Consider the following 108,876-nt stretch of genomic DNA (forward strand, 5'->3'; position numbering starts at 1 on the left):
GGCCATGCCCAGATCGGCAAGGGCATGTGGGCGATGCCGGACCTGATGGCGGCGATGCTGGAGCAGAAGATCGCCCACCCGAAGGCCGGCGCCAACACCGCCTGGGTGCCGTCGCCGACGGCAGCCACCCTGCATGCCACCCACTACCACAAGGTCGACGTGCACCAGGTGCAGGCTGAGCTGAAGAGCCGGCCCAAGGCGCGTCTCGACGACATCCTGTCGGTGCCTGTCGTTGTCCGTCCCAACTGGACGCCCGACGAGATCCAGCGCGAGCTCGACAACAACGCGCAAGGCATCCTCGGCTACGTGGTGCGCTGGATCGACCAGGGCGTCGGCTGCTCGAAGGTGCCCGACATCAACGACGTCGGCCTGATGGAAGACCGCGCCACGCTGCGCATCTCCTCCCAGCACATCGCCAACTGGCTGCGCCACGACGTCTGCTCGCACATCCAGGTGATGGATTCGCTTCAGCGCATGGCGGCCATCGTCGACCGCCAGAATGTCGGCGACCCGCTCTATCACCCGATGGCGCCGGAGTTCGACCAGTCGACCGCCTTCCGTGCCGCCTGCGACCTCGTCTTCGAAGGCCGCGCCCAGCCCAACGGCTACACCGAGCCGGTCCTGCACAAGCGCAGGCTGGAGCTCAAGGCGAAGGCGAAAGGCTGAGCATTGCCAACGGAATGCTAGGCAGTCCGTGGTAACCTATTCCGCATGACAGCGTTTCTTCACGCCCCCCTCTGGCCTGCCGGCCATCTCCCCCACAAGGGGGGAGATTGGCAGCTGCAGCCGCCAGCCGTGACCAAAGGGGGGCGGGTTCATTTCAGCAAGAGTGTCTGCCGAGACGCTCGCGCAGGCCTGATCTCCCCCCTTGTGGGGGAGATGCCCGGCAGGGCAGAGGGGGGCGTGCAACGCGCTACCCTCCGACATTCTTCCCGGAGCACACCATGATCCTGCTCGCCATCGATTGCGCCGCGAGCCTGTGTGCCGCCAGTGTCTACGACGCTGACGCCGATCGCGAGCTGGGCCGCTCCGTCCGCGATCTCGGCAAGGGCCATGCCGAGCACCTGATGGCCGTGATTGACGAGGCGCTTGGTCAGGCCGGCAAGGCATATGCCGATCTCGGCAGGATCGCGGTCTCGACCGGTCCGGGCTCGTTCACCGGCGTGCGGGTCGCCGTTTCGGCCGCGCGCGGCTTCTCGCTGGCGCTGAAGGTGCCGGCGGTCGGCGTCACCACGCTCGAAGCGCTGGCCCGGGAGACGCGCGATGCGCTTGGGCCGCGCAGGGTGTTTGCGGTGCTCGACGCCGGGCGCGAGGAAATCCATGCCGGCCTCTATGACGAGACCGGGGCTGTGCTGCGCGAGCCCGTGGTGCTGAGCCTGACTGACGCCGCTGCCATCGCTGCTTCCGGGCCAATCGCGCTCGTAGGCACCGCAGCGCGCATGGTTGCCGACGCAGCGGCGACCGACAAGCCATTCGGGTTCGGACCGATGCTTGCCACTGCCGATATCGGGACCTATGCGCGCATTGCCGCCGCCAAGACCCCCGCCGAGCGCCCGAAACCGGTCTATCTGAGAGCACCGGACGCCAAGCCGCAGGCCGGCTTCGTGCTGCCGAGGGAAGAGAAATGAAATTGCCTTTCTGGCCGCGCCGCCGCGACTATGCGCTCGAGCCCCTGACGATCGAGGACAGTGCCGCCATCGCCCCGCTGCACCGCGAAGACTTCGTGCGCCCGTGGTCGGGCGAGGAGTTTTCGGCGCTGCTCGAACAGGACACGGTGTTCGGCTTTGCCGTGCGCGAGGTAGGCCAGGGTGGCGCAGCACCCGCCGGCTTCGTGCTGGCGCGCCTGGCCGCCGGCGAGGCGGAGATCCTGACCATCGCCGTATCCCGCAGCCACCGCCGGCACGGGCTCGGCTGGCGCCTGATGGACGCGGTGCTGCGCGAGCTGCATGGCCAGCGCGCCGAGGCGCTGTTCCTCGAGGTCGACGAGACCAATGCGCCGGCGATCGGCCTCTACCGCAAGTTCGGCTTCCACGAGGTCGGCAAGCGCCCGAACTATTACCAGTCGGCGCAAGGCGCGACCGGCGCGCTTGTCATGCGGCTCGATCTTCGCTAGCCAGATGCCCGGTCAATCGAGGGTGTCAGGCGCTACATGATCGGAAAGATCCGCACAGGGCTGGCGCTGGCATGGATGGTCGCGGCCTCGCTGGTTCTGGTGCCGCTGCAGGTCATCTCGATGAAGACCGGCCTGTGGCCGGAAACCGTGATCCTCAAGATCTGGCACCGCGCCATGCTCTGGGCGCTCGGCATGCGCGTCCGCGTCGTCGGCGAGATGGTCAAGACCCGGCCGCTGATGATCGCCTCCAACCATATCTCGTGGACCGACATCATGGCGCTCGGGTCGCGGTTCGACGTGACCTTCATCGCCAAGTCGGAGCTGAATGGCTGGCCGGTCTTCGGCTTCCTGTCGCGGCTGCAGCGCACCGTGTTCATCGAGCGCGAGCGCAAGCGCAAGTCGGGCGACCAGGCGAGCGAGATCGCCCGGCGACTGGCGGCCGGCGACGCCATGGTGCTGTTCGCCGAGGGCAGCACCGGCGACGGCAACCTGCTCCTGCCGTTCAAGAGCACGCTGTTCGGCGCGGCCTCGATGGCGATCGCCGAGGGGGCTGCCGAGCACGTCGTCATCCAGCCGGTGTCGATCGCCTACACCCGTATCCACGGCTTGCCGCTGGGCCGCCAGCACCGCCCGATCGCCAGCTGGATCGGCGACATGGACCTGGTGCCGCATGTCGGCCAGCTCTTGGCCGAAGGTGGGCTCGACGTCGAGATACGCTTTGGCGAGCCGATCGATTTTTCGGCCAGGTCGAGCCGCAAGGAGGCGACGCGGCTGATGGAGGAGCGGGTGCGCACGATGATGCTGCAGTCGCTGGCCGCGCCGCATCCGGCGCGCTAGCCGGGCCGGCCGGACGCGCGGCCATCATCGTCTGTTTTTTGCCGCGGAAATGGTCTAATAGCCGCCGCATGGAACTCGACGATATCTCTGAAATCATGCCGGCGGGCGAAGCCGCCGCGGCAGGCGCGGACGCGGCCAGGAAGGTCTTCATCAAGACCTATGGCTGCCAGATGAATGTCTACGACTCGCAGCGCATGAACGATGCGCTCGCCGCGGACGGCTATTCGGCCACCGAGACCATCGAGGATGCCGACCTGGTGCTCCTCAACACCTGCCACATCCGCGAGAAGGCGGCCGAGAAGGTCTATTCCGAACTCGGCAGGCTGAACAAGCTCAAGGCCGAACGTGCCGCCCGCGGCCGCGAGATGGTGGTCGGCGTCACCGGCTGCGTCGCCCAGGCCGAAGGCCGGGAGATCATCCGCCGTTCCGCGGCGGTCGACCTCGTGGTCGGCCCGCAGACCTATCACCGCCTGCCCGAGGTGGTGAGGAAGGCGCGCGGCGGCCACAAGGTGGTCGAGACTGAATACGCGCTCGAGGACAAGTTCGAGCACCTGCCCGCGCCGAGGAAGGCCGAGGTCGCCAGGCGCGGCGTCACCGCCTTCCTGACCGTGCAAGAAGGCTGCGACAAGTTCTGCACCTTCTGCGTGGTGCCCTATACGCGCGGCTCGGAAGTGTCGCGTTCGGTCGCCCAGATCGTCGCCGAGGCCGAGCGACTGGCCGAGGCCGGCGTGCGCGAGGTGACGCTGCTCGGCCAGAACGTCAATGCCTGGCACGGCGAAGGCCCTGACGGCAGCGAATGGGGGCTCGGCCGGCTGCTCTATCGGCTGGCCGAAATCCCGGGCCTGGCGCGGCTGCGCTACACCACCAGCCACCCGCGCGACATGGATGACGAGCTGATCGCGGCACATCGCGACCTCGCAGTGCTGATGCCCTATCTGCACCTGCCGGTGCAGTCGGGCTCCGACCGCATCCTCAAGGCGATGAACCGCAAGCATACGGCGAAAGACTATCTCAGGCTGATCGACCGCATCCGTGCGGCGCGCCCCGACATCGCCATGTCCGGCGACTTCATCGTCGGCTTCCCCGGCGAGACCGACGCGGACTTCGAGGCGACGCTTGCGATCATCCGCGCCACCAACTACGCCTCGGCCTACTCGTTCAAATATTCGCCGCGTCCCGGTACGCCGGGCGCCGAGATGGGCGGCCATGTCGAGGAAAAGGTGAAGGACGAGCGGCTGCAGCGCCTGCAGGCGCTGATCACCGAGCAGCAGCACGTCTTTGCCAATGGGCTGGTCGGCAGGACCATGTCGACGCTGATCGAGAAGCCGGGCCGCGAGCCAGGCCAGGTCGTCGGCCGTTCGCCCTGGCTCCAGCCCGTGATTGTTGATGAAAAGGCCGGCGAAATCGGTGACATTGTTGATGTGCGAATCACGAAGACGGGCACCAACAGCCTGTTCGCCGAGACGGTCTGATCCGTTCGGCAGATGAGGAGAGACGGTTGAGCGCTGCTGAACTCAAGAACCTGCCCTCCGGGGCGTCTGACATGGCGCACATCGTACTGACCTTCGACAACAACAAGCTTGCCAGTGCGCTTTACGGCCAGTTCGACGAGAACCTGGCGCGGCTCGAGCAGAAGCTCGGCGTCGACATCCGCTCGCGCGGCAACCAGCTGACCATCAAGGGCAGCGCCACCGCCGCCGAGCAGGCGCGGCGGGCGCTCGACCACCTCTATGGGATCCTGCAGAAGGGCGGCGAGGTGGCGCAATCCGATGTCGACGGCGCCGTCCGCATGGCGGTCGCCCCCGACGACCAGCTCACCCTGCCGACGCTCGAGCGCAAGGGCAAGATGGCCGCCGCCCAGATCTCGACGCGCAAGCGCACCATCTATGCCCGCTCGCTCAACCAGGACGCCTACATGCGGGCGCTGGAGCGCTCGGAGCTGGTCTTCGGCATCGGCCCGGCCGGCACCGGCAAGACCTATCTGGCGGTCGCGCACGCCGCCATGCTGCTCGAGCGCGGCATGGTCGAGCGCATCATCCTGTCGCGGCCGGCGGTGGAGGCGGGCGAGCGCCTCGGCTTCCTGCCCGGCGACATGAAGGAGAAGGTCGACCCCTATCTCAGGCCGCTTTACGACGCGCTCTACGACATGATGCCGGCCGACAAGGTCGAGCGCGCCATCGCCGCCGAGGTGATCGAGATCGCGCCGCTGGCCTTCATGCGTGGCCGCACCCTGGCGCATTCCGCCGTCATCCTCGACGAGGCGCAGAACACCACCTCGATGCAGATGAAGATGTTCCTCACCCGCCTGGGCGAGAACTCGCGCATGATCGTCACCGGCGACCCGTCGCAGATCGACCTGCCGCCCAACACCAAGTCGGGCCTGGTCGAGGCGCTGCGCATCCTCGACGGCGTGCCGGGGGCGGTGACGGTGCGCTTCAACGACACCGACGTGGTCCGTCATCCGCTCGTCGCCGAGATCGTCAGGGCCTACGACCGCGACGGCAAGATGGCCCGCGGCCTCGCCGGCGAAGACTGATCGGAACCGTCGCATGTCCAGCACGCAACGGCCCGCCGCCGCGGGCGTCGAACTCGACATCGACCTGATGGTCGAGGCGGGCGCCTGGGCGGGGGAGGACGAACTCCGCGCGCTGGTCGAACGCGCCGTGCCCGCAGCGCTCGCCGAAGCGGGGGCAGACATGGCGCAGGGCGTCGAGCTTAGCCTCGTCTTCACCGACGACGAGAGCATTCGCAGGCTCAATGCCGAGTGGCGCGGCAAGGACAAGCCGACCAACGTGCTGTCCTTCCCGGCTTTTCCGATCGCGCCCGGCGACCCGCTGCCGCCGATGCTCGGCGACATCGTGCTCGCCAGCGAGACCGTGGCGCGCGAGGCGGCGGAAGAGGACAAGCCGCTCGAAAACCACATCACCCATCTCATTGTCCACGGACTCCTGCATCTTTTGGGGTATGATCACGAGACCGACGAGGAGGCCGAGGAGATGGAAGCGCTGGAGCGCCGGGCGCTTGCCAGGCTTGCCATTCCCGATCCCTACGCGTAACAGGGACGAACAATCGACCGGAAGACGATGAACGAGAAACCTGAGATTGCCGCCTCTCCCGAGCCGGGGCCTGCGGCAAGAGCCTCCGAACAGGCCGAAGACGGACCTAGTACGAGCACCGCGCCGCATTCGGCGCATGAACCGCAGGCCGAGCGGCCGTCCTTCATCGAGCGGCTGACAAGGCTGTTCCGGCACCGCAACGGCAGCAACATCCGCGACGAGATCGCCGACGCGCTGGCCGATACGGCGAGCGACGCCGAATCCTTCTCGCCCGGCGAGCGCGCCATGCTCAACAACATCCTGAGGCTCCGCGAGGTGCGGGTCGAGGATGTGATGGTGCCCAGGGCCGACATCGAGGCGATCGAACTCAACACCAAACTCGGCGAAGTGCTCGGCGTCTTCGAGCAGTCGGGCCATTCGCGCATGCCGGTCTATGTCGAGACCCTCGACGACCCGCGCGGCATGGTCCACATCCGCGACATCCTCGCCCACATCACTCGCGGCGCCCGCGTCAAGAAGGGCAGGTCGCGCAAGGCCCAGGCCGCCGATGCGCAGCTCGACCTCGCCCAGGTCGACCTCAACCGCAGCATCGGCGAGCTCAACCTCATCCGCACGGTGCTGTTCGTGCCGCCGTCGATGCTCGCCTCCGACCTCATGCAACGCATGCAGGCGACACGCACGCAGATGGCGCTGGTCATCGACGAATATGGCGGCACCGACGGCCTGGTCTCGCTCGAGGACATCGTCGAGATGGTGGTCGGCGACATCGAGGACGAACACGACGACGACGAGCCTATGATCACCCAGGCCGGCGACGGCGTCTATGTGGTCGACGGCAAGGCCGAGATCGAGGAAGTGGCCAAGGTGCTCGGCGAGGAATTTTCGCCCGGCGAGCACGCCGAATATGTCGACACGATCGGCGGACTGATCTTCAATGCGCTCGGGCGGGTGCCCGCCCGCGGCGAGGTGGTGCAGGCGATCCCCGGCTTCGAGTTCCACGTGCTCGACGCCGACCCGCGCCGGGTCAAGCGCGTCCGTATCGTCCATGTCCAGAAGGGCGAGCGCCGCCGCCGCGCCAAGGTCGAGCAGGCGTAGTGCCCCCTGCGGCGCCGCGTCCCCTATGGCGCCGCATTTTCCTGCTGCTACATCTTCGTTCCAATTGCTGCTGAGGGGGGACGAATGGTGCGCTTTGCGGGACGGATAATTCTGCTTTCTGGCTGGAGGAGAAACCTGACGGCGTTCCTGGCGGGCGCCGTCGCCGTGCTGGCGCAGGCGCCGTACGACTTCTTCTTCGCCGGGTTCCTCTCCTTCCCCATATTGGTGTGGCTGATCGACGGCGCGGTCGCCGACACCCCGGCGGGCGCCTTGCGCCGACTCAGGCCGGCATTCGCGACAGGCTGGTGGTTCGGCTTCGGCTATTTCCTGGCCGGGCTGTGGTGGATCGGCGGCGCCCTTCTGGTGGAAGCCGAAAGCTTTGCCTGGGCGCTGCCCTTCGCCGTCGTCGGCATTCCGCTGATACTGTCGTTCTTCTACGGCTTTGCCGCGGCCATCGCGCGGCTGTTCTGGAGCGCCGGCATCGGCCGGGTCGTGGCGCTTGCCTTCGCCTTCGGCCTGATGGAGTGGCTGCGGACCTTCGTCTTCACCGGCTTCCCGTGGATTCCCGTGGGCTTCGGCGCCATGCCCATTCCGCTGCTGATGCAGAGCGTGTCGGTGGTGGGCACGACGGGCATGAACGTGCTGGCCGTCTTCGTCTTCGCCATGCCGGCGCTGCTGGCCGACGGCCGCAACCTGAAGCTCGGCGCGGCGCTTGCGGTGCTGCTGGCAGCCGCGCATGCCGGCTACGGCTATCTGCGGCTGTCGGCTCCGGCAGCGCCCGCAGGCCGCACGCTCGACGTCCGCATCGTCCAGCCCAACATCGACCTGTCGGAAAAATGGGACGGCCGAGTCCGCGAGCGCATCTTCTCCGACCTGCTCAAGCTTTCGAGCGAGGCGCCGAAGGCCGGCGCCAACAAGCCGCAGCTGATCGTCTGGCCGGAGACCTCGGTGCCGTTCCTGTTCTCCGAACGCCCCGACGGGCTGGTCGCCATCGGCGAGATGCTGGGCGAGGGCCAGATGCTGATGGCCGGCACCGTGCGCGCCGAGAACGGCTCGGGCGGGGAGACGCTCTATTACAACTCCGTCGCCAGCATCAACGACAAGGGCGAGATCGTCGGCGCCATCGACAAGGTGCACCTCGTGCCGTTCGGCGAGTACATACCCCTTGCCGATCTGATGGCGCGTGTCGGGCTGACGCAACTGGTTGCCGGACCGATGAATTTCGAAGCCGGCACGAGCCGTCGCCCCTTCGACCTGCCTGGCGGACTCAAGGCGGCGGCCTACATTTGTTACGAAATAATCTTTCCCGAGCTCGTCGCTGTTGACGCAGCGTCAACGCAGATTATTGTAAATGTTACAAACGACGCATGGTTTGGCGACACGCCCGGCCCATACCAGCATTTCCGGCAGTCGCAGATCCGCGCCGTGGAAAATGGAATGCCGGTCCTGCGCGCGGCCAACACAGGGATTTCCGGCATTGTCGATCCGTTCGGGCGAGCTGTGGATGCACTTGCGATGAATACTCGCGGCATCATCGATTTCTCGCTTCCGGTGGACGCGTCGAGCGCCGCGCCGTCGCAACCGTGGCGTGTTAACGGTTTCCTGATCATGTTGGGGTTTGCCGTTGCGGCAGGCGGCCTGAAGCTGAGGCAGAGGCTCAGGGCGAATTGACACTGTGGTTGTTAGAAACTCATATGCTGTCGCGCGGCTTCAGGCCGTTCCGGTCGGCATCGGTATCCGAAAGATCAACCGGCCCTGAAACGGGCATCTGCCCAATAATAATGCTGGAATAATCCGGCGAGGAAAGACAGTGGAAAAAGAAAACAAGAAAAAACCAAATCCTACCGACGTTCACGTCGGTGGACGAATTCGCCTGCGACGCAATATGTTAGGAATGAGCCAAGAGAAGCTGGGCGAAAGCCTGGGAATTACCTTCCAGCAGATCCAGAAGTATGAAAAAGGCACGAATCGAGTAGGAGCAAGCCGCCTGCAGGCCATAGCTTCGATCCTCGGCGTGCCGGTCGCATTCTTCTTCGAGGATGCTCCTGGCCAGGAAGGCACCGAGCACAGGGGGCTGGCCGAGGATGCTTCCACCAGCTTCGTGGTCGATTTCCTTTCGAGCGCCGAGGGCCTCCAGCTCAACCGTGCCTTTGCCCGCATTTCCAACCCGAAAGTCCGGCGCAAGGTGATCGAACTGGCCAAGGTCCTGGCCGACGACGACGAGCAGTGACACCGTGCGACGGCGATGCGCCGTCGCAACGCATTGCAATAACCTGCCTTACGTGGCGAAAAGCCTGCTTGACGAGTTCCGGCAGGCTTCGCTAACACATGGCCGCGCCAAATGGTCGGCATCGCGCCGGCCGCTTTCCAAGAGGGGACATCCCGTGTCGCGGCAGAACTATCTCTTCACATCCGAATCCGTATCCGAAGGTCACCCCGACAAGGTGTGCGACCGAATTTCCGACGAGATCGTCGATCTCGTCTACCGAGAAGCCAAGAAGACCGGCATGGATCCGTGGAAGGTCCGCGTCGCCTGCGAAACGCTCGCGACGACCAACCGCGTCGTGATCGCCGGCGAAGTTCGCGTGCCCGATACGCTGCTCAAGAAGGACAAGAACGGAGAGATCGTCAAGGACGCCGCCGGCCACCCGGTCGTCAATCCGTCGAAGTTCAAGGCCGTGGCCCGCAAGGCCATCCGCGCCATCGGCTACGAGCAGGCCGGCTTCCACTGGAAGACCGCCAAGATCGACGTGCTGCTGCACGGCCAGTCGCCCGACATCGGCCAGGGCGTCGACAATGCCGCCGACCGCCAGGGCGAAGAAGGCGCGGGCGACCAGGGCATCATGTTCGGCTATGCCTGCCGCGAGACGCCGGACCTGATGCCGGCGCCGATCTACTACAGCCACAAGATCCTCGAGCTGCTCGCCGCCGCCCGCCACGAGGGCAAGGGCGACGCCGGCAAGCTCGGCCCGGACGCCAAGAGCCAGGTCACCGTGCGCTACCGCGACGGCAAGGCCCACGACGTCACCCAGATCGTGCTGTCGACACAGCATCTCGACGACAGCTGGGATTCGGCCAAGGTGCGCAAGGTGGTCGAGCCCTACATCCGCGAGGCACTCGGCGACCTCGAGATCGCCAAGGACTGCAACTGGTATATCAACCCGACCGGCAAGTTCGTGATCGGCGGCCCCGACGGCGACGCCGGCCTGACCGGCCGCAAGATCATCGTCGACACCTACGGTGGTGCTGCCCCGCATGGCGGCGGCGCCTTCTCGGGCAAGGACACCACCAAGGTCGACCGCTCGGCCGCCTATGCGGCGCGCTACCTCGCCAAGAACGTGGTTGCCGCCAGGCTCGCCGACCGCTGCACCATCCAGCTGTCCTACGCCATCGGCGTGGCCCAGCCCCTGTCGGTCTATGTCGACCTGCACGGCACCGGCAAGGTGTCGGAGGCAGCGCTCGAGGAAGCCCTGCGCGATGTCATGGACCTGTCGCCGTCGGGCATCCGCCGCCACCTCGACCTCAACAAGCCGATCTACGCCAAGACCTCGTCCTACGGCCATTTCGGCCGCAAGGCCGGCCGCGACGGATCCTTCTCCTGGGAGAAGACCGACCTGGTCAAGGCGATCAAGGATGCCGTCGCCAGCAAGGAAGCTGTCGCCGCCTGAGGCGACCGGCGTTTGTCGATGGAACAGGAACCGCGCCGCAGCCGCACGAGCGAAGCCTTCTTCGGCCGGCGGCGCGGAAAGCCTGTCCGCCCGCACCAGGCGGCCGCCCTTGAAAAGGGGCTCGCCCGCTTCGGCCTGGACCTCGCGACGCCGGCCCCCGCCGACCTGATCACGCTGTTCGAGGCGCCGGTCTCGAAGGTGCGGCTCGAGATCGGCTTCGGCGCCGGCGAGCACCTTCGCCATATCGCCGCCAACATGCCCGACGCCGGCTTCATCGGCGTCGAGCCCTTCGTCAACGGCATGGCCAAGATGACGGCGGCGCTCGACGAGCACCCCCAGCTCAACATCCGCCTCTATGACGAAGACGCCACGCAGCTGCTCGACTGGCTGCCGGAGGCGTCGCTCGACGGCATCGACCTGTTCTACCCCGATCCCTGGCCGAAGAAGAAGCACTGGAAGCGGCGCTTCGTCAGCCCGGCCAATCTCGACCGCTTCGCCCGCGTGCTGAAGCGCGGCGGAAAATTCCGCTTCGCCTCCGACATCGACACCTATGTCAACTGGACGCTGCTGCACTGCCGCGCCCATCCGGGCTTCGGTTGGCAGGCGGCCGACGCCCAGGACTGGCACAGGCCCTATGACGGCTGGACCCGCACCCGCTACGAGGCCAAGGCCATCCGCGAGAACCGCGTGCCGGCCTACCTGACGTTCGTCAGGGTATAGGCTGCAATCCCGCCGTCGTCGCCGACGCTCTCAGCGCTTCCGCTTTTCCCCGAATCGCGAAAACGCTCTATCTCTTTGCCTTGACGCAATTCCGGCCGGAAAACCGCCGCGCACTTTTCCTGGAACTGCCCTATGAGAGGCGCTTGCGCAGCGTGAGCGAGGTCGGCCGGTCGTATCCCTCATGCGCCGTGCGTTCGACCTCGACGAAGCCGAGCCGGGCGAAGGCGGCGTGGTTGGCCACGAGTTCGATTCGCGCCTGCAGCTCGAGCACCGGCTTGCCGTGCTCGATGGCGTGGCGCTCGGCCGCCTGCAGCAGCCGCCGGCCGAGGCCCGCGCCGCGCGCATGCTCGTCGACGGCGAGCTTGCCGACATAGAAGGCGTCGGTCCGTTCGGCGACGAAGATGCAGCCGGCGAGGCGGCCGTCGGCAGTGGCGATGAAGCAGGTTTCTTGCCCCGCCTTCCGGCGCAGGCCCTCGGGCGTGAGCTTGTGCGCCGAGGACGGCGGGTCGATGACCCCGTCCATGTAGGCGAAGCAGCGCCTGATGAGGCCGAGCAACTCGTCCCAGGCCGAAAAGTCCTCGGGGAGGCGGGAAATGGTCACGTCGGCCATGCTCAGGACGCCTTGTAGCGCACCGTGTCGAAGCGGGCGCCGAGCGCATCGTAGAGCAGCAGGCGGCCGACCAGCGGCTCGCCGATGCCGGTGATGAGCTTGATCGCCTCCATCGCCTGCAGCGTGCCCATCACGCCGGTCAGCGCGCCGAGCACGCCGGCCACCGCGCAGGACGGCACCAGGCCCGGCGGCGGCGGCTCGGGGAAAAGGTCGCGATAGGAAGGGTTGCGGCGGCCGTCGGGGGCGGTCTCGAACGGCTTCAGCACGGTGATCGAGCCGTCGAAGCGGCCAACGGCGGCATGCACCAGCGGCCGCTCGCATGCGGCGCAGGCGTCCGCCAGCGCATAGCGCGTCTCGAAATTGTCGGATCCGTCGACGACGACGTCGTAGGCGGCAACCAACTCACCGGCATTGGCTTCGGTCAGCCTGAGCTTGTGCAGCTCGACCGCCACATGCGGGTTGATGCGGCCGATCGCAGCGGCCGCACTCCCGGCCTTGGACTGACCGACCGACTGGGTGTCGTGGATCACCTGGCGCTGCAGGTTGGACAGCGACACGTGATCGTCGTCGACGATGCCGAGCGTGCCGACGCCGGCGGCGGCGAGATATTCGAGCACCGGCGCGCCGAGCCCGCCGGCACCGATCACCAGCACGCGGGCGCGCTTCAGCTTCTGCTGGCCCGGGCCGCCGATCTCCGGCAGCACGATGTGGCGGGCGTAACGTTCGAGTTCTTCGGGGGAGAGGGGGGCGGCCTGGTTCATGGCCGGAGCATATAGGCGCGAACCGGGCTTGTCAGGCTGTGTTACGGCGCTGCACTGCAGCCTCAGAGATCGGTCGGCCGCACGCTGCCGTGTTCGACGGTCAGGAACTGCGCCTTGCCCGCGAGGCTGGAGAACAGCGCCGGCTCGGTGCCGGTCATGAACGCCTGGCAGTTGAGGTCTTCGAGGATGGCGAAAAGTGCTGCCCGCCGGCCGGCGTCGAGATGGGCGGCGATCTCGTCGAGCAGCAGAATCGGTGCCGCACCCGCCATCTCGCCGGTCAGGCGTGCGTGCGAGACGACGATGCCGACCAGAAGCGCCTTCTGTTCGCCGGTGGAGCAGAGTTCCGCCGGCGTCGCCTTCGGCCGGTGTCGGACGAGAAGGTCGGAGCGGTGCGGGCCTTCGAGCGTGCGGCCGGCGGCGCGGTCGCGCTCGCGCCCGTCGGCCAGCGCCCGGCGGAAATGCTCTTCCAGCTCGACCGCCGGCATCTCGCCGATTCGCTCTTCCAGCGTGCCGGACAGCGCCAGGTCCGCCTGGGGGAAGGGGCCGGTCTCGGGCAGACGGCCGATCATGGCCGTCAACAGCCGCACCATCTCGACGCGCGCTGCGGCGATCGCCGCCCCAGTCTCGGCCATCTGGGTCTCGATCGCCTCGAACCAGGAGCGGTCGCGGCGGTCTTCCGACAGCAGCCGGTTGCGGCCGCGCATCGCCTTTTCATAGTCGAGCGCGCGCTGGCCGTGCGCCGGGTCGATCGCCAGCACCAGCCGGTCGAGGAAGCGGCGGCGGTCGCCGGCCGGCCCGGTGAACAGCGAATCCATCGACGGGGTGAGCCAGACGACGCGCAGCCATTCGAGCAGCTCGTCGGCCGACTTGGCGGTCGCGCCGTTGATGCGCACGCGCCTGCCCGCCTCGCCGGCGGCCTCCGGCGCGGTGCCGGTGCCGATCTCGACATCGCCCAGCGGGCCGTCGATCGTTGCATGCACGGCGAACGCGCCGGAGCTGCCCTCGCGCGCCACGTCGGTGTAGGGCGCCCGGCGCAGGCCGCGCCCCGGCGTGAGCAGGGAGATCGCCTCGAGCAGGTTGGTCTTGCCGGCGCCGTTCTCGCCGGTGAACACCACTGCGCCCGGCCTGAGGTCGAGCGAAAGCAAGCCGTAGTTGCGGAAATCCGTCAGCACGAGCTTGCGGATATGCGTCGAGGGGATGCGTTTCGGCGTCGCCCCCGTTTCGAGGTCCTGCACGGGCGTGCGGGCGCTACACGCGCATCGGCATCAGCACGTAGAGAGCGTTCTCGTCGGCTGTGTCGTGGATGAGCGTGGGCGATCCGGCATCCGCCAGCATGAAGCGCGCCTCGCTGCCCGACAGCTGGGCGGCGACGTCGAGCAGGTACTTGGCGTTGAAGCCGATCTCGATCGGGTCGGCCGAATAGTCGGCGGCGAGTTCTTCCGTCGCGCTGCCCGAATCGGGGTTGTTGACGGCAAGCGTCACCTGGCCGTCGGCGATGGAGAGCTTCACTGCCCGGCCACGCTCGGACGAGATGGTGGAGACGCGGTCGACGGCGGCAGCGAAGCTCTGGCGGTCGATGGTCAGCTTCTTGTCGTTGCCGCTCGGGATGACGCGCTGGTAGTCGGGGAAGGTGCCGTCGATCAGCTTCGAGGTCAGGATCACGCTGCCGATGGTCAGGCGGATCTTGGTGTCGGACAGCTCGGTGGTCACCGCCACGTCGGGGGCGTCGAGCAGCTTCTGGATCTCGCTGACCGTCTTGCGCGGGATGATGATGCCCGGCATGCCCTCGGAGCCCGCAGGCGCCTCGACCTCGGCGCGGGCGAGGCGGTGGCCGTCGGTGGCGACCGCGCGCAGCATCAGCTTGCCGGCGCTTTCCAGCGTGTGCAGGAAGATGCCGTTGAGGTAGTAGCGCGTCTCCTCGGTCGAGATGGCGAACTGGGTCTTGTCGATCAGGCCCTTGAGCGCCTGGGCGTCGAGCCGGAAGATGTGCGAGAAGGAGCCGGCCGACAGCTCGGGGAAGTCGGACTGCGGCAGGCATTGCAGCCGGAAGCTCGAGCGTCCCGAGATCACCGACATGGCGTTGCCGTCCTCGTCGGTCTTGAGCATCACCTCGGCGCCGTCGGGCAGCTTGCGCACGATGTCGTAGAGCAGATGCGCGGGCACGGTGGTGGCACCCGCACGCTCGACATTGGCGGGGGTGGCCTCCGAGACCTCGAGGTCGAGGTCGGTCGCCTTCATCTCCAGGCTCGCGCCGTCCGCCTGCAACAGCACGTTGGACAGGATCGGGATCGTGTTCCGCCGTTCGACCACGCGGTGCACGTGGTTCAGCGACTTCAACAGGTTGGAGCGTTCCAGGATAACACGCATGACGAAACAGGCTCGCTTATTTGAAGGTGCGGGCTCGCGGGCTCGAACTGCGCCCGGGGAAAGCCCGCAACACGATCGGAATTCTGCCGAGTCTGACAGTAAAATCCCCGGAAAGGCAAGCCCGCGCAGCCTTTTGGGGCAGTGGCGCGGGCGCTCTGGGGATAAGTCCCCGCCAAGGGCGGCCGTGCCGCCCCGGCAAAGGATCAGGCCTGGTCGTTGATCAGCCGCCTCAGCAGCTCGAGCTCCTGCGCCAGCGTGTTGTCGCCGCCCGACAGGTCCTCGATCTTGCGCACGGCGTGCAGCACCGTGGTGTGGTCGCGGCCGCCGAAACGCCGGCCGATCTCGGGCAGCGAGCGCGGCGTCATGACCTTGGAGAGATACATGGCGACCTGGCGCGGCTTGACGATGGTGCGGGTGCGGCGGTTCGACAGAAGCTCCGTCTTCGACACGTTGTAGTGGCGGGCGACGATGCGCTGGATGTCCTCGATGCGGACGCGCTTGGGCTCGCCCGTGCGGTAGATGTGGCCGAGGATCTCGTCGATGCGCTCGATCGACAGCTGCGGCTCGAAGGACTGCCGGAAGACCAGCTGGTTGAAGGCGCCCTCGAGTTCGCGGCCGCTGCCGGTCACGGTGCGCGCGACATGCGCAAGCACGTCCTCGCCGATGTTGAGGTTCGGGTCCTCGGCCTTCGCGCCGGCATAGCGCAGCTGGATCATGCCCAGGCGCATGGCGAGATCGGGCGCCGACATCTCCAGCGCCACGCCGCCGTTGAGGCGCGAGCGGACGCGCGGCTCGAGCGATTCCAGCTCCGCCGGCGGACGGTCGGCCGCGACCACCACCTGCTTGGCGCTGTCGAGCAGCATGTTGATGAGATGGCAGAACTCATGCTGGATCGACTTGCCCTGCAGGAACTGCATGTCGTCGATGATCAGCAGGTCGATGTCGCGCAGCTGCTCCTTGAGCGTCAGCGCGTTGTTGTCGCGGATGGCGGTGGCGAAGCGCCACATGAAGTATTCGGCGGTCAGGTAGACGACGCGCGACTTCGGGTTCTGGCGCAGCGACTCGGCCGCGATCGCCTGCAGCAGGTGGGTCTTGCCGAGGCCGACGGTGGCGTGGAGGAACAGCGGGTTGAAGCGCGAGTTCGATTCCGCCACGGCGCGCGCCGCAGCCAGCGCCACCCGGTTCGACGGACCCTCGACGAAGGACTGGAAGGTGTAGCGCGGGTCGAGCGGCGAGCCGAGCACGCTCTGCTTGAACTCCGGCTCCGCCGCGCCGCTGCGGGCAGGGGCGGGGCGCTCGACGCGGCCGGCGGCCACGGTGCTGGTGGCCAGCGCGCTCTGGGCCTGGCGCACCGGCTTGTTGCGCAGGGCGGCCGCATCGCCTTCGCTGGCGGGGCGCGCCGCGCGTGTCGTCGCCGTGCGGATGATGACTTCGAGCTTCAGCAACTCGGGCTCTTCCTGGCGCCAGAGCTCGGAAATCAGATCGAGGTAGTGGCTGTTGATCCAGGAGCGCAGGAAGGCGGTCGGCACCGACAGGCGCACCACGCCCTTGGAAGCTTCCGCAAGCTTCATGCGGCCGAACCAGCTCGAGAAGACTTCGCTGCCCAGGCGAGCCTGGAGCTGCGTCTTGACCCTGTCAAAGATCTTCTCCGCGGCGCTGACGGCTGCCACTTCATTGCCCTCGATCAGTTCGCCGGTAAAAAGAAAGCCCGCTTTTGCTTCGCTTTCGATGCCGCTTTGCATATTTGCGATCCCTAACCTTCGGTCCTCGTTGCCCATGCGGGGGTGCGCCGCTCGCACCTCCACCGGAAAGTTCTTCTGGGAAGCAGGCCGCTATCGGCCGAGCCCCAATCGTGTCTCCCCAGGCCCTATGGCCGAGCAGGGAGACTCTCGCTGCGGGGGCGGCAGCTACAGGCAAATACATTAACGTCCGGCGAAGACGCCGGCGCGCTACAAGTCGCCATAATGTCTTATCCCCACACACCCCAAGTATTACGAAGCAGGCACACCTCCCCCGATCGCGGATTCTATCCACGCCGAGGACGCCGCCGATTTTTAAGGCTTGGCAGAGGGCTTCGTGCCCGTCTCTTCGATGGACAGACCTTACAAAAATCGCTGTGGACACGGCAAGGGCGGGTCTAACCCATTTTTAATGAATCTGGTTTGCTCCGAGCCGGATTCAGTGGCCGTTCCGATCCTCTTCTCAAGCAAAGCCCTTGTGATTCAAACCCTTTTGCGAGAAGCGAAAAAAAACGCGCCCCGCAGGAAAAATTTTTAAAAGAATCCGCTTGACACCAACTTGTCCCCCGCAGCCCGGGGCGAGGTTGAACAACCTGTGGATGACTGTTGGCAAGTGTTTGAATTCAAAGGGAAATTTCTGTCACGGTGAGTCCGGGTCGAAGCCACCTGTGGCGGTTGTACTTATAAGAATAACCGCATATGCCGGCAAAGTTTCATGTATCATTGCGGCACATCTAGTTGCCTCTTCCGGCCCCCTTTTCCAGGCCCATTTCGGCAAAAGAAAAACCCGGCTGGTTAGGCCGGGTTCTTCAGAAATCCAATCGCTTGCAGGGCTTAGGCGGAGAGCGCCTTGACCCGCTGTGCCAGCCGCGAAACCTTGCGCGAGGCGGTGTTCTTGTGCAGCACGCCCTTGGTGGCGGCGCGCATCAGTTCCGGTTGCGCGGCGATGAAGGCGGCCTGCGCTGCGGCCTTGTCGCCGGAGGCCAGGGCTTCCTCGACCTTGCGGAGGTAGGTGCGGACGCGCGAACGGCGGTTCTTGTTGACCGCGGTGCGGGCGGCAATCTTACGGGTAGCCTTCTTGGCCGAGGAGGTGTTGGCCATTGTGCCTCTCTGTTGATCTCTGTGGTGGCGCGAGCGGGTTCCCGCGGAGCGCAAAAACTGCTCGGGCGTCCCTGAGGCCGCCTCGGTTGGTGCGGCTTATAGTTCAGCTTGCCCGGCGCGTCAACGCGATTCAGATCAGCGGTTGCGGAAATTCGCAGACCTTTTCTCGGCGAAGGCCGCCATGCCTTCCTTCTGGTCCTCGAGCGCGAACATCGAGTGGAAGACGCGGCGCTCGAAGCGCAGCCCTTCGGCGAGCGTGAGCTCGTAGGAGCGATTGACGGCCTCCCTGCACATCATCACCGCCGGCAGCGAGAAGTCGGCGATCTTGGACGCCGCCTTCATCGCTTCCTCGAGCAGGTCGGTCGCCGGCACGACGCGCGACACCAGGCCGGAGCGCTCGGCTTCGGCGGCATCCATCATCCGGCCGGTCAGGCACATGTCCATCGCTTTCGATTTGCCGACGAAGCGGGTGAGCCGCTGCGAGCCGCCCATGCCGGGCATGACGCCCAGCGTGATCTCGGGCTGGCCGAACCTGGCGGTGTCGGCGGCGATGATGAAGTCGCACATCATGGCCAGTTCGCAGCCGCCACCGAGCGCATAGCCGGCGACCGCGGCGATCATCGGCTTGCGGTTGCGGGTGAAGGCCTCCCAGCCGGAGAAGAAGTCTTCCATGTAGGCGTCGACGTAGGTCTTGGCCTGCATCTCCTTGATGTCGGCACCGGCGGCGAAGGCCCTTTCCGAGCCGGTGATGACGATGGCCCCGACGCCGTCGTCGGCGTCGAACGCGGCGGTCGCGGCGAGAAGCTCGCCGAGCACCTGCGAGTTCAGCGCGTTGAGCGCCTTCGGCCGGTTGAGCGTGATCAGCCCGACCTTGCCGCGCTTTTCCACGAGGATCGTTTCATAGGCCATGCCGCTCTCCCTTTGCGAAGCCACCGGGTTCGATACCCGCTCTAGCTTACCGCTGGCAGTGACGGCAATAGAAGGTCGAGCGCCCACTCTGGACGATCCGCTCGACATGGCCGGCACAGCCGCTGTGCGCGCAGGCCTCGCCCTCGCGGTCGTAGACGGAGAACGAATGCTGGAAGTAGCCCAGCGAGCCGTCGGTGTGGACATAGTCGCGCAGCGACGAGCCGCCGGCGGCAATCGCTTCGGCGATCACCTCGCGGATCGAGGTGGCGAGCAGGTTGGCGCGTTCGCGGGCGACCTTGCCGTTGCCGGCGATGGTGCCCGCCGCGCGCGTGGGCGCAAGCCCCGCGCGCCACAGTGCCTCGCATACATAGATGTTGCCGAGGCCGGCGATCAGGCGCTGGTCGAGCAGGGCGGCCTTGAGCGGCGCCTTCTTGCCGCGGAACAGCTCCGCCAGGAGGGCGCCGTCCAGGCTGTTGCCGGTGGGCTCGACCCCGAGGCCGGCGAGCATCGGGTGGACGCCTGCGTCCCGCTCGGCAAACAGCATGAAGCCGAAGCGCCGCGGGTCGTTGAAGATGACGCGTGCCGGTGCGCCCTTGGCGTCGGCGACGTGGAAGACGACGTGGTCGTGCGCTGCAGCCTTCGGCCGCTCGTGATGGAAGGCACCCGGCGTCGAGCCGTCCGTGTCGGTTTCGATACGGAAGGAGCCTGACATGCCGAGGTGGCAGATGAGCGTGGGGCCGTCGTCTATGTCGGCCGTGAGATACTTGGCGCGTCGGCCGAGCGAGGCGATGCGACGGCCGGCGAGGCGTTCGGAAAAGCGCTCGGGGAAGGGAAAGCGCAGGTCAGGGCGTCGCGTCTCGACGCGCTCGATGCGCGCGCCCTCCATCACCGGCTGCAGGCCGCGCCGGACGGTTTCCACCTCGGGCAGTTCAGGCATGGGCGGCGATCGTCCTCAGGAAGGGGGTACCGTGGCGCCCCGGCGCAAGGCCGAGATGCTCGGCGACGGTGGCGCCGATGTCGGCGAAGGTGGGCCTCAGCCCGACATCGCCGCCGGCGAGGCCCGGCGCCATGCCGATGATCGGGATGCGCTCGCGCGTGTGGTCGGTGCCACGCCAGGTCGGGTCGTTGCCATGGTCGGCGGTGAAGAGCATCAGGTCGCCGGGCCCGAGCCTGGCCAGGGCTTCGGGCACGCGCCTGTCGAAGGCCTCGAGGGCTGCGGCATAGCCCGGCACGTCGCGGCGATGGCCGAACTCGGTGTCGAAGTCGACGAAGTTGGCGAACACGAAGTCGCCGTCCGCGGCGTCGTCCATCGCGCCGAGCGCCTTGTCGAACATGGCCATGTTGCCGACCCCCTTGCGCACCTCGGAAATGCCGCGATGGGCGAAGATGTCGCCGATCTTGCCGATGGCGATGACCTTGCTGCCGCGCCCGGTCAGCCGGTCGAGCAGGGTCGGCTCCGGCGGCGGTGTCGCATAGTCCTTGCGGTTGGGCGTGCGCTCGAATGTGGCAACGGTCTCGCCGACGAAGGGGCGGGCGATGACGCGGCCGATATTCAGCGGATCGACGAGGTGGCGCACCACCTTGCAGAGTGCGTAGAGCCGCTCGAGGCCGAAATGGGTTTCGTGGGCGGCGATCTGCAGTACCGAATCGACCGAGGTGTAGCAGATCGGCTTGCCGGTCAGGATGTGCTCCTCGCCGAAGCGCTCGATGATCTCGGTGCCGGAGGCGTGGCAATCGCCGAGGATGCCCGGCACTTTGCCTTCGCGGATGATCGCCTCGGTCAGTGCCGTGGGGAAGGCGGGCACGGTCTGCGGAAAATAGCCCCAGTCGAAGGTGACCGGCACGCCGGCGATCTCCCAGTGGCCCGAAGGCGTATCCTTGCCGCTCGAGACCTCCTGCGCTGCGCCGAAGAAGGCGCCGGGCCCGAGCGCGGCAGAGGCGTCGTATTCGAAGCCCGTGGCCAGCCTGGCGGCGCGGCCGAGTCCGAGGGCCGTCATGTTCGGCAGGGCGAGCGGGCCGCTGCGCAGGCCGTCGCGGTCGCCGCGACCGGCAGTACAGGCCGCAGCGATATGGCCGAACGTGTCTGCGCCCGCGTCGCCGAAACGCTCCGCGTCGGCAGCGCCGCCGATGCCGAAGGAATCCAGGACGAAGACAAATGCACGCGCCATCGGGGTCGGGCTCACGGTTGGGATATTCCCGACAGACATAAGTTGCGGGCCGCAACTTGGCAATTATCCGGCGCGACGACCGGACCGCGGCGACTGACGACGGCCGTCAGCAGTCGCCGCAGCCGATGCTCTGGCTCATGCGCGGGCGCAGATAGTAGGTCTCGTTCATGGATATGCCGTCGAAGGCGGCCGCAAGGCCGAGCACCGGCTTGTCCTCGGCCGCCCAGGTGATCACCGGCTTGTAGGCGAGATCGCTTTCGACGCGGATGAGGAACGTGCCCGCGACCTTGAGCGCGTCGGGGACGGTGGTGGGCGTCCCCTTGGCCGCTCCCACGCCCGCCGTGCCGTCGACGAGCTTGCGCGACCAGGCCACCTGGACCTTGGGCGTTGCGTCGCTGGTGATGTCGATTGCCGTCACCACGATCTTGCCGACGCTGCGGTTGTAGGGCTGCAGGATCGACTCGCCGATCTTCATGATGGCGTCGATCTCCGACTTGGTGATCGACTGCTGCTGGGTGATGAGGTCGGCGACCATCGAGCCGATGCGGCTCACCTTCTTGTTCGTCTCGATCGCCTGGGAGACTTCCATGGTGACGAAATAGAGCGCCAGGAGCAGCGGCGCGACGAAGGCGAACTCGACCGCCGCGATGCCGCGCCTGTCGGCGGCCAGCGCCCGCGCGGCGCCGCCCCATCGCTTCAGCATCGAGAGCACTCTGGCCCTGCTCGACATGTCTCGCCTTTTTCCCTGTCGGTTCCGAACGGATCGAAATTCAGTCGTTGAACGGTTCGTTCTGCCAGGTGACCGTCGCGAACTGCAGCGTGTTGCCGCCCTTCAGGTTGGACATCGAGGCGCGCATGAAGTCGGTGATGACCGGCCACTTGTAGAACACGCGCAGCATGTTCTTCGACATCGACGGGCCCGGCTTGACGGTAAAGCCGGTGGTGTCGATGTCCCTGTCGGAGGTGAACTTGACCTTGACCTTGGCGGCGTCGGCGAAGGTGCCGTAGCTGCGCAGGTCGACCAGAAGTCCCGGGCAATCCTTGGCGACGAGGATCTCGAGCCTGTCGCAGATCATCTTCTTGACCGTGATTTCGGTGGCGTCCGCCGCCTTGATCTGGCCGGTGCGGAGCTGGCGCGCGACCTCGTCGGCCGCATTGGCCAGCACCTGCTGGCCGGCAAAGGCGATGCTGCTTTCGAGGATGGCGAAGACCAGCATGGAGAAGGGGATCGCCAGCATGACGAATTCGATCGCCGTGCTGCCGCTGCGCTCGTGCAGGAAGCGGGCAACGAGGCCCCGCTTGCCGTGCCCCGCGCGATCCTGTCCTGCCGCTGGCTCTTTGCCCATGTACCCGACCGTCTCGAATGATCCGGAGCTCAAGATAGACGAAAGCCGTTGAGGCGCGGTTTGGATGGTGCTGAAAATCTTAAGCCGCGACTTTACCCGGCGCTAACCTTGCCGGCCCGGAATTCGGGCCGCGGCGCTACTGGCTGGCATTCATCTCGCTCTCGGACATCCGCTCGGCGTCGCTCTTGTACGAGCTTTCGCAGTAGGGCGTGCACGACAGCGTCTGGATTTCCGAGCGCCTGTAGATGCGTACCGACGAGACCGCCTGGCGGACGACCGTCACCTGTTCGTCGACGATGGGACTGCCGTCGGAGTCGAGCACGACCAGGTTGGTCACCCCGAAGCCCTTGCCGGTCAGCACGATGGTCGAAGCGTCCTGCACCGAGGCGTCGGCTATGGCTGAATTGCCGACGACGATGGTGTCGGCCGGACGGGCGAGCCGCACGATCTTGGCCTGGTTCATCGTCACTTCGATGCCCGAACCGGCGAGCGCCTGGAGCGGAGCGACGATGGCTGCCGCCATCAGGGCGGACCCAAGGAAAAGATATGTCGGCTGTGCCATTGCGGCGCCTCTCGGACGGCTCGGTGTCGACTGTTCAATGGAAGATGAACGATTTTGGTGAAGCAAGGGTTAAGTGAGGTGGGCAGGTCGCCGGGGGGCGTGCCGTCCTGCCATTGCCGGCAAAGGGCCGGGGAAGGCCCGAAGTCGGTGCAACTGGCGGTTTGGCAGGGTTCCGAGTCGCCGAGGCCGGCCAGTTTTCAGCTTAGCTCACGGTTAACCACGCGACGGCATCCGAGGCCGAAAGGAATCGGTAAGGGTGTTTCTTAAGCCGATCGCAACGGCTCCCCGCTAGGTTGCAGTCATCCGATCGACGGCAAGAGAAATGTTGACGGAAGTGCTGTAACACGGAGCAAGGAGCTTACGATGTCTAACCTCATCGCACGTTTTGTGAAGGACGAATCCGGCGCGACCGCCATCGAATACGGTCTGATCGCCGCCCTCATCGCTGTTGCCATCATCGCCGGCGCGGGCCTGGTTGGCTCGGCGCTCGACACCAAGTTCAGGGGCGTGGCGACGGCGATCCAGAACGCGCCGACTGCCAATTGATAGCGGCTGCGGCCGTTTCCAAAGACGAAAACGTGGAAGGCTGCCCAAAGGCAGCCTTTCCCGTTTTGAACGGCCTTTCGGCTCTGGGTTTCACCCAAGCTTAACGTCCATTGCTCAAGCTTGGACACCAGATCCAACCGTCGGAAGGTTTGGCGATGCTTGAAGCTCTTGTTCTCGTCGTTTTTCCCTTCTGCATGGTCTATTCGGCGGTCTCCGATGTCTTGTCGATGACCATCGCCAACCGGGTGCCGCTGCTGCTGCTCGGCGTCTTTCTCGTCGTCGCGCCGCTGGCCGGCATGGCCTGGACCGACATCGGCATGCATCTGGCCGCGGGCGCCCTGATGCTCAGCATCACCTTCGCCATGTTCGCGCTCGGCGGCATGGGCGGCGGCGACGCCAAGCTCATCGCCGCGACCGCCGTCTGGATGGGGCTCGGGATGCCGCTGATGCAGTATCTCCTCACATCGGCGATATTCGGCGGGATGCTGACGCTGGCGATCCTGTCCTTCCGCAGTTCCGCACTGTCCCACATCACCAGCCAGAACATGTTCCTCAGGAACTTTTGCAAGGAAGCCGGCGGCGTCCCCTACGGCATCGCGCTGGGGATAGGCGGCCTGGTCACGTATCCCAATTCGCCTCTCATGGTCTGGGCGGTGGAGCGGCTGACGGGCCAGTGATCTCCGCGCGCTCGGCGTAAGGGATCATTAATCATGTATGTAAGGGCCGCATTAACCATAATTTGACGATTGCCTATGCAAAGTCGCCTCGGCTTGTTGGGTATGCCGAGGCGAGGTTCGGACAATGGCAGCATCGCGACTGATGATTCTTGGCGTGGCTGTTGCCGCGGCAGGGGGAGCGGGCTATGTCGCCAAGAACATGTCGGCCGCGCCGCCCCCGCAGGTGATCGTCGAGGCCGGGCCGCAGCAACCGCAGCTCGCCATGACCGATGTGCTGGTCCTGACCGGCGACGTCCCGATCGGCGGTTCGACCGAAGGCAACATCGCCTGGCAGCCCTGGCCCAGCGATGCGGTGAATCCCAATTTCATCACCCGTTCCACCGAGCCGGACGCGCTCGAAAAATACAAGAATTCGCTGGCCCGCCTTGCCATGTACGGCGGTGAGCCGCTGCGCAAGACCAAGCTTATCGGCGAAGGCCAGAGCTTCATGTCGGCGGTCCTGCCTTCGGGCATGCGAGCCGTCGCCACGACGATTTCGGCCGATACGTCGGCCGGCGGCTTCATCCTGCCCAACGACTATGTCGACGTGATCATGACCCGCCGCTCCGACGCGGCCCAGTCCGGCACGGGCTTCACCACCGAGACGATCCTCAAGAACATCCGCGTGCTGGCCATCGACCAGGCGATCCAGGAGGACGAGGAAGGCAAGAAGGTCAAGGTCGGCGAGACCGCCACCCTTGAGCTCACGCCGCAGCAGGCGGAGATCATCACGGTGGCGCAGCAGATGGCCGACCGGCTGACGCTCGCGCTGCGCTCGGTGGCCGACACCCAGGAAAAGAACCTCGCCGAGGCCGACTACCTGATCTCCGGCAGCGGCAAGCGCGGCACCGTGCGCCTCATCAAGTCCGGCGAGATTTCCGAAACGGGAGCGAGGAAATGAAGTCCAGCGTCAGGCTTCTGGCAACCGTCGCCGCATTCGCTGCGTTCGCCGTCCCCCCGCTTTCCCTCGGCCTGGCGCCGGCATCGGCAGCGCCCGACGCCAAGGTGGGGGCGAACACCGCGAGCCAGCGGGTCAAGCTCGGCCTCAACAAGTCGGTGGTCGTCGACCTGCCGAGCGATGCCTACGACATCCTCGTCGCCAATCCGGCGGTCGCCGACGCCGTCACTCGCACGGCGCGCCGCATCTACCTGTTCGGCAAGTCGGTCGGCGAGACCAACATCTTCGTCTTCGGCCCCAATGGCGAGCAGATCGTCAGCCTCGACCTGGCGGTCGAGCGCGACGTCGCCGGCCTCGAGGACTATCTCAAGCGCTTCATCCCGAATTCCGACATCACCGTCGAATTGCTGAACGACAACGTCGTGCTCACCGGGACTGTGGAGACGCCGCTCGATGCCAAGCGCGCGGCCGATCTCGCGACCATCTTCGTCACCGGTGGCGAGGCGACCACGGGCCAGTATTCGCAGACCGCGACCGGCGGTTCCGAGAACGGCGGCGTTGACATCGACAACCCAGACCAGACGCGCCAGAAGAGCAAGATCGTCAACCTGCTCCAGATCATCGGCGAGGATCAGGTGATGCTGAAGGTCACCGTGGCCGAAGTCAGCCGCACGGTGATGAAGCAGCTCGGCGTCAACATGATCGGCGGCAGCGACGGCAATGGCATCAGCTGGGGGGCGATCAGCGACAGCATCCCCGGCCTGGGCAAGCCGCTGGGCGCCTCGCAGATTTCGCTCGGGACCTCCATGCTCGACGCCTACGTCAATGCCATGGAGCAGGCCGGCGTCATGAAGACCCTGGCCGAACCGACGCTCACCGCCATTTCCGGGGAGAAGGCCACCTTCAAGGTTGGCGGCGAGTTCAATATCGTCAGCAACCAGGAAGCCAGCGGCAGCGGCGGCCGGACCTACTCGATCGAGAAGATCGACTACGGCATCGGCCTCGAGTTCCAGCCGGTCGTGCTTTCGCCCGGGCGCATCAGCCTCAAGATCAGGACGCAGGTGTCGGAGCCGACGACGGAAGGATCCGTGTCACTCTCGGGTGGCTTTGCCAAAGGATCACGCTTCAACGCGCCGGGCATGACGGCGCTGTCGATCCGCAAGCGCCTGGCAGACACGACGGTCGAGCTGCCGTCCGGCGGCTCGATGATGATCGCAGGCCTGGTGCGCGACGATGTTCGTCAGGCCGTCAACGGATTGCCCGGCCTGTCGAAGATCCCGGTGCTCGGCACGCTCTTCCGCAGCCGCGACTTCGTCCGCAACGAAAGCGAGCTGGTCATCATCGTGACGCCCTATCTGGCCCGTCCGGTGGCGCGCAACGACCTGGCCAGGCCCGACGACAACTTCAACGCCGCGAGCGACGGCGCCGGCATGTTCCTCGGCCGCGTCAACCGTGTCTACGGCACCATGAAAACGGACAAGCCGATGGGCCGCTACCACGGCGTGGTCGGCTTCATCTACAAGTGAGTGGGGATAGGCGCATGTCTCAGGCAGTATACGTCGCCACGCGTGCCACCGGGCAGGGCCAGGCGGCCGCGCGTTTCCTTCGCCCCCTGCTGGCGGTCGCGGCCGTGGCGCTCGTCGCTGGCTGCGCCAGCCGCGACAGCATCACCGTCGGTTCGATCCCGGACGACTATCGCACCAACCATCCGATCGTGATCGCCGAGAAGAACCAGACGCTCGACATCCCGGTCGGAATCTACGATCGCGGCATTTCGAAGGGGCAGAGGCTCACCTTCGAAGGCTTCCTCGACGGCTATGACCGTCGCACAGCGCCGCCCCTGAGGATCATGGTGCCGGCGGGCGCCGCGAACGACGGCGCGGCGAACGCCGCCGCCAAGGCGCTGACGCGCGTGGCGATCGTCAACGGCGTGCCGAAGAACCGGATCACGATCTCGAGCTACCAGGCGACCTATGCCGACGCCCCGTCGCCGGTCCGCGTCTCCTATGTGGCCATGCGGGCCCAGACCGGCCGCTGCGGCAGCTGGCCCGAAGACGTGCTGAACACGGCCGAAAACAAGCACTACGCCAATTTCGGCTGTTCCTACCAGAACAACCTGGCAGCCCAGATCGCCAATCCGGCCGACCTGCTCGGGCCGCGCAAGCCGAGCGAGATCGATGCCGAGAACCGCAGCGCGGTGATCGATGCCTACCGCGCGCGCAAGATACCTGGCGAGTTCGTCGACAACTCGGAAGTCAATTACTGAGCCATGGGAAGAACGGCAAGATGAGCAACCTGGCCTACGATCCCCAGCCCGACGGCTCCGAACCATCGCAGCAGGACATGGCACTGATGCAGGTGCTGCGGCCGGTGCCGCGCATTTCGATCCAGGCCTTCTGCGAGTCCGACAGCGTCGCCGGACCGATCGCCCGGGCCGGCGAAGACCGGCGCATGGCCAAGGCACACCTCAAGGTGCACACGGGGGGCATCGAGACGGCGATCGACGTCTATCGTGGCGCGCCGACACCCAATCTCATCATCCTGGAATCGCGCCGCGAGCCGAAAGGCCTGCTCGAAGGGCTGCACGAACTGGCCGAATTCTGCGACCCGAGTTCCAAGGTGGTCGTGATCGGCCATTACAACGACGTGGCGCTCTATCGCGAGCTGATCCGCTCCGGCATTTCCGAATATGTCGTTGCGCCGGTGACGACGGCCGACATCGTCAGCGTCATCTCCTCGATTTTCGTCGATCCCGAGGCCGAGCCGATCGGCCGCTCGATCGCGTTTGTCGGCGCCAAGGGCGGCGTCGGCTCCTCGACCATGGCGCACAACGTTGCGTGGAGCATGTCGACGCTGTTCAAGTCGGACGTCGTCGTCGCCGATCTCGACCTCGCCTTCGGCACCGCCAACATCAATTTCGACCAGGATCCCGCGCAGGGCATCGCGGAAGCCGTGTTCGCCCCGGAGCGCGTCGACGAGGTCTATCTCGACCGCCTGCTCGCGCAATGCGCCGAGCACCTGTCCTTGCTGGCGGCGCCTTCCACGCTCGAGCGCGTCTACGACTTCGATCCCGAGGCGTTCTCGCAGATCATCGACACCGCCCAGCGCAGCGCGCCGCTGATCGTCCTCGACGTGCCGCACGTCTGGAGCGGCTGGAGCAAGACCACGCTGACCCGCGCCGACGAGGTCGTGATCACCGCGACGCCGGAACTGGCCAACCTGCGCAACACCAAGAACCTGATCGACATGCTGAAGCGGCTGCGTCCCAACGACCCGGCGCCGCGGCTCATCCTCAACCAGGCCGGCGTGCCGAAGCGGCCGGAGATATCGGCGGCCGATTTCGCCGAGCCGCTGGGCATCCAGCCGATCTCGGTGATCCCGTTCGAGCCGCTGCTGTTCGGCAACGCGGCCAACAACGGCCGCATGCTCGGCGAGATGGATGCCAAGAGCCCGGTCGTCCAGTCGATCAACGAGATCGCCCACATCCTGACCGGCCGCTCCGAGGCGAAGATGCGCAAGCAGTCGGGGCTTGGGGCGATCCTCGGTCGGCTCAAGTCACGCAAGAAATAGTGCGCGCAGCGGAGGCGTTGGTCGACCATGTTTGGTAGAAGGGGTTCCGACGACGGCGGCCGCCAGACGCCGGCATTTCGCCCGCTGGCGCCGGAGCCGGCATCCGCTGTGGCGCCCGCCGACACGCTTACGGCCCCGCGACCCGCAGCGCCGGCACCGATGCCGGTGCCCGCTGCACCTGTGAGGCGCGTGGAAATGCCGCCCCTGCACGAACCGCGCCGGGCGCATCGCGAACGCAGCGAAAGCTACTACGACACCAAGAGCCAGGTGTTTTCCGCGCTGATCGACACGATCGACCTGTCGCAGCTCGCCAAGCTCGATCCCGACAGCGCGCGCGAGGAAATCCGCGACATCGTCAACGACATCATCGCGATCAAGAACTTCGCGATGTCGATCGCCGAGCAGGAGGAACTGCTCGAGGACATCTGCAACGACGTGCTGGGCTACGGGCCGCTGGAGCCGCTCCTGGCGCGCGACGACATCGCCGACATCATGGTCAACGGCGCCAAGCAGGTCTACATCGAGGTCAACGGCAAGGTCGAGCAGACCTCGATCCGTTTCCGCGACAACCAGCAACTGCTCAACATCTGCCAGCGCATCGTCAGCCAGGTCGGCCGGCGCGTCGACGAATCCTCGCCGATCTGCGACGCGCGCCTGCCCGACGGTTCGCGCGTCAACGTCATTGCCCCGCCGCTGTCCATCGACGGCACCGCGCTCACCATCCGCAAGTTCAAGAAGGACAAGCTGACGCTCGACCAGCTGGTGAAGTTCGGAGCCATCTCGCCGCAGGGCGCCGAGGTGCTGAAGATCATCGGCCGCGTCCGCTGCAACGTCGTCATCTCCGGCGGTACCGGTTCGGGCAAGACGACGCTGCTCAACTGCCTGACCAACTACATCGATCGCGACGAGCGCATCATCACCTGCGAGGACTCGGCCGAACTGCAGTTGCAGCAGCCGCATGTGGTCCGCCTCGAAACACGCCCGCCCAACCTGGAAGGCGAGGGCGAGGTGACGATGCGCGACCTGGTCAAGAACTGTCTGCGCATGCGGCCAGAGCGCATCATCGTCGGTGAGGTGCGCGGACCCGAGGTGTTCGACCTGCTCCAGGCGATGAACACCGGCCACGACGGCTCGATGGGCACGATCCACTCCAACAGCCCGCGCGAATGCCTCAGCCGCATGGAATCGATGATCGCCATGGGCGGCTACTCGCTGCCGCAGAAGACCGTGCGCGAGATCGTCGTCGGCTCCGTCGACGTCATCATCCAGGCCGCCCGCCTGCGCGACGGCTCGCGCCGCATCACCCACATCACCGAGGTGATCGGCATGGAGGGCGACGTCGTCATCACCCAGGACCTGGTGCTCTACAACATCAAGGGCGAGGACCAGAACGGCCGGCTGCTCGGACAGCACGTGTCGACCGGCATCGGACGGCCGCATTTCTGGGACCGCGCCCGCTACTATGGCGAGGAGGCGCGGCTCGCCGCTGCGCTGGAGGCCATGGAAAAGGGTGCCGACTGACATGCGAGAGGCGAGGAGCTAGCCGCCATGTTCGGCCTCGATCCCACGACCCTGCTCTTCGTCCTCCTGGCCGGCCTCAGCGCCGGCCTGGTGGCCTATGCCCTGCTGTTCAAGCGCATCGAGGCCGAGAGCAACACCCAGCGCCGCCTGTCCACGGTCCGGCAGACCGAGCAGGACCGCACCCTGGTCAAGGCTGCGCGCGACCGGACGGCCGAGGTCGCCAAGCGGCGCAAGTCCGTCCAGGACTCGCTCAAGGAGCTCGAGGAAAAGCAGAAGGCCAAGGACCGCAACATCAAGAAGCCGCCGCTCAGGGTGCAGATCCGCCAGGCCGGCATGCAGGTGACGGTCGAGCGCTTCTATGTCTATTCGGTCGTCTGCGGCCTCGCCGTCACCGTGCTCGTCTATCTCGCCGGCGCGCCGCTCATCCTGTTGCCCGGCGCCCTGCTTGCCGGGACCCTCGGCCTGCCGCGCTGGTTCGTCGCGTTCCGGCGCGCGCGCCGCGTCAAGCAGTTCCTCGAAGAGTTTCCCAACGCGCTCGACATCATCGTGCGCGCGGTCAAGTCCGGCCTGCCGCTCAACGACGGCATCCGCCTCATCGCCAGCGAATCGCCCGAGCCCGTGCGCGGCGAGTTCCGCCGCATCGTCGAGGGGCAGCAGCTCGGCATGCCCATCCCCGAGGCAGCCCTGCGCATGACCGAGACCATGCCCTGTCCGGAGGCCGGCTTCTTCGGCATCGTCATCCAGATCCAGAGCCAGGCCGGCGGCAACCTCTCCGAGGCGCTCGGCAACCTTTCCCGCGTCCTGCGCGACCGCAAGAAGATGAAGGCCAAGGTGCAGGCCCTGTCGATGGAGGCGAAGGCTTCCGCCGCCATCATCGGCGCGCTGCCGATCATCGTCGCCTTCCTCGTCTACCTGTCGAGCCCGAACTACATCATGCCGCTCTTCGTCACCAGCACCGGCAACCTGATCCTGGGCATCTCGGGCGTGTGGATGTCGATCGGCATCTTCGTGATGCGCAAGATGATGAATTTCGAGGTCTAGACGGACATGATCGACCAGGTCGTCAAGGCATTTACCGACGCCTCATTCCTGATAGCCCTTTTGGTCGGCGTGGCGGTGTTCGCCACTGTCTTCACGATCATGCCTTCGCTGACCGGAAATCCCCTCAAGGGACGCATGAAGGCGGTGGCGCTGGAGCGCGACGAACTGCGCGCCAGGCAGCGTGCGCGCCTCGCGGCCGAGACGGGCCGTCGCCGCGCCGGGCTGCGCGAAGAGCAATCGGTGGGCATGCGCAACATCGTCGAAAGGCTCGACCTGCGTCGCGCACTCGTCGACGAGGGCACGCTCAACAAGCTCAAGGTTGCCGGTTTCCGCGGCCAGAACCCGCTGACGCGCTTCCTGTTCTTCCGCCTGGTGCTTCCCTTCGTCGGCTTCGCTCTGGCGGCGGTCTACGTCTTCCTGCTCGGCGGCTTCGCCGACAAGCCACTCTTCGTCAAGCTCTTCGTCTGCATCCTGGCTGCCTATGGCGGCTTCTACGCACCGGTGCTCTACGTCAACAACCGCGCCACCAAGCGCAAGCAGTCGATCCAGCTGGCCTGGCCCGACGCCCTCGACCTCATGCTGATCTGCGTCGAGTCGGGCATGTCGGTCGAGGCCGCGCTGCGCCGTGTCGCCGACGAGATCGGTTCGCAGTCGGTCGACCTCGCCGAGGAGTTCGTGCTCACCAACGCTGAGCTCTCCTATTTGTCCGAGCGCCGTGTCGCCTATGAGAACCTCGCTTCCCGTACCGGGCTGGAGACCGTCAAGTCGGTGACGCAGGCGCTGACCCAGGCCGAGCGCTACGGTACCCCCGTGGCCCATGCGCTGCGTGTTCTTGCCAGCGAAAGCCGCGACATGCGCATGAATGCCGCCGAGAAGAAGGCGGCCGCCCTGCCGCCGAAGCTCACCGTGCCGATGATCCTGTTCTTCCTGCCGGTGCTGTTCGCCGTCATCCTCGGCCCGGCCGGCATCCAGGTCAGCCAGCGCGGCGTCTTCGGCGACCAGCAGTCGAGCAGCGAGTAGGCGGATGTGGAAACGCAAAAGGCCGCGTCGTCAGGCGCGGCCTTGCTCGTATCGGGCGATGCCCGTTCAGTTGGTGGTCGGCTTGTCTTCGGCCTTGATCTGGTTCCAGGCATTCTGCTGCGCCAGCATGGCGCGCAGATAGCTGACATTGGCCTGCGCCTGTTCGGGCGGAAGCTCCTGGCTGGCGATCTTCTCGGCTTCGTCGAAGCGGCCCTGCAGCCCCACCGCCAGGGCGAGGTTCTGGCGCACGCGGCCGTCGGCGCCGGGCTGCTCGGCGGCCGACCGCAGGTAGGTCTCGGCCGACTTGAGGTCGCCTTCGAGGACATAGGACATGCCGAGATTGGAAAGCACGCTGGGGTCGTTGGGCTTGAGGTCCAGCGCCTTGCGGTAAAGGCCGCGCGCCTCCTGGGTCTGGCCCAGCTGGTCGAGGATGGCGGCTTCCGCCGACACCAGCTTCCAGTCCGGATATTCCGGCGTCTGGGCGCGCCGCACCGCGTCGAGCGCGGGCTGCAGCTCGCCCGAGGCGGCCAGCGCCTTGCCGTAGGCGGCGAGTACGTCGCGGTCCTTGGGATAGCCGATGGCAAGCTTGCGCATCACCGCCAGCGATTGGTCGGTCTGCCCCTTCATCTGCAGCACGGAGGCATACTGCATCGCCACGGGCTTGTTGTCGGGCGCGCTGGCATAGGTACGGCCGAGCTGGTCGGCCGCGCCCTGGAGGTCGCCCGGCGCCGCAGCCTCCGCCGTGTTGGCCTGGCGCGAGATCGAGCCCGTGGTCATCTTGCTGGTTCCGCAACCGGCCACGCCGGCGGCCAGCAGGGCGAGGAAAGCCGTTCTGGCGAGGCGTTTTCCCGTTGCGTTCATCGAGCGATTGGTCAACATCGGCGACGGGTCTCCATTGGTCCGCGTGGCCGTTTGCCGGCCATTTCCCCGCCTTGGAGAAATAATCTGTTAACCCTAACGGATGGTTAAGACCGCCTAGCGGCCCATCCCGTCCGATATCGAAGGAAGCCGAAATGCCGGTCGAACTGCTCGACGAGAAAACAGCCGATTCCCTGCCGATCCACCTCGTCGCCAAGGATGGCCTGGAAAGCGCCGGGCTGGCGCCGTCGGTCCTTGCCTGGGCGCAGGCCAACGGCTTTGCCGGCGATGCCGGCAAGGTGCTCGCGGTTCCGGGCACCGACGGCAACCTCGCCGGCGTCCTGTTCGGTACCGGCCAGCGCGAGAACGGCCTCGGTTTCGGCGCGCTCGCCCGAAGCCTGCCGCAGGGCAACTGGCACTTCGCCACCCGGCCGGCGCAGCCCGAGCTTGCGGCGCTCGGCGTGGCGCTCGGCGGCTATGTCTTCACCCGCTACGGCAAGAAGCCGGGCAAGGATGTGGGCCTGGTCCTGCCCGCGGGCGCCGATGCCGCCCGCCTGAGCCGCCTGACGGACTCGATCTTCCTCGTGCGCGACCTGGTCAATACGCCGACCAACGACATGGGGCCGTCGGCCCTCGAAGCCACCGTGCGCAAGCTTGCCGCCAGCCATGGCGCCAAGGTCGGCGTGACCCTCGGCGACGAGCTGATCGACAAGAACTTCCCGATGATCCATGCCGTCGGCCGCGCCTCGGCCGACGCGCCGCGGCTCATCGACCTGACCTGGGGATCGGAAGCCGCGCCGAAGGTCACGCTTGTCGGCAAGGGCGTGTGCTTCGACACCGGCGGTCTCGACATCAAGCCTGCGTCCAGCATGCTTTTGATGAAGAAGGACATGGGCGGGGCTGCCAATGTCCTCGGCCTCGCCTCGATGATCATGGCGGCGAAGCTCGACGTCCGGCTGCGCGTGCTGATCCCGGCGGTGGAGAACGCGATTTCGGCCAATGCCTTCCGCCCCGGCGACGTGTTGCAGAGCCGCAAGGGGCTGACCGTCGAGATCGGCAATACCGACGCCGAGGGCCGTCTGGTGCTGGCCGACGCGCTGGCACTCGCCGACGAGGAGCAGCCCGACCTGCTGGTCGACATGGCGACGCTGACGGGCGCCGCCCGCGTCGCGCTGGGCCCCGATTTGCCGCCCTTCTACACCGACGACGACGCACTCGCCGGCGAGCTGGCGGCTGCGTCCGCTGCCGTCGAGGACCCGATCTGGCGCATGCCCTTGTGGAAGCCCTACGACACCAAGCTTTCGTCCAAGGTCGCCGACATGAACAACGTCACCACCGACGGCTTCGCCGGCTCCGTGATCGCGGCGCTGTTCCTGAAGCGCTTCGTCGAGAAGACGGCGCACTGGGCGCATTTCGACATCTTTGCCTGGAACCCGGCCGACCGCGCCTACGGCCCGGCCGGCGGCGAAGCCCAGGCGATCCGGGCGCTCGAAAGGGTCATTGCGGCGCGCTTTGGCTGATCGGCAGCGCCTCCATCGCTGATGACCGTCACCCCCACCCCTAACCCCTCCCCACAAGGGGGAGGGGTTGATTTCACCGCCATTGCCATCAACATCGTCGAAGACTGGCCTGGGCGACCGTGCCGCAAGGTTCCCCTCCCCCTTGTGGGGAGGGGTTAGGGGTGGGGGTGCATTGAGCGCCGACCATCGAACCTGTCGAAACGGAGGCGCAGCGGTCCAGGGGAAACCCTTCACGCCTTGCCTTCGCCAAGATTCCGTCCTTGAATGAAACGGAACCGAAACAATTGCCGTGGATGCTGGCGCCATGCCGATCGCGTTGCGTCCGAGCCAGTCGCTGAGGCTGCTGCAGCAGTTTGCCTTGTCCGAGGTGCGTGACGACGCGCCCGACCTCACCCTGCGCCAGATGGCGATCCTTTTGACCATCTATCTCGACCCGCCGCCGCACACGGTGCGGGGGCTGGCCGCCAGGCTCGGCGTCAGCAAGCCGGTCATCACCCGCGCCCTCGACACCATGGGCGCGCTCAAGCTGGTGTCTCGCCACCGCGACGAACTCGACAAGCGCAACGTGCTCGTCCGCCGCACGGTGGAGGGCGCTCTCTATGTCGAGCGTCTGGGCGATGCTATCATCGCCAAAGCCAAGGAGCTGCCGATTTGACTGCCCGCGACAACCGCCTCCATGCCTTCCGCCCCGACCTTGCAGATGCCCGCCTCGAAGGGGAGGTCTCGGCCGAGCGTTTCGTTGCCGGCCGGCCGGCCCGCGTCGCCGCACCGGTTGCCGACGTGCGCAGGGCGCCTCGGCCGGATGCGGGGCTCAACACCCAGTTGCTCTGCGGCGACGACGTGCTGGTGTTCGACGAGGCCGAAGGCTTTGCCTGGCTCCAGGCCGAGCGCGACGGCTATGTCGGTTATGTGTCTGCGGCCGACCTCGCCCCGCGCGCCGCCGATCCGACCCATGTGGTGACGGCGCCGCGCAGCTTCGTCTATCCTGGCCCGGACATGAAGCTGCCGCGCGTCCGCGCCCTGTCGCTCGGCTCGCGGGTGACCGTCACGGGCGAGGCCGAGACGCGCGGCACGCGCTACGGCCTCCTGCCGTCGGGCGAGGCGATGGTGCTGCAGCACCTCGCGCCAATCGGCACGGTTGCCGAGGACTTCGTTTCTGTGGCCGAGCGGCTGATCGACACACCCTATCTCTGGGGCGGCTCCAGCGCCTTCGGCATCGACTGCTCCGGACTGGTGCAGCTGTCGATGCACATGGCCGGACGCGACGTGCTGCGCGATTCCGACATGCAGGCCGGGGCCCTGGGCACCCCGCTCGATCCGGGCCCGGATCATTCGGCGCTGCGCCGCGGTGACCTGGTGTTCTGGAAGGGCCATGTCGCGATCATGACCGACGCGGCGAACATGATCCATGCCAACGGGCACACGATGACGGTCGCCCGCGAGGGCCTGCGCGAGGCGATTGCCCGCATCGGCTATCTCTATGGCGGGCCCACGGGGTTCCGGCGGCCTTAGCCGCTTTCCTCTCCCCGTTCACGGGAGAGGATACCGGCAGGCAGGTGAGGGGCAGTGCGAACATTTTGAGAGTGGGCATGGTCATCCGGCCCTTCGGGCCACCTTCTCCCCGTAAACGAGGAGAAGGAAATTCCGCCTCAATACCCCGCTTCGCGATCCACGACATGCTCGAGCGGGCCGCCGCGCTCGAAGGCGTCCATCTGATTGAGCATCGGCGCGACAAGGTGCGCCGGGTCCGAGGTCGCGGCTGCGTGCGGCGTCACGAACACCTTCGGATGCGCCCACAGCGGGCTGGTCTTGGGCAGTGGCTCGACCTCGAAGACGTCGAGGCTCGCTTCCTTCAGCGTGCCGTCGTCGAGCGCCCGCAGGATGTCGGCATCGCGCTGCAGCCTGCCGCGCCCGGCATTGATGAGCACGGACCCGCCCAGCCCGTTGCGCCGCCGCAGTTCCTTGAGCAGGCCGTAATTGACGATGCCCCTGGTGGCCTCCGTCAGCGGCAGCAGCACGACGAGGATGTCCGTGGCGTTGAGGAAGGGGACCAGTCCGGCATCGCCGCTGAAGGTGGCGACGCCCGGCAACTCCTGCGGCCGGCGGCTCCAGCCGTTGACGTGGAAGCCGACGGCGGTGAGCGCCCGGGCGGCGGAGCGGCCGAGATTGCCCAGACCCATGATGCCGACGGATATGTCCTCGGCCGGGCGCTGCGGCGGCTCGTGCCAGATCTTCTTCGTCTGCTGGGCGCGATAGAGCTGGCCCTGGCGGTGATGGTCGAGTACGCGCCAGAGCACGTATTCGGTCATGTACTGCGTCAGATTGTCGGCGACCACCCGCACGATCGGCACCTGGGGCAGGTTCGGATCGGCGAAGACATGATCGACGCCGGCGCCGATCGAGAAGATGACCTTGAGATTGGGCAGCTTGGCGAGCACGCCGGGCTTCTGCTTCCACACCACCGCATATTCGATCGTGGGGTCGGCCGGCCCGTCCGGTTCGAGCACCACCTCGCGATCTTCGGACAGCATCTCGTACCAGCGTTGCGGGTTGAAACCGGTGATCGAAAGAAGGATTTTGCCCTTGCCCGCCATGTGCTTCATGCCCTGCTATTCGCTGACCACGCCGGTCGGCGCGGTCTCGATCTTGAACGCCGCCGAGATCAGCGCCCGAGTGTAGTCGGTTTGCGGCCGCTCGAAAATCTGTTCGGACGATCCGGCCTCGACCACCTTGCCGTTGCGCATGACGATGACGTGGTTGGCCAGTGCCCGCACCACCTTGAGGTCGTGGCTGATGAACAGATAGGCGAGGTCGTGCTTGGCCTGGAGGTCGCGCAACAGGTCCACCACCTGCGCCTGCACGCTCATGTCGAGCGCCGACGTCGGCTCGTCGAGCATGACGAAGCGCGGTTTGAGCACCATGGCGCGCGCGATCGCGATGCGCTGGCGCTGACCGCCGGAGAACTCGTGCGGGTAGCGGAAGCGGGTCTCCGGGTCGAGGCCCACCTCGCGCAGCACCTCCACCACGCGGCGGTCGCGCTCGTCGGTGGTGAGCCGCGGCTCATGGATCTTGAGCCCTTCCTCGATGATGTCGGCCACCGACATGCGCGGGCTGAGCGAACCGTAGGGGTCCTGGAAGACGATCTGCAATTCGCGCCGCAGCGGACGCATGGCGTTAAAGCTGAGCTTGTCGATCTCGCGGCCGTCGAAGTCGATCCGGCCCTTCGACGAGATCATGCGGGTGAGCGCCAGGCCGAGCGTCGTCTTGCCGGAACCCGATTCGCCGACCACGCCGACCGTCTGGCCGGCGCGCACGGCGACGTCGATGCCGTCCACCGCCTTCACATGGTCGACGGTCTTGCGGAAGAAGCCCTGCTTGATCGGGAACCAGACCTTCACCTCCGCGCCCGACATCACGGTCCTGGCCGCCGCGTTCGCCGCCGGAGGCTTGCCCTTCGGCTCGGCCGCGAGGAGGTGCCTGGTGTAGCCGTGCTGCGGATTGGCGAAGATCTCCTTGGTCGGCCCGCTTTCGACGATCTGGCCCTTGGTCATGACGCAGACCCGGTCGGCGATGCGCCGGACGATGCCGAGGTCGTGGGTGATGAACAGCATCGACATGCCCTTGCGGGCCTTGAGCTTGGCGAGCAGCTCGAGGATCTGCGCCTGCACCGTCACGTCGAGCGCCGTGGTGGGTTCGTCGGCGATCAGCAGGTCGGGCTCGTTGGCGAGCGCCATGGCGATCATCACGCGCTGGCGCTGGCCGCCCGACAGCTGGTGCGGATAGGCGTCGAGCCGCTTTTGGGGCTCGCGGATGCCGACCTCTTCGAGCAGTTCGAGGGTTCGTTCCCGCGCCTGCCTGTCGCCCATGCCCTGGTGCAGCGACAGCACCTCGACGATCTGCCGTTCGATCGTGTGCAGCGGGTTGAGCGAGGTCATCGGCTCCTGGAAGATCATGGTGATCTTGTTGCCGCGGACCTTGCGCAGCGCCTTCTCGTCCAGGGAGAGCAGGTCCTCCCCGTCGAACAGGATGCGGCCCGTGGGGTGGCTCGCCGGCGGATAGGGCAGGAGCTTCAGCACCGACAATGCCGAGACCGATTTGCCCGAGCCGGATTCGCCGACCAGCGCCAGCGTCTCCCCCTTGGCGATGTCGAAGGAGATGCGGTCGACGGCCGTCGTCGTCAGGCCGCCGCTGGAAAAGGCGACCGAGAGGTCCTGGACGGAAAGCAGCGGGGAGGTCAAATGGCGGCCTCTATGTCGGTCATGCGGAAATCCTCGCCCTTGAACAGCAGCGGCTCGCGCCGCGCCTTGGCCAGCGCATAGGCGAAGCAGTCGCCCAGGTTGAGCTTGGCAGCGTGGTTGCCCTTGCCGAATTTCTGGTAGGCCTCGCGGGCGAGGCGGGCCTGCTCGGGGGTGACCGGGACGATTTCGATGCCGAAGTCGGCCAGCAGATTGTCCAGTTCAGCGCCTTTCCTGGTGTCCTTCAGGCCATCTGCTTTCACCGCGGCCTCGAGATAGTTGACCGGAGAGATTGCGTGAGGTTGCCGAGGCGCAAGGAGTTTGTCTTCCATGATGTCGCCTTCGGGCTCTTCGAAGAGGATGGCAAGAAGGGCTGACGCGTCAACGATCATGCTGGCAGGCCATCGTCGTCATAGAGGTCCGAGTGATCGCTGGTTGCTCCCGCCGGCGTAGGACCAGAGCGCCTCAATATTTCTTTGATTCGCGCCTTGCGGATCGCGTAGTCGTCATTGGTCTTGAGTCTCGTCAGCTCGGCTTCGAGGGCCTGCTCGACAGCCGCCGTCATGCTTTGACCCGTAGCCTCGGCAAGCTGGCGCGCCAGCCTTTGCGCCTTTTCGCTCTTGATGTTCATGCCCATGTCCGGCTCCATGGTAGAAAACTCAAGAAATTATACCATGGGCGCCCGCTCACTTGAACGTCTTCCGTGGGTCGAAGGCGTCGCGGGTGGCTTCGCCGACGAAGATGAGCAGCGACAGCATCAGCGATATGACCACGAAGCCCGACAGGCCGAGCCATGGCGCGTTGAGGTTGCGCTGGCCCTGCTTGAGCAGTTCGCCGAGCGAGGCCGAGCCCGGCGGCAGGCCGAAGCCGAGGAAGTCGAGCGAGGTCAGCGTCGAGATCGAGCCGTTCAGGATGAAGGGCATGAAGGTCAGCGTCGCCACCATGGCGTTGGGCAGGAGGTGGCGGAAGATGATCGTGCGGTTGGGCACGCCGAGCGCGCGCGCCGCGTTCACATATTCGAAGTTGCGGGCGCGCAGGAATTCCGCCCGCACCACACCGACCAGCGACACCCAGGAAAACAGCAGCATCAGCCCGAGCAGGATGAAGAATCCCGGCGGCAGCACGGCTGCCACGATCAGCAGCAGGTAGAGCACCGGGATCGCCGACCAGATCTCGATGAAGCGCTGGAACAAAAGGTCGGTCCAGCCGCCGAAGTAACCCTGCAGCGCGCCTGCCGACACGCCGATCAGCGCCGAGCCGGCCGTCAGGATCAGGCCGAACAGGACGGAGATGCGGAAGCCGTAGATGACGCGGGCGAGCACGTCGCGGGCCTGGTCGTCGGTGCCGAGCCAGTTCCAGTTGCCCATGGTGCAGTTGGGATCGCCGACGCCCTGGGCATAGCGCTGGCAGCGCACGTCCTTGGCGTACATCCACGACGGCTTGGCCGGGGCCGCCTCGGGAATCTCGTTGTTGGTGGTGCGGTAGGAATAGCGGATCGGCGGCCAGATCGCCCAGCCATCGGCCGCGATCGCCTCCTGCACCACCGCCATGCGGTAGTCGGTGATCGGCAGGAAGCCGTCGGCGCCGAGGAATGTCTCCTCCGGATAGTCGCTCACGATCGGCGAGAAGAACTCGCCCTTGAAGCTGATCAGCAACGGCCGGTCGTTGGCGATGAACTCGGAAAACAGCGACAGCACGAACAGGACCAGGAAGATCCAGAGCGACCAGTAGCCGCGCCGGTTGGCCTTGAAGTTCTGCCAGCGCCGCCGGTTGATCGGCGACAGCCGGGGGCGCCTGACTGGCGCTGCTGCGGTATCGATCGCCGTCATCAGACGTCCCTCCGCTCGAAGTCGATGCGGGGATCGATCCAGGTGTAGGTGAGGTCGGAGATCAGGCCGACGACCAGGCCCATGAGCGAGAAGATGTAGAGGTTGGCGAAGACCACCGGATAGTCGCGCTCGAGCACCGACCGGTAGCCGAGCAGCCCGAGCCCGTCGAGCGAGAAGATGTTCTCGATCAACAGCGAGCCGGTGAAGAAGGCCGAGATGAAGGCGCCGGGGAAGCCGGCGATGACGATCAGCATCGCGTTGCGGAAGACGTGCCCGTAGAGCACCTGCCGTTCCGACAGGCCCTTGGCGCGGGCGGTGACGACATACTGCTTGCGGATCTCGTCGAGGAACGAGTTCTTGGTGAGCAAGGTCGTGGTCGCGAAGGCCGACAGCACGAGAGCCGCCAGCGGCAGCGTGACGTGCCAGAGATAGTCGACGATCTTGCCGCCGAGCGACAGCTCGCTGAAATTCTCGGAGGTGAGGCCGCGCAGCGGAAACCAGTTGAAGAACGAGCCGCCGGCAAACAGCACCATCAAGAGGATGGCGAAGAGGAATGCCGGGATCGCGTAGCCGACGATGACCACGCCGCTGGTCCAGATGTCGAATGTCGAGCCGTCCTTCACCGCCTTGCGGATGCCGAGCGGGATCGAGATGAGGTAGGACAAGAGCGTGATCCAGATGCCGAGCGAGATCGACACCGGCATCTTCTCCAGGATCAGGTCCAGCACCGAGATGTCGCGGAAGTAGCTCTCGCCGAAATCGAAGCGGGCGTAGTTCCACAGCATCAGGCCGAAGCGCTCCAGCGGCGGCTTGTCGAAGCCGAACTGCTTCTCCAGCTTGGCGATGAATTCCGGGTCCAGCCCCTGCGCGCCCCGGTATTTCGAAGTGGCCTCGCCGGCCGCGGGGTCGAAGTTGGTCGCGCCGACGTCGCCGCCGCCGCCCGACAGCCTGTCGCCGGCGTCGCCGCCCTGGCCGGTCAGCTTGGCGATCACCTGCTCGACCGGGCCGCCCGGCGCGAACTGAACCACGGCAAACGATATCGCCATGATGCCGAACAGGGTCGGGATCATCAGCAGCAGGCGGCGGAGGATATAAGCGCCCATCAGTGCGTATCCTCTCGCTGCGGGGAGCGGGACACGGATAGGTCGCGCAGGCAGGCACCCCCACCCCTGGTCCCTCCCCACAAGGGGGAGGGGGACGATTTCGCCGCCCCCACCAAAATCGTTGCAGATTGGCGCGAGCCCGCCATGCCGCACAGTCTCACCCCTTGTGGGGAGGGATAAAGGGTGGGGGTCGTTTCGAATGCGATTGCGCTCCCCACAAGGGGGAGGGTGGGGCACCGCGCCGAAATCTCAGGTCTTGCCAATACGTGCAGCCTTGTCCTTGTCGAACCACCACATCGCCTCGATAGGGAAGCCGAAATCCGGCTTCGGCTCCTTGAAGCCGAACATGTCCCAGAAGGCGGCACGGTGATTCGCCGAAAACCAATTTGGAATCCAGTCTTGCCGGGCGCGCAAGACCCGGTCGAGCGCCCGCATGGCGACCGTCAGCGCTGCGCGATCCTTGGCCGCACCCACGGCGTCGACCAGCGCGTCTATGGCAGGGTCGGCCGTGCCCGGCAGGTTGGTCGAACCCTGCAGCCTGGCCGAGCTCGAATGGAACAGGCCGGCGAGCTCGTCGCGGCTGGGCGTGGCGGAAAACGAAGCTGCGGTCGATATGGCGTCGTAGTCGAAGCTCGCCTGGCGCGCCTGGTATTGCGACGAATCGACCATGCGGACCGAGGCGTCGATGCCGATGGCGCGCATGTTCTCGATCCACGGAGAATAGACGCGCACGAAGATGTCGTCGTCGACCAGAACCTCGAGCGTCAGCCTTTCGCCCTTGGCGTTGAGCACGCTTCCGCCCTTGCGCGCCCAGCCCGCCTCGGCGAGCAGCCGCGACGCTTGCCCGAGCAGCTTGCGGTCGCGGCCCGAACCGTCGGACGGCGGCTGCTGCACCGCCTCGCCGAAGGCCTCCGCCGGTACCTTGCCGCGCAAGGGCTCGAGCAGCGCCAGTTCGGCGGGCGAGGGCAGGCCCTCGGCGCGGAAGTCCGACTTCTCGAATGTCGACTGCGAGCGCTGATAGGCGCCGTAGAACAGGTTGCGGTTGGTCCACTCGAAGTCGAAGCAGAGCGCGATCGCCCGGCGCATGCGCGGATCGCGGAAGCGTTCGCGGCGCTGGTTGAGCGCGGTCGCCTGCATCATCGGCCGCTTCTCGCCCGGGAATTCCCGCTTGATGACCTTGCCTGCCTTGAAGGCGGGAAAATCATAGCCCGTCGCCCAGATGCGCGAGGTGGCCTCCTGGCGATAATGGATGTCGCCTTTCTTGAAGGCTTCGAAGGCGGCCTGCCTGTCCTGGTAGAACTCGATGCGGATGCGGTCGAAATTGTAGAGGCCGCGGTTGACCGGCAGGTCGCGCCCCCAATAGTCCGGCACACGTTCGAATTCGATCATCTGCCCGGCGGAAAAGCGGCCGACCTTGTAGGGGCCGGATCCGAGCGGCGCCTTGAGCTGCGACGCGTCGAAGGGATTGGCGTCGAAGAAGGCCTTGGCGGGGACGGGGTATGTCGCGACGTCCAGGATGTTGAGGTCCGACTGCTTGCCGTCGAAGGTGAGCCGCAGCGTTGCCGGGTCGACCGCCTTGGCTTCTTGCAGCCGGCTGAGCGGCAGCAGCAGGCTCGGATGGCCGTCCCGCTTGAACAGGTTGAAGCCATAGGCAACGTCCTCGGCGGTGACGGGCGTGCCGTCGTGGAAGCGTGCCTCCGGGCGCAGCTCGAAATCGAAGCTGTTGTGGTCGTCCGAGATGGTGACGGTCTTGGCCAGGAGGCCGTAGATCGCGTCCGGCTCGTCCAGCGCCCGCACCATCAGCGAATCGTAGCACATGTCCATGCGCGGCGGGCTGTCGCCCCGGCTGACGAAGGTGTTGAGGGTGTTGAAGGTCAGCGGGCTCTGGTTGAGGACCCAACTGGGCGGCGAGAAGTTGAAGGTGCCGCCCTTGGGCGCATTGACATTCACATAGTCGAAATTCGGGAAGTCGGGACCGTATTTCAGGTCGCCGAATGCCGAAAGCCCGTGCAGGCCGGTGCCGGCGGGGCTGGCGGCAAAGGACCGGCCCGGCAGCAAGGGCAGGCCAGCCGCCGCGACACCCAGCGCCAGGAAGTCGCGGCGGGGCAGGCGCGTTCTCAATTGACCCCCTTGTACTTGGCGGCGAGCGCGGCCTCCTTGTCCTTGTCGATCCACCAGGAGTCGATGTCGACGCCGATGTAGCCCGGTTGCTTCTCGGGAATGCCGAACTTGTTCCAGTAGGCGGCGCGCACCTTTCCGAGGTGCCATTGCGGGACCATGTAGTAGTTCCACAGGAGCACGCGGTCGAGCGCGTGAGTGGCCGCGATCAGATCGTCGCGATCGGTCGCAAAGATGACCCTGTCGACCAGGGCGTCGACGACGGGGTTGTTTATTCCGGCCAGATTGCGCGATCCTGGCGTATCCGCCGCCTTGGAGCTGAAGAAGTCGCGCTGCTCGTTTCCGGGCGACTGGGACTGGGCGAAGCTCGACAGCGCGAGCATGTCGAAATCGAACGAGCGGGTGCGGTTGATGTACTGGCTCTCGTCGATGATGCGCAACGTGGCGTCGATGCCCAGGCGGCGCAGGCTGTCGATGTACGGCGTGGCCACGCGCTCGTCGGTCGGGTCGCTGCCGAGGAATTCGATGCGGAACTGCTCCCCGGTCTTTTCGTTGGCCAACCTGCCGCCGCGATTCACCCAGCCGGCTTCCTTGAACATCTGCACCGCAGCGCGCAGGTTCTCGCGACCGGCCTGCGGCGTGTCATAGACCGGCAGCTTGAACTCCTGGGTGAAAAGTTCGGGCGGCAGCTTGTCGCGGAAGGGTTCGAGAATCTCGAGTTCCTTACCTTGCGGAATCCCGCTCGAGGCCAGCTCTCCACCTTCGAAATAGCTGTCGGTGCGTGTGTATGAGCCGTAGAACAGCGTGCGGTTCATGGTCTCGAAGTCGAAAGCCATGGTGATGGCCTTGCGCACGCGCGGATCCGCGAACAGCGGGCGGCGCGTGTTCATCACGTAAGCCTGCATCGGCTGGCCCGACGTCGTCGGATACTCGGACTTGGTGACGTCGCCGGCCTGGATGGCCGGAAAATTATACTCGGTTGCCCAGCGCTTGGCGCTCGATTCCGCGCGAAAATCCTGGAAGCCGCCCTTGCCGAAAGCCTGCCAGGCGGCATTGTCGTCAAGGAAATAGGTAAAGCGCCGCTTGTCGAAGTTCTCGCGGCCGATCTTCACCGGCAATTGCGCGCCCCAATAGTCGGGCACGCGCTCCCAGACGATCTCCGTGCCCGCCTTGAAGCTTGAGATCTTGTAGGCGGCGGAGCCGAGCGGCGGCTCCTGCGTGGGGCGGCCGATGTCGCGCTTCTTGCCATTGGCATCGGTGCCTTCCCACCAGTGCTTCGGCAGGACGACGAGGTCGCCCATGATCTTGGGCAACTCGCGATTGCCCTTCTGGTCGAAACGGAACGTCACCTCGCGCTCGCCGGTCGCGACCGCCTCGGTCACGTTGGCGTAGTATTTGTTGTAGAGCGGGCTGTTGGCCTTCAGCACAGTGAAGGACCAGATGACGTCCTCGACCGTTATGGGCTTGCCGTCGTGCCACTTGGCGCGCGGGTCGAGGCGGTAGGTCGCCGACGAAAAGTCATCGGGATACTTGTAGGCTTCGGCGACGAGCGGATGGCTGACGCTGCCCTCGTCGACGGACTGTTCCATCAGCGTGTCGTAGAGCAGACCGCCGCCGAACCCGGCGAAGCCGGCAGCCGGATTGCCCTGGACGATATAGGGGTTGAAGCTGTCGAAAGTGCCGGCGGTAGTCGTGTTCAGCGTGCCGCCCTTGGGTGCGTTCGGGTTGACATAGTCGTAGCGCTTGAAGTCGTCGCCATATTTGGACGTGCCGATCAGTGACGAGCTGGTGTGCCAGCCGGGGTCGGCGGCTGAGGCCGGCGGGAGGGTGCCCGAGACAAGCAGCGCGGCAAGCCCCGCCGCTGCAATCGTCCTGTTCAGGCATGCCTTCATTGCGATCCCCTGGCTTCGGTGTTTCGGAACACTCTAATTCAATTGGGCGCATGGAAACCACACGCCGTGCGATTGTCATCGCACGTTTTCGTCAGGCAACAAAAAAGCCGGGCGAAACCCGGCTTTTTCAAGATGCGAAGCGATGATTTGCCTACTTGGCGGCCGGTGCGGGGGCTGCACCTTCCGCCGGAGCGGCGGGAGCGGCGCCTTCGGCCGGGGCGGCAGCAGGCGTGGCGGCCGGGGCAGCGCCAGCCTCGGGCAGCGGTGCCGGGCTGTCGGACAGCGTGCGCAGATAGGCGATCAGGTTGGCGCGCTCATCAGGCTTCTTGATGCCGGCGAAGCCCATGGCGGTGCCCTTCACCAGGCCCTTGGGCGAGGTGATGAAGTTGCTGAGGTGCTCGAAGTCCCAGACCACCGAGCCGCCCTGCGAGAATTCCTTCATCGGGCCCGAATAGGCGAAGCCCTCATGCGAGGCGATCGGACGGTTGACGATGTTCCAGAGGTTGGGGCCGACCTTGTTGGGGCCGCCATTGTCGGCGGTGTGGCAGGCGGCGCACTTCTTGAACACGGCCGCACCCGCCTCGGCATTGGCGGCCGCGAGCAGCTGGGCGATCGGCGTCTCGGCCGGGGCGGCTTCGCCGCCGCCTTCGCCCGCGCCGCCCTCTTCGGCCGCCTCGATGGCGAAGCCCGGCTTCTCGGGGACCGGAGAGGCGAAGATCGAGTCCGACACGATCGAGATCGAGAAGGCCACGAAAGCCGTTCCGAGCAGGGCGCCGAGCACCTTGTTGAATTCGAATGAGTCCATACGCCCCTGGCTCCCTTATCCGGCCGGTTCGCCATCCTCTGCGACCGTCGCCGTTCGTCGGTATCGTCTAGCGCCCGGCCGGGGCCGGGTCAAATCGCGCGGAAACTAGGTCTTTTGCTTGTCCGTTGCAACACATATAAGGGCGCTTCCAGTGAGACGTTTTGACACTTTCCAAAGCATTCAGAGACAGCAGCCCGAGCCATGCAGACCCTCGTCCTGATCCCCGCCCGCATGGCTTCGACGCGCCTTCCGGGCAAGCCCTTGGCCGACATCGCCGGTCGGCCGATGATCGTGCATGTCGCCGCACGCGCCGCCGAAAGCGGCCTCGGCCGCGTCGTGGTGGCGACCGACACCGAGGCGGTGGCCGCGGCCGTCAGGGCCCACGGCTTCGAGGCGGTGATGACGCGCGCCGACCATGAGTCGGGCTCGGACCGCATCTTCGAGGCGTTGCAGGCACTCGATCCGAGGGGCGAGGTCGACACGGTGGTCAACGTCCAGGGCGACCTGCCGACCATCGACCCCGAGCTGATCCGCGCCGCCTTCCGGCCGTTCGAGGATGCCTCGGTCGACATTGCCACACTCGGCGTCGAGATCACCCGCGACGAGGAAAAGACCAACCCGAACGTCGTCAAGATCGTCGGATCGCAGCTTTCGCCGGGCCGGCTCAGGGCGCTCTACTTCACCCGCGCGACGGCGCCTTGGGGCGAAGGGCCGCTCTTCCATCACATCGGGCTGTACGCCTATCGCCGCGAAGCGCTGGAGCGCTTCGTCAAGCTCGGCCCGTCGCCGCTGGAGAAGCGCGAGCGGCTGGAGCAGCTGAGGGCGCTCGAGGCCGGCATGCGCATCGATGCCGAGATCGTCTCGTCGCTGCCGCTCGGCGTCGACACGCCCGAAGATCTCGAACGCGCCCGCGAAATCCTTTCCCAATAGAGCAGACAGGCCGACCATGCCGACGACGACCAACAAGATTGCCTTCCAGGGCGAGCCGGGCGCCAATTCCGACACCGCCTGCCGCAACATGTTCCCGAACATGGAGCCGCTGCCCTGCGCGACCTTCGAGGATGCCTTCAGCGCGGTCGAGACCGGCAAGGCCGACCTGGCGATGATCCCGATCGAGAACACGATCGCCGGCCGCGTCGCCGACATCCATCACCTCTTGCCGGAATCCAAGCTGCACATCGTCGGCGAATATTTCCTGCCGATCCATTTCCAGCTGATGGTGCTGCCCGGCGTGCAGCGCGCCGAGATCAAGACCGTGCACAGCCACATCCACGCGCTCGGCCAGTGCCGCAAGTACATCCGCAAGAACGGCTGGAAGCCGATGGTGGCCGGCGACACCGCCGGTGCCGCCAAGCTGGTGTCCGAGGTCAAGGATCGCACCATGGCGGCGCTCGCGCCGCGGCTCGCAGCCTCGCTCTACGGCCTCGACATCCTGGAAGAGAATGTCGAGGACACCGACACCAACGTCACCCGCTTCGTGGTGCTGACCAAGAACAAGCAGTGGGTCGACCGGCCGAGCCCGGATGCCAAGATGATGACCACCTTCATCTTCCGCGTCCGCAACGTGCCAGCGGCCCTCTACAAGGCGATGGGCGGCTTCGCCACCAACGGCGTCAACATGACCAAGCTCGAGAGCTACCAGCTCGGCGCCTTCACCGCGACGCTGTTCTATGCCGACATCGAAGGCCATCCTGAGGATCAGGGCGTCGCGCACGCGCTCGAGGAGCTGCGCTTCTTCTCGCGTGAGGTCCGCATCCTCGGCGTCTATCCGGCGAGCGATTCGCGCGACGAATGGAAGGTGGCGGATTGAGGTAGGTCCGCCTCTCCGGCATTCATGGTTGGCGGCGATCGGGGGGTATCCTCGGCTGAACGTCGTTTCTCGAGCAGAGAGCCGTCAAGGAAGCGCGCAGCGAACGATAGGCTTCTTCGCCGAGTGACGCACGATAGTCGGCTTCCAGGGCCATGTTGAACTCGTGAACGGCCTGGGTCACGCCGAGCGCCCGTTCCGTCGGCACGACGAGCTTGGCGCGCCGGTCGACCGGATCCTGCATGCGCTCGACGTAACCCAGTCCTGCAAGCTCGTCGACCAATTCGCCCATCGCCGGCCGTCCGATGCCCGCACGCATCGCAAGCACGCTCGCGCGCGTTCCTTTCGCATCGATGTTGGCGAAGACGGCCCCGTGCTTGGGCCTGATCTGGGTGTGGCCCTTCTCGCCCAGCACTTTGACAAGTGCTGCGGCGGACGCCTGATAGGCATAGAGAAGAAGCGATTGCGTGTAGGGCGAATTCATCCTTCCTTTTTATTTGGCAGCGATATAATATGGCAACCATACCAATATGGATATGGAGGAGCCGATGTCCCTGCGCGAGCCCGGCGAGATTGCTCGGCGCATCGCCGACGCATGGAATGTTCATGACGCGGGTGCATTTGCCGCGCTGTTCGCCAAGGATGCCGACTTCACCAACGTTTTCGGGATGGAGGCCACGGGACGGGCGGAAATCGAGCGCTTCCATGCGCCCGTGTTCGAGACGATGTTCAAGGAAAGCGTCCTGTCGGTGGACGGCGCCCGCAGCCGCATGCTTCGCGAGGATGTGGCTACCGTCGACCTGCGCTGGTCGATGACCGGCGCGCGCGATCCGATGGGCCGCGAATGGGCGCGCCGCCGTGGGCTTATCAGCCTGGTCATGAGCCGCGAGAACGGAGATTGGCTGATCGCGTCGATGCACAATATGGACCTCCCGGACAGCGGGATGGCCGAAGCTCAACAGCGGGTGCGGGGAGGGGAGGCAATCCCTTCCACGTCACCGAAAGGTGTCTGATCGCTCGTTTGCGATGGCGGCGCTCGCGCATCTGCCGGACGTTGGGTCGTGAGAACCCAGCGCAGGGCAAGTCCGGCCTACAGCTGCTTCGAAAACCAGTGGTCCGCGTAGGGATTGTCGTTGAAGCGGTCGATCTCCGTATACCCCTCGCGCCTGTAGAGCGCCTGCGCTTCCTTGAGCGTCCGGTTCGTGTCGAGGCAGACCGAGCGCGCGCCGAGCCGGGCGGCGACCGCTTCCAGGCGATGGAGCATGCGGCTGGCGAGCCCGAAGCCGCGGGCCGACTGCGCCACCCACATGCGCTTGATCTCGGCGGTGCTGTCGTCGAACAGGCGGACGGCCCCGCATCCGACCGCCTCGCCGTCGAGGCGGGCGACGACGAAGCTGCCCCTTGGCGCGCGGTACTCCTCCGTGCCTGCGCTTCCGCCATTGCCGGGATCGAAGCCCTCCTCGAAGCGGGCCGCCAGCTCCTCGAAGTAGCGCATCAGGCACTGCTGCGCGTCGACGCTGTCGGGCAGCTCCTCCTCGACGGTGATCGAGGCCGCCGCGAGCAGCCGCTCCACTTCCCCCATGGCCGTCACCAGGCGCTCGCGCGCTTGCTCCGACAAGGGCGCGAGCATGGAATTGGCAAGATCGTCCGAAAGCGCCTCATAGGCCCGGTACTCGACAAGCCCACGCTCGGTAAGCGTCGCCCGTCGGCCGCGGGCGTCCGCCTCGAGTTTCGCGACGTCGACGAGGCCCTGCGTCTCGAGCTGGCGAAGCATCCGGCTGAGATAGCCGGAATCCAGGCCCAGCCGCGCGCGCAGCACGCCGAGCGCGGCGCCATCCTGGCCGATCTCGAAGAGCAGCCGGGCGAGGCCGAGCGGCCGGCCGCGGCTCAGATAGCTGTCTTCCAGGGCGCCGACGCGGCGGGTGACAGTGCGGTTGAAGCTGCGGATGCGGGAGATCTGCGACGAGGTCATTGCCTGACTATAGTCAGATATCCCGCCGGCAGCAAGTGGATGACTGACTACAGTCAGATATCCCGGTCGTGTCCCGCCCAGGCGTGTATGAGATGATGAGCGATGGAGTGCCGCGCCGGCACCTTGAGCTCGGCCGGATGCGTGCCGGCGAGCATCTGCCGGACCTCTTCGCGCGGGAACCAGCGGCAGTCCTCGAGCTCGGCCGTGTCGGTCACGATGTCTTCGTTCAGGGCCTCGCCGAAACAGCCGATCATCAGCGAATAGGGGAACGGCCAGGGCTGGCTGGCGTGATAGACCACACGGCCGAGGCGGATGCCGGCCTCCTCCAGGGTCTCGCGGCGAACCGCCGCCTCGATCGTCTCGCCCGGCTCGACGAAGCCGGCGAGCGCCGAATAGACGCCGGCTGCGAAATGCCGGCCTCGCCCGAGCAGGCACTTGTCGCCGCAAACCGTCAGCATGATCACCACCGGATCGGTGCGCGGAAAGTGCTCGGCAGCGCAACCGGTGCAGACCCTCTTGTAGCCGCCGGCACGCATTTCGGTGGCCGCCCCGCAGCGGCCGCAGAAGCGGTGGTTGGCGTGCCATGCCAGGAGGGCCGCCCCTTGCGCCAGGGCGCCGAGGCCGGCGCCGTCGATGAGGCCCTGGGCGTGTATCGAGCGGAAGTCGATCGCCTTGAGCCGCTCGGGCAGGCTCTCGCCCTCCGCGGCGGCCGGCACGGCGAGCATGGCGGAGCCGTCCGCGCGGCCGAGCAGCACGGCCTCGTCGAGGGGGACCTCCAGCGCCCGCGCCGCGGCCAGGGTGAAATACGGGTTTGCCGCGCCATTGCCGAAATCGAGCACCAGGCGTCCCGGTCCGATCAGCAGCAGCCGCGCTTCCGGCTCCGCCAGCGCCAGGCGGGCAGCATCGTCGCTGCGCTTTTCCGACTGGCGTTCGATCACATTGCCGGCAAAGCCGAGAAAATGGCTCGCTTCGCGCTCGGGCGCGCTGAACAGGCTGAAGGGCATTGGGCAGACTCTGGGGGTGCTGGGTCGGGGGTTGCCGTTATAGGGCAGCCTTGATGCTCTCGGCAAACCGGTGCAGGTCGTCGCGCCGATATGGCTCGCGCACGCCATGGCCCCAGACCGGGCCGGGCCAGCCGGGATCGCCCTCGGAGCGCGCCACGACATGGAAGTGCAGCTGCCGCACGACGTTGCCGAGCGCGCCGCTGTTGATCTTGGCGCAGCCGGTCGCGCGTTTGAGCGCGTGCGCCACCATGTTGCTTTCGAAGGTCAGCATCGCCTGGTCGAGCGGGGTGAGGTCGTGGATCTCTTCGATGCCGGGGCGTTGCGGCACCAGGATCAGCCAGGGCCAGCGCTGGTCGTTCATGACGCGCAATTCGCACAGCCCGAGCCACATCAGCGGCTCGCTGTCCGTGTCGAGACGCGAATCCAGCGCAAACCCGGCCTTGAGCCCCGACATCATTGGCGTTTCCCTTGTTTCTCCAAAAGCTAGAGCGTGCCCGCAGTCGCTGCAAGCGAATCATTGAGATTGGATGCAATGCAATGCGCCGATGCGATATGGTGTGGACTGCACTGAACGGAGGTGCGCGATGTTGGCCGGTCAGATCGCATTCGCCTGCGCGGCGGCCTTCGCTGGAGCGGCATTCTACATCAATTTCGCCGAACAGCCTGCCCGTCTCGGGCTCGACGACAAGAATCTGCTCGATGAATGGAAGCCGAGCTACGCCAGGGGCTTTGCCATGCAGGCGAGCCTGGCCATGGCGTCGGGGCTGCTGGGCCTGCTCGCCGCCTGGCTCGAAGCCGACTGGCGCTGGACCGTCGGCGCCGGGCTGATGCTCGCCAACTGGCCCTATACGCTGCTGGTCATCCTGCCCACCAACAGAAAGATCGAGGCGATCGCGAGCGCGGATGCCGGCACGGCCTCGCGGAGGCTCATCATACGCTGGGGTACGCTGCATGCCGTGCGCACCGCCCTGGGATGCGCGGCGACGGTTGCCTACCTCTGGGCCCTCGGCGCACGGGGTTTCTGAGGCGCTTTGGTTCACCCCTGGCCTTGGCTCTTGCATTTGGCCGAACAATTGCCGATATGGAGGTTGGGAGGTTGGTGGTGGACGATCCACTCGCCAACCGGGTCAGGTCCGGAAGGAAGCAGCCCTAACGAGCCCGGAACGGGTCATTGTTCCAGCCTCCCGCCTCTTCGCCCTTCTCCGCGTCATTGACGGCGTTGCGCCGTGCGGGCGAAACTCGCTCGCGGAATCGACCCGACTGCGGTCGGGCAGGGGCGCCAGGACCAACGGGCGAACGGGGCGGATGAGCGAAGCCGGACAGACCAACAAGAGCAAGGACGGCGCCTATCGCGTCCTTGCGCGCAAGTACCGCCCGGCGGATTTCTCGGCCCTCATCGGCCAGGAGCCGATGGTGCAGACGCTGACCAACGCGTTCGCCACCGGCCGCATCGCCCAGGCCTGGATGCTGACCGGCGTCCGCGGTGTCGGCAAGACCACCACCGCACGCATCCTCGCCCGCGCGCTGAACTACAAGACGGCTGACATCGATCGTCCCTCGGTCGACCTCACCGTGCCCGGCGAGCACTGCCAGGCGATCATGGAAGGCCGCCACGTCGACGTCATCGAGATGGATGCCGCGTCCCACACCGGTATCGACGACATCCGCGACATCATCGACCGTGTCCGCTACGCCCCGGTGTCGGCCCGCTACAAGGTCTACATCATCGACGAGGTGCACATGCTCTCGACGCAGGCCTTCAACGGCCTGCTGAAGACGCTCGAGGAGCCGCCGCCCCACGTCAAGTTCATCTTCGCCACCACCGAGATCCGCAAGGTGCCGATCACGGTGCTGTCGCGCTGCCAGCGCTTCGACCTGCGCCGCATCGACGCCGGCAAGCTGGTCGGCCATCTGGCGAGCATCGCTCGCCAGGAAGAAATCGAGGTCGAGGACGCCGCGCTCGCCATGGTCGCCCGCGCCGCCGAAGGCTCGGCGCGCGACTCGCTGTCGATCCTCGACCAGGCGATCGCCCATGGCGGCGGCAGGGTGACGGCGGAAGCGGTGCGCGCCATGCTCGGCCTTGCCGATCGCGCCCGCGTGGTCGACCTGTTCGAAAACGTCATGAAGGGCGACATCGCAGCGGCGCTGGGCGAATTGCGGGCCCAGTACGACACCGGCGCCGACCCCGTGGCCGTGCTCAACGACCTCGCCGAATTCACCCATCTCGTCACCCGCCTGCGCTTCGTGCCGTCGGCGGCCGACGACGCCTCGCTGTCCGAGGACGAGCGCAAGCGCGGCCTGGAATTCTCCCAGAGCCTGTCGGTGCGGGTGTTGGCCCGCGCCTGGCAGATGCTGCTCAAGGGCATCCCGGAGGTGCAGTCGTCGAACCGGCCGGTGAGTGCCGCCGAGATGGTGCTGATCCGGCTCGCGCACGCCGCCGACCTGCCGACGCTGGACGAGGCGCTGAAGTCGCTCGGCGACGCGCCACAGCAGCCATTGGGCAGCCCCCGCAACGGCGGCATGCCCGCCGGCGGCGGCAATGGCGGTCCCGCGGCCTCCGCCGTGTCGCAGGCGCGCATGCCGGTGACCAATGGCGGCGGCCAGGCGATGCGGCTGGTGGAAAGCGCGCCCGCGCCCGTGGCCTTCACGGCGCCTCAACCGGAACCCGAGCCCGTCGCCGATGCGGTGCCGGTGAAATCGATCAACGACCTTGCCAACCTCGCCGAATCGAACCGCGAGATGGCCTTCAAGGTGCTGATCCGCCGTGTCGTGCGGCCCGTCCGCATCGAGCCGGGGCACATGGAAGTCAGCCTGACCAGCGATGCGCCCAGGACCTTCCTCAACGACCTCACCGTCAAGCTGAAGGCCTGGACCGGCCGTCACTGGCTCGTGTCGCTGTCGAAGGAAGAGGGCGGGCCGACGCTGGCCGAGATCGAGGCCAGCAAGCGCGAGGAGGCGCTGACCGACGCCAAGGCGGACCCGACCGTGGCGGCGATCCTGGCGCGCTTCCCAGGCGCCAAGATCATCGACGTGCGCCTGCCGACGACGCCGGAGGCCGCCGATGGCGATATAGACGTCGAGCCGCAGCCCGACCCGGGCATCGGCCTCGACAATGACGACGACGACCCGTTCTGAGACGAAAAGGACAAGACCATGAAGGATCTCCTCGGCCTTATGGGCAAGGCGAAGGAAATGCAGGCCAAGATGCAGGCCATGCAGGAAGAGATCGCCCTGCTCGAGATGACCGGCCAGTCCGGCGGCGGCCTGGTGACGGTGACGCTGACCGGCAAGTCCGAGATGAAGGCGCTGAAGATCGACCCGTCGCTGGTCAAGGAAGGCGAGGGCGAGATCATCGAGGACCTGATCGTCGCCGCCCACAACGACGCCAAGGCCAAGGTCGAGGCGGCGATGCAGGAAAAGACCAGGGCGCTGACCGCCGGCCTGCCGATCCCCCCCGGCATGAAGCTGCCGTTCTGAGAAAAGAGCGAGTAGTGAGTAGCGAATAGGGGAAGCCTGACGCCGGCAGTGCGTCGCCAAAACTACTCGCTACTCGCTACTCGCTACTCGCTCCTTAGAACCGCGTCACCACGCTGATCCCCAGCCCCTCGAACCGGTCCATCGCCATCAGCGCCGCCGGCGCTTCGTCGAGGCTGATGTGCTTGCCGACGAGCAGCTGCGGCGCGAGCTTGCCGGCCTCGATCATCTCAATCATCGCCTCGTAGCGGAAAGCCTGCATGCCGTGGCTGCCGAGGATTTCGAGTTCGTGGGCGATCACCTTGCCCATCGGGATCTTGGGATCGGCGTGCTCCCCGAGCATCAGCCCGACCTGGACGTGGCGGCCGCGGCGGCGCAGGTTGGCGATGGAGTTGTAGCAGGTCGCGGGGTGGCCGAGCGCGTCGAGCGACAGATGCGCGCCGCCGCCTGACAGCTCCCGCACCGTGCCGACGACGTCCTGCTCGCGCGATGCGTTGACGGTCGCGACCGCCCCCATCTTGCGCGCGAAATCGAGCTTGTCGTCGGAGAGGTCGATGGCGATGACGTTGGCGCCGGCGGCCGCTGCGATCATGATCGCCGACAGCCCGACGCCGCCGCAGCCGTGCACGGCGACCCATTCGCCGGGCTTGATCCGGCCCTGGTCGATGACCGCCCGGAACGAGGTGACGAAGCGGCAGCCGAGGCTGGCGGCGGTGACGAAGTCCATGCTGTCGGGCAGCCGCACCAGATTGGTGTCGGCGAAGTCGACGGCGACATACTCCGCGAATGAGCCCCAGGCGGTGAAGCCTGGCTGGAACTGGTGCTCGCAGACCTGATGGTTGCCCGATGTGCATTCGAAGCAGCGGCCGCAGCCGCCGACGAAGGGAACGGTGACGCGGTCGCCGGCTTTCCAGCGCGTGACCAGCGCGCCGGTGGCGACGACGACGCCGGCAAGCTCATGCCCCGGCACATGCGGCAAGGTCACGTCGGGGTCATGTCCCATCCAGCCGTGCCAGTCGCTGCGGCATAGGCCCGTGGCTTCCACCTTGATGACCACGCCACCCGGCGCGGGCGTCGGATCCGCCACCCTCTGCACCGTGGGAGCCTGGCCGAACTGCTCGAAGAGCACTGCTTTCATGGCGGTCTTTTCCTGGACAGGAGCGCCGCCCCAGCGGCCTCGCCGGTGATCCTAGACGATCGAAGAGGGGCTTCGCGACCCCCACCTGATCGCCCAATCGGCGTTCGGCCATCTTTTTGCCCGAAAATAGAGGATTGTAGCCTCATTCCGGGGTTCGTGGCGGGCTTTGGAGAGGGGCGCTTTTGATCGCCATGAGAGGGAAGATGCCGATTTTCGTCGGCGTCGCCGCAGCCCTGTTCGTCATATCCGGTTGCACCACCAGCAAGTTGACGGATGGGCTCACCACCAGCTCGGTCAGGTCCTATGGCTACAGCGCCAGGGACAAGGAATGCCTGGCCCGGGCCATGTTCTTCGAATCCAACCGATCCAGCCGCGATGGCATGATCGCCGTGGGCTCGGTCGTCATGAACCGGCTGAAGTCGGGCGACTATGGCGACACGGTGTGCGGCGTTGTCGGCCAGAAGAACCAGTTCGCGCCCGGCGTTTTGTCCAAGCCGATGAATTCCAATGCGCTGCCCGACGTGCAGGCCGCCGCCGATGCGGTGCTCAAGGGCGAGCGCCATCCCAAGGTCACGCCCAACGTCATGTTCTTCCACACCGCCGGGCTGAAGTTCCCCTACAAGAACATGTTCTACACGACGGTCGCCGGTGGTAACGCCTTCTACGAGAAGCGCAGCCGCAACCGGCCGCGCCTTCCGGCCGAGCCGGAGACGGTGGTGGCCTCGGCCGCGCAGCAGGCGCTGCCCGGAATGGACGACAACGGGCCCGTCACCGTGGCCTCGGCCGGGACCGACGCGTCATTGGCAAGTGCGATGTCCTTCCAGGCGAGCCCGCAGCAGGCCGACGCGATCGGCGCGCTGATCGCCAGCCAGGACCGGCCGATAGAGTGAGCGAATAGGGAATAGTGAGTAGTGAGTAGAAGAGCCGGGCCTTGCCCGATGCTTCCATCACCAATCGCTGGCCGCTTTGGCGGCGAGTAGGGAGCGGGGCGAGGGTTTCCCCTCAACTATTCACTACTCACTGTTCCCTACTCGCTCTATACCCCTCGCATGTCCAAGCGAATCGCCGGTCCCGAGATCGAACGCCTGATCCAGCTTCTGGCCAAGGTGCCGGGGCTGGGGCCGCGTTCGGCCCGCCGCGCCGCGCTTCACCTGATCAAGAAGAAGGAGCAGCTGCTCGCGCCGCTGGCGGCCGCCATGGGCGAGGCGGTCGACAAGGTCCGCGTCTGCTCGACCTGCGGCAATGTCGATACCTCCGACCCCTGCATGATCTGCACCGATCCGCGGCGCGACCCGGCCACGATCATCGTGGTCGAGGACGTGTCCGACCTCTGGGCGCTGGAGCGGGCAGGCGCCATGAACGCGCGCTTCCATGTGCTCGGCGGCACGCTGTCGCCGCTCGACGGTGTCGGGCCGGACCAGCTCACCATCAAGCAGCTCGTCACCCGCGTGGCCGAGGGCGGGGTGAGCGAGATCATCCTCGCCGTCAACGCCACCGTCGAGGGCCAGACGACGGCGCATTACCTGACCGACCAGCTCTCCGGCTTCGACGTCAAGGTGACGCGGCTGGCGCATGGCGTGCCGGTGGGCGGCGAGCTCGACTATCTCGACGAAGGAACGCTTGCCGCGGCGCTCAAGTCGCGGACCGCCTTTTGACTCAATTGCGGTGAAGGAAGCTGCATGAGCAAAGTTTCTGAATCGTCGCAGCTCCGTCCCACCCCCCTCTGGCCTGCCGGCCATCTCCCCCGCAAGGGGGGAGATCAGCAGTGTGAAGCTCAGCGCTCATCCTGTGACGTTGGTGATTGGCGCAGACGGTGGCGACAGCTGATCTCCCCCCTTGCGGGGGAGATGGCCGGCAGGCCAGAGGGGGGTGCGAAGAAACGCAACCTTTCGATGCTGGCAGCATTGTTTGCAGTGGCCTTCGCCGCGCTCTTGCCGGCCACCCCCGCCTCTTCCGCGCCCATCGACGGCCAGTTCCAGGACTGGCTTGCCAACGATCTCTGGCCGGAAGCCAAGGCCAGGGGCATCTCCAGGGCGACCTTCGATGCGGCGTTCCAGGGCGTTTCGCCCAATCTCAAGCTGCCCGACCTGGTGCTCCCCGGCCAGAAGCCGAAGACGCCGAAGATGCAGCACCAGGCCGAGTTCGGCTCGCCGGGCAGCTATTTCGCCGAGAAGACCATCGGCGCCGTCACCGCGGGCGGCCGCAGCCGCGCCGGCGCCAATGCCAGGACGCTTGCCGCGATCGAGAAGCGCTACGGCGTGCCGGGCGGCGTGGTGCTCGCCATCTGGGGCCGCGAATCCGGCTTCGGTGCCGCCAGGATGCCCTACGACGCCTTCGAGGTGCTGGGCACCAAGGCGTTCCTCGCCACCCGCAAGGAGATGTTCCGCAAGGAGCTTCTGGCTGGCCTCGAGATGCTCGACCGCGGCCTCGTCAGCCGCGACGCCATGCGCTCGTCCTGGGCCGGCGCGCTCGGCCAGCCGCAGTTCCTGCCGACCTCGTTCCTCAAGCATGCGGTCGATTTCGACGGCGACGGCCGTGCCGACATCTGGAATTCCACGCCCGACACGCTGGCCTCGATCGCCAACTATCTCGTCGGCTATGGCTGGGCGAAAGGGCGCGACTGGGGCTTCGAGGTGTCGGTGCCCGACAGCGTCACCTGCGCACTGGAAGGTCCCGACCAGGGCAGGAAGATATCGGACTGGGCGGCGATGGGCATCAGCCGCATCGGCGGCAAGCCGTTTCCACCAGGCGAAGCCCGCGCCGAGGGCTTCCTGATGATGCCGGCGGGCCGCAACGGCCCGGCCTTCATCGTCACGCCGAATTTCTACGTGCTCAAGCAATACAACGAGAGCGATCTCTATGCGCTCTTCATCGGCCACGGCGCCGACCGCATCTCCGGTGGCGACAGGCGCTTTTCCGGCGGCTGGGGCAAGGTCGACGGGCTCTACCGTTCCGATATCGCCGCCTTGCAGCGCGCCCTGGAGAAGCTCGGCTACGACGTCGGCGGCGCCGACGGGCTGCCGGGCTTCAAGACGCGCCGCTCGATCGGCGACTGGCAGGCCAGGAACGGCGGCGCCGCCACCTGCTTCCCCGACAGGGCGACCGTCGAGGCGTTGCGATAGGCGGCTCTTCCTTCTCCCCGTTCACGGGGAGAAGGTGGCCCGAAGGGCCGGATGAGGGGCGGCGCTGACTTCCGAACTCAGCGCTGCCCCTCACCCTGCTGCGCTCGCAAGCTCGCTCCGCTTCCCTCTCTCCGTAAACGGGGCGAGGGAGAACACGGCTACGCCGCCCCCTTCATCTCCCGGTGCACCTCGGTCAGAATCTCGTAGGAGCGCTTGCGCGCCTCGTGGTCGAAGACCTGCGAGGTGACCATGAGTTCGTCGGCGCCGGTGCGGGCGATGAAGGCTTCGAGGCCGCTCCTCACCGTATCCCGCGAGCCGACGATGGCGCAGGACAGCGTCTGCGCCAGCATCTGCCGCGCGACCGGGTCGAGGTCGCGCTCGTAGCCCTCGACGGGCGCCGGCAGCCTGCCGGGCCGGCCGCCGCGCAGGTTGACGAAGGCCTGCTGGACCGAGGTGAAGAGGAGCTTCGCCTCGTGGTCGGTCTCGGCTGCGACGATGTTTACGCCGAGCATGGCATGCGGCCTGGCGAGCCGCTCCGAGGGCTGGAAACGCGTGCGGTAGATGTCCAGCGCGCGGTCGAGTTCGGCCGGCGCGAAATGCGATGCGAAGGCGTAAGGCAGTCCGAGCATGGCGGCGAGCTGGGCGCCGTAGAGGCTGGAACCCAGCACCCAGACCTCGACCTCTTCGCCCTCGCCGGGCACGGCGCGCAGCCGCCGTTCCGGCGTCGCCGGCTCGAAATAGCCCATCAGCTCGACCACGTCCTGCGGGAAGTTGTCGACGCTGGCTTCGAGGTTGCGCCTCAGCGCACGCGCGGTCAGCATGTCGGTGCCGGGCGCCCGGCCGATGCCGAGATCGATGCGGCCCGGGTGCAGGGCGGCGAGCGTGCCGAACTGCTCGGCGATCACCAGCGGTGCGTGGTTGGGCAGCATGATGCCGCCGGCGCCGACGCGGATGGTGCTGGTACCGGCCGCGACATGGGCGATCACCACGGAGGTGGCGGCGCTGGCGATGCCCGGCATGTTGTGGTGCTCGGCCAGCCAGTAGCGATGGAAGCCGAGCCTTTCGGCGTGCTGGGCGAGATCGAGCGTGTTCCTGAGCGACTGGGCGGCGGTGCTGCCCTCGGTCACGGGCGAAAGGTCGAGCACGGAAAGGGTGGTCATGAAACGGCTCCGGCGGGATGAGTCCCGCCGGATATAGGGACGCGCCCGCGGCAAACAAACCCGCGGGCGTGAGCCAAGCCTTGGTCCAGCGGGCGCCTCAGGCGGCCGGGGCGGCGGGCTCGGCCGGCGTCGCCGCGGCGATCTCCTTGCGCACCAGCGGCGCCACCCTGGTGCCGTAGAGTTCGATCGCCTTCATGATCTTGGCGTGCGGCATGGTCCCGATCGCCATCTGCAGCAGGAAGCGGTCGTTCCTGAACAGCTTGTGCTGGGCGACGATCTTCTCGGCCACCACTTCCGGATTGCCGACGAACAGCGCCCCCCTGAGCCCACGCGCCTGGTCGAAATGCGCCCGGCTGGTCGGGCCCCAGCCGCGTTCGCGGCCGATGCGGTTCATCACTTCGGCCTGCGGCAGGTAGAAATCGTCGGCCGCCTGTTCCGTGGTCTCTGCGACGAAGCCGTGGACGTTGATGCTGGTGGCGAGCTTGGCCGGATCCTGGCCGCCGCGGCGCGCGGCCTCGCGATAGAGGTCGAACAGCGGCGCGAAGCGCGCCGGCTCGCCGCCGATGATGGCGAGCGCCAGCGGCAGGCCGAGCACGCCGGCGCGCGCCGCCGACTGCGGCGTGCCGCCGATGGCGATCCAGACCGGCAATTTCTCCTGGTAGGGGCGGGGATAGACGCCGCGGTCGTTGATCGGGGCCCTGTGGGTGCCGGACCAGGTGACGCGTTCGCTGTCGCGGAGCGCGAGCAGCAGGTCGAGCTTCTCGGCGAAGAGTTCGTCATAGTCGTCGAGATTGTAGCCGAACAGCGGGAAGGATTCGATGAACGATCCGCGCCCGGCCATGATCTCGGCGCGCCCGCCCGAAAGCAGGTCGAGCGTGGCGAACTGCTGGAAGATGCGCACTGGATCGTCGGAGGAAAGCACGGTCACGGCACTTGTGAGCCTGATCTTGCTGGTCCGCTCCGCGGCGGCTGCAAGGGCGACGACCGGCGCAGATGCGGCGTAGTCGGGGCGATGGTGCTCGCCCAGCCCGAAGACGTCGAGGCCGACCTGGTCGGCCAACTCGATCTCCTCGATCAGGTTGCGCAGCCGCTGGTGCGGTCCGATGGCACCGGGACCGGCTTCGGGGCTGACGTCGGCAAAGGTGTAGAGGCCAAGTTCCATATGTGCATCCTCGGGTTGCCTTTGCGCCTAGAGCTAGCTATTGCAGCGCGTGCCTGCCAGTCTCCAGCCAGTGAACAATCCCCGGCGATTGTCGAACAGTGGTGGCGTTTCCCTGCTGCAACACGCGTGGAAATCATGGCTGGCATGCGGAATTCGCGCTTGAACTTGCGCTCTCGCTGCGTATGTAGGCGACGTCACTTGACTTCAGGGAAATGACTCTTGGCAATTTACAGGGAAAAGAACTTCGCCGAGCGGCGTGATGCCGCCGGCGTGGCGAAGAAGGCACTACTCGAAAAATTCAAGGCCCGCCCGGCAGCAGACGATCCGGCAGTGATCGCCCGCCAGGAAGAGCGCAAGCGCATCCTCGATGCGCGCGCCATCCGCGAGGCCGAAAAGGAAAAGCTCCGTCAGGAACGCCTGGCGCGCGAAGCGGCCGAGAAGGCCGAGCGCGAAGCCAGGGCCGAGGCCGAGCGCCTGGCCGCCGAAGCGGCCGCCCAGGCGGAAGCCAAGGCACGCGAGGCCGAGGAGGCCGACCGTATCAGCCGCCTGCTGTCCGACGAGGCCGAGCGCAAGGCCAAGCGTGACGCACGCTACGCGGCGCGCAAGGCGCGCGGCAAGCGAATGCCGCCTTCGGCCAACTACGGCTGATCGCCTAGAAGGTATTCACAGATCGAAAAGCCCGCCTCCGGAGACGCCAAGCTCCGGTGGTGGGTTTTTGTGCGCGCGTTCGCAATGGACGCCATCGGCTTGGTGTATCGCGGCCCGCCGCATGGAGCAGGCCGCGACGACGTTTCAGGATGTTCAGGCGACCAGCTTGAGGCCGACGATGCCCGATACGATCAGGCCGATACAGGCAAGGCGGAGTGCCGTGGCAGGCTCGCCAAGCAGCCAGATGCCGAGCAATGCCGTGCCCACCGTGCCGATGCCGGTCCAGATCGCATAGGCCGTGCCGACAGGCAGGGTCTTCAGCGCCAGGCCGAGCAGGCCGAGACTGATGATCATCGAAACGACGGTGAGCACGGTCGGCATCGGTCGGGTGAAGCCTTCGGTGTATTTGAGCCCGATTGCCCAGCCGATTTCAAACAGGCCAGCGAAAAACAGATAGGTCCATGCCATGGAACGCTCCAGCGAGTTGGCGGGTCGTCCCGGCCGGTCTTGAGGGGGGAGGCGCAAGGTCGTCCTTGCGCCCGGAAAGATAGAGATTTCCGAGGGTTGATTCAACAGCGCCGGCTGGCATGCCGGGCATACCAGCTATGCGGTTTTACTTGTCCTTGAGCTTGGTCGCCTGCACCGGAGGCGCCTTGAAGACTGGCGCGGGGGCCGGCTTCTTGGCGTCCTTCTTGGGCTTGCGAGGCTCCTTGCCCGCCTTCATCGCACCTTTGGCCATGATTCGATCCTCCCTGTACTGGAGCCAGAGTGAAACGCGAACTTGCCGAACTGGCAAGAGGCAGCAGCGGGCAGGCGAAAAGGGCTTGAGGGCGTGGCCGTGGCCGCTACATTCGTTCCGCAGGCGGCCGGCCGGCGGCCTGGCCGAGATGTTCAGGGAGGTGAGCATGAAGATCCGGGGCGGGTGCCACTGCGGCGCCATCACCTACGAGGCGGATGTCGATCCGGAGAAGACGTCCATCTGCCATTGCACCGATTGCCAGAAGCTCACCGGCACGGCCTTCCGCGTCACCGTGGCGGTTCCCGAAGACAAGATCGCGTTCACCGGCATGCCGAAGGTCTACGTGAAGACCAGCGAGAGCGGCAACAAGCGCGCGCAGGGGTTCTGCCCCGAATGCGGCTCGCATCTGTTCGCGACCTCGGTGGACGAGGGGCCGAAGGTCTACGGCCTCAGGACCGGCACCTCCGACCAGCGCGATCAGCTCGTGCCGCGCCGGCAGGTCTGGCATCGCTCGGCGCTGCACTGGCTGCCCGAGTTCGAGGGCATGGAAACGATCGAAAAGCAGAGCTGACCACGAAGCTCGGCCTGCCTGCGCGCCTCAGTCGTTCTCCTCGACGACGCGCAGCCTGAGCTGGCCTGTCTTGGAGTCGGCCGCCCGGGCATTCTGGGGCCGGGGCGCCTCGTCGGTCTCGCCAGCGGCGTGGCCGGTGCCGAACTCGAGCGCCTCGATCTTCTGGCCGCGCCTGGTGACCTTGGACGTCGACACCAGGATGTCGTCGATGTCCTTGGATGCCTGGCCGAAATGGTTCTGCAGCTTGCGCACGCGTTCGTCGACGCGGCCGACATCCTCCATCAGCCGGATCACCTCGCCCTGGATCAGGTGCGCCTGCTCGCGCATGCGGGCGTCCTTGAGGATCGCCTGGATCACCTGGATCGACAGCATCAGGAGCGACGGCGAGACGATGACGACGCGGGCGCGGTGGGCACGCTGGACGATGGCCTCGAAGTTCTCGTGGATCTCGGCGAAGACCGATTCCGACGGCACGAACATGAAGGCCGTGTCCTGCGTCTCGCCGGCAAGCAGGTATTTGTCGGAAATGTCGCGGATATGCACCTCGATGTCCCGGCGGAAGGCCTGGGCGGCGAGCTTCTGGGCGTCGGTGCCCTCGGCGGCGCGGATGGCGTTCCATGCCTCGAGCGGGAATTTTGCGTCGATGGCAAGCGACGGCGCGTCGTTGGGCATGCGGATCAGGCAGTCCGGCCGGCTGCCGTTGGAAAGCGTCGCCTGGAACTCGTAGGCGCCGTGCGGCAGGCCGTCGGCGACGATCGCTTCCATGCGCGACTGGCCGAAGGCGCCGCGCGTCTGCTTGTTGGAGAGGATCGCCTGCAACTGCACCACCTGGCCGGCCAGCGACTGGATGTTGCCCTGGGCCGTGTCGATGACGGCCAGTCGTTCCTGCAGCCTGGCGAGGCTTTCGTGCGTCGACCTGGTCTGCTCTGCCATGGTCTGGCCGATGCGGCCGGTCATGGCGTCGAGCCGCTGGCTGAGCGACTGCGTCAGCTCCGCCTGGCGCGAGCCGAAGATCTCGGCCACCGTGCCGAGCCTGCCCTGCATCTCGGCCTGGGCCTGCAATATGCCGGCCATGCGGGCCTCGGCGTCGCGGGCATGGTCGGCCGCTTCCGCGGCGGCCAGCGAACGCGCCCTGGCCGAGCGCCACAGCGCCACGACCAGCGCCACCAGCAGGGCGAGGAAGAGCGCCGCCGCCAGCGCCAGCACCTGGCCGAGGGTGACGGTGGTCGCGCCGAGCTGGGCGACCGGTTCGGAAAGAATCGAGGAAACAGGGCTCATCGGTCGCACCATAGCCGATTCGCGGCCTGATGTTAGATCAAAACGGGAACATCCGGACGTGGATGCTGTTGACGCTTTCCGCCGGACATCCTAGGTGAGGCGCATGACGATCAAGCCGCTCATCATCCTTCCCGATCCGCTGCTGCGCGAGGTTTCCAAGCCTGTCGAGCGCATCGACGACGCCACGCGCAAGTTCGCGCGCGACATGCTCGACACCATGTATGACGCGCCCGGCATCGGCCTGGCCGCCATCCAGGTCGGCGAACCGCTGCGCATGCTGGTGATCGACCTCGCCAAGGAAGGCGAGGAGCCGGCGCCGCGCGTCGTCATCAACCCTGAGGTTCTGGCGCGCAGCGACGAGCGCTCGGTCTACGAGGAAGGCTGCCTGTCGATCCCCGACTACTACGCCGAGGTCGAGCGTCCGGCCAAGGTTCGGGTGAAATATCTCGATGAGCACGGCAAGGAGCAGGAGGTCGAGGCCGACGGCCTGCTCGCCACATGCCTGCAGCACGAGATCGACCACCTCGATGGCGTGCTGTTCATCGACTACATCTCCAAGCTCAAGCGCGACATGGTCATGCGCAAGTTCAAGAAGCTCGCCAAGGACCGCCCGCCGGCCCGCATGGTGGGGTGAATTTTCACCCGTTTTGCGCGCAACACCGGGATTTGATATCATTGATATCAAACGATGGAGGCGCCCATGGGTGACCTGCTGATCAGGAATATTCCGGAAGCCGTGAAGCGCGAGATCGCCGAGGCCGCGAAAGCGCGCGGCCAGAGTCGCTCGGACAAGGCTGTCGACCTGCTGCAAAAGGGCTTGCTGGCAGAGCGGAGCGACGATTCCGCGCCAAAAGGTTCGGCGTGGGAGACGTTGCGCGCTGTCTTCGAGAGCGAAGGAGCGATCGGCGATGAGTTCGCCGAGGTGATGGAAGAAATCGAGGCGCAGAGAAAGCGTGACTTCGGAAGGCCGGTCAGTTTCGGGCTCGAGGCCGACGATAAGAAATGATCGTCCTCGATACCAACGTCATCTCGGAAGCCGACAAGCCGAGCCCCAATGCCGCGTTGATGCAGTGGCTCGACCGCCAGCAGGCACATGACCTGTATCTCTGTGGGCCGGTCATCATGGAACTCGCCTTTGGCGCGGAACGACACCGCATACGCAGCGGGTCGGACAAGTACACGAGGATACTTGTCCGTCTGGAGGGGCAGTTTCACGGTCGGATCTTTGAATTCGATGGGCAGGCGCCCATGGTGACGGGCAAGATCAGGGCTCAGCGCGAGGCGACCGGCCGTGCCATCAGCGTCCAGGACGCCATGATCGTCGCCATCTGCATCGTCCACGGTGCAAGGCTCGCGACCCGCAACGTCCGCGACTTCGACGGGCTTGACCTCGGGCTCGTAAACCCGTTTGAAGCAAGCGCCTGAACGGTCGGCCGTCGCCGCCGGGGCAGATGGGATCGCCTTGTCCGCATGAGCCTTCGCGTCATCTTCATGGGCACGCCGGATTTTTCCGTGCCGACGCTGCGCGCCATAGCCGAGGCCGGCCATGAGGTCGTGGCCGTATACTCGCAGCCGCCGCGCGCGGCCGGCCGGCGCGGGCTGGAGCTGACGCCGACGCCCGTGCACTGGGAGGCCGAGCGGCTCGGCATCGAGGTGCGCACGCCGCTGTCGCTGAAAGGCGAGGCGGAGCAGGCGGCCTTCCGCGCGCTGAACGCCGATGTCGCGGTCGTCGTCGCCTACGGCCTGCTGTTGCCGAAGCCGATTCTCGAGGGCACCCAGCTCGGCTGCTACAACGGCCACGCCTCGCTGCTGCCGCGCTGGCGGGGGGCGGCCCCCATCCAGCGCGCCATCATGGCCGGCGACCGGGAAACCGGCATGATGGTCATGCGCATGGACGAAGGCCTGGACACCGGACCCGTCGCCCGACTTGAAAAAGTCGCGATTGCACCCGAAATGACGGCGGGCGAGCTGCACGACCGTCTCATGGCGGTCGGGGCCTCCCTGATTGTGGAGGCGCTGGCCGCGCTCGAGGCGGGAACGCTGGCGGTGGTGCCGCAGCCCGGCGAAGGCGTCACCTACGCCAAGAAGATCGACAAGGCCGAGGCCAGGATCGATTGGAACTTGCCGGCGACGGCAGTCGACAGCATTATCCGCGGCCTGTCGCCGTTTCCCGGCGCGTGGTGCGAATACGAAATCGGCGGAAGGCAGGAGCGTCTCAAGGTTTTGCGCTCGCGCCTGGCCGCTGGACAGGGAGAGCCGGGAACGGTTCTCGACGACCGGTTGGAGATTGCTTGCGGCGAGGGTGCCGTCAGGCTGGTCGAGGTGCAGAAGGCGGGAGGAAAACCCGTCACCGCGGATGAATTTCTGCGCGGTGCCAAGATCGAAAAAGGAATGAAGTTGTCATGAGCATGATGTCGATCCGCGCGGCGACGCCGCGTGACCGTGAGGCGATCAGCCTCGTCGAGGAGCACGCCTTCGGCCAGAAGGCCGAGGCCGGACTGGTGGACGCGCTGGTCGCCGACGGCGACGCCGTCGTCGAGCTGGTGGCTGAGGAAGACGGCCAGGTGGTCGGCCATGTGCTGTTCTCGCGCCTCTATGTGCAGAACGGCGGCAGGACCTTCCCGGCGGTGGCGCTGGCGCCGCTGGCCGTCGAGCCCGATTTCCACCGCACCGGCATCGGCGGCGCGCTGGTGCGCGAGGCCCATATCCGGCTCAGGGACGCCGGTGAGAAGCTCGCCGTTGTTCTGGGCGAGCCGGCCTACTACGGCCGCTTCGGCTATACCCACGAGCGTGCCGCCGGCTTCGAGAGCGACTACCAGTGCGAGGCGCTGCAGGCGCTGGCCTGGAGCGACGAGGCGCCGGCGACCGGCAAGCTCGTCTACGCTTCGGCCTTCGGAACGGCGCTGGCCGCCTGAAGCAGTCCGCATGCCACGATACCGCCTCGACATCGAATATGACGGCCGCGCCTATGCCGGATGGCAGCGGCAGGCCGGCAATCATTCCATCCAGGCGGCCATCGAGCAGGCGGTGGCGAAGTTCTCGGGCGACGAGATATCGCTGCGCGGCGCCGGCCGCACCGATGCCGGCGTGCACGCCACCGCCCAGGTGGCGCATGCCGACCTGACCCGCGAATGGCCCGACGACACTGTCCGCGACGCCGTCAACGCCCACCTCCAGCAGGCAGGCGAGACGGTCGCCATCCTGGCCGCGCGGCGGGTGGACGAGACCTTCGACGCCCGTTTCTCGGCGACGGGGCGCCACTACATCTACCGCATCCTCAACCGTCGGGCCCCGGCAGCGCTGGAGCGCGGCCAGGTCTGGTGGGTGCCCAAGCGCCTCGACCACGATGCGATGGCGGAGGCCGCCAAGGTTCTGCTCGGCCGGCACGACTTCACCACCTTCCGCTCGGCCCAGTGCCAGGCCAACAGCCCGCTTCGGACGCTCGACCGGCTCGATGTGACGCGCTCGGGCGACACGATCGAGATCGGCGCCTCGGCTCGCTCGTTCCTGCACAATCAGGTGCGCTCCATGGTGGGCAGCCTCAAGCGCGTCGGCGAGGGCGCCTGGACGGCCGCCGACCTCAGGGCCGCGCTCGACGCCCGCGACCGCTCCGCCTGCGGCCAGGTGGCGCCGCCGGACGGGCTGTTCCTCACCGGCGTCGACTATTAGCCCCGACCACACTCAATCGTAGAGCGGCCTGGCGCCGTGCTTGGGCGCCGGCCATTCCTGGGTGATGCCCGGCTGCACCGGCCGCTCGAGATAGGTCGACAGCACCACGTAGCTGCGCGTCGAGGTCACGCCAGGCGTGTCGTAGAGACGGGCGAGCAGCCCTTCGAGGGCGCGCGTGTCCTCGGTGCGCACCTTGAGCAGCATGCAGGTGTCGCCGGCAACGGTGTGGATCTCCTCGACCTCCGGAAAGGCCGAAACCGCCATCAGCTCCGGGGTCTTGCCCCAGCCCCTGGTGTCGACATGGACGAAGGCGAGCAGCGGCTTGCCGATGGCCTTGGGGTCCGCCATCGCCACCGTCTGGCGGATGGCCCCCGACCGGCGCATGCGCTTGACCCGCTCGTGCGCCGCCGGCGCCGAAAGGCCCGCCTTCTCGCCCAGCTCGGCGTAGGAGACGGTCGCATCCTCTACCAGCACGCCTAACAGCCTTCGGTCCGCGGCGTCGACCGCGCGCTCCGGAAGCTTGCTCGGCCGAATGCCGTCTGTTTCTTCATCCATGCGGAATTTCCCCGTTGATGCTGAACATCATTCGGCGAATATGCGCTCATGTCGAACCTCGATCAATCCCTCCCTGTCGTTGCCGAACCGCTCGCCCGCATACCCCGGACAGCCTATCTCCTGACGGCCTGCGTCGCCGTCATCGGCTCCAACTCGCTCGTCCTCGGGCCGATCGCGCCGGAAGTGGCGAACGGCTTCGGCACGTCGGTGGCGCTCGTCATGGCCGCGTCCTCGGCCTTCGGCCTCGGCACGGCGGCGAGCGCCCTGTTCCTCGCCCGCTACATCGACCGCCTCGGCGCGAGGCGCATGCTGCAGCGCGCCTTGGCATTGCTTGCCCTGGCGCTCGGCGCGAGCGCGCTGGCGCCCGCCATCCCGATGCTGATCGCAGCGCAGCTTTTGGCCGGCGTCGCCGCCGGCATCGCTTTGCCGGCGATCTATTCCAGCGCCGCGGCGATCGCGCCGCGCGGCCGCGAAAGCGGCACCATTGGCGTCGTGCTGACCGGCTGGACCCTCTCGATGGTCGCCGGCGTGTCGCTGTCGGCGGTGCTTGCCGATCTTGTCCACTGGCGGGCGGTTTTCGGCGTCGTCGCGATGCTGGCCGCGACCGCGGCGGCCAGCCTGTCCACGATTTCGCTGGCGGACAGGCCGAGCGGCACTGCCGCGCCGGCGCCGCTCCAGGCCCTGAGCACGCCGGGCATCGTGCCGCTGCTCATTGCCTGCGGCGCCTTCATGACGGCGTTCTACGGCGTCTACGGCTACCTGGGCGACCACCTGCACCAGGGGCTCGGCCGCCCGGTCAGCGCCAACGGCCTGGCGGCGGTGTCCTACGGCATCGGCTTCGGCGCGGCAGCACTGCTCGACGGCATCGTCGACCGGCTGGGCGCCCGGCGGGTGATGCCGTTCGCCTATCTCGCGGTCGCTGCCGTCTATGTGCTTCTCGCGGCAATCGCCGGCAGCTTCGCCGCGCTGGTCGCCGCCATGGCGCTTTGGGGGCTGGCCAACCATTTCGGGCTCAACGTTCTGGTGATGCGGCTGTCGGCGCTCGACCCGGCCCGGCGCGGCACGATCATGGGGCTGAACAGCGCCGTCACCTACCTGGCCGTTTTCGTCGGCACCACGGCCTTCGGTCCGCTCTATGCGAGCTTCGGCTTCACCGTTTCGGCCCTGGCGGCGGCCGGGCTGATGCTGGTGGCGGCGGCCGCCGCCTGCTGGCGCTAAGGAGGCGTGGGCGCGGCGATGCCGAGCGCCGCCTGCAGCGTCAGAAGCACGAGCAGCGACACCACGAACATGCCGGCAAAAACCGCGGAGCCGACGGCGGCTCCCTTGCCGATCGCGGCATTGGTCATCCGCCAGCTGAACACCATCGACAGGCCGAACAGCAGCAGCGCCAGCGGCGTTGTGAGGCTTTCCGCCGACGGAAGCAGCATCCGCAGCAGCGCGGCGGGCAGCATCAGCCAGGCGATGATCGCCGAGGTCCAGTTGCTGGCGACCACATAGTGCACGAAGCGATCGCCGACGCCGGCGCGCCGCGCCACCAGCGCGAAGGCGACGAGCGGCAGTATCCAGGCGCCGAGATCGATCATCGCCAGACGCACGATGACGCCGAAGCGACCGGCAAAGGCCGCCGACTGCACGGCGATCTCGTCGGACACGCCGACCCAGCCGACGACGAGGGCCGGGGCAGCGATGAGGATGGCGAAGAAGGAATTCCAGAATCCGTCGGCGCTGAGGTCGAGCAGGCGCAGCCCGTCGGCCTTGCCCAGCATCAGCCGCCAGGCCCCCGACAGATAACGCTGGATGTCTTCGGTCGGCAGCATGGTCGAAAAACTATCCGAACCAGTCCTCGAGGAAACGCTGGTAGACCTGTGTCAGCGCCTCGAGTTCGGCAAGCGGCACGCGCTCGTCGACCATGTGCATGGTCTTGCCGACGAGCCCGAACTCCACCACCGGGCAGTAGTCCTTGATGAAACGCGCATCCGACGTGCCGCCGGTCGTCGAGAGCTTCGGCTTGCGCCCGGTCACCGCCTCGATCGAACCGGCCAGCGCCTCGATCAGCTTGTCGTTGCGGGTGAGGAAGACATGGCTCGGCGTGTCGCGCCAGGCGATGTCGAAGTCGATCGGCTCCTTGCGGCCCTTGCGGTACTTCTTGCGGCCGCTCGCCTTGTCCAGCCGGTTATGGATCTCGGCCTGCAGCGTCTCCGCCGTCCAGGTGTCGTTGAAGCGGATGTTGAAGACCGCCGTCGCCCTGGCCGGAATGACGTTGGTCGCCGGATTGCCGACGTCGAAGGTCGTCACTTCGAGGTTCGACGGCTGGAAGTCCCTGGTGCCCTTGTCGAAGGCGGGTGCGAGCAGCGCGTCGACCAGCGTCATCAGCCCGCGCACCGGGTTGTCGGCGAGATGCGGATAGGCGGCGTGGCCCTGGCGGCCGTTGACGGTGACGGTGGCCGAGAGCGAGCCGCGCCGGCCGATCTTGATCATGTCGCCGAGCTGGTCGGGATTGGTCGGCTCGCCGACCAGCGCAGCGTCCCACTTCTCGCCGCGTTCGGCGGCCCACTCCAGCAGCTTCTTCGTGCCGTTGATCGAGGGGCCTTCCTCGTCGCCGGTGATCACCAGCGAGATCGATCCCTTCGGGCCGCCCTTGGCCTCGACATGGCGGGCGACCGCCGCGACGAAGCAGGCGATGCCGCCCTTCATGTCGACGGCGCCGCGGCCGTACATCTCGCCCTTGTCGATCGCGGCCGAGAACGGCGGATGCGTCCACGCGGCCTCGTCGCCCACCGGCACCACGTCGGTATGGCCGGCGAACATCAGATGCGGGCCGTTGCCGGAGCGGCGGGCGTAGAGGTTCTCGACGTCGGGCGTGCCCTTTTCCGAGAAGGTCGGGCGGTCGACGGCGAAGCCGAGCGGTTTCAGCATGGCTTCGAGTGCGGTCAGCGCGCCGCCCTCGGCGGGCGTCACCGACGGGCAGCGGATCAGGGCGGCAAGGTTCTCGGCGGGGTGTGTCGGCAGCTTCATGGCGACAGCGATAATTGAATCGCCGGGTCCTGTCACGACGTTCGCTTGTTCCAGAGGCGCCGAGCTCGAGGGGCAGATCGCCGGCCGCACGCCGCGGCCGCCGTCTGTCAATTCGGCCTGGCGGATTCGATCAGCGTGATCTTCTGCCAGATCTTGCGCGACAGGTTGGAGCCGAGGTCCTCGATGTCGTTGACCGCGCTCGTCACCACCTCGTCCTGGATGGCCTGCGCGAACAGTGCTGCGAGCTTGCCCGTCACCGACAGCATCTCCGAGCAGTAGTCGAGATAGCGGGCGAGCTCGGCCGGATCCTCGATCCGCTGCGGCGAGTGCGGCGTCGGCGTGAACGTGCCCGAAAGCGCCGCCGGATCCTTGGTCAGCTGGTGCATGTCGATGACATGGATCAGCGAGCGCAGGCCGTGCAGCTCCTTGAAGATTTCCTGGCGCTTCAGCCGCTGCTCGACGCTGTTGAGGGCGATGAAGCCGACCCCGCCGAGGATCAGGGTGTTGAGCGTCGCCTCCACGCCCTGCACGAAGTCGAAGGCGCCGGTCGAGATGCGGTCGAAGGACAGGATCGAGCCGACGAAGACGAACATGCCGGCGCCCAGCGCAATCACCGACCAGGTGAGGATGCGCAGCCACCAGATCGGCCGCGCCAGCTTCTCGGCCGACATGGCGAGGTCGCGCGACATCGCCACCAGTTCGGAGGCGACGCCGGCGAGGCCGGAATTGGGAAAGCGGTCGCCGATGCGCGCCTTGAGCGACTGCGCCGTGGCTGCGATCTTTTCCGGGTCGAGTGTTCTGTAGGACATCGCACCGGACCCCGTCGGACTAGCGTTGCGCGTTGGTCTGGCTGCCGAACTGGTTCGGCCCGGGCGTGCCCGGGTAGAAGCAGAGCACCACGAAGGTGATGATCGAGACGATCGGGATGAACAGCGTGATCGCCAGAAGCCCGGGCTTGTCGAAATCGTGCAGGCGCTTGACGCTGAAGGCGACATGCGCCCACAGGAAGGCGAAGAAGGTCAGGCCGAACAGCAGCGACCACAGCTGTGCGGCCGAGCTTTCCGGGTGCACGCGCATGAACTGGTAGAGCGGGAACGACACCACCATCAGCATGAACAGGAAGCCGAGCACGTAGGCCGCCCGGCTGATGCGGCCGGAGAAGCGGAAGAACAGCCAGAAAAGCTGGGATGTGCCTACGCCGGTATTGTTGATTTGCGGACCCATGAGGGTCCGATACGCTACCGGTACCTTTTTATCAATTGAGTATGCTCAACTCTGCGGCGGTCGATCGCCGATTGGGTTTCCATGAGTTCTAGGATCAACGTGAATATTGATTACCGGCGCAACAATATTCGAATTGTTCACTTTGGCTGATGCACCCATTAGTCCGGTTATCATATTCGCTTGGCGCACCATGGACCCAAGCAGAAAGAGGTCAACAAGCTGCCCGATGCCCAGCAATCCAAGTGTTAGCAGCCATAAGATTCCTGTGCCCGGTCTTCCCACGTAAAACCTATGTAGACCGCAGAGCCCCACAAACCCGAGACACCATAAGAGAAATGCTACCATACCAGATTTCATAGAAAGCCCCCTCCCAAAGATCGAGGAGGGAGCGTATCTCAACAAAATTGGGTATACCAGAGCACAATTTCGCCTTGTTGTGCCGGCTATTCCGCCGGAGTTGCTTCAATCTCTGAGCAGCTCGTTGATCGAGGTCTTGGAACGGGTCTTGGCGTCGACGCGCTTGACGATGACGGCGCAGTAGAGGCTCGGGCCAGCATCGCCGTTCGGCAGCGGCTTGCCCGGCAGCGAACCGGCGACGACGACCGAGTTGGCCGGCACTTCGCCGTAGAACACCTCGCCGGTGGCGCGGTCGACGATCTTGGTCGACTGGCCGATGAACACGCCCATGCCGAGCACCGAGCCCTCCCGCACGATGCAGCCCTCGACGACCTCGGAACGCGCGCCGATGAAGCAGTTGTCCTCGATGATGGTCGGGCCGGCCTGCATCGGCTCCAGCACGCCGCCGATGCCGACGCCGCCGGACAGGTGCACGTTCTTGCCGATCTGGGCGCAGGAGCCGACCGAGGCCCAGGTGTCGACCATGGTGCCGGTGTCGACATAGGCGCCGACATTGACGAAGGACGGCATCAGCACCGCGCCCGGCGCGACGAAGGCCGAGCGGCGCACGATCGCCGAAGGCACGGCGCGGAAACCGGCCTTCTCGAAGTCGACCGAGCCCCAGCCGTCGAACTTGGACGGCACCTTGTCCCACCACGACGCGCCGCCGGGCGCGCCCGGGATCAGCTCCATCGGGTTGAGACGGAAGGAGAGCAGGACGGCTTTCTTGAGCCACTGGTTGACGTGCCACTTGCCGTCTTCCTGGCGCTCTGCGACGCGTGAAACGCCCTTGTCGAGCAGGTCGAGCGCGCTCTCGATGGCCTCGCGGACCTCGCCGCGCGTGGAGGTCGAAATGCCGTCGCGTTCCTCGAACGCCTTGTCGATTGTTTTCTCGAGGCTGGCGAGGTCGGGCTTCGACATGAACATCTCCGTTACGGGCCGTTAAGGTTAAGGCTTCTAAGCTGGCATTAAGTCGCGGCGGACCCTATTTCAGGCTTATCTGGGGGTCAATCGCGGTGACGCCGCGGAATGTCGCGGTCAACGGTATATTGGGACTGAGCAAACAATGAATCCGATGGAAAAGGCTGGCTGGACGCCGCTGCCCCACTCCGACGAGGACCTTGAACGGGCTAAGAGCGTGCCCGACACGCCGCAGACCCGCGCGTCGACCTACAGGCTCGCCTGGAACGACGAGGACTTCATGACCCAGCGCGAACTGCGCCCCGTGCGGCTGCAGCTCGAACTGCTCAAGCCCGAGATGATTCTCGCCGAGCGCGGCATCCGCTCGACCGTCATCCTGTTCGGCGGCGCCCGCATCCCCGAGCCGGGTGGCGAGGCCTGGGCGGCCAAGAACGAGACCCAGCGCAAGCATCTCGAGGCCAACAGCCGCTATTACGACGAGGCGCGCAAGTTCGCGCGCATCTGCTCGCAGCATTCGGCCGCGTCCTACTACCGCGAATTCGTCGTCGTGACCGGCGGCGGGCCCGGCGTCATGGAAGCCGGCAACCGCGGTGCCGACGACGTCGGCGCGCCCTCCATCGGCCTCAACATCGTGCTGCCGCACGAGCAGGCGCCGAACCCCTACGTGACGCCCGAGCTCTGCTTCAATTTCCACTACTTCGCCATCCGCAAGATGCACTTCGTCATGCGCGCCAAGGCGGTCGCGGTCTTCCCCGGCGGCTTCGGCACCATGGACGAGCTGTTCGAGACGCTGACGCTGATCCAGACAGGCCGCATGGAGCGCGTGCCGGTCATCCTGTTCGGCAAGTCATTCTGGCAGCGTGCGTTCGACCTCGACTTCCTGGCGGACCAGGGCACGATCACCCCCGGCGACCAGGACATCATCGACTACGTCGACACCGCCGACGAGGCCTGGGACATCATCAGCCGCTTCTATAGCCTTTGAACCGGACCCGATATTCCCTTCCAGCTTCTGGGGGCGATGCACCAGCGTCACCAGCACGAAGGAGATGATCATCAGCAGGTACCAGGCGCCGAGCTTCTGGATGGAAACCGGCGTCCAGCCCTCGTGCTGGCCGGGATAGATCCAGGCGCGCGACCAGGTGCCGATGTTCTCGGCGAACCAGATGAACAGGGCGACGAGTAGGAAACCCGCCAGCAGCGGCATGCGGTGGCGGCCGCGGAAGACGCGGTAATGGACCACCGTCCTGAGGTAGATGAGCGCGGTGGCGGCGAACAGGCCGTAGCGGATGTCGACCGTGAAGTGGTGGGCGAAGAAGTTGACGTAGATCGCAACACATAGGAGCAGCGTCGCCCAGAGCGGCGGATAGTGCGTGTAGCGTATGTCGAAGATGCGGCTGATGCGGGCGAGGTAGGAGCCGACGGCGGCGTACATGAAGCCGGAGAACAGCGGCACCCCGCCGACGCGGAAGAAGCTTTCTTCCGGATAGGTCCAGGAGCCGGCCGAGGTCTTGAAGATCTCCATCGCGGTGCCGACCAGATGGAAGATCAGGATCACCTTGGCTTCGGACGGCTTTTCCAGCTTGAACGCCAGCATCGCGGCCTGGATGCCGAGGGCGGCCAGGAACAGGAAGTCGTAGCGCGCCAGCCCCGCGCCCTCGGGCCACCACAGCCGGGTGGCGAGGATGAGCGCCAGCATGGCGCCGCCGAACAGGCAGGCCCAGGCCTGCTTGAGGCCGAACACCAGGAACTCGATCAGCGCGCCCGAGACACCGCCGGCCGGCAGCCGGTCGAGCACGGCATGCGCCGTGGCATCGATCCGTGCCTCGACCGAGGTGAAGCGCCTCACTTCGTATTGGCCTCGACGATGGTCGTCAGGAAGGTGGCGAGATCGTCGGTGACGAAGTCGACGTCGTCCTCGTTCTGCGGGTCGCGTTCCCAGATCTCCGAGAAGGTTGGCTCGAAGTTGCGCGGCACGATCAGCACCGTCGTCATGCCGAGCGACTTGGGCACGGCGAGGTTGCGCGCGAGGTCCTCGAACATCACCGCATTCGGCCCGGTGACGTGGTGCAGGGCGGCGAACTTCTCGTAGGTCTGGCGCGCCGGCTTGGGCGTCAGCCCTGCCGCCACGATGTCGAAGATGTCGTCGAAATGGTCGAGGATGCCCAGCTGCCGGGCCGTGCGCTCGGCATGGCCGCGGTTGCCGTTGGTGAAGATGAACTTGCGGCCGGGCAGCTGCCGGATCGCCGCGCCCAGCACCGGATCGGGCACCAGCCAGGAATAGTCGATGTCGTGCACGTGCTCGAGGAAGGCGTCCGGGTCGATGCCGTGGCGCTGCATCAGGCCGTTCAGCGTCGTGCCGTATTCGAGGTAGAGCTGCTTCTGCAGCTTGCGCGCGTCCTCGCGCGACAGCGTCAGCAGCTCCGACACATAGGCCGTCATCTTCACGTCGATCTGCGCGAACAGGTTCGAGTGGTGCGGATAGAGCGTGTTGTCGAGGTCGAAGACCCAGTCGGTGACGTGGTCGAAGCGGGCGGGATCGGGAAGCTCGGTCATGCAGACCTTATGGCACGGATTGCGGATTTTGTAAGCGCGGATGCAGGAACCAGGGGTGGATGGCAGGAACTATTTTCGCATGTGCCACCGGCGAAATTCCTCGGGGTAGATCAAATTTTAACCACCGTGGAAAGATCACCTTCAGGTCATGCTGGCATTTCAACAGCCGGCAGGGAGTCGAAAGTGAAGCGTATCTTCTGGAAATCCGTTTTCGTCACGCTTTTGTGCATGGCAGCTACAATGGTGATCGTCCTGTCGGTCATCACGCTGCTGGGCGGCACGATCGACAGGGCCGCCTACATCTTGCCGATTCTGTGCCCTCTGCTGATCGGTTTTCCGTTCGCGTTCCATAACTTCTGGCAGCGCGAGAAGCTGAGGCTGGCGCACGAGGAACTGACCGTGGCGCACGCCCAACTCGCCGCCGCCCACAAGCGCCTGTCGGAAAAGGCCAGCCGCGACGAGATGACCGGCATGCTCAACCGCGAGACCTTCTTTGCGGCCCTCGACGGGTCCCGGCGCCGGAGCGACCGCGGCGCGCTGCTCATCATCGACGCCGATCATTTCAAGCGCATCAACGACAATTTCGGCCACCTGACCGGCGACCAGGCGCTGCTGATGATCGCCGGCGCCATTCGCGGCGCGGTGCGCAGCGGCGACGTGCTCGGCCGCATCGGCGGCGAGGAGTTCGCCGCATTCCTGGTGGGCGCCTCGCAGGACGAGGCGAAGCTCGTGGCCGAACGTATCCGCGCCGAGGTCGAACTGCTGCGCTTCAAGCCGGAGGAGGGCCGGGTGGTGCCGCTGACGGTCAGCATCGGCGGGACCAACTGCGCCACCGACGCCAATGTCTCGGAACTGATGCGGACCGCCGACAAATGGCTCTACGAGGCCAAGAACCGCGGCCGCAACCTCGCCCTTCTCGACACCGGCATTCCGGAAGCCGCCTGAACCGGCACTGGCACAAGGTTTTGGGGCCGCGTGCGGTTGCGCGCGGCCCTCGCCGCTTCTAGAGGGAGCGGGCGTCTTTTGCCGTCTTGCCGGACATCTTCATGGAACTCTGGATACCCATCACCATCGCTGCCGCCTTCCTGCAGAACCTCAGGTCGGTGGTGCAGAAGCACCTCAAGGGGGTGATGGGGACGACGGGGGCGACCTTCGTCCGCTTCGGCTTCGGCTTTCCCTTCGCGCTCGCCTTCGTCGCCGTGCTCAACCTGGCGGTCGGCTACGAACTGCCGCGGCTCGACGCCGTCTTCTTCGCCTGGGCGATCGTCGGCGGCATCAGCCAGATCGCCGCGACCTTCCTGCTCATCCACCTGTTCTCGTTCCGCAACTTTGCCGTCGGCACCGCCTATTCGCGCACCGAGCCGGCGCAGGCAGCACTCTTCGGGCTCCTGTTCCTCGGCGAACGCGCGACGCCGGGCGCCATCGCGGCCATCGCCATCAGCGTCTTCGGCGTGATGTTGATCTCGGTCGCCCACACCGCCTTCAACGCCCGCACGCTGGTGACCTCGGTGCTGAGCCGCAACGCGCTGCTCGGCCTCGCCTCCGGCACCTGCTTCGGCATTTCGGCCGTGGCCTACCGCGCCGCCTCGCTTTCGCTGGGCGGGCCGAACTTCATGATGCAGGCAGCCGTCACGCTCGCCGTCGTCATCGTCTTCCAGACCGTGGTCATGTTCGCCTGGATCGTCTGGCGCGAGCGCGACGAACTCGGCCGCATCGCCAGGGCGTGGCGGCCGGCGCTGTTCACCGGCCTGGTCGGCGCGTCGGCGTCCTTCGGCTGGTTCATGGCGATGACGCTGCAGCAGGCGGCGATCGTCAAGTCGCTCGCCCAGATCGAGATGCTGTTCACCTTCGCCTCGACGGTGTTCTTCTTCCGTGAGCGGATCAACCGGTTGGAGGTCGCCGGCTGCATCCTCATCGTCGGCGGTATCCTGGTGCTGCTCGCCGCCGGTTAGATCATCGCCGGGTCGAGCGGCGGCGCGTCCTTCCAGCGCTTGATGATGCCGGCGATGTCGGCCGTCTGGAAGCTGTCCCTGAGCACGTCGAACGACGGCAGCACGAAATAGGCGCGCTGGAACTTGTCGATCTCGTAGGTCGTCCGCATCACGGTCCCGACGTCGAAGGGCACGTGGTGGGCGTCTGGGCTCTCGACGGCGAACTGCAGTTCGGTGAAGGACGACATCAGGCCGGCGCCGAACGCCTTCTTCGGCTGGCCGGGCTCCTGCATCAGCCCGTATTCCACCGTGTACCAGTAGAGCCGCGTGACCATCTCGTCGCCGCCGAGCGCGATGTAGTCGCCGGCCTTCTCGCCGTACGTCTGCATGAAGTCGCCGAAGGCCGGCTGGCTCAGAACCGGCACGTGGCCGAAGAAGTCGTGGAACATGTCGGGCTCGACGATGTAGTCGAGCTCCTCGCGCCGGCGCAGCCAGTTGGTCACCGGGAAGCGGCGGTTGGCAAGGTGGTCGAAGAAGGGCTGCGCCGGGATCAGGCCGGGCACCGCGACGATCTCCCAGCCGCTCAGCCGATGCAGCTTCTCGCTGACCTCATGAAAGTCGGGGATCTTCTCGACCAGGCCGAGGGCGGCCATGCCCTCCAGGTAGGATTTGTGCGCCAGCCGCTGGGTCAATTTGGTCTGGCGGTCGCAGAGCGTGCGCCACACCTCCTGCTCGGCTGTGCTGTAGTCGTACTTCTGCTCGACGGTGAAGTCGGAGCGGCACTGCGAATAGTCGCCGCGCAGCCCCTGTTCGGCGCATTCGCGCGCATAGTCCTGGATGCTGATACCCATGGCCTGATTTCCTCCCCGGACATGGTCTTCGATGCTGGAAGCATAGCCGGCCGGCCAGAGTGAAATTCACCTTCCTGCGTTCAATGCGCGCTCGTTTGAGGTATGATCACTCGGAAAACATGTACGGGGAGGAAAAATGCCTCAGTTCGACGAATTCGAGATCAGGATGCTCGACATCCTGCAGCGCGACGGCCGCAAGCCGATCTCGGAGCTGGCGCAGGAGATCGGCCTGTCCAACACGCCCTGCGCCCGCCGCTTCGAGGCGCTGCAGGAGGCGGGCGTCATCAAGGGCTTTTCGGCGCGCATCGGCCGGCGCGCGGTCGGGCTGATGGTCGAGGTCTTCGTGCAGGTCCGGCTGGTCAGCCACAGCGACGAGTCGCCGGAAAAATTCATCGCCGCGGTCCAGCGCATGGACGAGGTGTCGTCGTGCTGGACCATGACCGGCGAATACGACTTCCTGCTCCACGTCATGGTGCCGAGCGTCGACGACCTCAACGGCTTCGTCATGCACCGCCTGATGCGCCTGTCGGGCGTCCGCGACGTCCACACCCAACTCGTGCTGCAGAACATCAAGGGCCCGGGCCACGTGCCGCTCGGGCACCTGAGGGGATAGCGTCAGCGCTCGGGATCGACCGGCATGTAGTGCTCGCCGAACAGGCAGTTGACCGGCACCGCCGGCTTCGCGCTGGCGGGCTCCGCCACGGGTTGGGCGCCGCTGACCTCGAGGATCAGCTTGCGACGGATCGCCGTCGTGAATTCGGCGGCGACGCGGATGGGCAGGACGAAGGAACCGGGGCCGCCGGTCACGCAGCCGGCATAATAGCGGTCGATGCCCTCGAGCGTCTCGGTGGGGTGGATGAGGATCGGCAGGCCGTTGATGACGATGCCGCTCGCGACCGCGTTGTTGCGGGCGACCTCCACCGGCGCGCCGGCATTGTTGGGTCCGTCGCCGGAGATGTCGATGACCTTCTTGTCCGCCTCGAAGCCGTTGCGTTCCAGGAGGCGTGCGCCGAAGGCCAGCGCGTTCGAGATCGAGGTGCCGCCCGATCTGTCGATCGGCTGGAGCGCCAGCCTGGCGGCGAAGGCGTCGGCGCTTTCGCGGCCGTCGATGATCTGCCAGGGAATGATCGACTCCTGCCGGACAGAGCCGGCCCACTCGAAGTAGGTCAGCGCGATGCGCCCACGCGCGCCCGATGCGACGGCCTTGATGAAGTCGGGGTGGCGCAACGCCTGGACATAGCCCGAGCGCTGGAGGGCAAATTCGCCCTCGTCCATCGAACTCGACACGTCCACGGCCAGCACCAGCTCGACGTCCACCAGTCCTGCGTCGGTGCCGACGCTCGGCGTGGCCGGAATTTCACAACTCGTGCACAGCACCAACGCCAGCGCAGCCAGCATCGTTCGTCCAGACGGATCGCCCTCCGAGCGTAAGCGGCAACCAGTTTGGTGCAACGGCCGGAAAATGAAAGCGCAAGCGGTTCACTGCTTCGTGAGCGGCTACTCGGACCGGCGGGACGCGGAACCGCGCCATGTACGGCTCGGCCATCTGGGAGGATAGGGCGGGATCAGGCCGCCTGGGTCTTGGACGGCGGCCGGGACTGGTCGCCGCGGCCGGCCAATAGGCCCTCGACGGAAATGTCCTCATCGAGGTCGTCCCAATGCAGTCCGCGCGTGCTGATGCTCACTGCCTGCCGTTGCGCGGGCGTCGCCTGAAGCAGTCGGGGAAACCAGGCCAGCGGAACGCTCAATGTCCGTCCATCCGACAGGTCGAGCCACATGCTGTCTTCGTCGAACCAGACCTTAGTTGCCTTCACCAAAGAACTCGTTCCAGGCATTCGCGATCTCACGCCGCCGATGGGTGACCATTTCGGCCAGTTCGCGCAAGGTGCGCGCGCTGAAGCCGTCATTGTACGCTACCACGACATCCGGCCGGCGCATCGGCCCGAAAATCGATTTCGATTTTCGGAAAGCACGATGCGCCGCTTCAAGACCTAGAGCGTCCTAATGCGTCCATTCGGACGCACGGCGCTCTATTGCCAAAACTTGGCGTCGACGCCGTCCTTGCCGACATGAACGTGCATCGGCTCGCGCGGATCGCCTTCGTTCGAGAAGAAGTAGAAGCGAAAGCCCTTGTGACGAAAGACGACGGGCATCCGCTTCCTCTCCGCCTCACGGAACGATCAGCGTGCCCGCGCCGTGCTCGGTGAACAGTTCGAGCAGCACCGAATGCGGGGTCTTGCCGTTGAGGATGACCACGCCTTCGACGCCGCGCTCGATCGCCTCGATGCAGGTCTCGACCTTGGGGATCATGCCGCCCGAGATCGTGCCGTCCTTGATCAGCGCCTTCGCGTCGGCGACCGTCAGTTCGTCGATCAGCTTCTTGTCCTTGTCGAGCACGCCGGGCACGTCGGTGAGGAACAGAAGCCGCGAGGCCCGGACGGCGCCGGCGATGGCGCCGGCGAAGGTGTCGGCGTTGATGTTGTAGGTGTGGCCGTCGCGGCCGGGCGCCACCGGCGCCAGCACCGGGATCATCTCGGAGCGCGCCAGGAGGTCGAGCAGCGTGCGGTCGACCTCGACCGGCTCGCCGACGAAGCCGAGGTCGAGCACCCTCTCGATGTTCGAATCGGGGTCGATCATGGTCTTCTTGGCCTTCTCGGCGAACACCATGTTGCCGTCCTTGCCGCACAGGCCGATCGCCCATTCGCCCTCGGCATTGATGAGCGCGACGATCTCCTTGTTGATCGAGCCGGCAAGCACCATCTCGACGATCTCGACCGTCTTCTGGTCGGTGACGCGCAGGCCGCCCTCGAACTTCGATTCGATGCCCATCTTGTTGAGCATCGCGCCGATCTGCGGGCCGCCGCCATGCACGACGATGGGGTTGACGCCCGACTGCTTGAGCAAGGCGATGTCGCGGGCGAAGGCGCGTCCGAGCGCCACGTCGCCCATGGCATGGCCGCCATACTTCACGACCACCGTCTTGTTCTCGTAGCGCTGCATGTAGGGCAGGGCGGCTGAAAGCAGGGCTGCCTGCATTTCGGCGTTGGCGGCGACGTTGGTCGTCATCGGCATGGTCCCGGATAGTGGAGAGATTTCGCGCGGTCTTAGCCGGAAACCGGGCAGGGGGCAAATGGTTCGCGAGCGCTGGAGGGGGACAGGACGAATGAAATCGCCCACACCCCTGACCGCTTCCCACAGGGGGAGGGGACTTGCTTGCCGCCCTTGCGGCCAAGGTCATTGATGGTTAGCGCATGACGGCTGTGCGACAGAATCCCCCTCCCCCTTGTGGGGAGGGGCCAGGGGTGGGGGTACTCAAGGGACGGGTCGGGCGATCGCACTGCACGACGGCCCGCCGGTTGCAGACTGCGCCGCGCCGAAACAGCGGTTGCAATTCATGTGCCGCAACGTAACCTTGCAACAATGACGCCGCAGGACATCACCAAGCTGATCGTGCGGACCTCGATGAAGGACCGCAACGCCTTCGACCTGCTCTACCGGCAGACGAACGCGAAACTTTTCGGCGTGTGCCTGCGTGTTTTGAACGACAGGGCAGAAGCCGAGGAAGCGCTGCAGGAGGTCTTCGTCAAGATCTGGACGAAGGCCGACAGGTTCGCGGTCTCCGACCTCAGTCCCATATCGTGGCTCGTTGCGATCGCCCGCAACCATGCGATCGACCGCATTCGGGCAAGGCGCCAGGCGACGGTTGCCATCGACGAGGCGTTCGAGGTCGCCGATCCCGCTCCCGGGCCCGAGGCGGCGGCGGTGGCCGGCGGTGAGGCCGAGCGCATCCATGGCTGCCTCGAGGAACTGGAGAAGGACCGGGCGGCCGCCGTTCGGGGCGCCTATCTCAAGGGTGAGAGCTATGCCGAACTCGCGGAACGCCACGGCGTGCCGCTCAACACCATGCGTACGTGGCTGCGCCGCAGCCTGATGAAACTCAGGGAATGCCTCGAAAGATGACACTCGCGGAAGACAACGGACCGGAACGGGAAGGGGGCGACGACATCCTCGCCGCCGAATACGTTCTCGGCGTGCTTGCCGCCGAAGACAGGCGGCAGGCGGGCCGGCGCATCGAGGGCGAGGCCGCCTTCGCGCGGCTCGTCGACCAGTGGGAGGTGAGGCTGGCGCCGCTGGCGGCCGGCTATGCCGAGATCGAGGCGCCCATTTCGGTCAAGGCCGGCATCGACCGTCGCCTGTTCTCGTCCGCCGCCCGGGCACCGGCCGAACCGCCGTCGGGCCTGTGGTCCAGCCTCGCCGCGTGGCGCGGCCTCGCCGCCGCCGCAGTGGCCGCGCTGGCGATCTATGTCGCGGTGCCGCTGGTCAATCCGCCGGCGCCGCACGAGATGATGGTGGCCTCGCTCGCCGCCGAGGGCAGCGAGGTCAAGTACATGATCATGTACGATGCGGCGGCCGGCGAGATCGGCCTCTCGCACGTCGCCGGGAACCGCGATGCCGGCAAGGATTTCGAGCTGTGGATGATCGAGGGTAACGCGCCGCCGGTCTCGATGGGTGTCATTCCGGTCGGCGCCACCATGAAGATGCCGGTCAAGGAAAACATGCGCGACAAGCTCGCAGCGGGTGCCGTGCTCGCCGTCAGCCTCGAGCCCGCGGGCGGCTCGCCGACCGGCCAGCCGACCGGCCCCGTCGTCGCCGCCGGCGATCTCCGCGAGATCTGAACCCTTCCCGCCGACTTGCCCCCTCCTGGCTGAAACTATCTCCGGGCGGCGCTCGTTACTTCCTGTTTGCCGGATGCAAATTATTGATTTTATTATAGAAAATTCACTTTTTGGTGAAACTCGGCCGCTTTGGGGCGCGTAGCTTCTCTTGTCTTTCCGACACGGAAACAACCCAAGGAGTTACGCTATGCGCAAGACCACTCTCGTCGTGCTCGCCGGTGCCTTCACCGCCCTCGCCACGATCGCCTATGCCGCGAATCCGATGGTTGGCGGGGCCGCCATGTTCGCCGACAAGAACATCGTCGAGAACGCCGTCAACTCGAAGGACCACACCACGCTCGTCGCCGCCGTCAAGGCCGCGGGCCTGGTCGAGACCCTGCAGGGCAAGGGCCCCTTCACCGTGTTCGCGCCCACCAACGAAGCCTTCGCCGCGCTGCCCAAGGGCACGGTCGAGACCCTGCTCAAGCCCGAGAACAAGGATCAGCTGGCCAAGGTGCTGACCTGCCACGTCATCGGCGCCAAGGCCATGGCGGCGGACGTCGCCAAGATGGCCATGGATGACGGCGGCGCCCACATGGTCAAGACCGCCGGCGGCTGCGGGCTGACGCTGAAGTCCGACGGCGGCAAGGTCACCGTGACCGACGAGAACGGCAACGTCGCCAACGTCACCATCGCCGACGTCGAGCAGTCGAACGGCGTCATCCACGTCATCGACAAGGTGCTGCTGCCGAAGATGTAGGTCCGGCCCCCGGACGGCGCGGCCACCGCTCCCTGGTCGGCGCAGTCGATCAGCGCCCCGCACGGCTTTGGCCGCGCGGGGCGTTCGACCGTGGACGACGATTTTGATGACGCTGCCCGGCCGCCGGGATTATGCTTGGCGAGCAACGACAGGGAGGATCGAGCGATGACCCCGCACGGCGAATTTCACTGGAACGAGCTTTTGACCTGGGATGCGCCGAGAGCCAAGCGCTTCTACACGGCCACCCTCGGCTGGACCTACGAGGACATGCCGATGGACGGCCAGAGCTATCACGTCTGCATGTCCGGCGGAAAGCCGGTGGCCGGCATCTTCCAGATGCCGAAGGGCAAGGGCATGGACGGCGTGCCGGAGAGCTGGTTCGCCTACATCTCCGTCGACGACCTCGACGCGCGGCTCGCGCTGCTGGTCAAGAACGGCGGCAGGGTCATGCGCGAGCCGTTCGAGGTGCCGGGCGTCGGCCGCATCGCCATCGTCGCCGACGACGGCGGCGCAGCCATGGGATGGATGGTGCCGGCCGAGTGAGGCCGCTCAGCCGCCGTTGACCACCAGCGCGATCGCCGCGCGCAGTTCGTCCATGCCCTCGTCCTTTTCCGACGAAGTGGAGAGCACGACGGGGAAGGCCGCCGCCCGCTTCTTGATCTTCTGCAGCGTCTCCTCGATCAGCCGGGGTACGCCGGCCGCCTTGATCTTGTCGGTCTTGGTCAGGACGATCTGGTAGGAGATGGCGGCCTTGTCGAGCAGGGTCAGCACCTCCTCGTCGTTCTTCTTGATGCCGTGGCGGGAATCGATCAGCACATAGACGCGCTTGAGCGTCACGCGGCCGCGCAGGTAGTCGAACACCAGCTTGGTCCAGGCGTCGACCTGCTCCTTCGGCGCCTTGGCATAGCCGTAGCCGGGCATGTCGACCAGCGCCATGGGCGGCAGGTCGCCGGCCGCGCCGGAATAGCCGTCCGGCACGAAGTAGTTGAGCTCCTGGGTGCGTCCCGGCGTGTTCGAGGTGCGCGCCAGTCCGCCCTGGCGCACCAGCGCGTTGATCAGCGACGACTTGCCGACGTTGGAGCGTCCGGCGAAGGCGATCTCGGGCGGCCCCTCCGGCGGCAGGAATTTCATGGCCGGCACGCCGCGGATGAAGATCCACGGCCGGGTGAAGGTCTCGGTATCCACCGGGGGCCTCGTCAAGGTCTGTTCGTTCAAGCCGCTGCCTCCAGCAATGAGATGTCCGAGCCGCGAATGGCGTCGAGGTTGCGGCCGATCTTGTCCACCGGCCAGTTCCACCAGGCGATTGCCAGCAGCTTCTCGATGGTCCTGTCGTCGAAGCGCTTCTTGACCACGGTCGAGGGATTGCCGGCAACGATCGCATAGGGCGGCACGTGGCGGCTGACAACCGATTTCGCAGCGATGATGGCGCCGTCGCCGATATGGACGCCCGGCAGGATCACCGCTTCCATGCCGATCCACACGTCGTTGCCGATGACCGTGTCGCCGCGCACCTCGCGCTGCCAGGTGGCGACGTCGAAGCCTTCCTCCCAGCCATGGCCGAAGATGTTGAACGGGTAGGTCGAGAAGCCTGACATCGCGTGGTTGGCGCCGTTCATGATGAAACGCGCGCCCTCGGCGATGGCGCAGAACTTGCCGATGATCAGCTTGTCGCCGATGAAGGGGTAGTGGTGCAGCACGCATTTGTGCTGGAACAGATCCGGCCCCTCCGGGTCGTCGTAGTAGGTGAAGTCGCCGATCTCGATGTTCTCGGCGTCGACCAGGGGCTTGAGGAAACCGACGCGCTTGTGCATCGGCATGGGATGCTTGATCGAAGGATTGGGGCCTTGCATGGCGATGTGTCCACGTGACTGCGGATAGCAATATAGCGCGATCCGCTGCGATGCCGACATCGCCTGTACGGAACTTCCGTGCTTGCCCGATCGTCTTGGAAACGCTCCCGCCGGCGCGTTGGATTTCACTTGCTCGTCTCCGTGCGGAAAACCGGGGTCCCGCAAGGGACATGCGGAACCCCGGCCTCGCCGAGACGGTTCCTTGCTGGTCGGGGGGCGACCAGCTCCGCCACCCCGCATAAGCCGGCATGCACGGGGCATCCCGAAGTTACGGCGTGCCTGCCGAGAGAGTTTCGGCGGGCGAGGCTGCCCATGAAAAAAGGGCTCCGGCGAACCGGAGCCCTTTGATCTGCCGGACGGCGCCGGCCTATTCGGCCGGTGTCGGCTTCTTCTTGAACAAGGCGATCAGGTTGTCCCAGAGCTCGATCTTGGCACCCTGGCGCTTCATGATCACGCCCTGCTGGACGATCGACAGGAAGTTGTTCCAGGCCCAGTAGATGACCAGGCCGGCCGGGAACGATGCCAGCATGAAGGTGAAGATGATCGGCATCCAGGTGAAGATCATCGCCTGCGTCGGATCCGGCGGCGTCGGGTTCATGCGCATCTGCAGGAACATCGTGATGCCCATCACGATCGGCCACACGCCGATCATCAGGAATGCCGGAACGCCCCAGGGCAGCAGCCCGAACAGGTTGAACAGCGACGTCGGATCCGGGGCCGCGAGGTCGTGGATCCAGCCGAAGAACGGCGCGTGCCGCATTTCGATGGTGACGTACAGCACCTTGTAGAGCGCGAAGAATACCGGGATCTGGATCAGCACCGGCCAGCAGCCCGCCAGCGGGTTGATCTTCTCGGTCTTGTACAGCTCCATCATCGCCTGCTGCTGCTTCATCTTGTCGTCCGCGTATTTCTCGCGGATTTCAAGCATCTTGGGCTGCACCATCTTCATGTTCGCCATCGACTTGTACGACTTGTTGGCGAGCGGGAAGAAGATGCCCTTGACGATGACGGTGGTGGCGAGGATGGCCAGGCCGAAGTTGCCGAGGAACTTGTACAGCGTGTCGATCAGCCAGAACATCGGCTTGGTGATGAAGTAGAACCAGCCCCAGTCGATCAGCAGGTTGAACTGCCTGATCTGGCGGCCGTCTTCATAGGTGTTGAGCTTGGCCACTTCCTTGGCGCCGGCGAAGACCAGCGTCTCGACCGTCGCCGACTGGCCGGGGGCCACGGTGACCGGGTCGGTCAGGTAGTCCGACTGGTAGCGCGGACGGCCGTCGTCGAAATAGGAGAAGCGCGGCTGGAACGGCTGCTTGCCCGAGGGCACCAGCGCCACCGCCCAGTACTTGTCGGTGATGCCGAGCCAGCCGTCGGTCGACTTGCCGGGCAGCGACTGCTTGTCCTCCTCGATCGCGGTGTACTTGAACTCCTGCAGGCCTTCCTCGCCGGTCACGCCGATCAGGCCCTCGTGGAGGACGTAGATGCTGGGGTGCGTCGGCTTGTCGAAGCGCGTCACGCGGCCGTAGTTGGACAGCGACACCGGGGCGCCGCCGGCGTTCGTCACCGTGTCGGAGACGGTGAACATGTAGTCCTGGTCGACCGAGATGGTGCGCTTGAAGGTGAGGCCCTTGTCGTTGACGTAGGTCAGCGTCACCGGCGTCGCGGGCGTCAGCGTCTGGTTGGCTTCCGCCGTCCAGACCGTGTCGGGGCCGGGCACGGTTCCGGTCGCGTCGCTGCCGACGAAGCCGATCTCGCTGTAGAAGCCGTTCGGCTGGGCCTGCGGGTTGAGCAGTTCGATGATCGGCGAGTTCGGCTCGACGGTGACCGTGTAGTCCTTGAGGCTGAGGTCGTCGAGGCGCCCGCCGGTCAGGTTGATCGAGCCCTTGAGGCTCGGCGTGTCGATGGCGATACGGCTCGAGGCCGCCACGGCCTGGGCGCGGTCGACAGGTGCGGTACCCGTCGCGGCCGGGGCGCCCGGAACGCCTGCCTGCGGCGTCTGCGCGCCCGGGCTTGCCGGCTGCGCGGCCTTCTGCTCCTGCGCGACCCGTTCGGCCTCGATGCGCGCGGCCTCGCGCTGCGTTTCGATGCGCGGGTTCATGTAGAACACCTGCCACAGCGTCAGGATCAGCACCGACAAGGCGATGGTGATGAAGAAGTTACGGTTGTTTTCCATCGAAAGCCCTTATCGCGTTCCGCGAATGCGCCGAGAGAGTTCGGCCGTGAGCTGGCCGAAAGGGGCGGTGAGCACGTCTTCGCGCCCGACGATCACATAATCTTTGCCGGCGGCCATGTCACCTGCGGCATGAGTGCGGACGGCCTCGCGCAGCCGCCGGCGGACCCGGTTTCGCACCACGGCGTTGCCGACCTTCTTGGTGACGGTGAAGCCGACGCGCGGCTCCGCCTGGTCGCCTCGATCCATCATCTCGACGAGAAAAAACCGCCCGCGCCGCTTTTCACCGCGGCGGACGGCCAGGAATTCTTTTCTTTTAAGAAGCCGTTTGGGGCCGCGACCGTGCGGAGCGGACCCCTCTGGCTTGCCGTCAGCGGGCAAGGTTCCCGCCTATGGCTTAGGCGGAGAGCCGCTTGCGGCCGCGGTTGCGGCGAGCAGCGACGACGCCGCGACCACCCTTGGTGGCCATGCGCGCACGGAAACCGTGACGGCGCTTGCGGACGAGTTTGGACGGCTGATAGGTACGCTTCATTTGTTTTAATACCGCGGGGTGCGGCCCTTCTTGTGTCTGTCACTTTGTAACAGGAGCTTGGCTCGGCTTGCTTCGACGCGATCAAAAACCGCGACGGAAGCGGGTCCCGAGCGTGTGCGGGCTTATATGGATTAGGTGCCACGAAGTCAATCCGCCCATATGGCGCTCCACCGGTGGTTGTCACCTGCCCCCGCTCCGTCGTAGCATCGCGTGGGGCATTTGGCGGGGCAGTGGAAGCGAATGGGCAGGCTTGTGCCCGATTTGTGCGTGATCGGCGGTGGGCCGGCAGGCATTCATGCGGCCACCACCGCAGCGGCGCTCGGCGCGCGCGTCGTGCTGGTCGAGCGGGGCCGCACCGGCGGCCTCTCGCTCCACGGCGGTTCGGTTTCCATGCGCGCCCTGGCGGCGGCCGCGGCGAGGGCCCAGGCCATGCGCGACGGGGCTCCCCTCGGCGTCGGGGCGCACGAGCCCGAAATCGACTTCGCCGCCGTCCGGCGTCATGTCGCGGGCGCCGTGGCGGCGGCGTCGACGAGTTGCTCGCCCGGACGGCTGCAGGCGCTGGGCATCCAGGTCCTGGCGGCCGAGGCGCGCTTTTCCAATGCCGGCACGGTGATCGCCGGCGACAGCGAGATCGCCGCCCGCGGCTTCATCATAGCCGCCGGCTCGCGGCCGGTCGTGCCCGCCGCGCCCGGGCTCGACGGCGTCGACTATCTGACGCCGGAGACCGTCTTCGGGCTCGAGCGCCGGCCGCGCCACCTCGTGATCCTCGGCGGTGGCGACAGCGGCATCGAGACCGCGCAGGCTTTCCGCCGGCTCGGGTCGAACGTCACCGTGGTCGAGTTCGGCACCCCTTTGTCGCGATGGGACCCCGAACTCGCCGCCGTGGTGCTGCGCCGCCTGCGCCGCGAGGGCGTCGTCATCCGCGACAATGCCAAGGTGATGGGCATGGACCGCAACGGCAGGGGACGGGTGCGCGTCCAGATCAAATGGCCGGCGGGCGTCGAGACCTACGATGCCTCCCATGTCCTGCTCGCCGCCGGGCGCCGGCCGAACCTTGCCGGTCTCGGGCTCGCCGAGGCGGGGATCGTCGAGGACGACAACGGCATCAGCGTCGACGACCGCCTGGTGACGGCCAATCCGCGCGTCTTCGCCATCGGCGATTGCATCGGCGAATGTGGCAGCGTCGCTCTGGCGCGCCATCATGCCGAGGTCGCGGTGAGCCAGCTGGTCGAGCGCAAGCGTGCGAGCGAGGAGGGCTGGAAGGTGCCGCGCTCGCTCGGCACCGACCCCGGGGTCGCCGAGGTCGGCCTGACGGAGGCCGAGGCCCGCCGCCGCGGCGTCGCCTTCCGCATCCTGCGCGCGCCTTTCGCCGAAGGCGAGCGCGCCCTGGCAGAGCGCTGCGGCGAGGGGCACCTGAAGCTGTTGCTCGACGACAGCCACCGCCTTTTGGGCGCCGGTCTGGCCGGAGCGGGGGCGGCCGAACTCATGGACACATGGGCGCTGGCCCTGTCCGCAGGCCTCGGCCTGCAGCAGATCGCCGCCCACGCTTCTGTGTTTCCTTCCTTTGGCGGAATTTGCAAGAACGCTGCGATGGCCTATCTATTGGCGAATGGCGACGGCAAGGCCGGGCCGATTCTGTTCGGGCGGCGCCTGCGTCGCTGAGACGGCCGGGTCCCCCGGCGGGGACATGCAGCGAAGCTTGATATGACAAGTGCAGCCGACATCGGCCAGGACGCCGGAAAGCAGTCGGACCATTCGGTCCCGCTTTCGCGCGGCCTCTCGACCAAGCTGCTGCTGCTGACCATCGTCTTCGTGCTGTTCGCCGAGGTGCTGTTCTTCCTGCCCTCGATCGCGTCCTACCGGCTGCGCTGGCTGGAGGAGAGGCTGGCGACGGCCGCCGCCGTGGCGACGATCCTGGTGCAGGGCGATCCGGCGTCGCTGTCGCGCGCGGCGCAGAACGACGTGCTCATGGCCATCGGCGCCAAGGCCATCGCGGTCCGCGACGGCGGCGTGTCGCGCCTGCTCGTCGTCTCCGAGATGCCGCCCACTGTCGACGAGCATATCGACATTGCCGCTGCCGGCGTGCTGCGCTCCATGCCCGCGGCCATGGACACGCTTCTGTTCGGCGGCGACCGCGTCCTGCGCGTCTACGGCAAGGTCGGCGACAGCAACAAGGAATTCGAGCTCGTCATCTCCGACAACCGGCTGTTCCGCGCCATGCGCGCCAATGCGCGCTACATCGTCTTCGTCTCGCTGCTGATCTCGCTGTTCACCGCGGCCCTGGTCTACGGCACCATCGACCGCATCATGATCGGGCCGATCCGGGCCATGACGCAATCCATGCTGAGCTTCTCGCGGGCTCCCGACGACCCCTCGGGCGTCATCGTCCCGGAACGCCGGGCCGACGAGATCGGCGTCGCCGAGCGCGAGCTGTCGGCGATGCAGACGCATCTGCAGAAGATGCTCGCCGAGCAGAAGCATCTCGCAGACCTCGGCCTGGCCGTTTCCAAGATCAATCACGACATGCGCAACATCCTGGCCTCCGCCCAGCTGATGTCCGACCGCCTCCGCGTGGTCAAGGACCCCTCGGTGCAGGCCTTCGCGCCCAAGCTGGTGCGCACGCTCGACCGGGCCGTTTCCTATTCCGAGAACGTGCTCGCCTATGGTCGTGCCCAGGAACCGCCGCCGGCGCGGCGGCGCCTGCGGCTGCGCCAGCTCATCGAGGACATGCACGGCCTGCTCGGCCTCGAGCCGGAAGGCGGCATCGAATTCGTCAATGCCGTCGACGTGGCCTTCGAGGTCGACGCCGACGCCGACCAGCTTTTCCGGGTGCTCACCAATCTCAGCCGCAACAGCGTCCAGGCGATGGCCGGCATGGCCGACGAGGCGGTCGTCAAGCGCCTGACGATTTCGGCCGAGCGGCAGGGCAGCGTCAGCCGGATCCTCGTCAACGACACCGGCTGCGGCCTGCCGCAGAAGGCGCGCGAGAACCTGTTCGCCGCCTTCCGCGGCTCGGCCCGCAGCGGCGGCACCGGGCTCGGGCTGGCGATCGCGCACGAGCTGGTGCGCGCCCATGGCGGCTCGCTCGAGCTGGTCGAGAGCGTCGGCGGCCGCACCACCTTTGCCTTCACCATCCCCGACCAGCCGCTGCGCCTGGACGAGGCGCGCAGCAGCCTGCGCCGGCCCGCCTGACCGAGGCGAACGCGAGCGTCCTTCCCTGCCGCCGAAAAGTTTTGCCGGCAGCCGCTTGCATTTCGCCGAGCCAGCCGCTAGGTAGCGCCGGTCGCTTCGATCCGTCGAAGCGTGGCGGCCGCCTGTGACGGCCCGATGCGCGCCCGTAGCTCAGCTGGATAGAGCACCAGACTACGAATCTGGGGGTCAGGAGTTCGAATCTCTTCGGGCGCGCCATTCCGGTTCAAGACCGTGAACCTCCATTCCAGTCGATTTCGCGCCGCATGCGGCGGCAAAAATCCTGACAAGTTCGGTTCTGTTGCAGAGCGTGCGATGTCGGTCTTGCTGTCGACTTCCACCCGATGCGCCATAGCTCGGCGGTCGGCGCGGCGATAGCTTCCGTCGGACCTCCGCAGGTTCCTGCTCGCCGCCCGCGGCTCAGCTTTCGGCCTTTATCGACTTGGCCAGAATGTCCAGCCTGGCCTTGTCCCGACCGTGGCGACGGACGAGGTCTTGGGCTTGCAGCGGGGACAGATCGGATGTTTCAACCAGATGCCTCACCAGATCGTCGTCTGTCGGCAGGCTCGGGCCTTGGGTTCCCGCCGGCTGGGCCTCCGCGGCGAATTCAGCCCCGGCAAGCCTGGTTGAGCCCGCGCCCCGCTCGGCAGGTGTCGCTTCGATGCGGGCCAATTCGGGATTGAACGCTCCATGGTTCGCAAGGCTGGTCACCTCCGGCTCAACGTAGGCCCACATGATGTCTTCGGCGGCCTGGCCAACGGCCGACACCCGCCAGAAATGGGCTGTGCCCCACCCGGGGCGATAGGCAGTGTTTTCCGTGGCCGTCAGGAACTCGAAATAGATGTCCTCGAACGGAATGTAGAACGCATCGGGTTCGCCATCCACGCAGAGCGCCTTGGCGTTGGTTGTCGAGGCAATCACCGAATCCGAGAAGAACACCGTGACCGATCCATCGAACGGTACAATTTTGAATTGTTTCATCGCTTCCTCCTTCGTTCGTCGCCGGCAGCTTCGCCGCCGCGATGCAGGTCCCGGCGCGGGAGATCTGTGGCGGCATGGGCGCGCCGCCTTGTTTCCAGCCAGCGGCCCACGGCCATTGACTGGCATGCCAGGTGGCATCGAAGGCAGCCGTCTTTCCGCCGGCGCTGGGCGCTGATGTTCTTTCATTTGACCTTCTCTACGTACTGAGGACCAAATCGTTCAGAGGCGCGGCGGTTCCTTCTCGTCACGGCCTGATGTCTGCGGCGACGCATGGCCGGTGGCATCGAGACCCAAGGCAGGCGGCGATTGGGTGGCAAGGGGTCACGGCGCCGGCGGAGGCCGCCGATGGGGCCGAGCGGTACGCTCCACGATGCCTACCTTGGAGGAGGCGGCCGCAGCCGTTGCCTTCCGGCGTCATACGTGCTTGCTCTCGTTGACTGCCTCTCCGGGCGAAGCGCCCTTGAGCGGCAGTTGAGAATGAGCGTTCCAGGGAGGTGGTCGTGAGGAGCGATAGCGAATATCTGCGTCTCGCCGTGGAGATCGCCGCCGAGAGCCGGGCCGGTGGCAATCATCCCTTCGGGGCGCTGCTGGTCGGACCGGAGGGCGACGTGCTGCTTTCGTCGGGCAACACCTATGCGCGCGATCGCGGCGTTGGCCATGCCGAGGCAAACGTGGCCCGCGCGGCAGCACGGCAATACGATCCGACCTTTCTCGAGAAATGCACGCTGGTGACCTCGGTCGAGCCGTGCTGCATGTGCGCCGGCGCCTGCTATTGGGCTGGCATCGGCACGGTGGTCTACGGATTGAGCGAAAGGCGGCTGGCCGAGTTGACCGGAGACAACCCGGAGAATCTGACCCTCGATCTGAGCTGTCACCAGGTGTTCGCCGCCGGACGCCGCCATGTGGCGATCCGTGGCCCATTCCCCGATCTCGAAGAAGAGATCGTAAACGATCACAAGGACTTCTGGTGACAGAACTCCACCAGGATGGGTCGATGAAGGTGCCCTTGCGGCGCAACTGGCTCCAGTCCTCCTGAGCGGTGCCAGCTGCCGTCGCTGCAGCAAAATTCCCTTCGCAGCCGGTCAGTCTTCGGGCAGGAATGCCGGGTTGTAGACGACTTCCCAGAGATGGTCGTCGGGATCCTGGAAATAGCCGGCATAGCCGCCCCAGAAGGTCTTCTGCGCCGGCTTGACCAGCCGCGCGCCGGCATCGATCGCCCGGCGCATCGCCGCGTCGACCTCGCGCTCGCTTGCGACATTGTGGCCGAGCGTGAATTCCGTGGGGCTGCGGCCGGTCGGGGCGATGCCCGCGTCACGGGCGATGTCGCCGCGCGGGAACAGCGCGAGCTTGATGCCGTGCTCGAGGTCGAAGAATGCCACGGCGCCGTGCTCGAACTCGGTGCCGATGATGCCCTCGGTCGGCATGCCAAGGCCGTCGCGATAGAAGCGGAGCGAAGCTTCCAGGTCGTCGACGCCGATCGTGATGACGCTTATCCTCGGTTTCATGGTGGTCTCCTTCGTAGTGGCTTGCGGCGCTGCGCGCCATGTGGTCGTTGCCGCCAATCTGGCGCTTCCGTAGCCGGATTGATTGAACTTTTCGGCCAAATGTCACGTTTGTCCGTCGCTCCGCTTGAACAAGGACCGTCCCAGGCCTAGCTGCAAGGCCGGCGTCCGGCGGTGACGGCCGCAACGGGTAAGGAAGATGAAGGCTCTGCCTGCCTTGGCGATCGGTGACTTTCGGGAGCGCCCGGCCGCGGTTGCCCTCAGCCGCAGCTTTGCGTCGGTCTGGGTGCATCGGTTGCCCGAGGCAGCGGCGCCGATCGTCGTCACCCCCGACGGCACCATCGACCTACAATGGATCGATGGCGCTTTCCGCGTCGCCGGCCCCGACAGGGACCCAAAGCTCGAACTGCTTCCGGCCGGCGCCACGGTCATCGGTTTTCGCTTCCATCCCGGGGCCGCCGCGACATGGCTGGGGATGCCCGCCGCCGAGATCGTCGGGCAGCGGCTGGCGCTGGACGAGTTGTGGGGACCGAAGGCGCGGCGGCTGGCGGCCGGCATCCGCCCCGACCGGGACACTGCGGAATTGATCGGAGAACTGGAGGGTGCCGTCGCTGCCTGCCAACCCGCGCGCGGGGCGCCGGATCCGGTCATGCGCGCCGCCTTCGAACTGGTCCGGGCCGGACCGCCGCCCGGCGCGCCGCTGGTGCCCTGGCTCGGGCGCGCTTTGGCGTTGAGCGAGCGCACCTTGCGCCGGCGCTTCGACGAAAGCTTCGGCTATGGCCCGAAGACGCTTGACAGGATAATGCGCTACCAGCGTTTCCTCGGCCTTTCGCGCCGGTCGGCGCAACCGACGGCCCGGCTTGCGCTGGAGGCCGGATATGCCGACCAGGCGCACCTGGTCCGCGAAAGCCGCCGTCTCGCCGGTGTCACGCCGCGCCAACTCGGGCGCATCCTGAGCCACGACTGAAATTGGAACCTCACAATACCCGCGAAATGGCCTGCACGCCCTTCATGCCGGTGCCGAAACGCGCGATCGGATCCCGGTTCCGCTCCAGCTCGCCATAGGACAGGAAGCGTACCTGCAGGTCGGCGACGCGGCTGAAGGCCGGTCGCCTGAGCTGCGTGCGCACTTCGCCCTCCCGCGCGTCCGGGGCGACCAGATAGAGGCCGCCCGCCGCATGCAGGTCGCTGCCCAGCGCCAGGTCGAGCATGCGCACGATGCCCGAATAGATCGACGTCGTGTGTTCCACCTCGAAGGCGGCGATGACGCGGGCGCCGTCGAGCCAGAGGATGTCGATGAGGCGGATCGATTCGGCGCCCGCCACGCTTTCGAGCGATGCCGGCAGCCGTTCCAGGCAGCCTGTGCCGAGTGCTGCGCCGCCGTGCAGCCGGCCGCGGTCGTTTGCGGCGACCCAGACCTGGTATCCCAGCGCCAGGCCGAGATCCCTCAGCCATGCCTGCACCTCGGTGTGGGTGCGGTCGCCCTCCCGGTCGGCAGCCATCGCTCCCTCGAGCCGCTTGGCCGTCTCGCGCGTCTTCGACAGCTCGGTGAGCCACGCCTCGCGGGCATTTGCCTCGGCGGTGACAGGCGGGGCCGCGAAGCGGCCCGTGCCGACGTCGAACAGGAAGCCGACCACCGCCCCGAGATCGTTGGACAGGAGGTCGCGATAGGTTCGGTTGAGCGACAGGATGCCGGCGCGCATCGCCAGGTACTCTCCCCAGCGCCCGAGCTTCACCTTCGATCCCGTCACCGCGTTGAAGCCGTTGACGATGGCCGTGTTGAAGGCCGGCATCAGCGTCGGATGCAGGAAATAGAGCAGGTTGGCGACCGCCGGGCCCAGGCCCTTGATCTTGAGCCGGTCGATCGCTTCGATGCCGGCGATGATCTCGCGCTCGGTGCTGCAGCAGGCGCAATGGTGCAGCAGCCGGCCGAAGGCCCGCTGGTTGCCCGGATCCTCGTAGATGTCGGGAATGCGCAGCTTGGGCTTCCACAGGAAGGCGTGGTCGGCGCCCTTGAAGATCTGCCGCTGCTCGGCGATCGAGCCGACGATCGTCTCGAGCGACGAGCCCTTGTAGACGTTGCCGAACGTCCCGGCGTCGATCTCCTGGACCACCTGGTCGATGCCGCGCCGGATCGAACGGAAGTTCTTGAGCCGTTCCTCCCACAGGAACCAGGTCCGGTACGTCGATCCGGGATCCTGGCGCCAACGTTCGATCAGGACTCGCAGCAGGTCAGCCAAGCCAATGCTCCGGAATGCGCCCTATCGGCGCCGCGAATTGAAAACAAAAGAAATATGTCATTGCGTGAAATCAAGGCAAAAGCTTCCACGATGCAAAATGTACCGCAAGGCGTCGAAATCATTTCCACTGGAAAATTCGATTTGACATTCCAGTCTCGGAATAGTTTATCTGAAATTTCTTGATGATTGCACCGCATTTGCAGTGGATCCATTCGAAAGCACGCCGACCTTGATCCAGCTCAAGGCCTCGTGCCGGCAACCATGGAACTCTCGGGGGCATCCGGCGCGAGCGCGCCGCCCTTGCAGGAGTTCCCCGATGCGACAGCAGTTCTTCCTTCCGCTCGCTACCTATCCCGAGGCCTATGCCGACGCCGTCGCCGCCAACGCCGTGGCGATTGCGTCCCGGTTCGGGGCCGAACTTCACGCCCTGGCGATCAACCCCGACATTCCACCGGTCTCGAACGCCCTGTCGAAACTCTTGCTCGACACCCCGCAGATGATCCGCGACGCCGAGGCCTCCAGCCGCCGGCGCGGGCAGGAGCTGCTGGCGCTGGTCAAGGCGCGGGCAGCGCAGGCCGGCATTGTCGCCGGCGTTGCCGAGATCGCCGCGCCGCTCGCCGCGATCGGCGACGTCGCATGCCGGCATGCGCGCTACCACGATCTCGCCCTGCTGGGGCTGGAACCCGGCAACACGACCGCGCGCATGGTGGCCGAGGCGGTGGTGTTCGGGGCCGGCCGTCCGGCGCTGATGCTGCCCGGCGTCCTGCCGGAGCCGACCGGCCATGTCGCCGTGGCCTGGGACGGTAGCCGCGTCGCCGCGCGTGCCTTGGCCGACGCCCGGCCCTTCCTCGAAAAGGCGTCCAGGATCTCGGTTGTGACCGTGGTGGACGAAAAGAAGCTGCACGATACCGATGCCGCCGAGCGGCTGGCCGCAAGCCTGCGCCATGCCGGGCTTGCCGCCGACGCCTTGGCGGTCCGCATCGGCGACGCTGCGATCGGCGCGGGCCTGCAGGAGAAGGCGATCGCATTGGGCGCCGACCTCCTGGTGATGGGCGGCTACGGCCACTCCCGCATCCGCGACTTCGTGCTTGGCGGCGCCACCGAGGGCGTGCTTGCCGACCTCAGGTTGCCGGTGCTGCTGTCGCACTGAGGCCGGTGGCGCTGCGCCCGGCGCATGGCCGTGCCGGGCGCGCGAAAAAGTTTGGCCGGGGCGGCTTGCAATTCGTGGAGGCAGCCGCTAGGTAGCGCCGGTCGCCGCAGCCGTCGGATTGCGGCGACACGGCCGTTTCGCCGGCCCATGCGCCCGTAGCTCAGCTGGATAGAGCACCAGACTACGAATCTGGGGGTCAGGAGTTCGAATCTCTTCGGGCGCGCCATTCTTCCCATGTACGACCCGTATGCAGAGGTAACGGCTTGTCCCTGAGACACAGGGGACAATCACCGATTTGGCCGCTCGGCCATCATGCGTGCGCAGTTGGTCACGCCGATATCGCCGTTTCGCCCTCTGTCCGCCTGCGGTGCCGCGCGGCCGGGAGACTGTCGCCTCCCGGCCTCACAGTCAGTGCGTCGAACTGCCTCCGACAGGTGCCGGAGCCGTTTTCGAGTGCGCTTCCGGCCTCGTGAAGAACCGACGGATCACCGCATAGAACACCGGCGTCAGGATCAATCCGAAGAGCGTGACGCCAAGCATGCCGGCGAACACCGCGATGCCCATGGCCTGGCGCATCTCGGCGCCGGCGCCCGTCGCGATGACCAGCGGCACCACACCCGCAATGAAGGCGAGCGAGGTCATCAGGATCGGTCTCAGCCGCAGGCGCGCGGCTTCGAGCACCGCGGCAAGCGGATCGCTGCCCTTCTTTTCCTCCTCATGCGCGAACTCCACGATCAGGATGGCATTCTTGGCCGCCAGCCCGACCAGCACCACGAAGGCGATCTGGGTGAAGATGTTGTTGTCGCCGCCTGAGAGCCACACGCCCACGATCGCCGAGAGCAGTGCCAGGGGTGCGATGAGCAGCACGGCGAAGGGAAGCGACCAGCTGTTGTACTGGGCGGCCAGGATGAGGAACGCCAGCAGCACGGCGAGCGGGAACACGATCATTGCCGTGTTGCCGGCCGCCTTCTCCTGATAGGTCAGGTCGGTCCATTCGAAAGCCATGCCCGCCGGCAGTGTCTCGCGCATGATGCGCTCGATCGCCTCCGTCGCCTGGCCGGACGAGTAGCCGGCGGCGGGACCTCCGGTGATGTCGACCGAGGGGTAGCCGTTGTAGTGCATCACCCGGTCCGGCCCCGAACTCGTGGCTATGGTCGCAAGCGCCGCGAGCGGCACCATTTCGCCTGCCGCATTGCGGACCTTCAAGCGCGATATGTCGTCGACCTGCGCGCGGAACGGTGCATCCGCCTGCACGATGACGCGATAGGTGCGACCGAAGCGGTTGAAGTCGTTGGCGTACAGGGAGCCGAGATTGACCTGCAAGGTCTCGAATACGGCCGTCAGCGGCACACCTTGCGTCTTCGCCTTGACGCGATCCAGATCCACCTGGACCTGGGGCGCGTTGACCTGGAAGCTCGCCATCATGCCGGCAAGCTCCGGCGTGTTCATCGCCTTCGCCATGACCTCGCCTTGCGCTTTGGCGAGCGCCTCGAGGCCTGCGCCCGAACGATCCTCGATCTGGAGCTTGAACCCGCCCGTCGTGCCGAGGCCCGGCACCGGCGGCGGCGGGAAGATGCCGACGAAGCCGTCCGGGATCTGGCTGTATTTGCCCATCAGCCGGCCTGCGATGGCGTTCGCCGAAAGCTGCGGATCCTTGCGCTGGTCGAACGGGTCGAGCATGGCGAAGATCACGGCTGCGTTGGGCAGGTTGACGAAGCCGTTCACCGACAGACCCGGAAAGGCGACGACGCTTTCGACGCCCGGTTCGGCCAGCGCGATCTTCGACATTTCCCTCGCCACGGCCTCCGTCCGGTCGAGCGACGCTCCGGACGGCAACTGCGCGATGCCGACGAGATAGTATTTGTCCTGCGCGGGCACGAAGCCGGTCGGGATCTGCTGGAAGCCCATCCAGGTTGCTCCAAGCAGCCCCGCGTAGAGAAGCAGGACAACTCCGCTGACGCGGATGGCGCGGCGCGCCAGGCCGACATAGGCGTTGGAGGCGCTGTCGAAGAAGCGGTTGAAGCCGCGGAAGAACCGGCCGAACACAAGATCGATGCCTCGCGTCAGCCAGTCGCGCTGCGATCCGCCGTGATGCGGCTTCAGCAGCATGCCCGCGAGCGCCGGCGAGAGGGTCAGCGAGTTGATCGCCGACAGCATCGTCGAAATGGCGATCGTGACCGCGAACTGACGGTAGAACTCGCCCTGGAGACCGGACAGGAACGCCGATGGGATGAACACCGCCGCCAGCACCGAAGTGATCGCGATGATGGGCGCGGTCACCTCGTCCATCGCCTTGCGGGCCGCTTCCTTCGGCGTCTCGCCGAGACCCATATGTCGTTCGACGTTCTCGACGACGACGATGGCGTCGTCGACCACGATGCCGATCGACAGGACCAGGCCGAACAGCGACAAGGTGTTGAGCGAGAAGCCCAGCAGATACATCACCGCCAAGGTGCCGATGAGCGATATCGGAACGGCGACGAGCGGGATGATGGAAGCGCGCCACGTCTGCAGGAACAGCACGACGACGATGACGACCAGGATGATCGCCTCGACCAGCGTCTGCACGACGGCCGCCAGCGAGGCGCGGACGAACACGGTCGGGTCGTAGGCGATCCGGTATTCCAGCCCTTCCGGGAAGTTCCGCTTCAGCTGCTCCATCTCGGCGCGCACCGCGCTGGAGACGTCCAGCGCATTGGCCCCGGGACGCTGGATGATCTGCATGGCGACGGCCGGCTCGCCGTCGAGCAGGCTTCGCAGCGCGTAGGCGTCGGCGCCGAGCGAAATCCTGGCGACGTCGCGCAGGCGCACGGTCTGGCCGTCCTCGCCGGTCTTGACGACGATATCGCCGAACTGTTCCTCGCTGGTCAGGCGCCCGAGCGTGCTGACCGTGACCTGATAGCTGGCCGCCTCGGACGGCTGCTGGCCGACCGAACCCGCCGCGACCTGGAGGTTCTGTTCCCGGATGGCCGCGATGACGTCGCTTGCCGTCAGGCCGCGCGAGGCGACCTTGTCCGGGTCCAGCCAGATGCGCATGGCGTATTCGCCCGCGCCCCACACCACGACGTCGCCGACGCCGGGCAGGCGCGCGATCGTGTCGCGAACCTGGAGGGTGACGAAGTTGGAGATGTACAGTGGGTCGTAGCGCTTGTCGGGCGAGATGAGGTGAACCACCATCAGGATGTCCGGCGACGTCTTTTGCGTCACGACGCCGATGCGCTGGACCTCTTCGGGCAGGCGCGGCAACGCACGCGACACCCGGTTCTGCACCTGGATCTGGGCCATGTCGGCGTCGGTGCCCTGGGCAAAGGTGACCGTAAGCGTCATCCTGCCGTCCGTTGCGGCCTGCGAGCTCATGTAGAGCATGCCCTCGACGCCGTTGATCGACTGCTCGAGGGGTGCTGCGACCGTCTCGGCAATGACCTCAGGGCTGGCTCCGGGATAGCTGGCAGACACCTGCACCGTCGGCGGCGTGACGGAGGGATATTCGCTCAAGGGCAGTTGGAACAGAGTGATCACGCCGGCGATCAGCATGAGGGCCGACAGCACGATGGCAAAGATCGGGCGATCGATGAAGAAGCGTGGCAGGCTCATCGACGGGCCTCCTGAGTCTCGGCCTTGGCACCGCCGGCTTCGGAACGTTGGTCCGGTGCCATGGCGATGCGGTTGGGGGTGACCTGCATTCCGGGCCGGACCAGCCCCTTGATGATGATGGTTTCCCCGGGCTTCAGCCCGCTTGCCACGGTGCGCAGCCCATCGTTCATCGCGCCGAGCTCGACGGGGCGGTATTCCGCCTTGTCGTCGGCGCCCAGGACCAGCACGTAGCGGCGCCCCTGATCCGTGCCGACAGCCTGGTCGTCGATGAGGACGGTCTCCCGCGGGGCGCTGACCGCAAGCACCACTCGCGCATACAGGCCCGGCGTCAGCCGGCCATCGGGATTTGCGAGCACCGCCCGGGCGCGGATCGTGCCGGTGCTGCGATCGATGCGGTTTCCAAGAAAGTCGAGCGTGCCCGAGTGCGGATAGCCGGTCTCCGTCGCCAGACCGACGGCGACCGGGAAGGTTGAACCGTTGCGGCCGGCGGTCTCCGGTCGGGCTCCCCCCAGGAAACTCAGATAGGTGGCCTCGTCGATATCGAAATAGACATGCACCGGGTCTGCAGAAACGATCGTGGTGAGCAGTGTCGCCGCCCCTCCCGCCGCGCCGGCGACGAGGTTGCCTTCGGTCACCAGGACCCTGTCGACGCGCCCGGCGATCGGTGCCGTCACGCGGGAATAGGAAAGATCGAGCTCCGCCGCGGAGACTGCGGCCCGCGCCTCCAGCACCTGCGCTTCCCGCTCCTGCGTTCTGGCCGAGGCGTCGTCATAGGACTTGCTGGATATGGTGCCGTTCGGAACCAGCCGCTTCGAGCGGTCGAGATCGGACTTCGCCTGGGAAAGCAGGACCTCGGCCCGCTGCAATTGCGCCTTGGCATTCTGGAGCGCCACCTGGAACGGCCGGGGGTCGATCTGGAACAGCAACTGTCCGCGTTCGACGAGCCCGCCTTCCGGAACGCTGACGGATTCGATCGTACCGCCGATGCGCGGCCGCAGCTCGACCGTCTTGGTGGCAGCCACGACGCCGGTGAATTCCGACGATGGCGCGATCACCCGCGTGACGACCTCGGCCACGGGCACCTGGGGCGGCGGCGGGATGGGCGCGGCAGTGCCCGCGTCTTCGGAGGCCTGGGCCCGGTTTGCATAGGCGGGCACGTCGTTCAGGTAGGCGAGCGTTGAGCCGGCGCTCAAGGCCACCGCCGCGAGTAGATAAATCGTTGATCTTTTTGCCATTTGGGCCACCCCGTCGTCGAAATAAGCGGCGTCTCCGAAGACTCCGCTTGATGAATTCCGGGGACGGTAATGATTCCAGTTCCAGGAAGGTCAACGCTGCATGAGTGCATTGTTCGAACCTTTTCAGGCTTGCCCGAACAACTGGTCGTGAACTGGCGGGCTGCAGTCATGTCATCGCATCGGACGAGGCGTTCTGGCAGCTTGATCCGCCGCGGGTTCCGGCGCGCGAGATCGGCAGCGCACTCGGCCGCGCAGCGCGCCCGCACCAGGTCAGGCCTCGTAGGCCATCGAGGTCATCATGCCGCCAGCCATGTGATAGAGGTGATGGCAACCCAGCGCCCATTCGCCGGCATTGTCGGCATCGAGGGCGACCGTGACCTCCCCCATCCCCGCCGACACCAGCACCGTGTCGCGCACGGCGCCGGAAAATCGCTGCCTGTTGACCGCGGTCACCTGGAAGCGATGTCCGTGCAGGTGCAAGGGATGGGACGTGCCGGAGTAGTTGAGGAAGGTCAGTTCGACCCGGTCGCCGCGACTCACCACGAACGGACTGTCCTCGCCGCGCGTGGCCCTGACCAGGTCCCACATGTAGTTCGACCCTTCGCGCAGCATCATCGTGTGCCGGCGGGTGACTTTCCTGTCCGCGAGCGGACTGGCGGCGCGAAGGGCCTGCTCGAGCCCGAGGCCGACGGTGGGAAACAGCTCATCGGCGAGATCGGCAAGCTTTTCCACCGGCGCACCGCGGGCGGCGAGCACCACGCCCGTGCGCATCCGCCCTCTTTCCTGAACCGCCAGGACAGGCCAGGCTGCCCTGTCCCTCGGCAGTTCGAGCATGATGTCGAGCCGCTGGGCGACCGCCAGTTCGAAGTAGCGACGATCGACCGGCGCAACGGGCATGCCGTCGACCGTGATCAGCCTTCCGGTGAGCGTTCCGAGATCGATCCACATATTGGTGCTGGCGGCCCCGTTGATGAGGCGCAGGCGAATGCGCCCGCCCGGCTCGACTGAAATGATCTCCGGATCGTCCAGCGTGCGGTCATTGGCGAGCAGCGCATCGTGCAGGCTGTCGGAAGGCGGCGCCTGCAGGTCGGCCGTGTTTTGCGCCCCGCTGCGCAGTTCGGCCAGAATTTCGGCCGGATCGCGGAAGCTGAAATCCTGGAAAAGCACGACTACGTCCTGCACGTCCATGCCGGCCTCGGCCGGATCGCGCACGATCAGCGGAGCGGCAAGCAGCGACTGCCCCTGAAGGCCGAAATGCGAGTGCATCCAGAAGGTCCCCGGCTGCGCGACCGGGAAGTCGTACTCACGCCGGCCGCCGTCGGCTATGGGGTCTTGCGAAAGTCCCGCGACGCCATCCTGCCGCCAGGGCGGCGTAAGGCCGTGCCAGTGGATGACCGTCGGCTCTCCGATGCGGTTTTCAAGCCGCACGCGAAAATGCTCGCCTGCGTCCATGACGAGCCCGTTGCTGCCGTCGGGCTGCGTCAGTCCGAGGACATTTGCCGCACGCCCGTTGACCTCGATGACACGTTTGCCGGCCGTGACGATCTTCTGGCCGGCGGCGGCCTTGCCGGATGCCGGCCAGGCAGGAGAAACGGTCGCGAGAACACCTGTTGCCGAAAGTCTGAGAAAATCTCTGCGACGCATGGGGTCGGTCCCTTCCTGATGGTCAGTTTACGAAACCGATGTCCGCTTCAGTCACGAAGAGGGCGTCGGCCCCGGATAGCGAGATTGCGCGAGCAAGACGATCGGCGCCGAAGGCAAGCATGAGTTCACACCGGCCAGGGGGCGCTGGAGTGTCGCGCAACACATTGCGTCTCGGTCTCGGCCTGATCCGTATGAATGGCCTCGATGCGCCAACGCTGTTCGTCGAAGGTGCCAAAAAAGACCTGTGTGCCATCGATGACGGTGATCGGGGCGACACGCATGCCGGTACGCTGCCTGACCTCCTCGGCGACCGCCGGGTCGCTCATGTCGCGCTCGACGAAGGGCAGGTACTCGGCGTTCAGCCAGCGCTTCAGTGCCGCGCAGTCGGGACAGTCGGGCGTGGTGAATATCTCGATCCAGGGTGGGCGCATCATGGCTGCCTCGGCGTGACGTGGAGGGGGCGACCTGCCAGGCGGGTCGCCACTCGATGAACAAAGGCTGGATCTGCCAGTGACTGGAAGGTCAACATGATTTTAATGACCAGTTCGTCGGCGCCGTAACGCATTGAATTCACGTGACATTTTAATGCGGAACGCCTTGGTGGGCGCTTGTCTTGAACATCCGTTCCCAAGCGATTGGCGCATCGCGTCGAAGTTGCTGCAGCTTGCTGCAAGGCGCAGCAAGCGTCATGGGGGCAAGGTCAAACGGGCGTTTCGGCATTGCCCCATGCTTGGCTTCGAGCATGGAAGAGAGGTGCCTTGGGCGGCAACCGCCGCCTGCTGCCGTTCCGCCCGGAGCGTGAGCGACCGCCCACGCCGCGATTCGAGAGCTAGCCTTCGGGCAACCTCGGCTGCGCCGCACATTTGCATTTGCGGCGCCGACAATTTCCGTTTAAGGCCGAGCTTATGCTGCACCTGCCTGAGAAGCTCCTCGCCGGTTACCGCAACTTCATGACCGGCCGTTATTCGGCCGAGACGGATCATTATCGATCCCTGGCGCGCGAGGGCCAGACGCCGGAGACCATGGTCATCGCCTGCTGCGATTCGCGTGCGGCGCCCGAGACCATTTTCGAGGCGGGGCCGGGCGAACTGTTCGTGGTCCGCAACGTCGCCAACCTGGTGCCGCCCTACGAGCCCGACGGCGAGTTTCACGCCACCTCGGCAGCCCTCGAATTCGCCGTGCAGGCGCTCAAGGTCAAGAACATCGTCGTCATGGGCCACGGCCGCTGCGGCGGCATCCGCTCCGCGCTCGATCCCAATTCGACCCCGCTCTCGCCGGGCGACTTCATCGGCAAGTGGATGAGCCTGGTGGCGCCCGCCGCCGAGTCCATCGCCGGCAACGCCATGATGACGCAGACCGAGCGCCAGACTGCGCTCGAACGCATCTCGATCCGCTATTCGCTCGCCAATCTGCGGACCTTTCCCTGCGTGAACATCCTCGAGCAGAAGGGCCGTCTGGAGCTGTTCGGCGCCTGGTTCGACATCTCTACGGGCGAGCTCTGGGTGATGGATCGCAACACCGGCGATTTCGAGCGTCCCGCCATCGTCTGAGACGGCGCTGCCGTCGCGCCGCGGCCATGCCGGCGTTTTCAGGCCTGAGGGCATCGCTCCTGGCCGTGGCTCTATCCAGCGGACTTGAGTGACAGGTCCAAGCGGGCTTAGCCTGCCGCATGAAGAAAGCGGCGCGGGCTGCAGCGCGCCGGAAGGAGCCGTCCATGACCATCGCCCAGACGCCCGCCGCTGTGCGCCGCCCCATCGACGGCCGCCATCGCCGTATGTTCATCGGTGGCCGCTGGGTCGACGCGGCCTCCGGCCGGACTTTCGAGACGCGCAATCCGGCCACCGGCGAGGTCATCGCCACGGTGCCGCGTGCCCAGAGGGAGGACATAGACAGGGCGGTGTCCGCGGCCCGCACTGCCTTCGAAGGCCCCTGGAGCCGCTTCAAGCCGCATGAGCGGCAGAAGCTGCTGATCCGCATCGCCGAGCTGTTCGAGCGGCACTGGGAGGAGATCTGCATCTCCGACACCACCGACATGGGCCTGCCGATCGCGCGGGCGCGCGGCAACGCCAACCGGGTGCTCGGCATGCTGCGCTTCTATGCCGGCATGGCCACCGCCATCCACGGCCAGACGATCGAGAATTCGCTGCCCGGCGACATCGTCTCGTTCACTCGCAAGGAGCCGGTCGGCGTGGTCGGCGCCATCATCCCGTGGAACGCGCCGACGGCGGCTTCCGTCTGGAAAATCGGCCCGGCGCTCGCCACCGGCTGCGCGATCGTGCTCAAGCCGTCGGAGGAGGCGCCGCTGACGCCGCTGCTGCTGGCCGAGCTGATGGCCGAGGCGGGCGTGCCCGACGGCGTCGTCAACGTCGTTACCGGTACCGGCGCCGAGGCCGGCGCGCCGCTGGCCGAGCACATGGGCGTGGACAAGGTCGTCTTCACCGGCTCGACCGCGACCGGCCAGAGCATCGTGCGGGCCTCCGCCGGCAACCTCAAGCGCGTGTCGCTCGAACTCGGCGGCAAGTCGCCGGTCATCGTCTGCGCCGACGCCGACCTGGAGCGCGCGGTGCCGGTGGCGGCCATGTCGGTCTTCGCCAATTCCGGCCAGATCTGCATCGCCGGCTCGCGGCTTTTCGTCGAGCGCAAGGTGCATGACGCCTTCGTCGAGAAGCTGGCCGCCTATGCTAACGGCCTGCGCATCGGCAACGGCATCGATCCCGAGACGGAGATCGGCCCGCTGATCTCGCCGCGCCAGCTCGAGCGCGTCGAGGGTTACCTGCGCGCCGGGGCGGAGGAGGGCGCCCGCCTGATCGCCGGCGGCTCGCGGCTGAGCGAGGGCCCGCTTGCCGCCGGCAATTTCGTGGCGCCTACCGTCTTCGCCGGCGTCTCCGACACGATGAGGATCGCGCGCGAGGAGATCTTCGGCCCGGTCATCTCGGCGCTGCCCTTCGACACGCTCGACGAGGTCGTGGCCCGCGCCAACGACACGCCCTACGGGCTCGCCGCCGGCGTCTTCACCCGTGACGTCGGCGTCGCCCACCAGCTGTCGCGCCGCCTGCGCGCGGGTTCGGTGTGGGTCAACACCTACCACGCCATCGACCCGGCCGTGCCCTTCGGCGGCTACAGGATGAGCGGCTACGGCCGCGAGGGCGGCGCCGAGCATCTCGACGAGTACCTGAACACCAAGGGCGTGTTCATCCGCATCGACTGAGCGCTGCCCTCCTGCGGATGGCGCGCCGGCCGCGGGCTTGCCTGGCTCAGGGCATCAGCTGGTAGTCGTAGAGCCTGCGATAGAGCCCGCCGCCCTCGAGCAGGTCGGCGTGGCGGCCCTGCTCGACCACGCGGCCCTTGTCCATGACGACGATGTTGTCGGCCTGGTGCACGGTCGAGAGCCTGTGGGCGATGGCGATGGTGGTCCGCCCCTCCGACAGCTTCTCCAGCGCGTCGCGGAACAGCGCCTCGG

General features: G+C 66.4%; 115 protein-coding genes, 2 tRNA genes, 1 other RNA gene and 2 pseudogenes (1 of these 120 only partly in view). 61 read left to right on the top strand and 59 right to left on the bottom strand.

The window, feature by feature from the left end; all coding sequences use genetic code 11:
- From PV773_RS16230 to PV773_RS16285, 12 genes and pseudogenes are all read left to right on the top strand, one after another.
- Positions 1-666, top strand: a pseudogene (locus tag PV773_RS16230) (malate synthase G); the annotation flags it as partial.
- A gap of 278 nt (positions 667-944) precedes the next feature.
- The gene (tsaB, locus tag PV773_RS16235; RefSeq protein ID WP_347967351.1) at positions 945-1,628 is read left to right on the top strand and encodes a tRNA (adenosine(37)-N6)-threonylcarbamoyltransferase complex dimerization subunit type 1 TsaB; all 684 of its coding nucleotides are present in this window, start codon (positions 945-947) and stop codon (positions 1,626-1,628) included.
- Complete coding sequence (locus PV773_RS16240; protein ID WP_347967352.1) at positions 1,625-2,113, top strand: N-acetyltransferase; 489 nt, start codon at positions 1,625-1,627, stop codon at positions 2,111-2,113. Before tsaB ends, PV773_RS16240 begins: the two co-directional genes overlap by 4 nt.
- Before the next feature lie 36 nt (positions 2,114-2,149).
- Positions 2,150-2,950: a lysophospholipid acyltransferase family protein gene (locus PV773_RS16245; RefSeq protein WP_347967353.1), complete on the top strand. Its 801-nt coding sequence runs from the start codon at positions 2,150-2,152 to the stop codon at positions 2,948-2,950.
- A 95-nt stretch (positions 2,951-3,045) separates the two neighbouring features.
- Entirely contained in the window at positions 3,046-4,422 is a 1,377-nt protein-coding gene (gene miaB / locus PV773_RS16250; protein WP_347967478.1) for a tRNA (N6-isopentenyl adenosine(37)-C2)-methylthiotransferase MiaB, read from the top strand.
- A 26-nt stretch (positions 4,423-4,448) separates the two neighbouring features.
- Positions 4,449-5,486, top strand: a complete 1,038-nt coding sequence (locus tag PV773_RS16255; RefSeq protein WP_347967354.1) for a PhoH family protein — start codon at positions 4,449-4,451, stop codon at positions 5,484-5,486.
- A gap of 13 nt (positions 5,487-5,499) precedes the next feature.
- Positions 5,500-6,006, top strand: coding sequence for an rRNA maturation RNase YbeY (gene ybeY / locus PV773_RS16260; protein ID WP_347967355.1), 507 nt, complete (start codon positions 5,500-5,502; stop codon positions 6,004-6,006).
- A 27-nt stretch (positions 6,007-6,033) separates the two neighbouring features.
- Positions 6,034-7,101, top strand: a complete 1,068-nt coding sequence (locus PV773_RS16265) for a hemolysin family protein (RefSeq protein ID WP_347967356.1) — start codon at positions 6,034-6,036, stop codon at positions 7,099-7,101.
- A gap of 84 nt (positions 7,102-7,185) precedes the next feature.
- Positions 7,186-8,772: an apolipoprotein N-acyltransferase gene (gene lnt / locus PV773_RS16270; RefSeq protein ID WP_347967357.1), complete on the top strand. Its 1,587-nt coding sequence runs from the start codon at positions 7,186-7,188 to the stop codon at positions 8,770-8,772.
- A gap of 139 nt (positions 8,773-8,911) precedes the next feature.
- Positions 8,912-9,331: a helix-turn-helix transcriptional regulator gene (locus tag PV773_RS16275; RefSeq protein WP_347967358.1), complete on the top strand. Its 420-nt coding sequence runs from the start codon at positions 8,912-8,914 to the stop codon at positions 9,329-9,331.
- A 154-nt stretch (positions 9,332-9,485) separates the two neighbouring features.
- A complete protein-coding gene (metK, locus tag PV773_RS16280; RefSeq protein ID WP_347967359.1) occupies positions 9,486-10,769 on the top strand; it encodes a methionine adenosyltransferase in 1,284 nt (427 codons plus the stop codon).
- A gap of 18 nt (positions 10,770-10,787) precedes the next feature.
- The gene (locus PV773_RS16285; protein WP_347967360.1) at positions 10,788-11,489 is read left to right on the top strand and encodes a tRNA (guanosine(46)-N(7))-methyltransferase TrmB; all 702 of its coding nucleotides are present in this window, start codon (positions 10,788-10,790) and stop codon (positions 11,487-11,489) included.
- 130 nt (positions 11,490-11,619) lie between these two features.
- Here PV773_RS16285 and PV773_RS16290 read toward each other — a convergent pair whose 3' ends face one another.
- The 12 genes from PV773_RS16290 to PV773_RS16345 all read right to left on the bottom strand — a co-directional run bounded on the left by PV773_RS16290 (position 11,620) and on the right by PV773_RS16345 (position 23,052).
- Entirely contained in the window at positions 11,620-12,099 is a 480-nt protein-coding gene (locus tag PV773_RS16290; protein ID WP_347967361.1) for a GNAT family N-acetyltransferase, read from the bottom strand.
- Between the two features lie 2 nt (positions 12,100-12,101).
- Positions 12,102-12,860 carry a molybdopterin-synthase adenylyltransferase MoeB gene (locus tag PV773_RS16295; RefSeq protein WP_347967362.1) on the bottom strand — a complete coding sequence of 253 codons (759 nt, stop codon included), beginning with the start codon at positions 12,858-12,860 and terminating at the stop codon, positions 12,102-12,104.
- Positions 12,861-12,922: 62 nt separating this feature from the next.
- A complete protein-coding gene (recF, locus tag PV773_RS16300) occupies positions 12,923-14,059 on the bottom strand; it encodes a DNA replication/repair protein RecF (protein ID WP_347967479.1) in 1,137 nt (378 codons plus the stop codon).
- A 49-nt stretch (positions 14,060-14,108) separates the two neighbouring features.
- On the bottom strand, positions 14,109-15,227 hold the full coding sequence (gene dnaN, locus PV773_RS16305) for a DNA polymerase III subunit beta (RefSeq protein ID WP_340036098.1): 1,119 nt from the start codon (positions 15,225-15,227) through the stop codon (positions 14,109-14,111).
- A gap of 203 nt (positions 15,228-15,430) precedes the next feature.
- Positions 15,431-16,969, bottom strand: a complete 1,539-nt coding sequence (gene dnaA, locus PV773_RS16310) for a chromosomal replication initiator protein DnaA (RefSeq protein ID WP_347967363.1) — start codon at positions 16,967-16,969, stop codon at positions 15,431-15,433.
- 831 nt (positions 16,970-17,800) lie between these two features.
- Complete coding sequence (gene rpsT / locus PV773_RS16315; protein ID WP_340036100.1) at positions 17,801-18,067, bottom strand: 30S ribosomal protein S20; 267 nt, start codon at positions 18,065-18,067, stop codon at positions 17,801-17,803.
- 135 nt (positions 18,068-18,202) lie between these two features.
- Entirely contained in the window at positions 18,203-18,976 is a 774-nt protein-coding gene (locus PV773_RS16320) for an enoyl-CoA hydratase (protein ID WP_347967364.1), read from the bottom strand.
- A 46-nt stretch (positions 18,977-19,022) separates the two neighbouring features.
- Complete coding sequence (mutM, locus tag PV773_RS16325; RefSeq protein WP_347967365.1) at positions 19,023-19,913, bottom strand: bifunctional DNA-formamidopyrimidine glycosylase/DNA-(apurinic or apyrimidinic site) lyase; 891 nt, start codon at positions 19,911-19,913, stop codon at positions 19,023-19,025.
- Positions 19,906-21,144 (bottom strand): phosphopentomutase, encoded by a 1,239-nt coding sequence (locus PV773_RS16330; protein ID WP_347967366.1) that lies wholly within the window; start codon positions 21,142-21,144, stop codon positions 19,906-19,908. Before PV773_RS16330 ends, mutM begins: the two co-directional genes overlap by 8 nt.
- Before the next feature lie 106 nt (positions 21,145-21,250).
- The gene (locus tag PV773_RS16335; protein ID WP_347967480.1) at positions 21,251-21,847 is read right to left on the bottom strand and encodes a TadE/TadG family type IV pilus assembly protein; all 597 of its coding nucleotides are present in this window, start codon (positions 21,845-21,847) and stop codon (positions 21,251-21,253) included.
- A 67-nt stretch (positions 21,848-21,914) separates the two neighbouring features.
- Positions 21,915-22,490 (bottom strand): TadE/TadG family type IV pilus assembly protein, encoded by a 576-nt coding sequence (locus tag PV773_RS16340; RefSeq protein WP_347967367.1) that lies wholly within the window; start codon positions 22,488-22,490, stop codon positions 21,915-21,917.
- Positions 22,491-22,626: 136 nt separating this feature from the next.
- On the bottom strand, positions 22,627-23,052 hold the full coding sequence (locus PV773_RS16345) for a pilus assembly protein N-terminal domain-containing protein (protein ID WP_347967368.1): 426 nt from the start codon (positions 23,050-23,052) through the stop codon (positions 22,627-22,629).
- A gap of 363 nt (positions 23,053-23,415) precedes the next feature.
- Between PV773_RS16345 and PV773_RS16350 the strand changes: the two genes are divergently transcribed.
- From PV773_RS16350 to PV773_RS16390, 9 genes are all read left to right on the top strand, one after another.
- Positions 23,416-23,598: a Flp family type IVb pilin gene (locus tag PV773_RS16350; protein WP_347967369.1), complete on the top strand. Its 183-nt coding sequence runs from the start codon at positions 23,416-23,418 to the stop codon at positions 23,596-23,598.
- Between the two features lie 155 nt (positions 23,599-23,753).
- Positions 23,754-24,275, top strand: coding sequence for a prepilin peptidase (locus PV773_RS16355; RefSeq protein WP_347967370.1), 522 nt, complete (start codon positions 23,754-23,756; stop codon positions 24,273-24,275).
- Positions 24,276-24,399: 124 nt separating this feature from the next.
- Positions 24,400-25,215, top strand: a complete 816-nt coding sequence (gene cpaB / locus PV773_RS16360; protein WP_347967371.1) for a Flp pilus assembly protein CpaB — start codon at positions 24,400-24,402, stop codon at positions 25,213-25,215.
- Positions 25,212-26,738, top strand: a complete 1,527-nt coding sequence (locus PV773_RS16365; protein WP_347967372.1) for a type II and III secretion system protein family protein — start codon at positions 25,212-25,214, stop codon at positions 26,736-26,738. The genes cpaB and PV773_RS16365 overlap by 4 nt, the downstream gene beginning before the upstream one ends.
- A gap of 14 nt (positions 26,739-26,752) precedes the next feature.
- Positions 26,753-27,478: a CpaD family pilus assembly lipoprotein gene (locus PV773_RS16370; RefSeq protein ID WP_347967373.1), complete on the top strand. Its 726-nt coding sequence runs from the start codon at positions 26,753-26,755 to the stop codon at positions 27,476-27,478.
- A gap of 20 nt (positions 27,479-27,498) precedes the next feature.
- Positions 27,499-28,782: an AAA family ATPase gene (locus PV773_RS16375; protein WP_347967374.1), complete on the top strand. Its 1,284-nt coding sequence runs from the start codon at positions 27,499-27,501 to the stop codon at positions 28,780-28,782.
- 27 nt (positions 28,783-28,809) lie between these two features.
- Positions 28,810-30,303, top strand: coding sequence for a CpaF family protein (locus PV773_RS16380; RefSeq protein WP_347967375.1), 1,494 nt, complete (start codon positions 28,810-28,812; stop codon positions 30,301-30,303).
- Between the two features lie 27 nt (positions 30,304-30,330).
- On the top strand, positions 30,331-31,344 hold the full coding sequence (locus PV773_RS16385) for a type II secretion system F family protein (RefSeq protein WP_347967376.1): 1,014 nt from the start codon (positions 30,331-30,333) through the stop codon (positions 31,342-31,344).
- 6 nt (positions 31,345-31,350) lie between these two features.
- Positions 31,351-32,364 carry a type II secretion system F family protein gene (locus PV773_RS16390; RefSeq protein WP_347967377.1) on the top strand — a complete coding sequence of 338 codons (1,014 nt, stop codon included), beginning with the start codon at positions 31,351-31,353 and terminating at the stop codon, positions 32,362-32,364.
- 66 nt (positions 32,365-32,430) lie between these two features.
- On the opposite strand, the gene PV773_RS16395 is transcribed toward PV773_RS16390, so the two are convergent.
- The gene (locus PV773_RS16395) at positions 32,431-33,243 is read right to left on the bottom strand and encodes a tetratricopeptide repeat protein (protein WP_347967378.1); all 813 of its coding nucleotides are present in this window, start codon (positions 33,241-33,243) and stop codon (positions 32,431-32,433) included.
- A 134-nt stretch (positions 33,244-33,377) separates the two neighbouring features.
- Here PV773_RS16395 and PV773_RS16400 point away from each other — a divergent pair, with 134 nt between their 5' ends.
- From PV773_RS16400 to PV773_RS16410, 3 genes are all read left to right on the top strand, one after another.
- The gene (locus PV773_RS16400; RefSeq protein WP_347967379.1) at positions 33,378-34,742 is read left to right on the top strand and encodes a leucyl aminopeptidase family protein; all 1,365 of its coding nucleotides are present in this window, start codon (positions 33,378-33,380) and stop codon (positions 34,740-34,742) included.
- Between the two features lie 304 nt (positions 34,743-35,046).
- A complete protein-coding gene (locus PV773_RS16405; protein WP_340036117.1) occupies positions 35,047-35,397 on the top strand; it encodes a MarR family winged helix-turn-helix transcriptional regulator in 351 nt (116 codons plus the stop codon).
- Positions 35,394-36,254, top strand: a complete 861-nt coding sequence (locus PV773_RS16410; RefSeq protein ID WP_347967380.1) for an NlpC/P60 family protein — start codon at positions 35,394-35,396, stop codon at positions 36,252-36,254. The genes PV773_RS16405 and PV773_RS16410 overlap by 4 nt, the downstream gene beginning before the upstream one ends.
- 137 nt (positions 36,255-36,391) lie before the next feature.
- On the opposite strand, the gene PV773_RS16415 is transcribed toward PV773_RS16410, so the two are convergent.
- The 9 genes from PV773_RS16415 to PV773_RS16455 form a co-directional block, all read right to left on the bottom strand.
- The gene (locus PV773_RS16415; protein ID WP_347967481.1) at positions 36,392-37,336 is read right to left on the bottom strand and encodes a glyoxylate/hydroxypyruvate reductase A; all 945 of its coding nucleotides are present in this window, start codon (positions 37,334-37,336) and stop codon (positions 36,392-36,394) included.
- 15 nt (positions 37,337-37,351) lie between these two features.
- The gene (locus PV773_RS16420; protein ID WP_347967381.1) at positions 37,352-38,980 is read right to left on the bottom strand and encodes an ABC transporter ATP-binding protein; all 1,629 of its coding nucleotides are present in this window, start codon (positions 38,978-38,980) and stop codon (positions 37,352-37,354) included.
- The gene (locus PV773_RS16425; protein ID WP_347967382.1) at positions 38,977-39,309 is read right to left on the bottom strand and encodes a type II toxin-antitoxin system VapC family toxin; all 333 of its coding nucleotides are present in this window, start codon (positions 39,307-39,309) and stop codon (positions 38,977-38,979) included. The genes PV773_RS16420 and PV773_RS16425 overlap by 4 nt, the downstream gene beginning before the upstream one ends.
- Before the next feature lie 56 nt (positions 39,310-39,365).
- The gene (locus PV773_RS16430; protein ID WP_347967383.1) at positions 39,366-39,614 is read right to left on the bottom strand and encodes a type II toxin-antitoxin system VapB family antitoxin; all 249 of its coding nucleotides are present in this window, start codon (positions 39,612-39,614) and stop codon (positions 39,366-39,368) included.
- Between the two features lie 49 nt (positions 39,615-39,663).
- Positions 39,664-40,806: an ABC transporter permease gene (locus tag PV773_RS16435; protein ID WP_347967384.1), complete on the bottom strand. Its 1,143-nt coding sequence runs from the start codon at positions 40,804-40,806 to the stop codon at positions 39,664-39,666.
- Positions 40,806-41,909 (bottom strand): microcin C ABC transporter permease YejB, encoded by a 1,104-nt coding sequence (locus tag PV773_RS16440; RefSeq protein ID WP_347967385.1) that lies wholly within the window; start codon positions 41,907-41,909, stop codon positions 40,806-40,808. The genes PV773_RS16435 and PV773_RS16440 overlap by 1 nt, the downstream gene beginning before the upstream one ends.
- Before the next feature lie 249 nt (positions 41,910-42,158).
- The gene (locus PV773_RS16445) at positions 42,159-44,030 is read right to left on the bottom strand and encodes an extracellular solute-binding protein (protein WP_347967386.1); all 1,872 of its coding nucleotides are present in this window, start codon (positions 44,028-44,030) and stop codon (positions 42,159-42,161) included.
- A complete protein-coding gene (locus PV773_RS16450) occupies positions 44,027-45,919 on the bottom strand; it encodes an extracellular solute-binding protein (RefSeq protein ID WP_347967387.1) in 1,893 nt (630 codons plus the stop codon). Before PV773_RS16450 ends, PV773_RS16445 begins: the two co-directional genes overlap by 4 nt.
- Before the next feature lie 151 nt (positions 45,920-46,070).
- The gene (locus tag PV773_RS16455) at positions 46,071-46,724 is read right to left on the bottom strand and encodes a cytochrome c family protein (RefSeq protein WP_347967388.1); all 654 of its coding nucleotides are present in this window, start codon (positions 46,722-46,724) and stop codon (positions 46,071-46,073) included.
- Positions 46,725-46,925: 201 nt separating this feature from the next.
- Here PV773_RS16455 and PV773_RS16460 point away from each other — a divergent pair, with 201 nt between their 5' ends.
- Both PV773_RS16460 and PV773_RS16465 read left to right on the top strand, forming a co-directional pair.
- Positions 46,926-47,654 (top strand): 3-deoxy-manno-octulosonate cytidylyltransferase, encoded by a 729-nt coding sequence (locus PV773_RS16460; RefSeq protein ID WP_347967389.1) that lies wholly within the window; start codon positions 46,926-46,928, stop codon positions 47,652-47,654.
- Positions 47,655-47,670: 16 nt separating this feature from the next.
- The gene (locus PV773_RS16465) at positions 47,671-48,534 is read left to right on the top strand and encodes a prephenate dehydratase (RefSeq protein ID WP_347967390.1); all 864 of its coding nucleotides are present in this window, start codon (positions 47,671-47,673) and stop codon (positions 48,532-48,534) included.
- 22 nt (positions 48,535-48,556) lie between these two features.
- Here PV773_RS16465 and PV773_RS16470 read toward each other — a convergent pair whose 3' ends face one another.
- Positions 48,557-49,015 (bottom strand): MarR family winged helix-turn-helix transcriptional regulator, encoded by a 459-nt coding sequence (locus tag PV773_RS16470; RefSeq protein WP_347967391.1) that lies wholly within the window; start codon positions 49,013-49,015, stop codon positions 48,557-48,559.
- Between the two features lie 64 nt (positions 49,016-49,079).
- On the opposite strand from PV773_RS16470, the gene PV773_RS16475 reads away from it, so the two are divergent.
- Positions 49,080-49,544: an SgcJ/EcaC family oxidoreductase gene (locus tag PV773_RS16475; RefSeq protein ID WP_347967392.1), complete on the top strand. Its 465-nt coding sequence runs from the start codon at positions 49,080-49,082 to the stop codon at positions 49,542-49,544.
- 77 nt (positions 49,545-49,621) lie between these two features.
- Here PV773_RS16475 and PV773_RS16480 read toward each other — a convergent pair whose 3' ends face one another.
- The 3 genes from PV773_RS16480 to PV773_RS16490 are packed head-to-tail and all read right to left on the bottom strand — an operon-like array spanning position 49,622 to position 51,898.
- Positions 49,622-50,503 (bottom strand): bifunctional helix-turn-helix transcriptional regulator/GNAT family N-acetyltransferase, encoded by an 882-nt coding sequence (locus tag PV773_RS16480; protein ID WP_347967393.1) that lies wholly within the window; start codon positions 50,501-50,503, stop codon positions 49,622-49,624.
- Between the two features lie 53 nt (positions 50,504-50,556).
- Positions 50,557-51,507, bottom strand: coding sequence for an NAD(+) diphosphatase (gene nudC / locus PV773_RS16485; RefSeq protein ID WP_347967394.1), 951 nt, complete (start codon positions 51,505-51,507; stop codon positions 50,557-50,559).
- A 37-nt stretch (positions 51,508-51,544) separates the two neighbouring features.
- On the bottom strand, positions 51,545-51,898 hold the full coding sequence (locus PV773_RS16490; protein ID WP_340036467.1) for an HIT family protein: 354 nt from the start codon (positions 51,896-51,898) through the stop codon (positions 51,545-51,547).
- Between the two features lie 193 nt (positions 51,899-52,091).
- Between PV773_RS16490 and PV773_RS16495 the strand changes: the two genes are divergently transcribed.
- The 4 genes from PV773_RS16495 to PV773_RS16510 all read left to right on the top strand — a co-directional run bounded on the left by PV773_RS16495 (position 52,092) and on the right by PV773_RS16510 (position 54,984).
- On the top strand, positions 52,092-52,532 hold the full coding sequence (locus tag PV773_RS16495) for a DUF1772 domain-containing protein (protein WP_347967395.1): 441 nt from the start codon (positions 52,092-52,094) through the stop codon (positions 52,530-52,532).
- Positions 52,533-52,598: 66 nt separating this feature from the next.
- An RNA gene (ffs, locus tag PV773_RS16500) (signal recognition particle sRNA small type) lies at positions 52,599-52,695 on the top strand.
- Between the two features lie 117 nt (positions 52,696-52,812).
- A complete protein-coding gene (locus tag PV773_RS16505; RefSeq protein WP_347967396.1) occupies positions 52,813-54,642 on the top strand; it encodes a DNA polymerase III subunit gamma/tau in 1,830 nt (609 codons plus the stop codon).
- A gap of 18 nt (positions 54,643-54,660) precedes the next feature.
- Positions 54,661-54,984 (top strand): YbaB/EbfC family nucleoid-associated protein, encoded by a 324-nt coding sequence (locus PV773_RS16510; RefSeq protein WP_347967397.1) that lies wholly within the window; start codon positions 54,661-54,663, stop codon positions 54,982-54,984.
- A gap of 94 nt (positions 54,985-55,078) precedes the next feature.
- Here PV773_RS16510 and PV773_RS16515 read toward each other — a convergent pair whose 3' ends face one another.
- A complete protein-coding gene (locus PV773_RS16515) occupies positions 55,079-56,119 on the bottom strand; it encodes a zinc-dependent alcohol dehydrogenase family protein (protein WP_347967398.1) in 1,041 nt (346 codons plus the stop codon).
- A 203-nt stretch (positions 56,120-56,322) separates the two neighbouring features.
- On the opposite strand from PV773_RS16515, the gene PV773_RS16520 reads away from it, so the two are divergent.
- The 3 genes from PV773_RS16520 to PV773_RS16530 all read left to right on the top strand — a co-directional run bounded on the left by PV773_RS16520 (position 56,323) and on the right by PV773_RS16530 (position 59,241).
- A complete protein-coding gene (locus PV773_RS16520) occupies positions 56,323-57,009 on the top strand; it encodes a cell wall hydrolase (protein WP_347967399.1) in 687 nt (228 codons plus the stop codon).
- A gap of 159 nt (positions 57,010-57,168) precedes the next feature.
- On the top strand, positions 57,169-57,774 hold the full coding sequence (recR, locus tag PV773_RS16525) for a recombination mediator RecR (RefSeq protein ID WP_347967400.1): 606 nt from the start codon (positions 57,169-57,171) through the stop codon (positions 57,772-57,774).
- A 237-nt stretch (positions 57,775-58,011) separates the two neighbouring features.
- Positions 58,012-59,241 carry a lytic murein transglycosylase gene (locus PV773_RS16530; RefSeq protein ID WP_347967401.1) on the top strand — a complete coding sequence of 410 codons (1,230 nt, stop codon included), beginning with the start codon at positions 58,012-58,014 and terminating at the stop codon, positions 59,239-59,241.
- Positions 59,242-59,399: 158 nt separating this feature from the next.
- On the opposite strand, the gene PV773_RS16535 is transcribed toward PV773_RS16530, so the two are convergent.
- Together PV773_RS16535 and PV773_RS16540 are read right to left on the bottom strand one after the other, a co-directional pair.
- Positions 59,400-60,401, bottom strand: coding sequence for an LLM class flavin-dependent oxidoreductase (locus PV773_RS16535; protein ID WP_347967402.1), 1,002 nt, complete (start codon positions 60,399-60,401; stop codon positions 59,400-59,402).
- A gap of 97 nt (positions 60,402-60,498) precedes the next feature.
- Entirely contained in the window at positions 60,499-61,563 is a 1,065-nt protein-coding gene (locus tag PV773_RS16540) for an LLM class flavin-dependent oxidoreductase (protein WP_347967403.1), read from the bottom strand.
- Between the two features lie 219 nt (positions 61,564-61,782).
- Here PV773_RS16540 and PV773_RS16545 point away from each other — a divergent pair, with 219 nt between their 5' ends.
- Positions 61,783-62,211: a DUF6481 family protein gene (locus PV773_RS16545; RefSeq protein WP_347967404.1), complete on the top strand. Its 429-nt coding sequence runs from the start codon at positions 61,783-61,785 to the stop codon at positions 62,209-62,211.
- A gap of 153 nt (positions 62,212-62,364) precedes the next feature.
- On the opposite strand, the gene sugE is transcribed toward PV773_RS16545, so the two are convergent.
- Together sugE and PV773_RS16555 are read right to left on the bottom strand one after the other, a co-directional pair.
- Positions 62,365-62,679, bottom strand: coding sequence for a quaternary ammonium compound efflux SMR transporter SugE (gene sugE, locus PV773_RS16550; protein ID WP_340036140.1), 315 nt, complete (start codon positions 62,677-62,679; stop codon positions 62,365-62,367).
- Positions 62,680-62,824: 145 nt separating this feature from the next.
- Complete coding sequence (locus PV773_RS16555) at positions 62,825-62,950, bottom strand: hypothetical protein (RefSeq protein ID WP_347967405.1); 126 nt, start codon at positions 62,948-62,950, stop codon at positions 62,825-62,827.
- A gap of 166 nt (positions 62,951-63,116) precedes the next feature.
- On the opposite strand from PV773_RS16555, the gene PV773_RS16560 reads away from it, so the two are divergent.
- On the top strand, positions 63,117-63,521 hold the full coding sequence (locus PV773_RS16560; protein ID WP_347967406.1) for a GFA family protein: 405 nt from the start codon (positions 63,117-63,119) through the stop codon (positions 63,519-63,521).
- Between the two features lie 27 nt (positions 63,522-63,548).
- On the opposite strand, the gene PV773_RS16565 is transcribed toward PV773_RS16560, so the two are convergent.
- Positions 63,549-64,799: a DNA recombination protein RmuC gene (locus PV773_RS16565; protein WP_347967407.1), complete on the bottom strand. Its 1,251-nt coding sequence runs from the start codon at positions 64,797-64,799 to the stop codon at positions 63,549-63,551.
- 103 nt (positions 64,800-64,902) lie between these two features.
- Between PV773_RS16565 and def the strand changes: the two genes are divergently transcribed.
- The 6 genes from def (at position 64,903) to truA (ending at position 68,468) form a co-directional block, all read left to right on the top strand.
- On the top strand, positions 64,903-65,433 hold the full coding sequence (gene def / locus PV773_RS16570; RefSeq protein WP_347967408.1) for a peptide deformylase: 531 nt from the start codon (positions 64,903-64,905) through the stop codon (positions 65,431-65,433).
- 66 nt (positions 65,434-65,499) lie between these two features.
- Positions 65,500-65,805: a plasmid stabilization protein gene (locus PV773_RS16575; RefSeq protein WP_347967409.1), complete on the top strand. Its 306-nt coding sequence runs from the start codon at positions 65,500-65,502 to the stop codon at positions 65,803-65,805.
- Positions 65,802-66,224: a type II toxin-antitoxin system VapC family toxin gene (locus PV773_RS16580; RefSeq protein WP_347967410.1), complete on the top strand. Its 423-nt coding sequence runs from the start codon at positions 65,802-65,804 to the stop codon at positions 66,222-66,224. Before PV773_RS16575 ends, PV773_RS16580 begins: the two co-directional genes overlap by 4 nt.
- Positions 66,225-66,269: 45 nt before the next feature.
- Positions 66,270-67,205 carry a methionyl-tRNA formyltransferase gene (fmt, locus tag PV773_RS16585; RefSeq protein WP_347967411.1) on the top strand — a complete coding sequence of 312 codons (936 nt, stop codon included), beginning with the start codon at positions 66,270-66,272 and terminating at the stop codon, positions 67,203-67,205.
- Positions 67,202-67,714: an N-acetyltransferase gene (locus PV773_RS16590; protein WP_347967412.1), complete on the top strand. Its 513-nt coding sequence runs from the start codon at positions 67,202-67,204 to the stop codon at positions 67,712-67,714. The genes fmt and PV773_RS16590 overlap by 4 nt, the downstream gene beginning before the upstream one ends.
- A gap of 10 nt (positions 67,715-67,724) precedes the next feature.
- Positions 67,725-68,468 carry a tRNA pseudouridine(38-40) synthase TruA gene (gene truA, locus PV773_RS16595; RefSeq protein WP_347967413.1) on the top strand — a complete coding sequence of 248 codons (744 nt, stop codon included), beginning with the start codon at positions 67,725-67,727 and terminating at the stop codon, positions 68,466-68,468.
- A 12-nt stretch (positions 68,469-68,480) separates the two neighbouring features.
- Here the strand turns inward: truA and PV773_RS16600 are convergent, their stop codons facing one another.
- Entirely contained in the window at positions 68,481-69,023 is a 543-nt protein-coding gene (locus PV773_RS16600) for an Lrp/AsnC family transcriptional regulator (protein ID WP_347967414.1), read from the bottom strand.
- Between the two features lie 48 nt (positions 69,024-69,071).
- Between PV773_RS16600 and PV773_RS16605 the strand changes: the two genes are divergently transcribed.
- Positions 69,072-70,241 (top strand): MFS transporter, encoded by a 1,170-nt coding sequence (locus PV773_RS16605; RefSeq protein ID WP_347967415.1) that lies wholly within the window; start codon positions 69,072-69,074, stop codon positions 70,239-70,241.
- On the opposite strand, the gene PV773_RS16610 is transcribed toward PV773_RS16605, so the two are convergent.
- From PV773_RS16610 to dapD, 6 genes are all read right to left on the bottom strand, one after another.
- Positions 70,238-70,840: a transporter gene (locus PV773_RS16610; protein ID WP_347967416.1), complete on the bottom strand. Its 603-nt coding sequence runs from the start codon at positions 70,838-70,840 to the stop codon at positions 70,238-70,240. The two genes, PV773_RS16605 and PV773_RS16610, sit on opposite strands and share 4 nt — an antisense overlap.
- 10 nt (positions 70,841-70,850) lie before the next feature.
- Positions 70,851-72,038 carry a succinyl-diaminopimelate desuccinylase gene (dapE, locus tag PV773_RS16615; RefSeq protein ID WP_347967417.1) on the bottom strand — a complete coding sequence of 396 codons (1,188 nt, stop codon included), beginning with the start codon at positions 72,036-72,038 and terminating at the stop codon, positions 70,851-70,853.
- Between the two features lie 107 nt (positions 72,039-72,145).
- Entirely contained in the window at positions 72,146-72,847 is a 702-nt protein-coding gene (locus PV773_RS16620; RefSeq protein WP_347967418.1) for a hypothetical protein, read from the bottom strand.
- A gap of 19 nt (positions 72,848-72,866) precedes the next feature.
- Entirely contained in the window at positions 72,867-73,262 is a 396-nt protein-coding gene (locus PV773_RS16625) for a DUF805 domain-containing protein (RefSeq protein WP_347967419.1), read from the bottom strand.
- Between the two features lie 45 nt (positions 73,263-73,307).
- Entirely contained in the window at positions 73,308-73,619 is a 312-nt protein-coding gene (locus tag PV773_RS16630) for a TM2 domain-containing protein (protein WP_347967420.1), read from the bottom strand.
- Positions 73,620-73,724: 105 nt separating this feature from the next.
- A complete protein-coding gene (gene dapD, locus PV773_RS16635; protein WP_347967421.1) occupies positions 73,725-74,579 on the bottom strand; it encodes a 2,3,4,5-tetrahydropyridine-2,6-dicarboxylate N-succinyltransferase in 855 nt (284 codons plus the stop codon).
- Between the two features lie 145 nt (positions 74,580-74,724).
- Here dapD and PV773_RS16640 point away from each other — a divergent pair, with 145 nt between their 5' ends.
- A complete protein-coding gene (locus PV773_RS16640) occupies positions 74,725-75,564 on the top strand; it encodes an LOG family protein (protein ID WP_347967422.1) in 840 nt (279 codons plus the stop codon).
- Positions 75,565-75,591: 27 nt separating this feature from the next.
- Here PV773_RS16640 and PV773_RS16645 read toward each other — a convergent pair.
- Both PV773_RS16645 and PV773_RS16650 read right to left on the bottom strand, forming a co-directional pair.
- Positions 75,592-76,428: pseudogene (locus PV773_RS16645) on the bottom strand (DUF817 domain-containing protein); the annotation flags it as partial.
- On the bottom strand, positions 76,425-77,135 hold the full coding sequence (locus tag PV773_RS16650) for a pyrimidine 5'-nucleotidase (RefSeq protein WP_347967423.1): 711 nt from the start codon (positions 77,133-77,135) through the stop codon (positions 76,425-76,427). The gene PV773_RS16650 and the pseudogene PV773_RS16645, both read right to left, overlap by 4 nt.
- Before the next feature lie 240 nt (positions 77,136-77,375).
- On the opposite strand from PV773_RS16650, the gene PV773_RS16655 reads away from it, so the two are divergent.
- Positions 77,376-78,080, top strand: a complete 705-nt coding sequence (locus PV773_RS16655) for a GGDEF domain-containing protein (RefSeq protein WP_347967482.1) — start codon at positions 77,376-77,378, stop codon at positions 78,078-78,080.
- Between the two features lie 101 nt (positions 78,081-78,181).
- Positions 78,182-79,087, top strand: coding sequence for a DMT family transporter (locus tag PV773_RS16660; protein ID WP_347967424.1), 906 nt, complete (start codon positions 78,182-78,184; stop codon positions 79,085-79,087).
- On the opposite strand, the gene phhA is transcribed toward PV773_RS16660, so the two are convergent.
- Positions 79,084-79,917 (bottom strand): phenylalanine 4-monooxygenase, encoded by an 834-nt coding sequence (phhA, locus tag PV773_RS16665; RefSeq protein ID WP_347967425.1) that lies wholly within the window; start codon positions 79,915-79,917, stop codon positions 79,084-79,086. The genes PV773_RS16660 and phhA overlap by 4 nt on opposite strands.
- A gap of 136 nt (positions 79,918-80,053) precedes the next feature.
- Here phhA and PV773_RS16670 point away from each other — a divergent pair, with 136 nt between their 5' ends.
- Positions 80,054-80,530 (top strand): Lrp/AsnC family transcriptional regulator, encoded by a 477-nt coding sequence (locus PV773_RS16670; protein WP_347967426.1) that lies wholly within the window; start codon positions 80,054-80,056, stop codon positions 80,528-80,530.
- A 2-nt stretch (positions 80,531-80,532) separates the two neighbouring features.
- Here the strand turns inward: PV773_RS16670 and PV773_RS16675 are convergent, their stop codons facing one another.
- Together PV773_RS16675 and PV773_RS16680 are read right to left on the bottom strand one after the other, a co-directional pair.
- The gene (locus PV773_RS16675) at positions 80,533-81,315 is read right to left on the bottom strand and encodes a DUF1194 domain-containing protein (protein ID WP_347967427.1); all 783 of its coding nucleotides are present in this window, start codon (positions 81,313-81,315) and stop codon (positions 80,533-80,535) included.
- A 167-nt stretch (positions 81,316-81,482) separates the two neighbouring features.
- Positions 81,483-81,695, bottom strand: coding sequence for a DUF2442 domain-containing protein (locus tag PV773_RS16680; RefSeq protein ID WP_340036162.1), 213 nt, complete (start codon positions 81,693-81,695; stop codon positions 81,483-81,485).
- Between PV773_RS16680 and PV773_RS16685 the strand changes: the two genes are divergently transcribed.
- Positions 81,694-81,912, top strand: coding sequence for a hypothetical protein (locus PV773_RS16685; protein ID WP_347967428.1), 219 nt, complete (start codon positions 81,694-81,696; stop codon positions 81,910-81,912). The genes PV773_RS16680 and PV773_RS16685 overlap by 2 nt on opposite strands.
- Positions 81,913-81,947: 35 nt before the next feature.
- Here the strand turns inward: PV773_RS16685 and PV773_RS16690 are convergent, their stop codons facing one another.
- Together PV773_RS16690 and argB are read right to left on the bottom strand one after the other, a co-directional pair.
- A complete protein-coding gene (locus tag PV773_RS16690; RefSeq protein ID WP_347967429.1) occupies positions 81,948-82,070 on the bottom strand; it encodes a DUF4160 domain-containing protein in 123 nt (40 codons plus the stop codon).
- A gap of 16 nt (positions 82,071-82,086) precedes the next feature.
- Entirely contained in the window at positions 82,087-82,989 is a 903-nt protein-coding gene (argB, locus tag PV773_RS16695; protein ID WP_347967430.1) for an acetylglutamate kinase, read from the bottom strand.
- Between the two features lie 348 nt (positions 82,990-83,337).
- Between argB and PV773_RS16700 the strand changes: the two genes are divergently transcribed.
- The 4 genes from PV773_RS16700 to PV773_RS16715 all read left to right on the top strand — a co-directional run bounded on the left by PV773_RS16700 (position 83,338) and on the right by PV773_RS16715 (position 85,875).
- Positions 83,338-83,877, top strand: a complete 540-nt coding sequence (locus PV773_RS16700; RefSeq protein ID WP_340036165.1) for a sigma-70 family RNA polymerase sigma factor — start codon at positions 83,338-83,340, stop codon at positions 83,875-83,877.
- A complete protein-coding gene (locus tag PV773_RS16705; protein WP_347967431.1) occupies positions 83,874-84,593 on the top strand; it encodes an anti-sigma factor in 720 nt (239 codons plus the stop codon). The genes PV773_RS16700 and PV773_RS16705 overlap by 4 nt, the downstream gene beginning before the upstream one ends.
- Before the next feature lie 187 nt (positions 84,594-84,780).
- The gene (locus PV773_RS16710; RefSeq protein ID WP_347967432.1) at positions 84,781-85,332 is read left to right on the top strand and encodes a fasciclin domain-containing protein; all 552 of its coding nucleotides are present in this window, start codon (positions 84,781-84,783) and stop codon (positions 85,330-85,332) included.
- Between the two features lie 165 nt (positions 85,333-85,497).
- A complete protein-coding gene (locus PV773_RS16715; protein ID WP_347967433.1) occupies positions 85,498-85,875 on the top strand; it encodes a VOC family protein in 378 nt (125 codons plus the stop codon).
- 6 nt (positions 85,876-85,881) lie between these two features.
- On the opposite strand, the gene yihA is transcribed toward PV773_RS16715, so the two are convergent.
- The 5 genes from yihA to rpmH all read right to left on the bottom strand — a co-directional run bounded on the left by yihA (position 85,882) and on the right by rpmH (position 89,881).
- Complete coding sequence (yihA, locus tag PV773_RS16720; protein WP_347967434.1) at positions 85,882-86,547, bottom strand: ribosome biogenesis GTP-binding protein YihA/YsxC; 666 nt, start codon at positions 86,545-86,547, stop codon at positions 85,882-85,884.
- Positions 86,544-87,182: a CatB-related O-acetyltransferase gene (locus PV773_RS16725; protein ID WP_347967435.1), complete on the bottom strand. Its 639-nt coding sequence runs from the start codon at positions 87,180-87,182 to the stop codon at positions 86,544-86,546. The genes yihA and PV773_RS16725 overlap by 4 nt, the downstream gene beginning before the upstream one ends.
- 367 nt (positions 87,183-87,549) lie before the next feature.
- The gene (yidC, locus tag PV773_RS16730) at positions 87,550-89,352 is read right to left on the bottom strand and encodes a membrane protein insertase YidC (protein ID WP_347967436.1); all 1,803 of its coding nucleotides are present in this window, start codon (positions 89,350-89,352) and stop codon (positions 87,550-87,552) included.
- A 9-nt stretch (positions 89,353-89,361) separates the two neighbouring features.
- Positions 89,362-89,730 carry a ribonuclease P protein component gene (gene rnpA, locus PV773_RS16735; RefSeq protein WP_347967437.1) on the bottom strand — a complete coding sequence of 123 codons (369 nt, stop codon included), beginning with the start codon at positions 89,728-89,730 and terminating at the stop codon, positions 89,362-89,364.
- Positions 89,731-89,746: 16 nt separating this feature from the next.
- Entirely contained in the window at positions 89,747-89,881 is a 135-nt protein-coding gene (gene rpmH / locus PV773_RS16740; RefSeq protein ID WP_008833937.1) for a 50S ribosomal protein L34, read from the bottom strand.
- Positions 89,882-90,121: 240 nt separating this feature from the next.
- Here rpmH and PV773_RS16745 point away from each other — a divergent pair, with 240 nt between their 5' ends.
- The 3 genes from PV773_RS16745 (at position 90,122) to PV773_RS16755 (ending at position 93,289) form a co-directional block, all read left to right on the top strand.
- A complete protein-coding gene (locus PV773_RS16745; RefSeq protein WP_347967438.1) occupies positions 90,122-91,543 on the top strand; it encodes an FAD-dependent oxidoreductase in 1,422 nt (473 codons plus the stop codon).
- Between the two features lie 42 nt (positions 91,544-91,585).
- Positions 91,586-93,073, top strand: a complete 1,488-nt coding sequence (locus PV773_RS16750; RefSeq protein ID WP_347967439.1) for a HAMP domain-containing sensor histidine kinase — start codon at positions 91,586-91,588, stop codon at positions 93,071-93,073.
- Between the two features lie 139 nt (positions 93,074-93,212).
- Positions 93,213-93,289, top strand: a tRNA-Arg gene (locus PV773_RS16755).
- A gap of 201 nt (positions 93,290-93,490) precedes the next feature.
- On the opposite strand, the gene PV773_RS16760 is transcribed toward PV773_RS16755, so the two are convergent.
- A complete protein-coding gene (locus tag PV773_RS16760) occupies positions 93,491-94,051 on the bottom strand; it encodes a DUF427 domain-containing protein (RefSeq protein ID WP_347967440.1) in 561 nt (186 codons plus the stop codon).
- Between the two features lie 500 nt (positions 94,052-94,551).
- On the opposite strand from PV773_RS16760, the gene PV773_RS16765 reads away from it, so the two are divergent.
- The gene (locus PV773_RS16765; RefSeq protein ID WP_347967441.1) at positions 94,552-95,022 is read left to right on the top strand and encodes a nucleoside deaminase; all 471 of its coding nucleotides are present in this window, start codon (positions 94,552-94,554) and stop codon (positions 95,020-95,022) included.
- A 111-nt stretch (positions 95,023-95,133) separates the two neighbouring features.
- On the opposite strand, the gene PV773_RS16770 is transcribed toward PV773_RS16765, so the two are convergent.
- Positions 95,134-95,556: a VOC family protein gene (locus PV773_RS16770; RefSeq protein ID WP_347967442.1), complete on the bottom strand. Its 423-nt coding sequence runs from the start codon at positions 95,554-95,556 to the stop codon at positions 95,134-95,136.
- Between the two features lie 214 nt (positions 95,557-95,770).
- On the opposite strand from PV773_RS16770, the gene PV773_RS16775 reads away from it, so the two are divergent.
- Complete coding sequence (locus tag PV773_RS16775; protein ID WP_347967443.1) at positions 95,771-96,520, top strand: AraC family transcriptional regulator; 750 nt, start codon at positions 95,771-95,773, stop codon at positions 96,518-96,520.
- A gap of 10 nt (positions 96,521-96,530) precedes the next feature.
- On the opposite strand, the gene PV773_RS16780 is transcribed toward PV773_RS16775, so the two are convergent.
- Entirely contained in the window at positions 96,531-97,793 is a 1,263-nt protein-coding gene (locus tag PV773_RS16780; RefSeq protein ID WP_347967444.1) for a type II restriction endonuclease, read from the bottom strand.
- 316 nt (positions 97,794-98,109) lie between these two features.
- Here PV773_RS16780 and PV773_RS16785 point away from each other — a divergent pair, with 316 nt between their 5' ends.
- Together PV773_RS16785 and PV773_RS16790 are read left to right on the top strand one after the other, a co-directional pair.
- Positions 98,110-98,943, top strand: coding sequence for a universal stress protein (locus PV773_RS16785; protein ID WP_347967445.1), 834 nt, complete (start codon positions 98,110-98,112; stop codon positions 98,941-98,943).
- Between the two features lie 149 nt (positions 98,944-99,092).
- A tRNA-Arg gene (locus tag PV773_RS16790) sits at positions 99,093-99,169 on the top strand.
- 182 nt (positions 99,170-99,351) lie between these two features.
- Here PV773_RS16790 and PV773_RS16795 read toward each other — a convergent pair.
- From PV773_RS16795 to PV773_RS16810, 4 genes are all read right to left on the bottom strand, one after another.
- Complete coding sequence (locus PV773_RS16795) at positions 99,352-102,537, bottom strand: efflux RND transporter permease subunit (protein ID WP_347967446.1); 3,186 nt, start codon at positions 102,535-102,537, stop codon at positions 99,352-99,354.
- Entirely contained in the window at positions 102,534-103,772 is a 1,239-nt protein-coding gene (locus PV773_RS16800) for an efflux RND transporter periplasmic adaptor subunit (protein ID WP_347967447.1), read from the bottom strand. Before PV773_RS16800 ends, PV773_RS16795 begins: the two co-directional genes overlap by 4 nt.
- Positions 103,773-104,042: 270 nt before the next feature.
- Positions 104,043-105,416 carry a multicopper oxidase family protein gene (locus tag PV773_RS16805; RefSeq protein ID WP_347967448.1) on the bottom strand — a complete coding sequence of 458 codons (1,374 nt, stop codon included), beginning with the start codon at positions 105,414-105,416 and terminating at the stop codon, positions 104,043-104,045.
- A gap of 125 nt (positions 105,417-105,541) precedes the next feature.
- On the bottom strand, positions 105,542-105,850 hold the full coding sequence (locus PV773_RS16810) for a glutaredoxin family protein (protein WP_347967449.1): 309 nt from the start codon (positions 105,848-105,850) through the stop codon (positions 105,542-105,544).
- Between the two features lie 471 nt (positions 105,851-106,321).
- Here PV773_RS16810 and PV773_RS16815 point away from each other — a divergent pair, with 471 nt between their 5' ends.
- Together PV773_RS16815 and PV773_RS16820 are read left to right on the top strand one after the other, a co-directional pair.
- A complete protein-coding gene (locus PV773_RS16815) occupies positions 106,322-106,966 on the top strand; it encodes a carbonic anhydrase (RefSeq protein WP_347967450.1) in 645 nt (214 codons plus the stop codon).
- 164 nt (positions 106,967-107,130) lie between these two features.
- Entirely contained in the window at positions 107,131-108,624 is a 1,494-nt protein-coding gene (locus PV773_RS16820) for an aldehyde dehydrogenase family protein (protein ID WP_347967451.1), read from the top strand.
- 46 nt (positions 108,625-108,670) lie between these two features.
- Here the strand turns inward: PV773_RS16820 and PV773_RS16825 are convergent, their stop codons facing one another.
- Positions 108,671-108,876 carry the 3' portion of an ABC transporter ATP-binding protein gene (locus PV773_RS16825; protein ID WP_347967452.1) on the bottom strand. It continues 1,549 nt past the right edge of the window, so the window shows 206 of its 1,755 coding nt (coding positions 1,550-1,755); the start codon falls outside the window, past its right edge; its stop codon occupies positions 108,671-108,673.

It is taken from the genome of Mesorhizobium sp. CC13 (assembly GCF_039907765.1).
GTDB lineage: Bacteria > Pseudomonadota > Alphaproteobacteria > Rhizobiales > Rhizobiaceae > Aminobacter.

What these genes read in the sequence shown, in the direction of transcription:
- tsaB (WP_347967351.1), top strand. Translation starts at nt 945, where the DNA reads ATGATCCTGCTCGCCATCGATTGCGCCGCGAGCCTGTGTGCCGCCAGT.
- PV773_RS16240 (WP_347967352.1), top strand. Translation starts at nt 1,625, where the DNA reads ATGAAATTGCCTTTCTGGCCGCGCCGCCGCGACTATGCGCTCGAGCCC.
- PV773_RS16245 (WP_347967353.1), top strand. Translation starts at nt 2,150, where the DNA reads ATGATCGGAAAGATCCGCACAGGGCTGGCGCTGGCATGGATGGTCGCG.
- miaB (WP_347967478.1), top strand. Translation starts at nt 3,046, where the DNA reads ATGCCGGCGGGCGAAGCCGCCGCGGCAGGCGCGGACGCGGCCAGGAAG.
- ybeY (WP_347967355.1), top strand. Translation starts at nt 5,500, where the DNA reads ATGTCCAGCACGCAACGGCCCGCCGCCGCGGGCGTCGAACTCGACATC.
- PV773_RS16265 (WP_347967356.1), top strand. Translation starts at nt 6,034, where the DNA reads ATGAACGAGAAACCTGAGATTGCCGCCTCTCCCGAGCCGGGGCCTGCG.
- lnt (WP_347967357.1), top strand. Translation starts at nt 7,186, where the DNA reads ATGGTGCGCTTTGCGGGACGGATAATTCTGCTTTCTGGCTGGAGGAGA.
- PV773_RS16285 (WP_347967360.1), top strand. Translation starts at nt 10,788, where the DNA reads ATGGAACAGGAACCGCGCCGCAGCCGCACGAGCGAAGCCTTCTTCGGC.
- PV773_RS16290 (WP_347967361.1), bottom strand. Translation starts at nt 12,099, where the DNA reads ATGGCCGACGTGACCATTTCCCGCCTCCCCGAGGACTTTTCGGCCTGG.
- PV773_RS16295 (WP_347967362.1), bottom strand. Translation starts at nt 12,860, where the DNA reads ATGAACCAGGCCGCCCCCCTCTCCCCCGAAGAACTCGAACGTTACGCC.
- dnaN (WP_340036098.1), bottom strand. Translation starts at nt 15,227, where the DNA reads ATGCGTGTTATCCTGGAACGCTCCAACCTGTTGAAGTCGCTGAACCAC.
- dnaA (WP_347967363.1), bottom strand. Translation starts at nt 16,969, where the DNA reads ATGCAAAGCGGCATCGAAAGCGAAGCAAAAGCGGGCTTTCTTTTTACC.
- rpsT (WP_340036100.1), bottom strand. Translation starts at nt 18,067, where the DNA reads ATGGCCAACACCTCCTCGGCCAAGAAGGCTACCCGTAAGATTGCCGCC.
- PV773_RS16320 (WP_347967364.1), bottom strand. Translation starts at nt 18,976, where the DNA reads ATGGCCTATGAAACGATCCTCGTGGAAAAGCGCGGCAAGGTCGGGCTG.
- mutM (WP_347967365.1), bottom strand. Translation starts at nt 19,913, where the DNA reads ATGCCTGAACTGCCCGAGGTGGAAACCGTCCGGCGCGGCCTGCAGCCG.
- PV773_RS16330 (WP_347967366.1), bottom strand. Translation starts at nt 21,144, where the DNA reads ATGGCGCGTGCATTTGTCTTCGTCCTGGATTCCTTCGGCATCGGCGGC.
- PV773_RS16335 (WP_347967480.1), bottom strand. Translation starts at nt 21,847, where the DNA reads ATGCTGAAGCGATGGGGCGGCGCCGCGCGGGCGCTGGCCGCCGACAGG.
- PV773_RS16340 (WP_347967367.1), bottom strand. Translation starts at nt 22,490, where the DNA reads ATGGGCAAAGAGCCAGCGGCAGGACAGGATCGCGCGGGGCACGGCAAG.
- PV773_RS16345 (WP_347967368.1), bottom strand. Translation starts at nt 23,052, where the DNA reads ATGGCACAGCCGACATATCTTTTCCTTGGGTCCGCCCTGATGGCGGCA.
- PV773_RS16350 (WP_347967369.1), top strand. Translation starts at nt 23,416, where the DNA reads ATGTCTAACCTCATCGCACGTTTTGTGAAGGACGAATCCGGCGCGACC.
- PV773_RS16355 (WP_347967370.1), top strand. Translation starts at nt 23,754, where the DNA reads ATGCTTGAAGCTCTTGTTCTCGTCGTTTTTCCCTTCTGCATGGTCTAT.
- cpaB (WP_347967371.1), top strand. Translation starts at nt 24,400, where the DNA reads ATGGCAGCATCGCGACTGATGATTCTTGGCGTGGCTGTTGCCGCGGCA.
- PV773_RS16365 (WP_347967372.1), top strand. Translation starts at nt 25,212, where the DNA reads ATGAAGTCCAGCGTCAGGCTTCTGGCAACCGTCGCCGCATTCGCTGCG.
- PV773_RS16370 (WP_347967373.1), top strand. Translation starts at nt 26,753, where the DNA reads ATGTCTCAGGCAGTATACGTCGCCACGCGTGCCACCGGGCAGGGCCAG.
- PV773_RS16375 (WP_347967374.1), top strand. Translation starts at nt 27,499, where the DNA reads ATGAGCAACCTGGCCTACGATCCCCAGCCCGACGGCTCCGAACCATCG.
- PV773_RS16380 (WP_347967375.1), top strand. Translation starts at nt 28,810, where the DNA reads ATGTTTGGTAGAAGGGGTTCCGACGACGGCGGCCGCCAGACGCCGGCA.
- PV773_RS16385 (WP_347967376.1), top strand. Translation starts at nt 30,331, where the DNA reads ATGTTCGGCCTCGATCCCACGACCCTGCTCTTCGTCCTCCTGGCCGGC.
- PV773_RS16390 (WP_347967377.1), top strand. Translation starts at nt 31,351, where the DNA reads ATGATCGACCAGGTCGTCAAGGCATTTACCGACGCCTCATTCCTGATA.
- PV773_RS16395 (WP_347967378.1), bottom strand. Translation starts at nt 33,243, where the DNA reads ATGTTGACCAATCGCTCGATGAACGCAACGGGAAAACGCCTCGCCAGA.
- PV773_RS16400 (WP_347967379.1), top strand. Translation starts at nt 33,378, where the DNA reads ATGCCGGTCGAACTGCTCGACGAGAAAACAGCCGATTCCCTGCCGATC.
- PV773_RS16405 (WP_340036117.1), top strand. Translation starts at nt 35,047, where the DNA reads ATGCCGATCGCGTTGCGTCCGAGCCAGTCGCTGAGGCTGCTGCAGCAG.
- PV773_RS16415 (WP_347967481.1), bottom strand. Translation starts at nt 37,336, where the DNA reads ATGGCGGGCAAGGGCAAAATCCTTCTTTCGATCACCGGTTTCAACCCG.
- PV773_RS16425 (WP_347967382.1), bottom strand. Translation starts at nt 39,309, where the DNA reads ATGGAAGACAAACTCCTTGCGCCTCGGCAACCTCACGCAATCTCTCCG.
- PV773_RS16430 (WP_347967383.1), bottom strand. Translation starts at nt 39,614, where the DNA reads ATGGGCATGAACATCAAGAGCGAAAAGGCGCAAAGGCTGGCGCGCCAG.
- PV773_RS16435 (WP_347967384.1), bottom strand. Translation starts at nt 40,806, where the DNA reads ATGACGGCGATCGATACCGCAGCAGCGCCAGTCAGGCGCCCCCGGCTG.
- PV773_RS16440 (WP_347967385.1), bottom strand. Translation starts at nt 41,909, where the DNA reads ATGGGCGCTTATATCCTCCGCCGCCTGCTGCTGATGATCCCGACCCTG.
- PV773_RS16450 (WP_347967387.1), bottom strand. Translation starts at nt 45,919, where the DNA reads ATGAAGGCATGCCTGAACAGGACGATTGCAGCGGCGGGGCTTGCCGCG.
- PV773_RS16455 (WP_347967388.1), bottom strand. Translation starts at nt 46,724, where the DNA reads ATGGACTCATTCGAATTCAACAAGGTGCTCGGCGCCCTGCTCGGAACG.
- PV773_RS16460 (WP_347967389.1), top strand. Translation starts at nt 46,926, where the DNA reads ATGCAGACCCTCGTCCTGATCCCCGCCCGCATGGCTTCGACGCGCCTT.
- PV773_RS16465 (WP_347967390.1), top strand. Translation starts at nt 47,671, where the DNA reads ATGCCGACGACGACCAACAAGATTGCCTTCCAGGGCGAGCCGGGCGCC.
- PV773_RS16470 (WP_347967391.1), bottom strand. Translation starts at nt 49,015, where the DNA reads ATGAATTCGCCCTACACGCAATCGCTTCTTCTCTATGCCTATCAGGCG.
- PV773_RS16475 (WP_347967392.1), top strand. Translation starts at nt 49,080, where the DNA reads ATGTCCCTGCGCGAGCCCGGCGAGATTGCTCGGCGCATCGCCGACGCA.
- PV773_RS16480 (WP_347967393.1), bottom strand. Translation starts at nt 50,503, where the DNA reads ATGACCTCGTCGCAGATCTCCCGCATCCGCAGCTTCAACCGCACTGTC.
- nudC (WP_347967394.1), bottom strand. Translation starts at nt 51,507, where the DNA reads ATGCCCTTCAGCCTGTTCAGCGCGCCCGAGCGCGAAGCGAGCCATTTT.
- PV773_RS16490 (WP_340036467.1), bottom strand. Translation starts at nt 51,898, where the DNA reads ATGTGGCTCGGGCTGTGCGAATTGCGCGTCATGAACGACCAGCGCTGG.
- PV773_RS16495 (WP_347967395.1), top strand. Translation starts at nt 52,092, where the DNA reads ATGTTGGCCGGTCAGATCGCATTCGCCTGCGCGGCGGCCTTCGCTGGA.
- PV773_RS16505 (WP_347967396.1), top strand. Translation starts at nt 52,813, where the DNA reads ATGAGCGAAGCCGGACAGACCAACAAGAGCAAGGACGGCGCCTATCGC.
- PV773_RS16510 (WP_347967397.1), top strand. Translation starts at nt 54,661, where the DNA reads ATGAAGGATCTCCTCGGCCTTATGGGCAAGGCGAAGGAAATGCAGGCC.
- PV773_RS16515 (WP_347967398.1), bottom strand. Translation starts at nt 56,119, where the DNA reads ATGAAAGCAGTGCTCTTCGAGCAGTTCGGCCAGGCTCCCACGGTGCAG.
- PV773_RS16520 (WP_347967399.1), top strand. Translation starts at nt 56,323, where the DNA reads ATGCCGATTTTCGTCGGCGTCGCCGCAGCCCTGTTCGTCATATCCGGT.
- recR (WP_347967400.1), top strand. Translation starts at nt 57,169, where the DNA reads ATGTCCAAGCGAATCGCCGGTCCCGAGATCGAACGCCTGATCCAGCTT.
- PV773_RS16530 (WP_347967401.1), top strand. Translation starts at nt 58,012, where the DNA reads ATGCTGGCAGCATTGTTTGCAGTGGCCTTCGCCGCGCTCTTGCCGGCC.
- PV773_RS16535 (WP_347967402.1), bottom strand. Translation starts at nt 60,401, where the DNA reads ATGACCACCCTTTCCGTGCTCGACCTTTCGCCCGTGACCGAGGGCAGC.
- PV773_RS16540 (WP_347967403.1), bottom strand. Translation starts at nt 61,563, where the DNA reads ATGGAACTTGGCCTCTACACCTTTGCCGACGTCAGCCCCGAAGCCGGT.
- sugE (WP_340036140.1), bottom strand. Translation starts at nt 62,679, where the DNA reads ATGGCATGGACCTATCTGTTTTTCGCTGGCCTGTTTGAAATCGGCTGG.
- PV773_RS16555 (WP_347967405.1), bottom strand. Translation starts at nt 62,950, where the DNA reads ATGGCCAAAGGTGCGATGAAGGCGGGCAAGGAGCCTCGCAAGCCCAAG.
- PV773_RS16560 (WP_347967406.1), top strand. Translation starts at nt 63,117, where the DNA reads ATGAAGATCCGGGGCGGGTGCCACTGCGGCGCCATCACCTACGAGGCG.
- PV773_RS16565 (WP_347967407.1), bottom strand. Translation starts at nt 64,799, where the DNA reads ATGAGCCCTGTTTCCTCGATTCTTTCCGAACCGGTCGCCCAGCTCGGC.
- def (WP_347967408.1), top strand. Translation starts at nt 64,903, where the DNA reads ATGACGATCAAGCCGCTCATCATCCTTCCCGATCCGCTGCTGCGCGAG.
- PV773_RS16575 (WP_347967409.1), top strand. Translation starts at nt 65,500, where the DNA reads ATGGGTGACCTGCTGATCAGGAATATTCCGGAAGCCGTGAAGCGCGAG.
- PV773_RS16580 (WP_347967410.1), top strand. Translation starts at nt 65,802, where the DNA reads ATGATCGTCCTCGATACCAACGTCATCTCGGAAGCCGACAAGCCGAGC.
- fmt (WP_347967411.1), top strand. Translation starts at nt 66,270, where the DNA reads ATGAGCCTTCGCGTCATCTTCATGGGCACGCCGGATTTTTCCGTGCCG.
- PV773_RS16590 (WP_347967412.1), top strand. Translation starts at nt 67,202, where the DNA reads ATGAGCATGATGTCGATCCGCGCGGCGACGCCGCGTGACCGTGAGGCG.
- truA (WP_347967413.1), top strand. Translation starts at nt 67,725, where the DNA reads ATGCCACGATACCGCCTCGACATCGAATATGACGGCCGCGCCTATGCC.
- PV773_RS16600 (WP_347967414.1), bottom strand. Translation starts at nt 69,023, where the DNA reads ATGGATGAAGAAACAGACGGCATTCGGCCGAGCAAGCTTCCGGAGCGC.
- PV773_RS16605 (WP_347967415.1), top strand. Translation starts at nt 69,072, where the DNA reads ATGTCGAACCTCGATCAATCCCTCCCTGTCGTTGCCGAACCGCTCGCC.
- PV773_RS16610 (WP_347967416.1), bottom strand. Translation starts at nt 70,840, where the DNA reads ATGCTGCCGACCGAAGACATCCAGCGTTATCTGTCGGGGGCCTGGCGG.
- dapE (WP_347967417.1), bottom strand. Translation starts at nt 72,038, where the DNA reads ATGAAGCTGCCGACACACCCCGCCGAGAACCTTGCCGCCCTGATCCGC.
- PV773_RS16620 (WP_347967418.1), bottom strand. Translation starts at nt 72,847, where the DNA reads ATGTCCTACAGAACACTCGACCCGGAAAAGATCGCAGCCACGGCGCAG.
- PV773_RS16625 (WP_347967419.1), bottom strand. Translation starts at nt 73,262, where the DNA reads ATGGGTCCGCAAATCAACAATACCGGCGTAGGCACATCCCAGCTTTTC.
- PV773_RS16630 (WP_347967420.1), bottom strand. Translation starts at nt 73,619, where the DNA reads ATGAAATCTGGTATGGTAGCATTTCTCTTATGGTGTCTCGGGTTTGTG.
- dapD (WP_347967421.1), bottom strand. Translation starts at nt 74,579, where the DNA reads ATGTCGAAGCCCGACCTCGCCAGCCTCGAGAAAACAATCGACAAGGCG.
- PV773_RS16640 (WP_347967422.1), top strand. Translation starts at nt 74,725, where the DNA reads ATGAATCCGATGGAAAAGGCTGGCTGGACGCCGCTGCCCCACTCCGAC.
- PV773_RS16650 (WP_347967423.1), bottom strand. Translation starts at nt 77,135, where the DNA reads ATGACCGAGCTTCCCGATCCCGCCCGCTTCGACCACGTCACCGACTGG.
- PV773_RS16655 (WP_347967482.1), top strand. Translation starts at nt 77,376, where the DNA reads ATGGTGATCGTCCTGTCGGTCATCACGCTGCTGGGCGGCACGATCGAC.
- PV773_RS16660 (WP_347967424.1), top strand. Translation starts at nt 78,182, where the DNA reads ATGGAACTCTGGATACCCATCACCATCGCTGCCGCCTTCCTGCAGAAC.
- phhA (WP_347967425.1), bottom strand. Translation starts at nt 79,917, where the DNA reads ATGGGTATCAGCATCCAGGACTATGCGCGCGAATGCGCCGAACAGGGG.
- PV773_RS16670 (WP_347967426.1), top strand. Translation starts at nt 80,054, where the DNA reads ATGCCTCAGTTCGACGAATTCGAGATCAGGATGCTCGACATCCTGCAG.
- PV773_RS16675 (WP_347967427.1), bottom strand. Translation starts at nt 81,315, where the DNA reads ATGCTGGCTGCGCTGGCGTTGGTGCTGTGCACGAGTTGTGAAATTCCG.
- PV773_RS16685 (WP_347967428.1), top strand. Translation starts at nt 81,694, where the DNA reads ATGCTGTCTTCGTCGAACCAGACCTTAGTTGCCTTCACCAAAGAACTC.
- PV773_RS16680 (WP_340036162.1), bottom strand. Translation starts at nt 81,695, where the DNA reads ATGTGGCTCGACCTGTCGGATGGACGGACATTGAGCGTTCCGCTGGCC.
- PV773_RS16690 (WP_347967429.1), bottom strand. Translation starts at nt 82,070, where the DNA reads ATGCCCGTCGTCTTTCGTCACAAGGGCTTTCGCTTCTACTTCTTCTCG.
- argB (WP_347967430.1), bottom strand. Translation starts at nt 82,989, where the DNA reads ATGCCGATGACGACCAACGTCGCCGCCAACGCCGAAATGCAGGCAGCC.
- PV773_RS16700 (WP_340036165.1), top strand. Translation starts at nt 83,338, where the DNA reads ATGACGCCGCAGGACATCACCAAGCTGATCGTGCGGACCTCGATGAAG.
- PV773_RS16705 (WP_347967431.1), top strand. Translation starts at nt 83,874, where the DNA reads ATGACACTCGCGGAAGACAACGGACCGGAACGGGAAGGGGGCGACGAC.
- PV773_RS16710 (WP_347967432.1), top strand. Translation starts at nt 84,781, where the DNA reads ATGCGCAAGACCACTCTCGTCGTGCTCGCCGGTGCCTTCACCGCCCTC.
- PV773_RS16715 (WP_347967433.1), top strand. Translation starts at nt 85,498, where the DNA reads ATGACCCCGCACGGCGAATTTCACTGGAACGAGCTTTTGACCTGGGAT.
- PV773_RS16725 (WP_347967435.1), bottom strand. Translation starts at nt 87,182, where the DNA reads ATGCAAGGCCCCAATCCTTCGATCAAGCATCCCATGCCGATGCACAAG.
- yidC (WP_347967436.1), bottom strand. Translation starts at nt 89,352, where the DNA reads ATGGAAAACAACCGTAACTTCTTCATCACCATCGCCTTGTCGGTGCTG.
- rpmH (WP_008833937.1), bottom strand. Translation starts at nt 89,881, where the DNA reads ATGAAGCGTACCTATCAGCCGTCCAAACTCGTCCGCAAGCGCCGTCAC.
- PV773_RS16745 (WP_347967438.1), top strand. Translation starts at nt 90,122, where the DNA reads ATGGGCAGGCTTGTGCCCGATTTGTGCGTGATCGGCGGTGGGCCGGCA.
- PV773_RS16750 (WP_347967439.1), top strand. Translation starts at nt 91,586, where the DNA reads ATGACAAGTGCAGCCGACATCGGCCAGGACGCCGGAAAGCAGTCGGAC.
- PV773_RS16760 (WP_347967440.1), bottom strand. Translation starts at nt 94,051, where the DNA reads ATGAAACAATTCAAAATTGTACCGTTCGATGGATCGGTCACGGTGTTC.
- PV773_RS16770 (WP_347967442.1), bottom strand. Translation starts at nt 95,556, where the DNA reads ATGAAACCGAGGATAAGCGTCATCACGATCGGCGTCGACGACCTGGAA.
- PV773_RS16785 (WP_347967445.1), top strand. Translation starts at nt 98,110, where the DNA reads ATGCGACAGCAGTTCTTCCTTCCGCTCGCTACCTATCCCGAGGCCTAT.
- PV773_RS16795 (WP_347967446.1), bottom strand. Translation starts at nt 102,537, where the DNA reads ATGAGCCTGCCACGCTTCTTCATCGATCGCCCGATCTTTGCCATCGTG.
- PV773_RS16800 (WP_347967447.1), bottom strand. Translation starts at nt 103,772, where the DNA reads ATGGCAAAAAGATCAACGATTTATCTACTCGCGGCGGTGGCCTTGAGC.
- PV773_RS16805 (WP_347967448.1), bottom strand. Translation starts at nt 105,416, where the DNA reads ATGCGTCGCAGAGATTTTCTCAGACTTTCGGCAACAGGTGTTCTCGCG.
- PV773_RS16810 (WP_347967449.1), bottom strand. Translation starts at nt 105,850, where the DNA reads ATGATGCGCCCACCCTGGATCGAGATATTCACCACGCCCGACTGTCCC.
- PV773_RS16815 (WP_347967450.1), top strand. Translation starts at nt 106,322, where the DNA reads ATGCTGCACCTGCCTGAGAAGCTCCTCGCCGGTTACCGCAACTTCATG.
- PV773_RS16820 (WP_347967451.1), top strand. Translation starts at nt 107,131, where the DNA reads ATGACCATCGCCCAGACGCCCGCCGCTGTGCGCCGCCCCATCGACGGC.